Here is an 82,514-nt window from a genome sequence, read left to right on the forward strand (position 1 = left end):
TTGAAAAATCTGTTGAAAAGAAAACGGATGGCAAAGTCGATATTAAGATCTTTCCTGCCGCTCAGTTAGGAAATGTTACAGATATGATGGAACAGGTTCGCCGCGGTGATATCGAAATGAGTTTTGGGGCTTCTACACTTTTTTCTCAATCCATTCCTGAATTTGCAGTGTGGGATAGCTTCTATTTATATGACGATGTAGCCCATGCTCATCGGGTATTAGATGGAAAAGCAGGACAAGAGTTAATGAAGGTATTGGAGCCAAAAGGTCTTACTGGATTAGGTTATATGGAAATAGGTTTTAGAAACTTTTCAAATAGTAAGCGTCCGATTAAAGACATAGCTGATTTGAAAGGCTTAAAAATTAGAGGTTATAGTCCGATCCAAATCAAAGCTTGGGAATCACTTAATGTTTCATTGACGAACCTTGCTTGGCCTGAAGTATTTACTTCTTTGCAACAAAATTTAATAGATGGACAAGAAAGCGCAACGACAAGTTTCTATGAAGCTAAATTTTATGAAGCTCAAAAATATTGGTCATTAACGAAGCATATTTATACAGACTATTTATGGTATGCCAATAAGGAATTTATGAATAACTTATCTGCTGAGGAAAAACAAATCATTGAGGAGGAGGCCAAAGCTGCTATTGATTTAGAGAGAGAGTTAATGGCTAAGCAGGAAGAAGAAACGTTAGCGATGCTGCCGGACTTAGGCATTAAAGTGAATGAAGTTTCATTAGAAGAACGAAGAAAAATGGGAAAAATCATGAATAAAGCTGTCAAAAAAGACATCGTTGATAAGGCTGGTCAAGAATTGTATGAGCTCGTAATAACGGAGGTTGAAGCGCAGAGAAAGAAGTAGCGTTCTTTATAGATCAATATAGAAAATTCGGGATAACGAAAGAATGAGCACATCAAGGTACTGTTCTTTGTCTTCTAGTTAGAAGCGAGGCTCTACTTTACAGCAATGGTTGTTTGTTCTTGCATAAAGACATGATAAGATCAATTTCCATCCGTCTAACATTTTACGGATGGAAGTTCCCTTTATATGTATCTGTTTTAGTCCATCTTTAGAACATTAGCCTCTATAAGGAGTTGAGAGCAAATGAAAAATGCTTTAGTTTGGCTTGACCGTAATTTTGAGCCTATTTTAATGACAATTCTATTTTATGCCATGACCATTTTAGTGACGTTGCAAGTAATTTTAAGGTTTGCATTTGATTCTGGTTTTTCATGGGGCGAGGAAGCCGCTAGATTTATGTTTGTGTGGTTGATGTATTTTAGTATTTCATATGCAACGCGCGTGCATGCTCATATTAAAGTCTCCTTTTTGGTCGAACGGTTTAATGAAAAGATTCGAAAAAGCATTATGATTGTTGTTGATCTCTTATTTATTGTTTTTTCCGCTGTAATCTTTGTATCTGCTATTAGCATTTGCCAAGCAACCATGGAATTTAATGATCGAGCTGTTACCATAGATGTTTCTATGAATATTATTTACGGTGCTGGCCTTATCGGTTTTGTTTTATTATTAATCCGTCTCATTCAAAGTGTTATTTGGAAAATTAAGCATTTCAACGGTTCGATGGAATATTTTGAAAACCAAAGAGGAGTATATACAGGTGCAGAGAGTATCTGCTTAGTGCCAAAAGGTGATACTCAGGAAGGGAGTGAGGATAATGGAAGTGCTTCTATTATTCGGTAGTTTTACCTTATTTTTAATTCTCTCTGTCCCAATTGCTATAGCGCTCGGACTTGCCTCTATTGTCACCATTTATGGGCTTCAGCCGATTAGTGTAGAAGCATTCACCCAAACAATGATCCAAGGATTAAATTCTTTCCCATTAATGGCTGTTCCTTTATTTGCCTTTGCGGGTGATATTATGGGCAAAGGCGGTATATCGAAGAGGCTTCTTAATTTAGCTGCTGTGTTTTTTGGAAGATGGACAGGCAGTTTGGGGGTCATTTCTATTGTAGCTTGCTTATTCTTCGCTGCTATATCGGGTACAGGTTCTGCTACTGTAGCAGCGATTGGGATGATTATGATTCCTGCTATGCTTGCTAATAATTACAATAAACCATTTGCAGGTGCCCTTGTTGCTACAGCTGGAACGGTAGGAACGTTGATACCGCCAAGTATTAGTATGATCATTTATGCAGTTGCTGCAGGTGTATCAGTAACAGGGATGTTTATGGCGGGAGTTGGTCCGGGATTATTAGTAGGGATAGCTTTGATCGTCTATACTATTTACTATTCCAAAAAGCATGGCTATAAAGGGGAAAAACGTGTATATACTTCTAAGGAAGTATTAACTCTTTTGAAAGAAGCTATTCCAGCTTTGCTGGTTCCAGTAATTATCTTAGGCGGAATTTATGGAGGGGTATTCACTCCGACTGAGGCGGCTGCAATTGCCTGTGTATATGGAATTATAGTAAGCGTTTTCGTTTATAAAGAAGTGAAAATTAGTGAGCTACCTTATATAGGCTTTCATTCAAGCCTGCTTTGTGCTCCCGTCATTGTCATTATCGGTATTTCTTCCGGCTTCGGACGTATTTTGACCATTACTCAAGTGCCTACAACGATTGCAGAGTTTATTTTAAATATCACAGCAAATAAAATACTCATCTTGCTTTTGATCCTTTTGCTACTTTTAATTGTAGGAACATTTATGGAAACGAATGCTTCTATTATTATTCTTACTCCTATCCTTTTACCGATTGTGACAGCATTGGGTGTGAATCCGATACATTTTGGCCTTATCATGGTTCTGAACTTGGCTATTGGATTTATTACACCGCCTTTAGGCGCGAACTTATTTATGGCCAGTCAGGTGAGTGATATTAAGTTTGATGAACTGGCTAAAGCAATCGTTCCATGGGTATTGGTAATGATCATTGTTTTACTACTGGTTACCTTTATTCCAGCGATTTCATTAATGCTTCCTAAACTACTTGGTGTACCAGTTTAAATTGAAAGTTGATATGAAGCAAGCAAAGTCAGGATCCTATCAAAAAATTATTCTATTAGTGGTATTGATCTCTGAAAAAACGTATATATAAAGATATAGATATTTTAACAATAGATATTATTACTAAAAGAGCTAAGCCACCCTCCAGCTTAGCTCTAAATTTTATTGAATTAGGGAAGTTATCAAAGACTAACTTCGCTGAGAAAGATCGTTCAATAGGAGAAAATGAACAGATGCCCTTATGATGTTTGATCTAGTTTCTACTTTTTTAACCGAAGTGTGGCACTTACAGGGTTATGATCGCTATGTTCAAATTTCAAATCATGACCTTGAACGCTCACAATTTCTACGTTAGGGGAAACGATAAAGCCATCGATAATGGTGACGAAGTTTTCTCCCTCTACATACTTCTTCACATCGTCACGAACCGTCCATACATTTGGATCGACGGCCCATTGGAATCCGCCTTCATTGAAATTCTTTGGCAGCTGCACTAGCCATTCAGGCCATTTTTTCTTAAATTCTGGATCCTTTAATTGTACATCGGATAAAAGCTGGTTCCAATCGCCGCCAAGAACGACGTAATCGCCGTTTTTATAATGCTTATTCATATAAGACTTTAAAAACTTGACTTGCTGGCTCCTAATTTTTCCGCCTTTATCGTAAGCAGATAAATGAAGGTTGACTAATCTCAAAAACTTGCCATTTTCCACAGGGATTTTATGCTCAACGATACAGCGGTCTAAGTCAAATAATCGCTTTGGCCAAGGCTCTTTGCCCGGTAGTTGAAATCTCGTTGCTTCCTCTATCTTATAAGTGGAAAAAGAACTTAAACCAGCTTCTACAGATCCCATTGGCTTTTGAATAGGGACTGGCACCCATTGGGAATTGTAATTGAATGCAAATGTGGATGCATACCCTTTTAAGCCCTTTTTCATATAATCTAGTTGATTAATATTGTAGGAGCGCAGAGCCTTTGTATCTATCTCTTGCAGCAACAGAAAATCTGATTTCTCTTTTTGCAGGAACTGCAGCATATGCTTTAAATTTTCTTCCGTTTGTTCTTTGCTGCTAGAACGAGAGCCTGTTCCTCCATCCATAAAAAAATCCTGGTCTTTATCTAAGCCAGCATAGCCAATATTAAAGGTTGTCGTTTTAAAGGGTTCCCCTACCTTTAATATTTTTTCTGTATTAGCTGTTACTGGCACTTTTTCAACGTCTTCATGCTTTTTATTTGTCATCGTCATATAGGCTAGAAATATACCTAAACTTCCCACAACAATTCCTATTAAAATAAGGACTACTTTTAGTAACTTTTTCATTTTTGAAAGCTCCTATGATGTTTTCTTAAAAACTAGTGTATGTTTCATAGTATATGATAAAAAGCCTGTATTCAACATATAAAAAGCCACTGTATGATCTATTAGATCATACAGTGGCTTTTTTTTGATGGCTTATTAATTTCGAATTAAATAATCGAATGCGCCTAGAGCGGCTGTTGCTCCAGATCCCATAGAGATAATGATTTGTTTATATGCACTATCTGTACAGTCACCAGCAGCAAATACGCCAGGGATGTTTGTTGCGCCATGTTTATCAACGACGATTTCACCCATGCGCGTACGTTCAATCGCATCACCTAACCAGTCTGTGTTAGGAACAAGACCGATTTGAACGAAGACACCTTCTAATTCAATGTGGTGCACTTCTTCTGTTTCACGGTCGATGTACGAAATACCATTTACTTTGTCAGTTCCGGTAATTTCTTTCGTTTGAACATTCTTTAATACCGTGACGTTCGGTAAGCTGTAAAGACGCTCTTGTAAGACTGTATCAGCTTTCAGTTCAGGCATAAATTCAAGAACGGTTACATGCTTAACAATACCTGCAAGGTCGATAGCCGCTTCAATACCGGAATTACCGCCGCCAATGACAGCCACGTGTTTTCCTTCAAATAAAGGACCATCACAGTGAGGGCAATAAGCGACTCCTTTGTTCTTGAACTCTTGTTCTCCTGGTACGCCTACATTGCGCCAGCGAGCACCTGTTGAAAGGATGACGGCTTTACTTTTTAGAACCGCACCGTTTTCTAGTTCGATTTCAACAAGATCTTTTTTCTCTAAACGCTTCGCACGCTGTAAGTTCATGATATCTACATCATACTCTTTGACGTGCTCTTCAAGACTTGCGGCAAGTTTTGGACCTTCTGTATATTTCACGCTGATGAAGTTTTCAATCCCCATCGTGTCCATAATTTGACCGCCAAAGCGTTCAGCGATAATGCCTGTACGAATGCCTTTGCGCGCTGCATAAATAGCAGCACTTGCACCAGCTGGTCCGCCACCGACAACGAGTACATCGAATGGCTCTTTGTCTGCAAATGCTGATGCATCTGGAGCGTTGCCCATTTTAGCAAGAATTTCTTCAAGCGTCATACGGCCGCTGCCGAAAGGTTCACCGTTTAAGTAAACAGATGGGACAGCTAAGATGTCTTTGCTTTCGACCTCTTCTTTAAATGCTGCACCGTCAATCATTGTATGCGAAATTCCAGGGTTGAGAATGCTCATTAAGTTGAGTGCTTGTACAACATCAGGGCAGTTGTGACAACTTAAGCTAATATAAGATTCGAAATGATATTGGCCTTCGATCTTTTTCACTTGATCAATGACACTTTGCTCAACCTTTGGCGCTCTGCCACTTACTTGTAGCAAAGCTAATACTAATGATGTGAATTCATGTCCGAGAGGGATACCAGCAAAAGTAACGCCAGTCTCTTCTCCGACGCGGTTCACGCTAAAGCTCGGTGTTCTCTCTAAAGTCGCTTTTTCAACTTTGATGTTGGGGGACATGGTGGCCAATTCATCTACTAGAGCCACCATGTCGCGGGAAACGTCATCTGTCCCTGCGCTGACTTTGAGTAGTACATCCCCCTCCATCAATTGAAGGTATTGCTGTAATTGTGCTTTAATATCTGCTTCTAGTATCATGGATTCTACTCCTTAAATTTTACCTACAAGGTCAAGGCTTGGTTTTAATGTTTTGCCGCCTTCTTGCCATTTGGCAGGGCAAACTTCACCTGGGTTGTTGCGAACATATTGCGCTGCTTTAATTTTGCCAACAAGCGTGCTTGCATCACGGCCAATGCCACCTGCGTTGATTTCAACAGCTTGTACGATACCATCTGGATCGATGATGAAAGTACCGCGATCAGCAAGACCTGCTTCCTCATCTAGTACATCAAAGTTGCGAGATAGTTTTTGTGAAGGGTCACCAATCATAATGTATTCGATTTTGCTAATCGCTTCTGAATGGTCATGCCATGCTTTATGTGTAAAGTGAGTGTCTGTTGAAACAGAGTACACTTCAACGCCAAGCTCTTTTAGAGTCGCGTATTGGTTTTGAAGATCTTCAAGCTCTGTAGGGCATACGAATGTGAAGTCTGCTGGATAGAAGCAAACAACGCTCCACTGTCCTTTAAAGTTTTCTTCTGTTACTTCGATAAACTCCCCGTTGTGAAAAGCTGATGCTTTAAATGGTTGTACTTCTTTTCCGATTAAAGACATAATTGATTTCCTCCTAGTAAAATTGTGATTTTTATTAGTTATTAATAATAATTCTAATTACATATTTATTATTATATACACCTTATTGTTTGTCAAGCAAAACGATCCATTTTATCTTGAATTTAATAGTTGTTTTGAATTCATGTTAGGAAGTGTAATTAGAAAAGGAAGACAAGAGAAGCAAAAAGATAATTTTCAATTACAATTCACCTTTCTCAATCAACAGTCTTTTGGATCTTTGAATACGAAAGGTGAATGAATGTTGCTGCCAACTTAGCGGAATGGCTAGTATATATAATGAGAAAACTTCTTTAAATATATTCTTCTGCAACAGAAAAAGAGCTCCAGTTGATGGATTTCTTTAGTTGCTTTCTTTCAAATCGGCCGTTTATGCAAAAGATTGGGCCATGAACGGTGCCAAAGCTTTCGTCCACTTTTTCTGGGAAATAAAATAGACAAGCAAATCCGCTGTGGATCATACGGACTCCAATCTATATCATTTGATATTTAAAATTTAAATGTTAAAATAATTGTGTTCCATGATTAGTACACCATATATACATTTAAAAAATATTGGAGGTAACGAGATGGGAAGAGTGGACGGGAAAGTAGCGTTAGTAACAGGCGGAGCTTCTGGGATTGGTTTATCCACAGCCAATTTGTTAGCAAAAGAAGGAGCCAAAGTAGTCATTGCTGATTTCAACGAAGAAGGCGCAAAAAAAGCTGCAGAAGCAATTACTGAACAAGGCGGAACAGCTATGGGCATTTTTCTGGATGCTGGAAAGGAAGAATCGATTAAAGAGGCTGTAGAGTTTACAGTTGAAACATATGGAAAAATTACTGTTCTCTTTAATAATGTTGGTGCCACGAACTTGCAGAAGGATTTAGATGCAGTGAATATCGATCTTGAGGAATGGGATCGATTAATGGATATAAATGCAAAAAGCGTACTTTTAGGAAGTCGATATGCGATTCCGCATATGATCAAGGCTGGCGGCGGATCGATCATTAATACAGCTTCGATGTCTGCATTTGCAGCAGACTCCATCCGTACAGCATATGGCGCTTCAAAAGCGGCAGTTGTTTCGTTAACGGAATATATTTCCACTCAATACGGAAAGAACCGTATTCGCTGTAATGCCGTTGCTCCAGGCCTGATTTTGACTCCAGCAGCTAAAAACAATATGCCAGAGCCGGTAATAGATATTTTCCAAAAATTCAATGCTCTTCCTTACAATGGTGAGCCGGATGATATTGGATACACTGTGTTATTCCTTGCTTCTGATGAATCGAAGTATATTACGGGTCAGACAATTCAAGTAGAAGGCGGACATTACATTGCCAACCCAAGCATTGCTGACTTCAATGAGTTTATGAAAAATGCTAACGCGAAATAACGAATAAGGTCTTACATTTTCTAACATACAATCGCTTGCGCTAGAGAAATTATTTCTAGAGCAAGCGATTTTTTCATCTTTCATTTTTTCTCTGTGCATTTCCTTCATTGTAAAATTAAATTTATGAAAGAAGCAGGCGAAGGGCCTTCAGTGTATAATAAATTGGGAGAAGTATACATTAAAAAAGATTATAGGATGTTTGAATAATACGCTAATGAAATAAGAAGAAAAGGAGCCACTATGACAAATAATAAAGAAACAGGTTGGAATTTTGATAACAGTTATGCTCGCTTGCCACAATTATTTTTTTCTAGTACGAATCCGACTCCTGTTCGCGCCCCGAAACTCATTGTGTTCAATGATCGTTTGGCCGTTTCCCTTGGTTTGAATGTGGAGGAGCTAAATAGTGAAGAAGGGGCAGCAATATTTTCAGGAAATAAAATTCCTGATGGGGCTTTTCCGCTTGCTCAAGCGTATGCGGGGCATCAATTCGGTCATTTTACGATGTTAGGTGATGGCCGAGCGGTGCTTTTAGGCGAGCAAGTATCATCTCAAGGTGAGCGGGTGGATATTCAGCTGAAGGGATCAGGCCGAACAAAGTATTCTCGCGGCGGGGACGGTCGAGCAGCACTTGGACCGATGCTCCGTGAATATATCATTAGTGAAGCAATGCACGCGCTTGGTATTCCGACGACTCGCAGTTTAGCTGTAGTGACGACTGGTGAGCCAGTATATCGTGAAACCGAGTTGCCTGGTGCGATTTTGACTCGTGTGGCGGCCAGTCATTTGCGCGTGGGCACGTTTCAATACGCGGCCAATTGGGGCTCAACAGAGGAACTCCGTATGCTTGCTGACTATGCGCTAAAGCGTCATTTTCCGGATGTTGATGCGAGTGAAAACAGATACCTTTCGCTACTTGAGGCAGTGATCAAGCGCCAAGCGGAATTGATTGCTAAATGGCAGCTTGTCGGTTTTGTCCATGGGGTGATGAACACGGACAATATGACAATTAGCGGCGAAACGATCGACTATGGGCCGTGTGCTTTCATGGATGTGTATGATTTGGCGACGGTGTTTAGTTCGATTGATGTGCAAGGACGCTATGCGTATGGCAATCAACCGAGCATGGCTGGGTGGAATCTTACGCGATTTGCGGAAGCGTTATTGTCGCTGTTGCACGAAGATCAAGAGCAAGCGATCGAACTTGCTGAAGAGAAGCTGTCTGATTTTCCGAAGTTATTTCATTCTTATTGGCTTGCGGGAATGAGAGCGAAACTAGGGATTTTTAATGAAGAGGAACAAGATAAAGTTTTAATTGAAGACCTTCTCAAGATGATGCAGGAGCACCGAGCAGATTATACGAATACGTTTCGTGCATTGACGTTAAATGAGTTAGAAGATAAGGGTTTGTTTGGAACTGCAGAGTTTACAAAATGGTATCAACAATGGCAAGAGAGACTAGGTAGACAGCAACAATCAAACGCAGAGACAAATGAGCGGATGCGCAATAGCAACCCTGCTGTCATTCCTAGGAACCACCGAGTAGAAGAAGCGCTTGCAGCAGCGGAGCAAGGCGATTATCGCGTGATGGAGCAGCTCGTAGCGGCTCTTTCAACGCCATATGCGTATTCTTCAGAACAAGCTGAATATTGTACGTTGCCAGCTTCGTCCACGAAGCCTTATCGAACGTTTTGTGGTACTTGATATATAAGAGAGAATAGCGGTTCTCTTCACTTGGCTAAGTGAGGGGGCCGCTTTTTCATGTAGCTAAGCCGCTACTTGTTTCGGCAATAGTGTAATCCGCTGTTCATTCGATGTTCATAGTTGTCGTTTATAATAAAAACCAATCAAGATAGTTAGTAAATTAGCTTTTCTAGCCATGAGGAGGAAAAAAGTGATGTTGATGTATGCTATTATCTTTATTACATTAGCTCTTGTTTTTTATACAGTTGGAGTATGGGGAGAAAAAATTCAAAAAGAATTGAAGCTTTGGCATGTGTTGATCTTTTGGGGCGGCTTAATATGTGATACAGCGGGAACAACCATTATGGGGAAATTAGCAGAACAAAGCTTTTTATTTAGCTTCCATGGAATCACAGGGCTATTGGCGATCTTATTAATGCTCTTCCATGCCGTTTGGGCAACAATTGTGATTGTGAGAAAAGACAGCAAGATGAAAATCAAATTTCATAAGTTCAGCATTGTCGTATGGTGTATTTGGCTCATCCCATATATTTCAGGACTAATTTTTGGGATGACGAGATAAGATAATTAGCTTTTAGAGTCATGTTCCTGTGATAAAGCAGGCACATGATTCTTTTTTCTAATATGATTTTTAACGCGATTAAACAGATACTGAGCCAAGCTCCTCCTGCTGAGAACCTAGCAAGAACAGCGCGAGGATAATGTACGTTGAGGTCAATTCAACTAATTCCAATCAGTAGAACAAGAAAACGATAGTGATAAAGTTAGTAGCATTTTTACACTTCTTCAGTTCTTCTTGTTCTCCAATAAAAATAAATGCCAATGAATAAAGTGAAAATAATCAAAGGAACGAGATAGACACGGTAGTGAGTCATATACAATTCGACTTTATGCCAACCTGGCCCTAATGTGCGACCCAATGTGATAAAAGTAAATCCCCACAAAACAGCGCCTGAGTAGGCTAGTAAGGCGAACGTTTTATATGGTAAATTATTAATTCCTGCCAGATAAGCACAAAAATGACGTACACCTGGAATGAAATAGCTAATAAATAATAAATAGGGCCCAAATTTATCGAATAGCTTCTTTGTTGTATCCATTCTTTTTTCTGTCAAATGTAACGTAACCACAAAACTATCGTTAAAACAAAAAATAATGATACTGCTAGTCGCATTTAAATATGGTATGTATAAAGCAGAGACACAGCTCTTTCTACTTCTCTTTCATTCCAAAAGTTGTTAAATGTTTATCGTGGCGTAGTACATCGATAAAGACTTGGAGTGCCTTTGTTTGAAATGGAGATGTAGTGACGATGGAGAATTGTCTTGTAAAAGGCAATCCGTTTACTTCAATTCTTTGTAAATGTCTATAACGGAGTTCTTTTTGAACGGCCCACTGAGACAATAAGCTGATGCCTAACCCAGCTTCAACAGCTTCTTTAATGGGTTGGGTGCTGCCAAAGTTCATCATGTGAGCAGGTGAAATATTCAAAAGGCGAAAAACATTTTCTGCTGCTTCTCTTGTACCAGAACCAGATTCGCGCAGAATCCATGTTTGTTGTTCTAAATCTTTGACCGTCACTTCCCCCTCTTTATTCGATAGGGAGTGGGAAGGAGAAGCGATGATGACCATAGAATCTTCGGCAAATTCCTCTGTTTGTAATAGCTTTTCTTCTTTGAAGTGCCCCTCGACAATGCCAACATCGAGTTGGTGATTCATCACTAAACTAGATATGTCCGCTGTATTGCCGATTGTTACGGTTGGCTTAATGTCTGGATAAAGCTTTTGCATGTTTGCAATCATGTGGGGGAGAATATACTCTCCGAATGTATAGCTCGCACCAATAGAAAGCGGCCCGCTTGCTTTATTCGCTACATCATCCACTAAATGTTGCATTTTCGTATATAGCCCAACAATTTCTTTCGCATGATGAAAGACGATTTCCCCTGCTTTATTTAATCTCACATATTTATTCGTTCGTTCTAGTAGTCTAACGCCCATACTTTCTTCTAGCTTGCGAATATATTGGCTGACCGCAGGCTGAGTCATATGCAATTCTTCGGCCGCTTTAGAAAAATTCTTTTTTTCGGCAACCGCCACAAAGACTTGTAATTGGATATCCATATTTCCCCTCCTCTAACTGTTATTTATTATATCAATTTACTTATCATCATTATCATAAATAGTTATTTTTCTTATAAGAGTGTTTGCCATATAGTTGAAGTAGGGGGTGCGTTTATGGGGATAGAAAAGATTAATCTAGTTGAAAAGAAAGATAAAAAATTCTCGCCTCAAGCAGCATGGGTAGGTGGGATTGCTTTTACCTTTCTTATTGCTTTATTAGGATATGTACTAGCACATGTCCCTGGCTTTCACTATGTTGGTCAGTTGGCATGCGCGATTCTGATTGCGGTTGTTTATCGGCAAATGTTTGGCTACCCTGAAGCTCTGCGATCTGGTATTGCTTTTTCGTCGAAAAGATTGCTGCGGGCTGCTATTATTTTATACGGTTTAAAGCTGAATATCGCTACCGTTTTTGATGAGGGAGCAGGGCTTATCGTACGTGATGCGGGAGTCATTATGTTTTCGATTTTCATGACAATGTGGTTGGCTAAGCTGTTTAAAGCGGATAAAAGGATTGCTTTGTTGCTTGGAGTTGGAACAGGTGTATGTGGGGCAGCCGCGATTGTAGCGGTGGCGCCGATTATAAAATCAAAGGATGAGGATACGGCAATCAGTGTAGGGATGATTGCTTTGATGGGAACGGTTTTTGCGGTTACTTATACTATTTTGCGGCCATTGTTACCTTTAGATGCGGCTCAATATGGCATTTGGTCCGGCATGAGTCTGCATGAGATTGCTCATGTTGCACTTGCAGCCGAACCGGCAGGAGAAGAAGTATTGGCGTTAGCGCTATTAGCAAAATTAGGGCGTGTTTTTTTGCTTGTCCCGCTTTGTTTCATATTAATATACGTGATGAAACGCAAACATCAAGGCTCTGAAGAAATGGATACGAAATTGGAATATCCATGGTTTCTGGTTGGTTTTACGCTGTTTAGCTTGTTAGGCAGTTATGTAGGTGGACATTCCATTCCAGTATCAGAAACCATGATGAATGCTATTGTTACTTTCACCACTTGGTTATTGACAGCAGCTATGGTTGGGCTTGGGCTGAATGTAAACTTGAAGCACTTGCGTACAAGAGCAATACGTCCTCTTCTTGCGATGACGGTTACATCCGTGGCTTTGTCTATTCTTGTATTCTTTCTCGTTTAAATCTGTACTTTGCTCATTAAAGCATGAGTATTCTCTTCTGTATCTTTAAAGAATGTCATCCACGTCTCTATTTGGTTAACTTTCGCTATAAGATGTGGTTCGTCAATAAATACCACTTCTTGCTGTAGTAGTTCCTTATAAGTTTCTTGAATCTGTTCGACTTGAAAATAAATGACGGAGCTTGTAGAAGAAAACTCCTCTTTTTCAGGAAGACTAAGAAGAAGGCTCAGACCATTACAGTCAAAGAATGCCATATTTTCTGTATGAAACAGAAGAGGCAAACCTAATTTGTCCTTATAAAAATGGATTGCCCGCTCTAGATTTTTCACAGGTACTCCAATTTGACCGACTTTTTGAATCTTTGTTGTTGCCATAAATGAATCTCTCCCTTCATGATACGATCCGTTATTTTTATTTTACAAGAAAATGGTTTTTATTTCATTTATTTGTATAAAAATAGTTGGAATATATCAGACAGTCAAATAAGCAAATCCATAACCTAATCCTTTTGGAAGTATTAGGTTATTTTTTATCTATTTACCACCTATTTACCATAAAAATAGTTATTTCTTGATTCTGTCAACTATGTAAGTCATAAGATACAAAAAATCGTCATTATTTTATGTGAAGGTTGTCACAAATTATACGAAAATCTATCACAAGTTGTTTAAAAAGGCATCATAAATTTCCCATAGGTCTGGGCTACAATAGTAACTATGTTAGGTCAATTGTGAATTGATGAACAAAATCTCAACCCTAAAGTAGAAAGTATAAAAATGTGGAGGGAAAGAAATGAATGAGTTATTGTTAGCCAGACTCCAGTTTGGTGCTACAACAATTTTTCACTTTTTGTTTGTTCCATTGTCTATCGGCCTTGTGTTCATGGTAGCGTTAATGGAAACATTCTATGTCGTGAAAAAACAAGAAATCTACAAGAAGATGGCGAAATTTTGGGGACATTTATTCCTGATTAACTTTGCTGTAGGGGTTGTCACGGGGATTATTCAGGAATTCCAGTTTGGAATGAACTGGTCTGAGTATTCAAGGTTTGTAGGCGATGTGTTTGGAGCTCCGCTTGCCATCGAAGCATTGCTTGCATTCTTTATGGAATCTACATTTATTGGATTATGGATTTTCGGTTGGGATCGCTTATCGAAAAAAGTTCATTTAATGTGTATTTGGCTTGTATCGATTGGAACGATGCTATCTGCTCTTTGGATTTTAGCAGCGAACTCATTTATGCAAGAGCCAGTAGGCTTTGTGATGAAAAATGGCCGCGCTGAGATGAATGATTTCTTTGCTTTGTTGACCAACCCTCAGTTGCTAGTGGAGTTTCCGCATGTTATCTTTGGTGCGTTTGCAACAGGAGCCTTTTTCATTGGGGGCGTAAGTGCGTATAAATTATTAAAGAAACAAGAAGTAGAATTTTTTAATAAGTCTTTTACTCTAGCTATGGTTGTGGCATTGATCTCTGGATTAGGGATTGCGTTTAGCGGTCACTCTCAAGCGCAGCATTTAATGCATTCACAGCCGATGAAAATGGCGGCAAGTGAAGCGTTGTGGGAAGATAGTGCGGACCCGGCGCCTTGGACAGCATTTGCCAAAATTGATGTGGAAAAGCAAGAGAATTCATTTGAGCTTTCTATTCCATATGCATTGAGCTATTTAACATATGAAAAATTCTCTGGTTCTGTGCCAGGAATGCTGACATTACAAAAAGAATATGAACAAAAGTATGGCCCTGGAGACTATATTCCACCAGTAAAAACAACATTCTGGAGCTTTAGAATCATGGTAGTTGCTGGAATGGCGATGATTTTCGTTTCCATGTTAGGTTTATGGTTCCAATACAGAAAAACATTAATGAATCAAAAATTATTGTTAAAGGCGATGGTTTGGTTAATTTCGTTCCCATTCATCGCGAATACAGCCGGTTGGATTATGACAGAGATCGGTCGTCAGCCTTGGACAGTCTTTGGATTGATGACAACATCCGCTTCGATTTCACCAAATGTTTCATATAACGAGTTATTGTTCTCGTTTATTGCTTTTACAACGATTTATTCGATTCTTGGGCTTGTATTAGTGTACTTGTTTGTGAAAGAGATTAAAAAAGGAACAGAACATGGGCATACGTCGAAAGATATGCATGACACCATCGATCCGTTTGATAAGGAGGCATACCAGTAATGGAATTAAGTGAATTATGGTTTCTGCTCGTAGCTGTTCTGTTTATCGGTTTCTTCTTTCTTGAAGGATTTGACTTTGGTGTTGGAATGGCTGGACGCTTGATCGGGCAAAATGATTTAGAGCGCAGAATTATGATTAATACGATTGGCCCTTTCTGGGATGCGAATGAAGTATGGCTATTGACAGCTGGGGGAGCGATCTTTGCGGCTTTCCCTCACTGGTATGCTACCATGTTTAGCGGATATTATATTCCACTTGTTTTTGTTTTGCTTGCTTTAATCGGCCGAGGTGTCGCGTTTGAGTTTAGAGGAAAAGTCGATAATTCCACATGGGCAAAAACATGGGATTGGGTCATCTTTATCGGAAGCTTATTGCCTCCATTTTTATTCGGGGTGTTATTTACAAGTTTGTTAAAAGGAATGCCAATTGATGAAACAATGACGTTAAACGCAGGATTTACTGATTATGTGAACGTGTATTCTTTAACAGGTGGCTTAGCTGTGACGTTGCTATGCTTAATGCATGGGCTAGTGTTTCTAACGTTGCGCACAGTAGGAGATTTACAATTACGTGCGCGCAAGCTCGCTCAAAAAGTAGTATTTGCTGTCATTGTTGCGCTAGTTGCCTTTGTTGCTCTTTCTGTTAAATACACAGATCTATTTACGTATAGAGGCAATGTAACCATTCCTATGATTGGGCTCATTGTTGTTTGCTACGTAGCAGCGATCTTTATGTTAAGTAAGCAGCGGGATGGCTGGAGCTTTTTCTTTAGCGGTATGGGAATTGCTTTAACGATTGCGACGATCTTTGTTGGACTATTCCCTCGTGTGATGATTAGCTCAATCAATAGTGCTTATGATTTAACTGTTTATAATGCAGCATCAGGCGCTTATTCATTAAAAGTGATGACGATTGTCGCTTGTACGCTTCTTCCATTTGTTCTTGGCTATCAAATTTGGAGTTACTATGTATTCCGTAAACGTGTAGATGGGAAGGACATGGTTTATTAATGAATAAACAACTACTTCAATATGAAGGCATGAAAAAATTATTAGCGTTTCTTACGATATTGACGGTGTTACAAGGAGTGTCCATTCTTCTGCAAGCTATTATGCTTGCAGAAGTGGTCACTCATCTTTTTAATTCCGGCCTTTTTCAGGAGGTATACAAAGAAACGTTTTTGTTTGTGATTAGTTTACTGGCTCGTCATGGGATTCAGCATGTCAAACAAAAAATGATGGATGATTATGCGGCGAATGTAGGAGCAAAATTGCGTGCAGACGTGTTACATAGCTTATTTCATCAAGGACCGCGCGCAGCTAAGCAACTTGGAACGGGGAATATTGTGACCTTGCTGTTAGATGGGATTTCTCATTTTAAGCAATATCTCATGTTATTTACGCCAAAAATGGTTAATATGGCGATTATTCCAGCGATGGTTGTCGTGTATATTTTGATCCAAGATCGCACATCTGCCATTATTTTAATCGTGACGTTACCAATTTTGATCGCTTTTATGATTTTACTCGGCTGGGCCGCTCAGAAAAAGGCTGATAAACAGTGGAATATGTATCGCATCCTTTCTAATCATTTTGTTGATTCGTTAAGAGGGTTAGAAACGTTGAAATTTTTAGGATTAAGCCGATCGCACAGCCAAAAGATTGAAATGGTGAGTGATCGCTATCGCAAAACAACGATGGGCACATTGAAATTTGCCTTTTTATCCTCGTTTGCGATGGATTTCTTTACAATGCTTTCGGTTGCTACGGTGGCGGTGTTTTTAGGCTTGCGGTTAGTCGAAGGGGAGTTGCTGCTGCAGCCTGCTTTGACGATTTTGATTTTAGCGCCAGAATATTTTCTCCCTATACGGGAAATCGGATCGGATTATCATGCAACGCTAAATGGACAAGAAGCCGGCAAGAAGTTAAAAGAGATCGCGTCTCTTCCTCATTTTAAAGCGGAGGAAGGACAACCGATTAATCGCGTCAGTGAAGCGACTCATATCGAGCTATCTTCTGTTACTGTGCAGCATGAAGAAGAAGGAAAGCCTTCCTTGAGCGATATCTCGCTATTAATTAAAGGGTACAAAAAGATCGGAATCGTTGGGGAAAGCGGTGCGGGGAAGTCGACAATGATTGATTTGCTGGGTGGTTTTGTTGAGACAAATTCCGGCAGCATCCATATCGACGAACAAACATTTACCCATTTGCAAAGAAAAGAATGGCAAGAGCAGCTTATCTATATTCCCCAGCAGCCTTATTTGTTTCAAGATACATTGTTCAACAATATCGCTTTTTATCAACCGAAGGCGACGATAGAAGAAGTACAGTGGGCGGCTGAGCAAGCCGGTTTATCGCAGTTGCTCGAAGAATGTCCGAATGGGCTTGATGAGAAAATTGGAGAAGGCGGACGTTCATTAAGCGGCGGACAAGCTCAGCGAGTGGCGATTGCCCGTGCTTTTCTAGAAAATCGACCGCTCCTTCTCCTCGATGAACCAACCGCTCATTTAGATATTGAAACAGAATATGATTTGAAGGAGAAATTTCTTCACCTTTTTGAAAATAAGCTTGTGCTATTGGCAACGCATCGACTTCATTGGATGCTCGAGATGGATTATATCTATTTCTTGAATAAAGGACGTATCGTAGAAGAAGGTACGCATGAAGAGCTGATGAAAAAGAAAGGACAGTATTATCAGATGGTGAAAATACAAATGGGGGATGAGACATGAATGATAAAGGCTGGGTTCTCCCTTATTTAAAAGAGAACAAACGATTGCTGTTATTTGTTGTTTTACTCGGGTTGTTAACGGTTTTTTCAGCATCGTTCTTAATGTATACCTCTGGATACTTAATTTCTAAAGCGGCAACAAGACCGGAAAACTTACTGATGATTTACATTCCGATTGTCGGTGTCCGAACATTTGGAATCGGGCGGGCCGTGTCGCGTTACATTGAAAGATTAGTCGGCCATGATGTCGTCTTAAAGATTCTTTCGAAGATGCGGCTGAAAGTGTATCAACTGATTGAACCGCAAGTGACACATCCGCGTTCTTCATTGAAAACAGGGGATGTGTTAGGCATACTAGCAGAGGATATTGAGCGGCTGCAGGATATTTATTTAAAAACTGTCTTTCCTAGCTTAGTGAGCCTATTTCTTTATTTAATCGCTGTTATTGCCCTTGGCTTTTTCTCTTGGCCATTTGCCCTTCTGATGGCGATTTACGCGGGGGTATTAGTCTTTCTGTTTCCGTTTGTTTCTCTGCTTGTCATGAAAGCGAAAACGCAGCAAATTAAACAAGGCCGTCATGCGCTTTATGGTCGTTTAACAGATGCGGTAATGGGTGTAAGTGACTGGCAATATAGCGGTCGTCAAAAGGAGTTTATTCAGCAATATGAGCAGGCTGAGCATCAGCTCTTGTTATTAGAACAAAAGCGTAATCGTTTTGTGAGATGGCGTAATTTAATGGCTCAAGTAGTGATAGCCATCATGGTTGTATCGATGTTAATATGGACAGCTAATGCCAGTGCTAGCGGGGCCATTGATTATACATTGATTGCTGCTTTCGTGTTAGTGCTGTTTCCGTTAACGGAAGCTTTCTTGCCGCTGTCAGATGCCATTAGCGAAATTCCATCGTATCAAGATTCGATTGATCGTCTATCGAACCTTGAAGAAACAAAGCAGCAAATAGCTACTGAGCATAAGGAAACAGTAGCCGAGTTGAAAGAACAGCCGTTAACGCTTCAGCTTGAACATGTCTCCTTTCAATACGAAGAGCATCGCCGCGTGTTAGAGGATGTGAGTTTCTCAATTACTCAAGGAGAGCATATTGCTTTATTGGGGCCGAGTGGATCAGGAAAGTCAACGATTTTGAAATTAATAGAAGGTGTTGTCCCACCAACGGCTGGATCTGTCACATTAAATGGTGTCGCCACATCCCACGTAAGCGATACTATTTCCAAGTGGGTCGCTGTCTTAAATCAGCATCCGCACTTATTCGATACGACGATTTTAAACAATATTCGTTTAGGACGACCAGATGCAACGGATGAAGAGGTGTATAAAGCAGCGAAGCAAGTGCAAATTCATGAACTGATCGAATCGTTACCGCATGGCTATGAAACGCCAATGCATGAAATGGGCAGCCGCTTTTCTGGCGGGGAGCGGCAACGGATTGCGCTGGCTCGTATATTGCTGCAAAATGCTCCCCTCGTGATTTTAGACGAACCAACTGTCGGACTCGACCCAGTGACAGAGAAAGAACTGCTTACGACTATATTTGCTGTGTTAAAAGGCAAGTCGATTTTATGGATCACCCATCATTTAGCGTTCGTTTATCAAGCTGATCGTGTGCTGTTTCTCGATCAGGGAAAAATGATATTGCAAGGCACGCACGAACAGCTACTAGAGACCAACGAGCGTTACCAACGTCTTTATAAGCTTGATAGGCCGTTTCAAGTGTAAAAAAGCCTCCAGCCCATAGCGGACTGGAGGTGTTTCTTGTTTATATAAATAAATTCTATTTGTCATACTATGGGGTCATCAGACCTTTAAGGGTGTATTTATAAGAAGAGCGATAAAATAAATGTCCAAATACATACGAAGGCAAGAAAGCCAAAGCTGTATCTAATAGCCATTTTTGTTAAAGCAGATTCTTGTCCAGTGGCACCAACTGCTGCGGTAGCGATGGCCACTGATTGTGGAGAGACGATTTTCGCCATAACTCCTCCAACTGTGTTGGCTGCTACTAATAATGCTGGATTTGTTCCAATAATATGACCGGCTGTTGCTTGAATTGGGGCAAACAATGTGTTATTGTTCACAACCGATCCCGTCATAAATACGCCAATCCATCCTAAGATTGGAGAGAATAGTGGGAAGATGTTTCCTGCCGTTGCGACAGCTTCACCTAATGCAGTTGTTAATCCACCATAAGTCATTAGTTTGGCAATCCCGATAATGGCACAGATCATAATGATTGGTGTCCAAAACTCCATAATTGCTCGCTTTAGAAGTGAAAAACCTTCTGCGAAATTAATTGTTTTTGTGATCGCAATAGTTGTTAAACAAGCCATTAATAGAGCTGTTCCAGTTGCGCCGATTAAGTCCATGCTCATATTGATTGAAGAACCCGGAATTGTAAATTTGATCACTAAATGATTAAGCGCGCCACCTTCAGCAAATAAGCCCTTAAACGTAGCAGAGCTCCAAATTAATACATAAACTGTTAACAATAGGAATGGTGACCATGCTTTGACGATTTCGCCAAAAGAATAAGTCTCAAGCTTCGTTTCTTTTCCATTAAGTAAGAATATATTTTTTGGTTTCCATTTTTTAAGAAATACAGTTAAAGCTCCCAATGTTATTAAAGATGGAATAATATCTGCTAATTCTGGCCCAACGAACATTGTCATGAACGCTTGAGAAATGGAATAAATCGTTGATGTTACTAAAAGAGCTGGGAAAACTTCCTTAACTCCTTTAAATCCATCAAGCACCCAAATTAATAGGAAAGGAATCATAAAGTTTGTAATCGGTAAAGTGAAGGCACTCATTTTCGATACGTCCATTGAAGTAACGCCTTCTAAACCAAATGTATTGATAATACCTACAGGGATCCCAATTGCTCCAAATGCACCAGCGGCCGCATTGGCAATTAAGCAAAGCATCGCTGCTTGCAATGGTTGAAAGCCTAATGAAATTAACAATACGGCACAGATCGCGATTGGCACTCCAAAACCAGCTGCTCCTTCAAGAAAGGCGCTTAAGCAAAATCCGATTAATAAAAGCTGAAGACGCTGGTCTTGCGTTACGTTGGCAATACTTCCACGTAAAGTATCAAATAGCCCAGACTCCACTGAGATTTTGTATAGCCAAACAGCCATAACGATAATATACCCGATAGGGAAAATTCCTTGAATCAAGCCTTGAATGACACTTCCGACGGATTCACCTGCTGGCAATTTAAAGACGAAAAATGTAATCGCAAATGTAACAGCTAAGTTAAGCAGTGCTGCATTAAGTCCTTTCATTTTAAAAACCGTTAAACATAAAAGGAACAAGATAATCGGCACCGCAGCAACTAGTGCTGAGATGCCAAGGTGATTGAATGGATCAAATGTTTCTACTAACATAATTAAGACTCCTCTTCGTGAATCGAATTATTTCCAAATCTGCGCTTGAATCTCTTTCAATGTTTTCACAGAGCGGTCAAATTGAGCTTGCTCCTGTTCATTGAGCGACAGTTCTAACACAGTTTTGGCACCTGCTCTATTTAAAACGGTAGGCACTCCAATATACACATCATGATGTCCGTATTCGCCCTCTAAAAGCGAGCCAACCGGTAAGGTGATCTGATGATCTTGCAAAATAGCTTTCGTTATTTTCGCTAATCCCATCGCAATCCCGTAATAGGTAGCGCCTTTCGCTTCAATAATTTTGTACGCGGCATCACGTACTTGTACAGCGATTTCTGCTTTACGTTCATCTGTTAGTTTTGGTGAAACCGGGATGCTCGAAACATTGGCTGAGCTCCAAACAGGAAGTTGTGAATCGCCATGCTCCCCGATGATGTAGGCGTGCACACTTGTAGGTGCAGCATTAAACTCTTGGCCTAATAAAAAACGGAAGCGGGCTGAATCCAATATCGTTCCTGAACCAATGACTCTTTCTTTCTGAAGACCCGAGTATTTCCATGTCGCATAAGATAAAATATCAACTGGATTGGTAGCCACTAAAAAGATACCATTAAATCCAGACTCCATCACTTTGCCAACAATGGATTCGAAAATCTTGACATTCTTATGGACGAGATCTAATCTAGTTTCCCCTGGCTTTTGTGCGGCTCCTGCACAAATGACGACGATTGCAGCATCTTGACAATCTTCATATGAACCAAAAGTGATATTCATTGGACTAGGCGCATACACAACTCCGTGGTCTAAATCCATAACATCGCCTTTTGTTTTTTCTTCATTTAAATCAATGAGAACGAGTTCATTACTGATTCCTTGGTTCATTAAAGCAAAAGCGTAACTTGAGCCGACAGCACCTGTTCCAATTAATACCACTTTATTTCCTAATGTCATCTCCAAAGAAAATTCCCTCCAATTGAATCAGATTCGCAAAGCATTTCAGAAACCGACATAAAAAATAACACATTTCTAGTTCTTTTTCCACTAAATTTTTTTGAGAATTTTTTCATGCGTTTATTCTTTTACATTTTAAAGGAAGAAATTCATCTATATAAATGAATTTTGCCACCAAAATAAGATAATTATGTATAAGGACAAGCTGTTACAAGAGAGGGGTTCGATGAGGGGAAAGCAGAAAAAGTAGGGTCAGCTCCCTTTGTTTTTGTGAGACTTGGATAAGCTCTGTTAAAGTATAAATTCCTATAAATAAGGGAGCTGAACTTAAATAATTATGTTATTTTAAGGCAATACACCTTTCTTTTACTATTTCTACTAACATGTTAAAGACCATTCGATCTTTTATATTCACGCTGTCTGTTGTATGTTTTTCCAATTTAGGTAAATCAATTTGGCTATTATCTTTGGAAATGATTTTCTCTAAATAGTGTTCAATCGTAGAACGGGACATGTCTGTGACACCATATTTGTCAATCCACATGTATAATTCATAGATCGTACAGACTAATAAGCGTTGATGGTCAAATAATTGAGTATCCAGATTATCTTGTAACTCTTGGTTATTTAATTTCATTTTATTCTCAACCATCGTGGTCACCATGAATAGGTTCTTTAGTCCATAGCTGTTACCTGTGCCTTTCAGTTTGTCTTGCACTTCTTGCAACATTTCTCGAATGATGTCTTGATACATTTCTGTTAAGTCTCGATTGGCATCTTCCATTTTATACGGATACACGAACTTATTGATTAATACAGCGAGAATGGTTCCGGCTATTACCATGTAAATACGGTTGAGGGTTAGTACCTCTGTTGTCCCTGTTACTAGAGCTGCTGATCCGATAGCGGACACGGTGATTAAAATCGTGCTGTAACGATACTGCTTAATATAATTATTTAAATAACCGACGAGCATTAAAATCATCACTCGTTCTGTTGCACCGTCGAAGATGCTGAATAAAAGAATAACTAATATAGAGCCTACTACTGTAGCGAAAATTCGATCCCGCATTTTTTGTTGAGAATGCTCATATATCGGGATCACTAAGGCCAGGATCGTAAAGATGATCCATCTTCCTTCACTGAGTTGAAAAAAGTCGGATATAAATGCTGCGATACTGATTCCGACACCCATGCGGACCGCATAAGATAATTTAATCGAGTTCGTATGTTTCACGTTGTTTCCAATGTTTAATTTCCGATATTTTTTTGGTATTTGTTCAAACTGCTTAACAAGGTTTTTATTCTTTTTATTTAATTGCTTCAACTCAGTTAAATGAACTTTTATAAAGTTCATATGGTTTAATATACTTAATGTTTGTGGCGAGTCAGTAACATGCTGTTCGTACTTCTTAAAGATATCGGAGAAAGAATCATTTAACTCATCAACTGATGCGCTTTGATCCAAATTAGACGAAACTAATATTAAAAAGCGATGCAAGTCTTCCCAAATTTCTTCGTCCCATTCATCTGCTGGGACTTTATTTAATAATAAATTAATTTTTTCCAAAGAAGCAGATAAGCTTAGTTTAATTCTTGCTTCTTCTCCTAAATAAAATCCTTCTTCCCGCTTATCAAAAATCATATTTCTCAAATTGTGAATAGCATTTGCAATCGTCTCTTCTAAATCGTCGATATTTTTATTTTGTTTGAGACTTTCTATTTTTTTGCATAATGTGGTGCATAGTTCACTTAAAAGTTTATTGCCGCTTTTAGATACTTTATTTTTATTGACAATAAGTTGCAGTGCCATAATAGCAAGAGCTCCAAAAATGAGAGACCCAAGACGAAGAGGCATATCACTTAACGGAACAGGTGTGACTAAAATAAATAAATATTGTAACGAAAAGGGGAGATATAAAGGGTTTCTTACGTTATACAACAGTGAATAACTTAAGAAAAACATGGCTGCAAAGTTAATAGGAATGGCTAGCCATATATTTAAGCCCGCTAAAAAAGCAGCAATTCCAATAAATAAATTGAAGCCTATGAGTTTGAGTGTTTGATTAATAGGACGTACGGTTAAATCTCTTTCTAACAGCATAAGCATCGCTGTAATGGTCGTTACCCCAATTAAGCTATTCTCTGTGCCGAAAACGGATTGAAATCCGATAATAAAGCCTACAATAAAAATAAATAAAATCGTTTTCCCGATTATATCTTTAATCATGTAATTCCTCCTTTATGTATATTGTGATTAAAATCTCATTATTGATCGATCTAATGGCCAAGAAAATATTTTAACGTTTAAATATTAAACATCAAAAATGAAAAAAACACAATCAATAACTGAGAAAATAGATAAAAAAATAAAAGGCAAGCCGAGTTTGAGCTCGTCTTGCCTTTGTGGTGTAGTTTTTTTACTTTCGTGTCTAAACAAGCGCCTTCCGCTTTTCGGTGTCCAGCTATAGGCGCTAGCGACTAGTGTACTTCCACCATCCTCCTTACGATAAGTCAACATCGATTCACTGTCGTTCATCGTGTTTCCTTTATCTTATACGGCTGGTTCCAGTCCATACGTCGCTGAACAAGCGCCTTCCGCTTTTCGGTGTCACAGTGCTTCTTTAATTACTTTTTTGTAGTAGAGCACTGATAGCAGGCCAAAAATGGAGTATAGGCCCGTATAGATGACCATGACGATGATCATAGGTGCCCACACTTCTGTACCGAACAGGAACCAGCCGGATTGAACGGCAAAGTAGCTGTGAAGCAGGCCGATGATTAATGGAATCCCGAAGTTAAAGAGTTGTTTCATTTGGATTCCTTTCAATAAATCACCTTGTGTGTAGCCGATTTTTCTTAAAATCGTGTAATTATCTCTTTCTTCTTCACTTTCATCCATTTGCTTAAAGTATAAAATACAGCCGGATGTGATCAGGAATGTAAGTCCTAAGAAACCAACGATAAACATAGCTAGTCCCATAACTGATTTCTGTTGAGTCACCATATCCAGTTGGGAATGGTTGAAACCATCTTGACTGAAAGAGAAAGTATTGAAAATTTTATTTGCTTCTTTCACCTTTGCGTCATCTTTAATCTCAATGCCAATATAGGTAGAGGATTCTTTTTGGATTGCTGGATCTAGGTCCTTCTTCAATCGCTCAAAAATGGTATCGTCTACGATGAGAACAGGCAATCCTCCGGCAGTAAAGTAAAAGGAGGCAACAAAATCTTCCTTTAGACCAATATATTTTTGTGTAAGGACGTTATTTTTCCCTTTTAATCCGATTTGTCCAGCCTCTTTCAATGGCATAAATTTCTTGAATAAGTCGTTATATCCAGTGAACATTGCTTCATCAGCGGATAGATCTACGCCTTTTATAGACTTGTCACTGATGACAGGAAGTGGTGAATTTTCAGGGTCCATATTTTCGTTTTCCTGCTTGGACTCTAATATTTGTGCCATATCGGCATTAGCTTGAATGATCTCTAGTTTTTGTTCGCTATAGGAAATATCCTTAGCCTCTAATTCTTTTGTGAATTGTGCGGCATGCTGTTCGTTTGTCATGGCAAAATCATGAGGCACATAGTTCTCAGACATTTTTTCAGCGGAGTAATAAGAAATATAGCTAAGTGATAATAATCCGATCGCTAGTGCGGAGACGGTTGTAATAATCGTTAATAACATCGCATTTGATTTCATGCGGAACATAATCGATGACAGTGATAGCACATCGTTAATATTTAAGTAACCATCTTTCTTTTTTCTAATGATGTTGGCAATGAAACGGACCGAACCTTTGTAGAACAGGTATGTACCGATAATGACTGTCGCAAGAATAAAGGTCATCGCAAGAAATAATTCTTTCATTGTGACAAAGTCGCCGCCAAATAACTTCGATGATGTATAGTAGCCAACGATAATGGAGACAACTCCAGTGATACCGAGGATGATTTCCATTAGCGAAATCTTTTTTACTTTACCTTCTGTGGTAGATGTGACTTTAAACAATGATAAAATGGTTTGTCGTTTAATAAAGAGGTAGTTCGTTAATAAAATCAACAGATAGACTACCGCAAACACGATCAATGTTTGAATAAATGCTTGCGTGGAAAAATGTAAATTAGCGATTTCTTCAATACCTAGTATTTTAAATAAAATCATCATAACCAGCTTGGAAATGGAAAATCCAGCTAATGTTCCGATCATTAACGAACTGAAGTAAAGAATAAAGTTTTCAATGCTCAAGAGACGAAAGATTTCATTTTTGGTCATGCCAATTAATTGAAACAAGCCAATTTCTTTACTGCGTCGCTTCATAAAAATTTTATTCGCATACAGCAGGAAAATGGATACAATCGCTACAAGCAAAATCGATGCTGTTCGAATGGCAGCGCCCCCTTTAATAGATCCTTTTGCTTCATCCATTGCCGGGTCATATTGCAGTGTCACAAAGGCGAAGTAAAGCGCCACACTAAACACTAAAGCGAAAATATAAAGGTAGTAATTCTTTATATTCTTTTTCAAGTTGCGAAGGATCAGTTGATTAATGCTCATGTTGCACCCCGCCTAGCACAGCTTGTGTTTTCATAATGTCTTGGAAGAACATTTGCCGGTCTTCATTACCCTTATTTAATTGAGTGTAGATCTGGCCATCTTTAATAAAAATCACTCGGCTGCAATAGCTCGCAGCGACCGGGTCATGCGTAACCATAATGATTGTTGCTTGCCGTTTTTGGTTTAGTTCACTTAATTTATTTAATAAATCAGAAGCGGATTTTGAATCAAGGGCGCCGGTTGGTTCATCAGCGAAAATAATGCTTGGCTGATGAATAAAGGCTCTCGCAGCGGATGTACGTTGTTTTTGACCGCCGGATATTTCACTTGGGTATTTATCTTTCAGTTCTTGAATACCTAGCTCCATCGCTAATGCTTGAAAGCGTTGATCGGCTTCTTGTTTCGACACTTTCATAATCGATAGCGGCAGAAGAATATTTTCTTTCACGGTCAATGTATCCAGTAAGTTATAGTCTTGAAAAATAAAGCCTAAATGATGCTTACGGAATTCGGCTAATTTTTTTTCTTTAAGGTTTGTCATTTCATTTCCATTAACTTTAATGTTTCCCATGCTGACTTGATCGATGGAGGACAGTACGTTCAGCAAAGTCGTTTTCCCCGAACCGGAAGGCCCCATGATACTGACAAACTCCCCTTTTTCAATCTGTAAATCTATTCCTTTTAATACTTCTTGTTTGTTGAATTTATTTCCATAACTTTTATGAATTTTAGTGGCTTCTAAAATCGTCATTTAAATCTGCTCCTTTTTGAAAGATTGCTTGTTTATGTTCTTTTTTCATTATAAAAGGATTAAGTATATTTCTCCTTCGAATGATCGAACAAAAAAGGAAAGCATGTGACATTGTTGTCACATGCTTGTGAGATGAACGAATTCGTTTCGCTTAGGAAACGTTAATGTGAAGGTTGTTCCTTTGCCAAGTTCAGATTGCACAGTGATATGAATCAGTAAAGGCTTGGCGATTTTTTTCGTTAAATACAGTCCCATTCCGGTTGCTGCGTTGTCTTGATGCTCAGTTGTGGACGTAAAGCCTTTGTCAAAAATGCGGGGCAGGTCCTTTGGATCAATGCCGCGTCCGAAATCTTGTACTTGAAGTACGGTTTGCTCATTTTCTATATAGCTTTTGATGATAATATCAGCAGCTTCGCTATATTTAACTGCATTTGTTAGCAGTTGCCGAATGATAAACGCGAGCCATTTCGCATCGCTTAAAACCGTAGCTTCGTTTAACTCTACATCAAAGCCAATTCGTTTTTGGATACACCATGAACGCAATGTGTTAATTTCTTGAAAGATCATGTCCTCTAACTGAACTTGTTCAATGTATAAATCATTTTCCATAAAAAGCATCCGTTTTTGATGCAGCTGTTGATCGAGCAGGAGGTGAATGCGCAGCCATTCATGCATCATATTTGCTTTCAGCTTGTCATCTTGTAAGCGGTCAATAATTAAATGCATTGCGGTTAAGGGCGTTTTCACTTCATGAATCCAAGCTAATAGCTCATCTTTTTCCTGTTCAAGCAGCAATCGGCTTTCAGTTGCTTGCTGTTTAAGCCGCTTTGTTTGCTGTGTCATGCTTTCTAGGATGATTTGTTCAAATGGGCTTTCCGGCAAGGAAAGATTCGTAATATCGAGGTCCTGATCCCAGTTTTGCAGGCTTTGATAAAATTTTGTTTCTTTGTGATAACGGACGATTAAAAAGGAAATAAAAACAAGCGTCGATAAAAAGACGATATAAAAGGAGGACTGAACGGGAATCGATGGATCAATAAAAACGACAAGAATAACTAATAACTGCAGAAATATAAATAGCATGATCCAGCTCAGGCGTTCACGTATATAGGTTTTAATCATGGAATAAGTCCTCTTCTTTCGCCATATACCCTTGGCCGACTTTTGTCACGATATAGCTTCCGAGGCCAAGTTCATCCAGTTTTTTTCGTAAACGGTTCACATTGACCGTTAACGTATTATCGCTGACAAAGCGCTGATCGTCCCATAAACTGTTGATCAATTCCTCACGGCTGACAATTTTATTTTTTTGCTGAATCAGCTGTTTTAAGATAAAGATTTCATTTTTTGTTAATTCGATCGCCCCTTCTTGATTGGTGACGCTGTTTTTCTCATAATCGATGGTCGCCCCGCACCATGCTTTTAGCTCAATTGGTTCCGTATTGTAGTTGTAGACGCGGCGAAGAATCGCTTGGATTTTTGCGATGAGCACGTCAAAATGAAAAGGCTTTTGGACAAAGTCATCGGCTCCAAGCTGCATTGACATAATCATATCGGTCGGGTGGTCGCGAGAAGATAAGAAAATAATCGGAACATTCGAATGGGAACGGATCAATCGGCACCAATGAAATCCGTCAAACTTTGGTAATTGAATATCGATAATGACTAAATCTGGTTTGATTTTTGTGAACTCTTGCATGACTTGGCCGAAATCAGTCACCCCATATACATCATAAGACCATTGTTCTAAGCGATTTTTTATTTCATGAAATAAAGAAGCATCATCTTCAATTAATAATAATTTAAACAATAGATTCACCACACAGTTTTTGGTTTTGATTAAATTGTATAGGAAAATCTTGAGAAGTGCCAAGAGCACATTCATGTTTCGGATGTTTTGGCGGTTTGGCTATAATACAATCGAGGTGTAAATGATGAAACAAAATATTTCCATTGTATGGTTTCGGCAAGATGTCAGGATAGCTGATCATGAGCCACTCTATCGGGCTTGTCAGTCAGGTAAGCCCGTGCTGGCTGTTTATATTTTTGATGAACGTCAACATGGAAAAACGAGCTTCGGTTTCGCTAAAACAGGGAGCTTTCGTGCGAAGTTTTTACGTGAAAGCGTACAGGAGTTACAAGAAAATCTTGAGAAGCTAGGCATTTCACTTTATGTTGCGCAAGGTACTTCAGAAGAGATCTTTTCTGCGCTATCTGAAAGGTTTCATGTGAGCGATTTATATTATTACCGTCTGTATGGAACGGAAGAAATGGAGATGGAGCATCAGATAAAGGCCGTTTTACAAGAAACAGTTATTCACTCTTACGATGGATATACCTTATATCACCCGAACGATTTACCTATTTCGCTTGATCAATTGCCGAATACATTCACCGCTTTTCGAAAAATGATTGAAAAGACAGGAAAGATTCGGCCGCCTTTCCCTATTCCCGCTTATAAGGCAAAAAAAGTGATACTGAATAGTTGTGTTCCAAGCTATTCAGATCTTCGTATGACGGAGCCGATGATGGATGATCGAGCTGTCTTTCACTTTTTAGGAGGGGAAGGAAAAGCGAAGAAGCGTCTTGCCTATTACTTATTTGAATCGAAACGGATTCTTCAATACAAGCAGACGCGCAATGGCTTGCTCGGTGAAGATTTTTCATCGAAGCTATCTCCCTGGCTAGCGAATGGTTCGCTGTCTCCACGTACAGTTTATGAGCAATTGAAGCGGTTTGAAAGTGAACATCAGTCGAATGAAAGCACTTATTGGCTTTATTTTGAATTACTATGGCGAGATTATTTTTGCTTTGTGTTAATGCGATATAAAGAACAATTTTTTCAAAGAAGCGGGCTTCGCCGGTTGCCATTGAAAAAGGCTGTGTATGATGAGAGAAAACTGAATGCTTGGATTGAAGGCGAAACGGGCTTTCCGTTTATTGATGCGAATATGCGGGAGCTGAAATCGACAGGGTTTATGTCCAATCGAGGACGTCAAAATGCGGCCAGCTTTTTTGTGAAGAACCTTGGTCTTGATTGGCGTATCGGAGCGGAGTGGTTTGAATCTTGTTTAATTGATTATGATCCAGCAAGCAATTATGGCAATTGGTTATATATTGCCGGTGTAGGCAATGACCCTCGTCCCTTCCGCTATTTCAATATTGTCAAACAAGCGAAGCAATATGATCCAAACGGGCAATATATGAAACATTGGTTACCAGAGCTTGCAGCGCTTCCAGTTGCTTTTGTTCATGAACCAGAGCAACTATCTGCCAGTGAGCGGGAATTTTATGGAGTGACAGATTATCCTCAGCCGATTGTTTCGCTATCTCAGTCGGTTGAACAGTATAAAGCGACTGATATGAAAGCTCGGAAAAGGAGGTAATGTAAATGGCCACTTGGTGGTTATTTGGTCATCAGCTATCAACAGACCTCGAAGGCTTTCAACAAATAGAGAAAGAAAAAGACATCATCTTGATGATTGAAGCACGTTCGCGTTCTGTTTGGCATCAGTATCATAAAAAGAAGCTTGTACTTATTTTTTCAGCGATGCGCCATTTTGCTGCCGAGTTGCGATCGCAAGGCTATCAAGTCGATTATTATAAGGTTGAGTCATTTGATGAAGGCTGGAAACAACACATGAGCAAGCATCATCCAATTCATCTTCGTCTTCATCTGCCAACTGATTTTCGGCTGCGAAAAAAGCTAGAGAAATGGCTGATGAAAACAAGCGAGCAAGGAGTAGAGATCAAGGTCTTTACAGAGGATTCCTTATTCCTTGTTCCAGAAAAACAATGGGAGCAACTACTGCCATCCCGTGCCCAATGGAAGTTAGATCCGATTTATCGCCAACTGCGCAAAGAGCATGGTATCTTAATGGACGGCATTCATCCCGCAGGGGGAAAGTGGAGCTACGATGCAGAAAATCGCAAGCCTCCGAAGAAAGGGCTCCGCTTTATTCCGCCATTATTTATAGAAGCGGATGATATGACGAAGCAGGTGATAGCAGAAGTAGAGCAGGAATACAGCACACATTTCGGTTCAACGGAAGACTTCGCTTATCTGGTTACGAGACAACAGGCATATGAAACGCTATCTTACTTTATCGAGTTTCGTTTGCCTACCTTTGGAGATTATCAAGATGCTATGTTGCTAGAGGATCCCTTTATGTCTCACTCTTTACTAGCAGCAGCGATGAATATCGGTCTGCTTCATCCGCTTGAGGTGATTCATAAAGCCGAGCATGCTTATCGAGCGGGTTTGGCTCCATTAGCGAGTGTAGAAGGGTTTATTCGCCAAATTCTAGGTTGGAGAGAGTACATTCGTGGAGTTTATCTCCGATTAATGCCGGAGTATGCTAAAGTCAACGAGCTCGAACACACCAATCCGTTGCCCAGCTTCTACTGGGATGCGGACACAAAGATGAATTGCTTAGCAACAGTTGTATCAGAAGTGCATCAACATGCTTACAGTCATCATATTCAAAGGCTTATGGTGTTGGGGAACTTTGCTAATTTAGCTCGAGTTAATCCGCAACAAGTAGTAGATTGGTTTAATCAAGTATATATTGATGCTCATGATTGGGTTGTGCTGCCGAATGTGTTAGGAATGGCCTTATATGCCGATGGAGGAAAAATGTCTACAAAGCCCTATATTTCATCTGGTCAGTACATCAAACGCATGAGCAATTATTGTAAGCAGTGTGTGTTTGATCCGGCTAAACGCAGTGGAGACAACGCTTGCCCTTTTACGATATTATTTTGGGATTATTTAGACGATCATCAAGAAAAATTAAGTACCCATCCTCGCATGGCCATGATGTATAAAAACCTCAAGCGAATAGATGAGGAAGAAAAAAAGCAAATAAAGCAGCAGGCGCAACAACTTTTTAAAAAATTTGAATGACAGCAAAAAACCGGCTTTTACCGGCTTTTTTGCTGTAAATATTTTTTATCGTTCATAAATAAGCGCCAAAAGTAAAAGAAACCAGGGAAAAGGATCGCAAACCCTACAATGTAAGTGACAAATATCGTCCGAAATGAATTGGGGTCTGTAAAAGCAGATTGAATCGTTACATTGGGGTAAACGATGTAAGGCAAGTGAGCTTTCCCATATACATAACTAGCCACTAAGTATTGAATGGCCACCGCAACAACCGCTAGCCTTGGCATTCCGCGAACGCTTTTATCTTGAATGGAAGGTAGAAAAAGGGCTATCCCTCCAATGAAGAAAAAGCCGATTGAAAGAAACAGCAAAGGAAGGTCATCTATCATGCGTTCGTACAGCCAAGGGGCTTCTATTTTCAGCGTCCACATAATAAGAAAAGCCATCCCTAACGAAATCGGCCCAAGAATGCGAGCATCGCGTACGTACGTTTCATAGGCTTCTTTTTCTTGGGAAGCTTTAGAGTAGTCTGCTAGTAATAAAGAAGAGAGAAAGAGCGTACTGCTAATCGCAAAGCCGATAAAGGCATATTCATTAGGGCTCGTAAATAATTTTTGTAAACTCAATATGGGCGTGCCATTGTGATAATCAATAAACGCACCATGGGTGATCGGCAAAACACTAATTAATAGCCCGGGAATAAAAATGCCCGTAATGCCTGACACATACGTTAACGGTTTTTGATAGTCAGTGGCAATGTTCGAAAAGACGAGAAAGCCACTTCTAATCGCTAGCAATAGCAGGATGATGCTTCCCGGAATGAGCAGAATGGTGCCTAACACGTAAGCAGCAGCAGGAAACAAACTATAAACGGCCACTACTAAAGCAACAATAAACGTATTTGTCACTTCCCATGTGGGAGATAAGTAGCGATTGGCGACATTCGTTGCTCTCGTTTGTTCTCGGTTAATATAAATCATCGACCAAAAGCCGGCACCAAAATCCATCGTAGCCATGACAGAATAGATGAAAACAAATCCCCAAAGCACGGTAATGGCAAGTAATGCATCAGTCATTGGTATTCTCTCCTTTCTACTTGAACGAATTGGCTATGTATTTTTCTTCTGCTTTCTTTAAATCATCTAGCTCTGTATTTTTTCTAAAGAAATATAGAAGTACAGCTACAACGGCTGTGCTTAAAATGATGTAGACGATAAAGAATAAAATAAAGAGAATCATTAAATTAGGAACCGATGTGACGGAATCAGCGGTTCGTAACACACGGTAAATGACCCAAGGTTGTCTGCCGCTGCAAGCGAAAATCCATCCGCATTCGATTGCAATGATGGCAAGTGGACCTGAAAAGACAAAAACCCAAAGCAAAGCTTTCGGAAAATGCTCTTTTTTGCTTAGTTTTTTCCAAACAAGCCCAATGAGCGCTACAACAATAAGAAGGGAACCGATGCCAACCATTATGTTAAATAATGTGTGGATAAATAGCGGCGGCCAATATTCTTCTGGAAAGTCATTTAATCCCACAACGGTGGTATCAAAGCTGTTGCCAGCAAGAAAGCTCAACAGCCATGGAATTTCAATCGCTCCTTTTACTGATTGTGTGTCACGATCGGTCCATCCTCCAACCGCTAAAGGGGCATGTGACTGGGTTTCGAATAACCCTTCCGCAGCCGCGAGTTTTTCTGGCTGATATTCATGTAAATATTGGGCGGATTCATGCCCGTTAATGGCTGTTAAAAAAGAGAAAATCCCCCCAACTACTAAGCTGATCATCAAGGCTTTTTGATGAAAAAGATACACTTTTGATTCTCGTTTATTCTTCATCATTTTATAGGCAGCGACAGAAGCCACAACAAATGCGCCAACGATATATGCGGATAAGGCAACATGGCCGGCTGTGACGAAAAAGCTCGGGTTAAAGAATGCAGCCCATGGATCGAGATCAACAAACTGTCCGTTTTCATAGCGAAAGCCGGCGGGGGTGCCTTGAAAAGCGTGAACATTGGTGATCAACACAGCGGATGCCAACGCTCCTAAGGCGACGAAGATTAAGCTAATAATTCTCATCCACGGAGCAATTCGTTCCGCCGCATACACATAAATAGACATAAACAATGCCTCGACAAAAAACGCATAAATTTCAATTTGAAAGGGAAGCGGCATGACGCGACCAATGACCTCCATAAACCCTGGCCATAATAGCGATAATTGCACGCCCGCAATCGTTCCAGTCGGAATTCCTACCCCTAACAGCACGGCAAATGTTTTTGTCCAGCGCTTCGCCATCACGACATAATCTAGATCCTTCGTTTTTTGATACAGTAATTCAGCTGTTAAAATCATGAGCGGCAATCCTACTCCAATTGTCGCAAACACAATATGGAAAGCCATCGTTGTCCCGAATAAAGAACGGGCAATTAATAAATCATCCATCCTATTACGTCCTTTCCTCTTTTTCCTGCTATGTCATATCCTTTCCAATCCCGGGAAGGATATGTATAGAGAAAACAGGTGTTAGCACATAGCTGAGGTATTGAAAATTTATTATGGAAGCAATCATTGTTATAATAAAATTAATGATTTTCGTAAAGAACATGTAAAGGAGAGGATTAGTGATGGCGGAATCAAGCCAATTAGCTACATTTGCAGGCGGATGTTTTTGGTGTATGGTCGCTCCATTTGATGAGCAGCCAGGAATTAAAGAAGTAATTTCCGGATACACAGGCGGGCATACCATCAATCCAACGTATGAAGAGGTATGTTCCGATACAACAGGACATTATGAGGCAGTACAAATTACGTTTGATCCTCATGTATTTCCATATGAAAAGTTATTGGAGCTATATTGGCAACAAATTGATCCGACTGATGCAGGCGGTCAGTTCAACGACCGAGGGTTATCGTATCGGACCGCGATTTTTTATCATAACGAAGAGCAAAAACAGCTAGCGGAGGCTTCTAAAGCAGAACTAGCCGCCAGCGGTCGTTTTCAAAAGCCGATTGTAACAGAAATTTTGCCCGCAGCTCCTTTTTATGAGGCGGAAGAAAAGCACCAGCATTATTATAAAAAGAACCCATTTCACTACAATATGTATAAAGAAGGCTCGGGCCGCGCGCCATTCATTCGCCAGCATTGGAAGCAAGTCAAAAGCGATGAGCAGTTGCGCAAAGAATTAACGCCAATTCAATATGAAGTGACAAGAAATAATGCGACAGAACCACCCTTTCGCAATGAATTTTGGAATCACACAGAAGAAGGCATTTATGTCGATATCATTTCCGGGGAGCCGCTTTTTAGCTCGCTCGATAAATACGATGCTGGCTGTGGCTGGCCGAGCTTTACAAAGCCATTGCGCCGCATGGAGATTGCCGAGAAATTAGATACCTCTCATGGGATGAGACGAATCGAGGTTCGGGCGAAAACATCGGATTCTCATCTCGGTCATGTGTTCGATGATGGTCCTGGCCCTGATGGTGCACGCTATTGCATCAACTCAGCGGCTTTGAGATTTGTGCCGAAAAGTAAGCTCGTTGAAGAAGGATACGGCGAATTTTTAAGTTTATTTGAATAAAGTAAAACACACTTCCGGTTAAGCGCTTTGGAAGTGTGTTTTTTATTTCCTAATAAAATATTTTTCTTTGCAGAATATCCAGTGCGTGGTTAATTTCTTCAAGCTCTTCTTTTGACGTATTCTGTATTCGATCGAGAAAACGGGATTTTATATATTGAAAAGCTTCACTCATCATGATTTCTCCATCTTTTGAAAGACGAATATAGTGTTTTCTGCGATCTTCAGTATCGGCAATTCTTTCGATTAAATTTTTTTCAGTTAATTTTTTAAGCTCCCGGCTTGTATTGGGCATAGACATATGCTGACAATCGCTAATGTCACTCGGAGTAACAGGCTCGCTAACAGCGATGTATTCCAAAATACTATATTGAACAGGCGTGATGGCGCTAGATTTAGCATCTTTCGTTAATTCATGCGTTACACGATGAACCGAAGATGAAAAGGCCACAAATTTATTGAATAAATCTTCTTTGTTCAAAATGATCACCTCTTATTGACAAGGTAACAAAAATGTTATCTCAAAACAATTATCATTTGACAACTAAATAAGGAGGTGTTATCTTTTTGTTATCATTTGATAAATAAAAGAGGTGCAATGAATGAAAGTATTAGTTATTTACACACACCCAAATCATCAAAGTCTCAGTTATGCCTTTTTGCAAGAAGTCATCAAAGGAAGTCGTGAGAACCCGAATATAAAAGAATTACAAGTATTAGATTTATATGAAGAGGCTTTTGACCCACTCCTTGTATTTAATGAGAACAAACGAAGACGTGATATGCATCGTGATCCCGAATTTGACAAGTATAGAAAACAAATCATGTGGGCAGACAAGATTGTCTTTGTCTATCCCATCTGGTGGGGAAGACCGCCTGCGATGCTGATGGGATATATCGACCAAATATTTGCTTCCGATTTTGCTTATCGAGATAAGCGAGGTTTCCTATCGGAGGGTCTTTTAAAAGGAAGATCGGCCGTGTGCATTTCGACTATGAAAGGACCGACTAATTATCCGTTATTTTTATTAAACAATGCTCATAAAGCCTTAATGAAAAAAGCTGTATTGGATTTTGTCGGAATCAAAAGAGTAAAATTTTTCGAATTTGGCTATATGGAAAGTCCAAAAGGAAAACAGGTCAAGAAGCTGGATAAAATTTATTGTTATTTTAAAACAGTTGAAAAATAAATTGTTTAATTTCAAATTCATGTAGAAGCTTCCTAAGAAAATTATGATCTTGATTTTGAGCCATTTGTATTTGATGTAACGGCGAACTGATTGGCAGCACGTATCATTTTTTTGTTATATAATGTATGAAAACAGACATTTCCTTGAAGAAGTGTCTGTTATTTTTAAATGGAGAGATGTTATGACAGAACAAGAGTATGATCAAATGCTGGGGATTGACACGATTGGACTGAAAGAATTCCCGTTGCAATTAGTTCATTACAATCGGTATGAAGCAACACCGTATGCGGCATTGGACGAGCTATTTCGTTCGTATGAGTTAAATTATACAGATGGAGTGGTGGATGTTGGTTGTGGGAAAGGACGATTGTCATTTTATGTCCATCATCGTTTCCAATTGTCGGTGACAGGGATTGAAGTGAATAACCAGTTATATGAAGACGCACTTTCGAACAAAGTAAGCTATATGAAAAAGAGCCACTCCAAAGCGGGGACTCTTCGTTTTTTATGCGGTCCCGCTGAAAAGTATACAATAGAGCCAACAGACAATCGTTTCTATTTTTTTAACCCGTTTTCGATCCAGATTTTCATGAGGGTTGTTCATCATATTTTGCTTTCAGTTGAACAGCATAAGCGGGCGGTTGATCTTATTCTTTATTATCCAACGATCGAATACATTCACTTTTTGGAACAAAATACATCATTTGAGCTTTTCAAAGAAGTGAAAGTTCCTGAGCTTTGTGAAAAAGATGAAAATGAACGGTTTTTAATTTTTCGACATGAAACGTAAAAATGTTTCACGTGAAACAAAATTTCGAGGAGGACTATGATGAAAAAAAACATACATGTTGTCGGAGCAGTGATTGTTGAAGATGGAAAAATTTTATGCGCTCAACGCGGAGAAGGAAAAACATTATCTTTAAAGTGGGAGTTTCCAGGAGGGAAAATTGAGCAAGGAGAGTCACCTGAGGAAGCATTGCGTCGCGAAATTGAAGAAGAGATGCAATGCAAAATCGAGATTGGAGACCAAGTCGAACATACCGTGTATGAATATGATTTTGGTATTGTTCATTTAACAACTTTTTTATGTAAGATCATAGAAGGGAAGCCCGTTTTAACAGAGCACGTCGCTGTGAAATGGTTGGCATCACATGAGTTAACTGCATTAGATTGGGCGCCAGCGGATGTTCCGGCAATTGAGAAATTAAGTCAAATATCTGTTTTGCATTAAAAGGAGCGGCTACAAAAAACATCAAGTATAGGTGGTAAAATGGGAAGTTTTATTCATAATTTAGAAGCGTCGTTACATACTGGGTTTATTAATCAACAGTCAAGCCAAATAGGAAATTATCGTCCGAAGTTATTGGTTAATAATGTGCAAAAAAATGAATATGTTTTAACTTCTTTACTAGAGGAATTAGATCATTGCCAATCCTTTTTATTTTCGGTTGCTTTCATTACAGAAAGCGGATTAGCGACATTAAAGTCTCATTTTCTTGATTTGAAGAGAAAAGGTGTGAGCGGGCGCATTTTAACGTCGACATTTTTACAATTCAATCAGCCGAAAGTGTTTCGCGAGCTGATGAAAATTAGCAATGTAGAGGTTCGCTTAACGAATGTCAAAGGATTTCACTCAAAGGGATATATTTTCACTCATGACCATTATTATTCCTTAATTGTAGGCAGTTCCAATTTAACGGCTCATGCTTTAAAAGTGAACTACGAATGGAACGTCAAGCTCACTTCTCATGAGAATGGAGAAATTGTTCATCATTTTAAGCAGCAATTTGAAGATGTGTGGCAGCAGTCGGATATTTTGACCGAGCAATGGATTGAAGAGTATGAAAAAATATATCAGCAGCAAGCGAATAAACGATTAGCGGAACAAGTAATTGAAGGGCCACCTGCTTATCAAACGAATGCGATCGAAGAGGCTTTACGAATTCAGCCGAATAATATGCAGAAAGCGGCATTGGAGCAAATCGCCCAATTGCGAGCAACAGGTGAGAAAAAGGGACTAGTTATTTCTGCCACTGGTACCGGGAAAACGTATCTTTCGGCGTTTGATGTAAGAAGGTTTGCACCCAAACGGATGTTGTTTATTGTGCATCGTGAACAAATTTTACATAAAGCAAAAGCGGATTTTCAAAAGGTATTAGGCGGCGCAGATCAGGACTTTGGTATTTTATCGGGCACGAATAAAGCTACCGAGGCAAAGTATTTATTTGCAACGATCCAGACGATTTCAAAAGAAAATTATTTAGCTTCATTTGATCGTGAAGCGTTTGATTATGTGCTAATTGATGAAGTACATAAGGCGGGAGCTAAGTCCTATCAGCGTGTCATTGATTATTTTCAGCCAAAGTTTTTAATTGGGATGACGGCTACACCTGAACGGTCAGATGACTTTAATATTTATTCATTATTTGACTATAACATTGCCTATGAAATTCGTTTGCAGGAAGCGTTAGAGGAAGATATGTTATGTCCGTTCCACTATTTTGGTGTTACCGACTTCCGCTTTAATGGGGAGCTTATTGATGATGCGACAATTTTATCACGGCTTGTGACAGAAGAAAGGGTGCAACATCTAGTCGAGAAGATCGAATACTATGGATTTTCTGGAGAAACTGTGAAAGGGCTCATTTTTTGCAGTAGAAAACAAGAAGCTGAGCAGCTCTCAGCGAAATTAAATGATCTGGGTTATCGGACTGTTGCTTTAACAGGCGATCATTCTCAAGAGGAACGTGAACAACGAGTAATTGAATTAGAAAATGGAAATCTTGACTATATTTTAACAGTAGATATTTTTAATGAAGGAATCGACATTCCGAGCATTAATCAAGTCGTAATGTTAAGGCAAACACAATCGAGTATTGTCTTCATTCAGCAGCTTGGTCGTGGTCTTCGTAAACACGCATCGAAGCACTATGTGACGATCATTGATTTTATCGGAAACTATAAAAATAACTACTTGATCCCTGTAGCATTGTCAGGCGATCGCACACAAAATAAAGACAATATTCGCCGAAAAACGATGGATACGAGTTATATTAAAGGGGTTTCGACGATTCATTTTGAAGAAATTGCGAAAAAACAAATTTTGCAATCGATTAGTGAAAGCCGCTTAACCAAATTGGCAATGTTAAGGGAAGCGTTTGTGGAACTGAAGAATCGGTTAGGAAAAGTGCCTTTATTATATGATTTTATCGTGAATCACTCCATTGACCCGTTAGTCATCGTGAATGAGCATGGAAGTTATTATCAATTTTTGACGAAAATAAAAGAGGATACGCCAGTCATATCAGCCTATGAAAATCAGGTGTTAACGATGTTGTCGCAAGAAGTGTTAGGTGGCAAACGGAGACATGAATTGATTTTATTACAGATGCTGCTAGAGGAGGATGAAGTCGATTTTCAATCGTACCTCTCCCGTTTGCAGGAACAGCAATGCCCGACAGGTGAAGCAGTTATTCGTTCGGTTCATCGCTTATTTGAGTTATCCTTCTTTACGCAAAGCCAGCAGAAAAAATATGGACAACAGCCGGTGATTGAATGTACGGAAGGTCAAAAATATCTTTTTGCTTCAGAAATGCAGACAAGTTTAAGAAAAAATATATTTTTCAAGAACATGGTTGAAGATATTGTTAAATGCGGGTTCGAGAATAATAAAAAGTACCGTAATGATGAACCGTTCACTTTGTATGAAAAATATTCAAGAAAAGATGCCTGTAAGCTATTAAATTGGGAAAATGATGAGAGTTCTACTGTATATGGTTATAAAACGAAGTATCAATCTTGCATCATATTTGTCACTTATCATAAACAAGAAGTTGAGGCTAGTGTGGATTATGGGGATGAATTGTTAAATCCGGAGTTGTTCAAATGGTACACAAGAAGCAATCGGACGCTACAGTCAAAAGAAGTACAAACGATTATCGAAGCAGAAAAGAGCGGCATCGATATTCATATTTTCGTGAAGAAAGATGATGACGAAGGACGGGATTTTTATTATTTAGGACAAGCCCTCCCTGACCCTGCCAGCATTGAGCAAACAACGATGAAGGACAAGCATGATAAAGAGATTCCCGTCGTTCATATGAATTTGGTGCTGGAGCAACCCGTGCCGCATCAGCTGTATCATTATATTAAAAGTGACGATCAATAAATGGATGGGAGATGCAAACAGTGAATCCGCCTAAAGAGGGCATTAAAGAAAATTTGCTTCAATTTCTTTTGTTAGTAGTCATTAATCTATTTGTCGGTTCGATGGTAGGAATTGAGAGAACGGTGTTACCGATCGTAGGTGAGGAGCAGTTTGGGTTAGCTTCTACCAGCGCTGCTCTTTCTTTTATCATTAGTTTTGGTTTTTCCAAGGCTGTGGTTAATTATTTTGCCGGACAAATTGCGGATCGGTTGGGCAGAAAAAAGGTTCTTTTGATTGGGTGGGCAATAGGATTATTTGTACCGTTATTGATTATTTTTGCCCATGCATGGTGGGTGATTGTGTTGGCGAATATCTTACTAGGAATCAATCAAGGGCTCACTTGGTCGATGACTGTGAATATGAAAATTGATTTGGCTAAAGCGAATCAAAGAGGAACAGCGGTTGGTTTGAATGAGTTTGCTGGTTATTCAGGTGTAGCCATCATGGCCGCCGTTTCGGGTTATGTTGCTTCATCGTATTCGCTGCGGCCAGAACCTTTTTATTTAGGAATTGCTATCGTGATCGTGGGGATTGTTTTATCTTTTGCTGTGAAGGACACGAGCCACCATGTTAAAGCGCAAATTCAAAGCGATGCTACTCGACCGTTTTCTTCTAAGGAAGTATTTCAGTTAACGACTTGGAAGGATAAGAACCTTTCAAGTATTAGTTTTGCTGGATTAGCAACCAATTTAAAAGATGGAATGGTATGGGGGCTTTTTCCCATATACTTTACAACTGTAGGTTTACATGTTAGTCAAATCGGAACAATTGTTGCCTTGTACCCAGCATCATGGGGATTTTTTCAGCTAGTAACAGGAGTATGGAGCGATAAGATCGGGCGGAAAAAATTGATTGTTTCTGGTATGTGGATACAGGCTTTTGCTATTTGGCTCATCTTATTTGTTCATCATTTTTCTTTGTGGATAGTGGGAGCCATTCTTTTAGGTTTGGGTACCGCAATGGTCTATCCTACGTTGCAAGCAGCTGTTAGTGATGTTGCTTTACCGAACTGGAGAGCATCCGCAATGGGGGTTTATCGTTTTTGGAGAGATTGTGGGTATGCAGTGGGTGCGTTAACGGCTGGTGTGATTACAGATGTAATGGGGGTTTCTTGGGCTATTGGACTAGTCGCTTTACTTCCTTTCATCGCCGGAGTCAATGCGAGTTGGCGCATGAATGAAACGTTACGAAAAGTGAAACAATGAAAGGATACTTAAAAGTAAAAAACCTAGGCATTCCCTCAATAGTAGGCGGGGCCTAGGCTTTATTTTATTTTCAGTTCTTTTTGTTCCACAAGCTGAAGATAGAGATTACGCACCACATGAGTTTTGTATGTTTCTAGCTTTCGTCCTTCCAGCTTTGTGATGTTGGCTTGTTTTAGTTGTTGAATAAACCAGCCTTTAGAATATAAATGAGCCATAAAGAAATTCCTCCTCCATCATGGGTTAACATCAATATATGGAGGAGTCGTAAAAGAAGTGCTTGTTACATTATCCTTTTTCGATATACATTTCTCCCATGACTTCTTTTAATCGGTATTTATCAGTATTCAGATCTTTTTCGATAAATGATTTGACTTGATTTTGTTCTAAATCGTACATGACTTCTAGTTCTTTCGAAAATAGCCGCTCTTCTTTTTCGAGAAGGTGAGAGAGGGAAGGAAGCGGCTTAGGTTGCAGCTCATTCGTCTCTAGTGCTTGCATGAGCCCTTTTACGTAATAATCCAGCGGCCGGGCTCCAACAATTTTGATACCTTTGTTCTCTTCGTTTACGATAATGATCGTTGGAAATCCGCGTACACCAAGCGACGCAGCAAGTGCAAAGTCTTGGTCTAACAACTGCTGTCCTATTGTTTGTTCAGCTTTCTCGATAACCGTTTCGCCATCAAGCCCGATTTGATTGACAATATCCATCAATATTTGTTTTTCCCCGATATTTTGGTTAAAGGCAAAGACGGCTTCTCGTGCTCGGCGTAAATACATGTTAGCCAGTTGTTCATCCTTTTGCTGGATGATTTTAAATACACGAGAAGCTGGATAAGAGGATTGTATGGGATTATTTAGCCATAAGGAACCATCAATCGGCATCCGAGAATGTTCTCCGACTTCCTTCCAATGATCAGCTACATCGGCCGGACGACCAATTCTATTTTTTACATCAGCAAATCCATCCCATCCTTTGAGTAATCCACCCATCACTGTGTGCATCGTAAAGTAGTGCCCATATTGCTTTTCTACTCGGCGCAAAACGGGTTCAAGCGCCCAGCAGTGGGAGCAAATCGGATCGGTCACATAGTAAAGTGTGATCTTTTTTTGTGGTGGACTCAAATCAATCATTTCGATCGTGTCTTCTCCAACTTCTCCGCATACCCCTGTTTCTAAATCGCAAATCATTTTATCGTTATTCATATAAAATCCCCCTATTCATTGATTTTATATTGCCCTGTCTTTGTTGAAATTTAGCTATTGAGCCATAAAAGTAAAAATCATCTCTTTGTATAAATATTGTACTTAGTATCAAAAATATATCAAGTGTGGAAACTTATATTAAAATAATTCCGATAAAACTAATAGTATTTATTGACTTAATTAAATTTATTTTGTAGGATATAAATTAAATTGACTGACTAGTCAATCGTGAGGGGGAAAGAGATGGGTGAAGTTGGTCAAAGTGGAGATCGGCGAGAGCAGATTTTACAAATTTCTTTGCAATTATTTGCTAGCCGGGGCTATCATAAGACAAAAATTTCCGATATCGTCAGTGAAGCTGGAGTGGCTCAAGGGACTTTTTACTGGTATTTCAAAAGTAAGGAAGCAATTGCCCTAGAAATTATTCATAAGGGAAGGCAAAGTTTATTAGAAGTTGTGTCGCAAGGGTATCGTCAATCGCCTGGAACGGTGCAAGATACGGTAAGAGCCTCTGAGCGTTTATTTGAGTGTTTGTTTTTGTTCTCGCGGGATAACAGATTTTTTATGGAGATTTTACTAGGGGGCATGGAAAGTGAAGCTTCTATTCACAAAGCCATTATGGAAACCCGCCTTCAAGTAGAGGAAGCCTTTAAGAAAAATATTGAGCGAGCGATTGAGTTTGGGATTTTGCCAAATAATGATCCTGCCATCCAATCGGCGTTATTAGTCAGCTTGCTGGAAGGAATTTTATCGAAATGGCTGTTTGGGCCAATTACCACTCATTCCAACTTGCATCAAAAAACAGCGAAAGAGCTGGCGAGGGAAGTTGTTCGCTTTGAATTTTTCGGATTATTAGGAATATAGAAAAGAGGAGAATACGATGAAGAAAAATATAGTTCACTTGATCATCTTGCTTGTTGTTTTTGCGGCATTACTTAGTGCTTGCAGCTCGGACAAGTCAAAAGACAAAGACGCGAAGGAAGAAGGTCAAGAGAGTTTATTGAACCAAATTAAAGAAGAAGGCAAATTGAAAGTTGGTTTAATGGGTACTTACCCTCCATACAACTTTTTAAATGATCAAAAAGAAATGGATGGTTTTGATGCGGATATTGCTAAAGAAGTAGCGAAGCGATTAGGAGTAAAGGTTGAATTTGTGGCACAGGAATTCTCTGGAATGATCGCCGGTTTACAAACGGAAAAGTTCGATGCAGTGATTAGCCAAATGACAATTACCGATGAGCGCAAAAAGCAAATGGACTTTTCTGATCCATACATTACGAATCATGTGAAGGTGATTGTTGCGGAAAATAATAATGACATTAAGACGGTAAAAGATTTTCAAGGAAAAGACATTGGCGTGGGCTTAGGAACAAATGATGAAACGTATCTTCGCACAAAATTGTTGCCAGAAGTTGGAGAGTTCAATATTAAAACATATGATGATGTTATTACCTCATTAAAAGATTTAGATGCGGGTCGTATTGATGCAACGATTAACAATATTTATGCGATTAAACCAGTGGTTGAGAAGAACGGCTTCAAAATTAAAGCAGTTGGTGAGCCGGTTAAATCTGATCAAGCGGGTATTGCGGTTCGTAAAGGCAATGAAGATCTTGTGAAAGAGTTGAATAAAATTTTGTCAGATATGAAAGCAGATGGCACATATAAAGAAATTTATGTGAAATGGTTTGGGGAAGAACCGACAGAATAAGAAAGGACCATCGTAAATAATGGATCTTGTATTAGATAATCTGACCTTTTTATTAAAAGGAGCGTATTATACGCTCCTTATCACCATTGTATCGATGTTTTTTGGCTCGATTATAGCCGTTATTACCGCAATTGCGAGACTAAAAGGAAATCGGCTAATTCGATGGATCGCCCGTGCCTACGTATCGATTATTCGTGGGACACCAACGCTGGTGCAAATCGTTATCGTTTATTACGGGTTAGTCGATTATGGAATCCGGCTAGACCCACTGCCAGCAGCTTTTATTGCCTTAAGCATTAGTATCGGTGCTTATTTATCGGAAACGTTACGCGGAGCGATTCAATCGATTCCGAAAGGGCAAATGGAAGCCGCTTATGCATCCGGAATGACGCCTTTTCAGACAATGAGAAGAATCATTTTACCGCAAGCTATTCGAGTCGCCATTCCGCCAGCTGGAAATACCTTTATTGGAATGTTAAAAGAAACGTCGCTTGTGTCGGTCATTACTGTCACTGAATTATTGCGTTCAGCCCAGCTTTTAATCGCCCAGTATTATGTGTATATGCCTTTTTATTTAGCCATTGCAGTGATGTATTGGGTGATGAGCACAGGCTTCTCCTTTTTCCTTGAAAGATTGGAAAAGCGTCTATCAATTTATGAATAAATGGGAGTTTTCTTATGATTAACATTAAAGGATTGTCAAAAAGCTTTAACGGACAAGAAGTGTTAAAGGGAATTGATTTGACAGTAGCTGCGGGAGAGGTTGTTGCGATTTTAGGCCCCAGCGGTTCAGGGAAAAGCACCCTCCTTCGTTGTATTAACGGGTTAGAAGAGATGACGAGCGGTCAAATACAAGTCAATGATCTTTTGCTGGCAATTGCACAATCGAAAAAAGAGCAGAAACAGACGATTCGTGATATACGAATGCATACAGGGATGGTATTTCAGCAGTTTAATTTATATCCTCATAAAACGGCGCTTGGCAATGTCATCGAAGCTTTGATGACAGTGAAGAAAATGGAGAAGCAAGCGGCGATTCAGAGGGGAGAAAAATTGCTTGCCCGGGTAGGATTATTAGAGAAAAAGGATAGCTATCCATCCCGGTTATCAGGTGGACAGCAGCAGAGGGTGGCGATTTCACGAGCGTTAGCGATGGAGCCAGAAGTCATGCTATTTGATGAACCGACTTCAGCTCTTGATCCAGAGCTTGTCGATGAAGTACTAGCCGTTATTAAAGAGCTTGCACAAGAGGGAATGACGATGCTGATTGTGACACACGAAATGCAATTCGCTCGTGAGGTAGCCGATCGGATCATTTTCATGGCAGATGGTGTCATTGTGGAAGAAGCAAAACCAGAACGATTTTTTACCAATCCGCAAACGGAGCGGGCGAAGAAATTTTTGAAAATGATGTAAAAGAGGGAGATAGGAAATGAAAGTACATACAAAATGGCAAGGACAGCGTGCCTTTACTTCAGTCGGAGATTCAGGCTATTCGGTGGAAATGGATGCGACGGAAGCTTACGGCGGGGCTGGAAAAGGGTCGACGCCAACAGAGCTGTTATTAAGTGCATTAGCAGGCTGTATTGGCATTGATGTGACGATGATTTTAAAGCCGCATCTATCCTTGATTGATAAGCTTGAAATTGAAACGGATGGAACAAGAAAAGAGGAGCTTCCGAAAGGGTTCACTTCGATCAATGTTACGTTTATCATTGATGGGGCAATTGATAGTAAAAAGATTTGGCGAGCAATTGATCTTGGAAAAGAAAAATATTGTGCCGTATCCGATTCTTTAAAAGCAGATGTTACTTTTCATTTGATTCTAAATGGAGAAAAACAAGAGCAGCTGCAACAATAAAAACGATCAGTTAGGAAAGGCTTTCTCCTAACTGATCGTTTTTTTTTGCTCACTACTTTTGTCGTTCCTATCAGAAGCGATGTTTAATTGCTTAAATTTCAGATAAAAAAAAGTAGTCATGATTAAAGAAATTGTCCCGAAGATGACGGTCATATACGGCAAACCGACTGCATCCAATAGAAATCCTGTCATTAATAGAACGACTTGGAACATGATGCGGTCTAGCATATTGCGGAAAGAGAAGAACCTTCCGTGAAAATCTTTCGGCACCTTTGTCTGAAAAAGCGTTGCCGCCGTTGGGAAAAAGCAGCCGACAGCAAAGCCGAATAGCGTAAAAGCGAAAACAGACAGGAAGGGAATTTGCGCAAAGTATAACAGCATCTGTGATAACCCAATCATAAATGAAAAGAAAAATAGAATCGTATAAGGTGAGAATTTATCGCTTATTTGTTTCACAACGAACGCTCCGAGCATAAAGGCTACACCTTCAGCGGTATAAATCCAGCTTTTAATCGCGGAACTGTCTTGTAGTTCACTAATATTCATCACCATAAGATTAAATCCACCGATAAATAGTAGTGGAACGAGCGTCAAAACAAGCGTCATAAGTAAAATAGGAAGTCCTTTAATTACAGGAAACACTTCTTTAAATCCAGCGTTAGATGATGAGGATTTTTCCGAGTTTCTTTGTCCTTCTTTCGATTCGTCGAAACTTAAAAATCCTGTCAAAATAAATAAGATTAAGTAAGCGGCTAATGACAAGACATACATCGTGGAAAGAGACATGATGACTAAAAAAATTCCCGCCACTGCTGTTCCGATAATGCGTGAAAGAGTGGATACATTCATATACACTCCGTTTAGCCGCAACAGTTCGTTTTCTTCCACGACGAGTGGAATGGCTGCTTGCAATGCAGGAAAATAAAACGCGGCAGACATTTGAATCAAAATAAGAAAGGTAATCATCCACCATACGGAACCTGTTTCAATGGCTATTAGCATAAAAATAACACTGATTGTGCGAGCAAATCCGGAAACAAGCATGACTTTCTTTTTACTTGCTTGATCAGTCACTTTACCAGCAAGCGGTCCGACGATAATGCCAGCAAGCAGTCCAATAGCTAAAATGATAGACTTTAAGAAATCCGACGGTACTTTCTCTTGCATAAATTCAAGGTTTCCAATAATCCCAAGCCAAAGCCCTAAACCAGCTACAAATTCTCCAACTAACAAGATCCACACATTTTTATTTTTCCACATGAAGATAGCCTCGCGTCCTGTATTTATTTCGTATCTCTAAAGATACGATATCTTTTCATTTTTTCCTCTTACTTATTGAGAAATAAAAAGCCATTGAATCTCTTTTTTTGCAGATGATTCAAATGGCTTTTTCAATGGTTGTTATTTTTTAAGCAATAAGTACATGAAATATGGTGCTCCAATGAGGGCAACGACAATTCCAGCCGGCAAGCCATCTGGCTCTAATACATTTCGTCCAATCGTGTCGGCTACGAGCAGAAGCCAGCCGCCGATGAGAATGGCTATAGGCAGGAACAGCTGGTTGCGCGGTCCTACTAATGCTTTAGCCATGTGGGGCGCCATCAGTCCGATAAAGGTAATGCCTCCTGTCACAGACACGGCGGCAGCAGCGAGAGCAACGGCGGCAAGAAGCAAGGTGATGCGCTCTTTATTAATGGAAATGCCTACACCGATCGCTACCGGTTCATTGAGAGCCAAAATATTCAATCGGTTTGCTTTATATAAAGTGAAAGGAATGAGAACAACAAGCCATGGAAGAATTGCCAAAATAAATGGCCAATCCGTACCCCAAATGTTCCCGGACAACCATTTCACGATAAACTCGACTTTTGAACGCTCAGCGGCTGAAATCAGAACAATCATAGTACCTGATAAGGCCATTGAAAAGCCAACGCCGACTAATACTAGTTTAACAGGTCGAAGTCCTTCCCTCTTATTATATGAAAATAAGGAAATGAGACAGGTCGTTAGCATCGCACCAGCAAAAGCAACGAGCGGCAATAAGTAAACAAATGAGCCGGCATCTATAGGGAAAAATAAAAAGAAAACGGCGATAGCAACGCCTGCTCCGGCGTTGATTCCAATAATTCCGGGATCAGCCAAATCATTGCGGGTTATTCCTTGCAAAATAGCACCAGATAAGGCGAGAGCCATTCCGGCTAGTAAGGTAATAATGATTCGTGGCAGTCGAATCGAGAAAATAATAAATTCTTCTTTAAATGTGCCTTGCCCGAGAAGTGTGGGAATCAGTCTATCAAAAGATACAGAAGAATAGCCTATTCCGATGCTAATGACCATTGTTCCAATAATACAAGCTAATAGTATACTTAACAGCACACGTTGTTTTTTTATCATAGTTGGATGAATCATGAGAAGGTTTTCCCTCCTTTATTTACGATAAATAGGAAGAATGGTAAGCCCATTATTGCCACAATGGCTGCCACGGGTGTTTCATATGGGGCATGAATGGTTCGTCCAACTGTATCAGCCAATAGCATGAATATCGCTCCAATGACGATCGACATGGGAAGAATGAAGCGATAATCCGTTCCAACGATTGCCCGAACAATGTGCGGAATCATGAGGCCGATAAACGCCATATTTCCGACGAGTGCGACAGCTGCACCTGTAAGAAGAATAATCGCTATAAATAAAACGATTTTGATTTTTGTTGTTTTTTGTCCTAATCCAACGGCTACTTCTTCATTTAAACTGAGAATGGTTAGTTGTCTTGAAAAGAACAAGGCAATCAAGAGACCAATTCCGATAAATGGAGAAATCATTTGCAGTTGATTCCATGATGTGCCGATTAGTCCGCCTGCAGTCCACATCGATACATCTTTAGAAATGTTAAAATAAAGGCCCATTCCTTCGGCGATTGCGTATAAGAAGGCTGACACAGCGGCTCCAGCTAAAACGATACGCAGAGGGGAAAATCCTCCTTTTTTGATGGCTCCTATACCGAAAACCATCATTGATCCGACAGTTGCTCCGATTAAACAGGTCACCATAATCGTGTAATAATTCGCAGTAGGAATGAGTGCAATGGTTAAAGCGAGTGCGGCATTGGCTCCGGCTGTAAGCCCAAGTAAACCGGGATCTGCTAAGGGGTTTCTTGTTATTCCTTGCATAATAGCACCCGCTACAGCAAGGGACATGCCAACCAGTATAGCTCCCACTTCCCTCGGTAAGCGAATTTCGCGAATAAGAGAAATTTTTTCCCCTTTGGCATCGGAAGTAAGAGCTAGCCAAATATCTTTCACTGTCGTATCAGCAGCTCCAAACACACAAGCCACGATAAACATACTTACACATAAAAGAACAGCTGCCATGAGCTTATATATAAATGGGGTGATGAGTTGTTTTTCTTTCATTATTCATTTCTCTTCTTTCTATGAGTGAAATAAAGAAAGGGGGGGAAAGCGACCGATTGTTCAAGATTCCCGCCCGATTCGGAATAATTTGTGACTGGTTTTCTCGCATTTTCGACTAAAAAGGGCGACTTCCCGACTGATCCCCCCTTACCGAATAGAAAAAAGGGGCATCTATAAGCGAAATAATTGGCTCATAGTCCCCTTTTCATGTATTTATTTGCCAAGGAAGCTGTTCTTAAAGAAATCTAATTGTAGCTCTAACGTTAATGGATCATTAAAGTAGAATTCTTTTGCATTGACTTCAAATAGCTGGTTGTTCTTTACAGCAGGAATGTTTTTATATGTGTCAGTTTCTTGGAATGAATTATCTGCGTCGCTGTTTTTGCTCAAAACGACATAGTCTCCAGCAAATTCAGGAAGCACTTCTAACGATAGGGCGTAGTAGCCGTCTTTTAGAGCCATTTCTTTTACTTTGTCAGGCATGTTTAATTTCATTTCCTGGTAAAGAATTTCTGTGCCGCGACCCCAGTTATCGCCGAATACGTAAAGTTGTTTGTCAAACTTTTCAATGACAGAAACAGTGGCTTCTTCACCGATCTTCGCTTTAATGTCTTTTCCTGCTTGTTGGGCGCGAGCTTTGAAATCATCCACCCAAGCTTGAGCTTTTTTTTCTTTGTTTAATAGTTTTCCGATTTCGATATGCTGAGTTAAATAATCTACTTTTCCGTAAGTGTAGGTAACAGTAGGAGCGATTTCTTTTAGTTTATCTACGTTTTTAATAGATGATAAACCGATAATTAAATCTGGATTTAGTTCAATAATTTTTTCTAAGTTTTCATCAGATACTTCTTCTACATCTTTTAATTTACTCTCAAATTTCGGGTTCATTTTCGACCAAGAATCAACACCGACAAGGTTGACATTTAAGGACATGACGTTACCCGCAAATGATGAGAGAACGACGACGCGTTCGGGATTTGCTGGCACTTCTACTGGACCGTTTTCTGATTCATAAGTGATCGTTTCAGGTTCTTTTTTCTCTGCTTTATTTGTTTTTTCTTCTGACTGGCTACTGCAAGCGCTAACCATAAAGACGAGCAGTAGAAAGATTGGAAATAGCCATTTTTTCATGTTTGTTCTCCTTCAATAAGTTATACGTGATACACATTGGTTTATTTGTTCTTGGGTCACGCCCGATGTGGGCGTCAATATGGAAAACTTTTTGAAGCACATCGGGTGTCATTACTTCTTCACAATCGCCTGCTTTCACGATTTCCCCATCTTTTAAAGCGATCATATAATCGGCGAAGCGAGCTGCTTGGTTTAAATCATGAAGCACCATTACAATCGTTCGCTGTTGTTCTTGGTTAAGCGTTTGCAACAGTTCAAGTACCTCTAGTTGATGGGCCATATCTAAATAGGTGGTTGGTTCATCAAGGAAAATGATATCGGTTTCTTGGGCAAGAGCCATCGCGATCCAAACGCGCTGGCGCTGACCTCCTGATAGAGCATCTACAGGACGGAATTTAAACTCTGCTGTTCCTGTTACCTCTAGCGCCCAGTCAATGACCTCATAATCTTTTTTCGTGAGGCGACCAAAGCCTTTTTGATAGGGGAAACGCCCATAAGAAATGAGTTCTCCAACTGTTAATCCGCTAGCACTTTCCTGCATTTGCGGCAGAATCGCCATTTTCTTGGCGAGAAGCTTTGTGTTTTCTTTTGCTATGTTCTCACCGTCCAAAATAACGGTTCCAGATTGATGAGCGATAATGCGAGTGATGGCTTTTAGTAGAGTTGATTTTCCGCAACCGTTTGAACCGATAATGGTGGTGATTTTTTGGTCAGGAATTTCTACGCTAAGATCTTTAACAATAAGACGTTCACCATAGCCGATATTTAAGTCCGTTGTATATAGGCGAACCATTTATGAACCTCCGTTTAGTAAGTTTATTTGATAATGATTTTCAATATCATATATCTCAATACTATAATTTACTCATTTGCTGTTGTCAACCATCATTTTTAGAAAATTTGTGCAGCTAAGGATATTTGTTGTCAAAGAGAGGGAAAGCATGTATCATTTATTGATAATGATAATCAATTACAATCAAGTGGTGAGGAGCGGTTATAGATGGAGCAAGAACAACTATTTGATGTGACCATTATTGGTGGAGGTCCTGCTGGTTTATACTCGACGTTTTATAGTGGGCTTCGGGAGATGAAAACGAAACTGATAGAATATCAACCCCAATTGGGCGGAAAAGTGCATGTGTATCCTGAGAAGATGATTTGGGATGTCGGAGGGCTGACGCCGATTCCGGGGGCTCAATTAATTGAGCAGCTCGTGCAGCAAGGGTTAACTTTTGATCCAGAAGTGGTATTGAATGAAAAGGTGGAATCCATTTCAAGAAATGATGACGGTATTTTTGTGTTGCATGCAGCTTCAGGCCAAAAGCATTATTCAAAAACGGTGATTGTCGCGGTGGGTGGAGGGATATTAAACCCGCAAAAGCTAGAAATCGAAGGGGCAGAGCGCTTTGAAGTATCGAATTTAAACTATACGGTCAAATCATTACAACGCTTTAAAGGTAAAACAGTGATCATCTCTGGTGGAGGCAACTCGGCAATTGATTGGACTAATGAGTTAGAGCCGATTGCCAAACAAGTGTATCTCACATATCGGAAAGAGACCTTATCCGGTCATGAGGCGCAAGTGAAGCAACTAATGGATAGCTCAGCCATTTGTTTCTTTCAGACCGCAATTACAAAGCTAATTGCCAGTGACAATCATGAGGTGATTGAGCGAGTCGAATTGACGAATCATCAAACAAAAGAGGTGATCACTTTAGAGGTGGATGAGGTGATTATCAATCATGGCTATGAACGCGATACTGTTTTACTTGACCAAAGTGAAATCAACATTGAAAGAATCGATGATTATTTTATCGCAGGTAATTCTAGCAGTGAATCGTCGATTGAAGGGCTGTATGCTGCAGGGGATATTTTGAAGCATGACGGTAAGCTTCACTTAATTGCAGGGGCATTTCAAGATGCGGCGAATGCGGTTAATAAAGCGAAGCAATTTATTGAACCTGAGGCAAACAAAGCTGGGATGGTGTCTTCCCACAATGAAGTTTTTAAACAGCGGAATAGAGAATTAGTGAAGCAGATGATGAAATGAAAAAAGGGCTGTTGCAGAAAATTTGTTTTTACTCATTTTCTGTGACAGCCCTATGCTTATTGACTCAAAAAATAAATGGGCGTTTAATCTTCATCGTAAGATTGAGTAAACTCATGTATTCTCCCCCATTAATAATGGCTCATCAAGGAAATTACCATTCATTTGGTTCGTAATTGAGATCAGCAAATAATTGTTTTTTCTCTTTTTTCGTTAAATCGCGCCACTGTCCGATAGGTAAGTTATTTAAGTGGATATTCATAATGCGTGTTCGCTGTAGTCGATATACTTCGTAGCCTAAAGCGGCACACATGCGGCGAATTTGTCGGTTTAAGCCTTGAGTTAAAGTAATTTGAAATTCGTACTTTGATAGCTGTTCGACTTTACAAGGCAATGTTTTCGTATCTAAAATTCGGACACCCGCTGCCATTTCCTTTAGAAACTCAGGAGTGATGGGTTTGTCTACAGATACGATGTATTCTTTTTCATGCTTGTTTTCTGCACGCAAGATTTTATTTACAATATCCCCATCGTTTGTCAATAGAATTAAGCCTTCGGAATCTTTGTCTAATCGGCCAATGTGATGAATGCGCAAAGGATGATTGACTAGATCAATAATGTTCCCTTTGACTTTTTTCTCAGTCGTGCTTGTAATTCCAACAGGTTTATTTAAAGCGATATATACATGGTTTCTAGCGAGCCGAATCTGTTCCCCATTGACTCGAACATCGTCTCCGGGCTCGACTTGACTGCCGATTTTGGCTACTTTCCCGTTGATTGTGACTCGTCCTTCACTAATTAATTTATCTGCTCCGCGTCTAGAGGTTTTCCCGGATTCACTAATATATTTATTAAGTCGCAGGTTAATCGCATCCTTTATTTAGATTTAAAAAAAAATTTATGTTGAAGAATTTAATTATAATGGGAATTAAGCCAATAAAAAAGAGGAGTGAAATGCTTTTCTATTTTTATTTTCGAGGAGTTTTCTGTTTTTATACTGCTCTTTTTGTTCAAGGTGGAAAATGTGCGCTTATTGATTGCAATAACAAGAGGCTGTTCCCGGTGAATTGACTGGGAACAGCCTTCCGCATTTCAAGATCCAGCTCCGCCTCCTTGGGGCTCGAGTCAGATGTCAGCCTGACTGCATGACTGAAGAGCGCCATTGCGTCAGTCCGTCATCTGCTTGTCGCCCCAGGGCAGTCGACTCCGCATTTCAAGATCCAGCTACAGGCGCTAGCGACTAGTGGACTTCCGCGATCCTCCTTGCGATAAGTCAACATCGATTCACTATCGTTCATCGTGTTTCCTTTATCTCATACGGCTCGTTTCAGTTCATCCGTCGCTAAACAGCGCCTTTCGCATTTCTACTTACATCGCGTTTTTGATGATTTGGACGATTTCTTCTAGTTTTGCTTTGCGTGGGTTAGTTAAGGCGCAAGCATCTTTCATTGCATTTTCCGCTAGTGTTGGGATGTCTTCTTCTTTTGCACCTAGTTCTTCAAAGCCTTTTGGAATGTTCAGGTCATTGGCAAGGCGCTCAATGGCTTTAATTCCTTTTTTCGCTGCTTCTCTTTTGCTTAGTCCTTTGACGTTTTCACCTAGGAATTCAGCAATGTCTGCAAAACGTTCTGTTCTAGCAATTAAGTTAAATTTACATACATGTGGCAGAAGGATCGCGTTACAAACCCCATGAGGGAAGTTATAGAATCCGCCAAATTGGTGAGCGATCGCATGTACGTAACCTAAAGATGCATTGTTGAACGCCATACCTGCTAAAGATTGAGCATAGACCATTTGCTCACGTGCTTCCATGTCGGCTCCGTTAGCAACGGCACGCGGTAAGTATTTAGGAACAAGCTTAATCGCTTGGATGGCTAAAGCATCTGTAATTGGTGTTGCTGCTGTTGAAACGTAAGCTTCAATCGCATGAGTTAAAGCATCTAATCCAGTTGCCGCTGTTAAAGCAGGAGGCATTCCAGCCATAAGCTCAGGATCGTTGATAGAAAGTGTAGGTGTAACGTGTTTGTCAACAATCGCCATTTTCACTTTGCGTTCAGAATCTGTGATAATAGTGAATTTTGTTACTTCACTTCCTGTACCAGCTGTTGTATTAATAGCAATTAGAGGTACCATTGGCTTTTCTGATACGTCTACACCTTCATAGTCATGAATTTTTCCGCCGTTTGCTGCAACTAAGGCAATCGCTTTTCCGGCATCATGAGAGCTACCGCCACCAAGAGTGACAACGCTATCGCAGTTTTCAGCTTGATAAGCATCCAAGCCTTCTGCCACGTTTTTATCAGTTGGATTTGGTTCTGCTTTCGGGAAAATGGCTACTTCTACGCCAGCTTCACGAATGATTTTGGCAATATTTTCAGAAATACCTAATCCGTGTAATCCTGCATCTGTTACTAATAGTGCTTTTTTTGCACCAAGGCCTGCTAATCGAGAGCCTGTCTCATTAACAGCTCCACGGCCTAAGAGATTCACTGCTGGCATATGAAATTCGCTTGCTTTGTTTGTCATAAATCATTCCTCCTAGTAGTAATTAACTAAAATAAAGACAGATAAGACGAAATAAAAGCGTGTTAACATGCCATTCGAATGGTTGTATATACATGGATATTTTATTCAAAAATAGTATTCTATACAAATAAAAAGTTTTAAAAATTTATTATTTTTCGTATTTTTTAGCAAATATTTGAATGAGGAAGAATTATTTTGACATAATGCATGAAAAATCCGCATGGAATTTTTAATGGATTTAAAATAAAACGGAGCGTTGGCTGAATCAATGGATGTAATATAGTTATTTATAAGAAATATGTACTTGGGCAAGAATCAAAAAATCTGACCAATGATGGAAGGTTCCCTTTGACTTTACATACAATGGGGTGTATTTTCGTATTATAGTATATTCAAATAATCAGATATACAAATATTTAATAGAAGAAGGGATAAGATGAGAAAGAAATGGCTTTGGACGGGGAGATATGAAAACTACTCTCTAGATGCTTTTCAAAAAGATGCAATGTCTGGAGTTGTTGTTGGGGTAATAGCCATTCCGTTGGGGATGGCCTTTGCGATCGCTTCCGGGGTGAAGCCTGAATATGGGATTTACACGACGATTATTGCAGGGATATTAATTTCGTTGTTTGGTGGGTCTAAGTATCAGATTGGTGGGCCGACGGGGGCGTTTATTCCGATTTTGTTCGGGATTGTTATGACGTACGGATTTGAAAACTTATTAATTGCCGGATTTATGGCAGGAATTCTTCTAGTATTGATGGGAATCTTCAAGCTGGGATCGTTAATTAAGTTCATACCTAAGCCGGTGACGATTGGGTTTACTTCTGGGATTGCCATTATTATTTTTGTTGGTCAAATTCCGAGCTTTTTAGGGCTAACAGGTGTAAAGAAACATGAATCTTTTATAAGAAACATGAATGAAATTATGATTCATTTTGATAGCCTCAATTTTTATAGTATTTTAACTGCGGTCATTTGTTTAGTAACGGTGTTATATACGCCGAAATTATTTCCCAAAGTACCTGGACCGTTGATTGGCCTGCTTGTTTCAACGGTGATTGCCGCTGTTTTTTATCCTGGTCAAGTGGCGACGATTGGCTCGACCTATGGCGAGATTCCCAATACATTGCCGAAGTTTGCTTTCCCGGATGTAACGTGGGAGAGGGTGCAGCTTTTGATTCAGCCGGCGTTCGTCATTGCAATTTTGGGAGCCATCGAATCGCTTTTATCAGCGGTAGTGGCGGATGGAATGACCAATAGTAAACATAATAGTAATCGAGAATTGGTAGGGCAAGGGATTGCCAATATGGTGACACCATTATTTGGTGGAATTCCAGCTACAGGAGCGATTGCTCGGACAGCAACGAATATCAAGAATGGTGCACACTCCCCACTTTCCGGTGTGATTCATGGTGTTGTTGTTCTTTTAGTCTTGTTGCTGTTTGCACCGTATACATCGGAAATCCCATTGGCCAGCATGGCACCCATTTTGATGGTTGTAGCTTGGAATATGAGTGAGCGGCGTGTATTTTATCATGTGTTAAAGACAAAAACGGAAGATTCCTTTGTTTTGGTTGTCACTTTTTTACTAACCGTGTTTGTGAACTTGACGGTAGCGGTGGAAGTTGGACTTGTTTTAGCGGTGATTCTTTTTACGAAGCGGATGAGTGATATAATGGTGACAGAAAAGGCGTTGCCAAATCCTTATAATAAGCATGAAAAAGTGGAGAGTCAGATTGTGTCTGATACTCACGATTGCCCGCAAATTAGCATTTACAATGTGGAAGGTCCCTTGTTTTTTGGAGCGGCGCAGTCCTTTGAGCAAACGATTATGAAGACGATTCATTACAAGCCGAGAGTGTTGTTGCTACGGATGGGAAGAGTGCCCTTTATGGATACAACTGGTGAAGCTTATTTCTTAAGTATTGTTAAAAACTTCTCTAAGAATGGGGTTGTGCTGATTTCAGGAATTCAGTCTCAACCGAAAGAAGTGTTGATTAAGACAGGTCTATATGAGTTCATTGGAGAAGATCACTTTTTTGACCATACAGGAGAGGCGATCCATTATGCTCTCAAGCAATTAAAAAGAGATCAATGTCTTGGATGTAGGCATTTTGCATTTAGAGAATGTGAAAATTTTTCAGGCTTGAAGAAGAAAAAGGATGAAACAAGAGCGATGTCTACCACATGACAGAAAGAGAGGAAAAGAAATTGGTTCTTGAAATGCAGCAATTTAAAGCTGATTTTTTTAAAGCCCTTGCTCACCCGCTTAGAATCAAAATCTTAGAAATATTGGCAGAAGGCGATAAAAGCGTCAACGAAATTCAAAGTCTAGCTGGAAGTGAAGGTTCAGCTGTTTCCCAACAACTCACCGTTCTCCGCGGTAAAAATATCGTCACAGGAACAAAAGACGGAAACCGAGTCATCTATTCCTTAAGAGACCCAATGATCATCGAGCTTCTCGCAGTTGCTCGTCAAATCTTTAACAACCACTTAGTTGATACCATCACAATGTTAGATAAGATCAATGATTAGGTGTTTGCTATTCCTCGGAATTTGTCGAAAAAAAGAGTCCGTTTGTTGAACGGACTCTTTTTTGTTTGTTGTTTTATTTTTTGAATGCAACGATAACCGCAACTAATAAACCTCCTAAACTATCAGCAATCAAATCTCCCATTGTGTCCACGTTTCCGCCGCCTTGTGTCGTAGTTCCGAGCAGTTGATCGGCAGAGAATTCATAAATCTCCCAAAACACACCACCAAGTACAGAAACAGCGAATAGAAACAAGAAAACAAAGCGGCGTGACATGCCTTTTCTAGTTGCTGGCGTCAGCCAACGGTCCATCAGTTCTAAAGCTGCAAAAGCAATTAACCCACCGCTTAGAAAGTGAAGAAAGGTATCCCACCAGCCAAGGCTATAAAAGCGCATGAGTGAACCGAATACTTGGGAACCAATCAGGAAAATAAAATAGGAGACGACTAACGCCTTTTTTAGTTGCGAACGGCTTAGACGTTCAATTATAACCGGAAGCAAGCTGGCCACCATGCCGCCAATGCCAATTTGATAGCGATACACATCATTCGCAAACCAGAAAAATAAAAAACAGCCTAACATTATCATAAAATATGAAAAGCTTAATATAGTAGTCCATCGTGATTTCATCATTTTACTTCACCTCACTTTTTAGTTTACTAAAAAAGTAAGAAAAATGTTTCATTCCGCCTCCTACTTATTTATAAAAAGCAGAGCTCTATAACATATATGAAGTAGACGCTGGAAACGGCAAATGAGAAGATAGTAGATGAAGATTTTCCTAATTATTACACTTATTCAAATGAAGCAACGAGGAGTGAAGCAATGAAAATAGATGTAAATGACAAAATTAATTTTATCGAATTATGGCAAGAAGGCATGAAGAATTGGGACGGAGTGCTTCCGGAGCGAATGATAGATGATCAATTGGAAGAATCCTTTTGGCAACAACTGATTGAGAAGAAAACGGCGGAGGCGAATGAAGACCCTTATGCTAAAAAGATTCAAGGTTTTTTAGAAACATTGATTTTGCCGGAAGATAAGGTGCTAGAAATTGGTCCAGGATGGGGGAATTACACTTTCTTCTTAGCTGACAAGGCTAATCATGTAACCTGTGTCGATAGCTCAGCGAGTGTATTGACATTTTTACAGCATGCTAGTAAGAGAAAGAAACTCGACAATATGCAATTTATTGAAGGAAAGTGGGAGGAGCATACTGTTTCTGACCAATATGATGTTGTATTTGGCATGAATTGCTTTTATCGGATGTACAATATCGACAAGACGATAAGAAATATTCAAGAATCGACTAAACGACTAGCGATTATCGGGATGACGTCAGGCCCGATCCAGCCTCATTACTTGGATTTGGAAAAAGAATATGGCTACAAAATTAAATATCCGCGACGAGATTACATACATTTGCAAAATATCTTATATGAAATGGGCATTTATGCTAATTGTAAAATCATTCCTCTTGAAAGAACCTATCAATTCCACAGTTTTGAAGAATTAATCACGAAAAATAAAGCGAAAATTTTAAGTGAGTATGTAGATGATCGGCATTTGGAAAAAGCGCTTGAAAAATACGTGACGAGCGCCAATGGTACCTATCAGTATAAACACGATTTTCAAGCCGCTCTTTTATACTGGGAACCGCAGCGCACCGCTTATCAAATGTAACAGATCCCAAAAAGGAAAGCCTGCTTAATGGGAGGCTTTCCTGTTTGATGTAACCTCTGATCAATCTGTGCGAATGCTAATCAAGCGCGTTCACGTTACAAATTTAAGCTTTTTGTTCAAACAACTTGGCGATTTCAACGATGACGTTGACAGCTTTCTCCATATTATCGACTGAAGCATATTCGAAGCGGCCGTGAAAGTTCTCGCCGCCAGTGAAAATGTTCGGCGTCGGCAGTCCCATATAGGATAACTGGGAGCCGTCAGTACCGCCGCGAATCGGTTTCACGATGGGCTCAATGCCTAAGTTTTTCATTGCTTCATACGCGGTATCGACAATTTCCTTCACTGGTTCAATTTTTTCTCTCATATTGTAGTACTGGTCGTTCATTTCAAGAATGATGCGGTCTTCGCCATATGTTTCTTGCAAGTTTTTGACGATGTGAGTCATCTTGTCTTTTCTTGCTTGGAAGTGGGCTTTGTCGAAGTCGCGGATAATGTATTCCATTTCGGTTTGCTCCACATCGCCATTGATGGAAAGAAGGTGATAGAAGCCTTCGTAGCCTTCTGTGTATTCTGGCGCTTCCTCTGCTGGCAATTGCGCATGTAGCTCCATTGCGATTTTGGCGGAGTGAACCAATTTTCCTTTTGCTGTTCCAGGGTGAACATTTTTCCCTTTAATGGTGATCTTAGCTCCAGCGGCATTAAAACTTTCATACTCCAATTCACCGAGCGGCCCGCCATCAATTGTGTAGGCAAAGGCAGCATTAAAGGCATTGACATCGAATTTATGAGGCCCTCTGCCAATCTCTTCATCTGGAGTGAACGCCACACGAATTTTTCCATGCTTAATTTCTGGATGGTTAATTAAATAAGCCATCGCCGTCATGATTTCAGCTACGCCTGCTTTATTATCGGCACCGAGTAAAGTCGTTCCATTTGTTGTGACAAGCGTATGTCCTTTGTATTGTGATAATTCAGGGAATTCCTTTGGCGACAAGACGATTTGTAGCTCTTTGTTTAACACAATATCTTGTCCATCATAGTTGTCAACGATTTGAGGCTGGACGTTTGTGCCAGTAAAATCAGGCGTTGTATCCACATGGGCTAAAAATCCAATGACAGGAACATCTTTTTCCGTGTTAGCAGGCAGTGTGGCCATCACATACCCGTATTCATCGACCGTCACTTCTTGCATGCCAATTTCTTTTAACTCCTCTTCAAGCCTGCGAATTAACGTCCACTGCTTCTCGGTCGAAGGGGTTGTTGGACTATTTTCATCCGATTGGGTGTCTACTTTTACATAAGAAGTAAATCGTTTCAATAATTCATTTTTCACGATAGATACAGCTCCTTTGGAAATGTGTATCTTTTATTTTATCATAATTGATATTCAAGAAGTATTTAGTGAAGTTGGGTGGTTCAGGAAAGTAAAAAAGCAAGCATCATTTCCATGCTTGCTTGATCATTCTCATTTTTTCTTAATCGTAATCGTCCATTGGGCGTCGCCGCTTTGTTCGAAGTTAGTGACTTCGTGGCCTTCTTCCGCAGCCCAGCGCGGGATCGCTTCGGTTGCTTGCGTGCAGTCGAAATCGATGGTGAGTTCGTCGCCGCTAGCAAGCTCTGCTATTACTTCCTTTGCTTCGACTAATGGGAAGGGACAAACCATTCCGAGTACTTCTAATTTTTTTTGCATGATGTTTCCTCCTTAAGCCGTTTGCGTGCTTATTTTTATTTTTTTCGTCGCTTTTTGTCTTGGTCGAACGATGGTGAAGTAAGCGGCAGTCCACGTGCCGAGAATCATGAACGGTAAAGAAATCCAGCCTTGCCATGTGAATAGAGCCGTTTCGACTAAGCCGTTTCCGATTGAGCAACCGCCAGCGAGACTTGCGCCAAATCCCATTAAAATACCGCCAAATGCACTTTTGAGGCAAGTGCTGGCATCCGGTACTCGAAACCGGAATTCACCGCTTCCTTTAGCTGCAACATATGAGCCAATCAAAATCCCGAATACTAAAAATACGCCCCAGTTTAAAAAGGATGGATCTCCTGTTACGGCATATTGCAAAATATTCGCTGTTGGTGTTGTTACTCCAAGTCCAAACATTCTGCCTGTTGCTTCACTTAACGGCCAAGCAAGAATAGCAATGAGGCCAACGAGCGTTGCTGTGAAAAGAGGGTTCCACCGCTTTTCAAATAACAGATGGGCAAGCCCCGTTTTCTTAGGTTTCATTGTTGGAATTTTGATACTTGGTTTTGATAACTGCTTCCAAACTAATAAACCTGTAATACCAGCTAGAAGAGCCACGAGTATCCACGGAGAGATGCCTAATGTGCCGTAAATCGTTTGTGCTTCTACTTGTTGAGATTGGATCGAAGCAGTGACTGATTTCAGTGCTCCGCCTTTCATAATCGCACTTGAAACCATATACGTAGCGAGCGCAATCCAACTTCCAATTAGCCCTTCCCCAGCGCGGTACCATGTACCTGTCGCACAGCCTCCAGCGAAGATAATGCCAATTCCGAATACGAAGGCGCCGAAAATCGTGGCGAACCACATGAAGTTACCAAATTCAAATTGGATTACCCCGAATAAATGCAACAAATAGACGCCGATACTTTGAATGGAGATCGCTACTAAAAAAGCAACAAACATCCGATGATCTTTTGTTACATACATATCTCTAAATGCTCCAGTGACACAGAAACGTCCGCGCTGCATGACGAATCCGAGTAAACCGCCGCATAATAAACCTGTTAAAATCAGCTGAACCATATGAGCACCCCTTACTGAAATGTTTTGTAAAAGTAGTATAATCCTTTTAATCCGATAATTCAAGTGGGTATTAGCGGAAAAATAAAATTTTTGAATCGTTTGATTTTTAAGTAAGGTTAGTACAAGATAACAATGTAGGGTAAAGCATTAACATAGGACATAAATGGAGGATGCGACATGGATGAGCAACAGAAAAGGGAATTTCAACAACGTGTAGATGCAGTATTTGATGAAGAGGTCAGGAAAATACATGAGCAATTAGAACAAGATTTACTGATTGCTTTAGTCGGAGAAGTGAACGCCGGAAAGTCGTCAGCCATTAATAAAATTATTGGTAAAGATGTGGCGAAAACAAATCCTCAGCCTGGAGAGACCGTTAGCATTGATCCTTATAATTTAGCGGGATTGGAAAAGATTAAATTAATGGATACCCCAGGTTTAAATGATCCAAATGATGAAAACCCGAAGAAAACCGAAGCATTTATTAGCGAAGCGGATATCATTCTATTTTTCACGAATGCGGCAGGAACGGTTTTCTCCGATAGTGAAAAAGCAAAGTTTCGAGAGATTGCCGCTCATAATGAAAATATTTTGATTGTGTTGAACAAAATTGATGCAGCAGAGGATATAGATAGCCTAGTCGCGTTTATTAAGCAGCATGCAGGGAGTCAGTACGATGTCGTGCCGATTTCTTCTAAAACTGGGCAAAACATTGATGTGTTAAAGGATCGAATATTGACGTTGCTTGAAAAAAAGGGGAAAGACATCCTATTCGCAAAAAGTTTACAAGATAAAGCCGCTACGGCGAAGCGTTGGATTAATGCAGCAGGCGTATCAGCTGGCATCATCGGTGCCTCACCGATACCCGGATCGGATGTCATTCCTTTAACTGCTCTTCAAGTGGGGCTTACATTGAAGTTAGCTACTTTATATGACAAGTCACTGACGAAAAAGGCAGCGAAAGATTTAATCATTGTCACAGCTACAAAGACGGCTGGACAAGCCGCGTATAGACAAATTGTGAAGTTTATTCCAGGGGCTGGGTCCGTTGCCGGTGGGCTTGTTGCTTCATCTCTTACTCTCGCGCTAGGGTATGGAGTCAAATATGCTTATGAAAACGATTTGCCGATCGACGAGGAAATCATCTTTGAACTGTACAAAAAATATAGAAAACGTAAAGATTATAAACAGCAACCTGAAAGCTAAGGCGAGACCTTTACTGGTCTCGCCTTAGTTTTTAATGAATTTTCAGTTTAGAGATCTTTTGTTTCAGTTCATCGCCGGCTTCGTTTAGCTGTTCGGCTGCTTCAGCGATCGTAGCGATTGCTCGCAGCTGTTCTTCCATCGAAGCTGTGATTTCTTCGGTTGAAGCAGAAGATTGCTGGCTGATCGCTGCTATGTGCTCAATGGAGGTTAGTACTTCGTTTTTATGCGTCGCCATTACTTGCACTTCTTGATTGACTTCGTTAATAGATGAGATAATCTCATGAATAGAGTCGACAATCAGTTCAAAAGAGTATTTTGTATCCGATACAGCCTTTGTCTGCTCATCGCTCAAGAGTTGGCTTTGCTCAATTGCTTGAAGCGCTTGTTCTGATTCATTCATAATGCCCGTCAATGTTTGGCGCACATCTCCCGTAGCTTCGGAGGATTGTTCTGCTAATTTTCTCACTTCTTCAGCCACAACGGCAAATCCTTTTCCATGTTCTCCAGCTCTTGCGGCTTCGATGGAGGCATTTAAGGCTAAAAGATTGGTTTGATCGGAGATGGTATGAATCACAGACATAATGCTTTCAATTTCCTTCACTCTTGCTGATAAGCGATTCATGACTTCTAAAACGGTATGAGAAAGCTCGTTTGCTTCTTCTGACTTTATTTGCAAACTCGTCATTTGCGCTAAGCCAGATTGGCTCGCGTCGTTAGCTGCCTGGCTTTGGGTTGTCATTTTCTCATTTAACTCTTTAACCATTTCAATTTGTGTGGACAAATGGGCCACCTTCTTATTCGAGAGCTCTGCATCTTCCGCTTGCTTCGCTGTTCCGCTGGCAATTTCATCAATGGCGCTACCGATTTCTTGGCTAGAAGCGGAGGTTTCTTCTGATATTGCGCTTAAGTTTTGCGAGGAATCTCCTACTTGTTGAATGGAATGCTCAACGGTCGAGATGATTTCTCTCATATTCGCCGCCATCACATTAAAGTCGTTCGCTAAAGCACCGATTTCATCTTTATTCTTAATATGTAACGGTTCAACTGTTAAGTCTCCGTCAGCTAATCGGTTAACGTGCTGTGTCACTAAATGAAGAGGCTTTGATAAGGAATTGGTGAACCATATAATGACAGCAATACCGATAATCGTTGCTATCGCAATGGTTGCAGCAACAATGACTAGCACCTGATTCGCTCCGGCGTTAAAATCCATTTTATATGTACCAGCAGCGACAACCCAGCCCCAGTTCGGATCAAGTGCACTGTAGACGATTTTTTCTCCCGTTTTGTCCGGGTTGCTTGGCAGTTTCCATTCATATATCGTAAATCCGCCGCCATTTTGTGCTTTTTTAATCACTTCTTGAACGAAAAGTTTTCCGTTTGCATCTTTGACGTCCCAAGAATTATCCCCTTCATCTGAATAATGGACCACATCGATTCCTTGTTCGTTGAAAGCATTAAAATATCCGTGTTCTCCAAGGTCGATTGTATTTTTGATCTCTCGAATTCCATCTGCTTTTTTAGGTCCAATTAAATAAACCCTTGCTTGCTCCTGCGCCTCCTCTATCGTCATGCTCCCATCCTCTACTTTTTGATTGAGAGCATCGATGATTTGAAGCGCCATTTCCACTCCATTTTTTAATGTCTTCTCCCCAGTTGTATCTAGATTTTTTTTCGAACTAAAGTAGGCAGATGTTCCAATTACTAAGCTAGGGAGTAATAACAAAGTAATAGAAACAATCAGTAACTTCGCGCGAATCGTCTTATTGTTAAACATCATTCTCCTCCTAATGACCTGATGAAAAAATTCTGAATAGTTACTTTTTAACTATTATCGGTTATTAAGGTGAAATTTTCAATTGTTAATTATTAATTGCGTATAGTGATGGATTGTTGGGCAAAGTTCAAATCCATGAAAGAATCTGTTCCGTTCTCATCGTTTCCAAAACTCCTTTTATCTTTGCGTGTCCATATTAGATAACTTCAGTGAATATATGACAGCTGTCATCCGAAACTGTTTATTCCTGTGAATACCGAGATTGTTTTCTTAAAGCTAAAATGAGTGTACAAACGCAGGAAATGAGGGGAGAAAAGTGGAAGTTACAAGAAAAAGGATTCGCCTTCTTGATATTTTAAGAGGGTTTGCAGTGCTGGGAACGTTAGGGACGAATATTTGGATCTTTGCTTACCTAGGCGATTTGTCATATCTCTTTACAGTTGATCACAATGAATGGTGGGCTTCCTTTGATGACTTCATTCGGCTGTTTATTTTATTTTTAGCCAATGGCAAGTTGCTCGGATTGTTGACGATTATGTTTGGTGTCGGTTTAGAGATGAAATACCAGCAATCTTTGCGGAGGAAAACCGCTTGGCCAGGGATATATTTATGGACATCGCTGATTTTATGTATCGAGGGCTTGATCCATTTCATTTTAGTCATGGAGTACGATATTTTGATGAGCTATGGCGTGACTGCGATGATTGTTGCCTTCATTGTGAAGCGAGGAGATCGCGCGATCAAAAGAGCGATGATCGGGATGGGAAGCTTTCACGTCATCATGATTGTGCTGATATTGGTTAGTACGATATCTGCCAATTTACAAGGTGCCAATATTTCATTCGGAAATATGGAAGAGGCGGTTCAGCTGTATAAAGAAGGAAGTTGGCTTGCGCAAGTTCAATACCGAATCAACCACTTTATTTGGCTGCGAGGAGAAGCAATTTTTACGATTCCAATGAATATCTTTTTGTTTTTACTTGGGGTTACTTTGATGAGAAAAGGTGCGTTTTCTCCAGACCAAATAGGGAGAGTGTGGAGATCGCGCATGTTGAAGTGGGGACTTGTCGTTGGTGTGCCGCTAAATTTGCTGATTTTCGTGCCTGGCGGTGCCTTTGATTTTCCCGTTCGTTATTTGTTTGCACCGGTGTTATCGCTTGGCTATGTCGGACTGATTGCTTGGCTTGTGGAACGTCATCAGAGTTTTTGGCTATGGCATCGCCTTGAGCAAGCAGGGAAAATGTCGCTTACTTGTTATGTGCTGCAAAATATTTTGGGAACGACCATTTTTTACGGCTGGGGCGTAGGTCTTGGTGGAAAAGTAGAAGGGTTTGGTGTTGTGCTTATTTGGTTTTTGATCGTGATGTTTCAGCTTACTTTTGCTTCACTTTGGTTAAAGAAGTTTTCCTTTGGCCCGATGGAGATAGCACGTAAGTATGCTGTTCGCTTAATAAAGGTATAATTTTTGGAGGCAATATGTTGTGAGAAATAAAATATATCCGTCTGATCAAATGGAGAAATACTTGCTAATTGATGTCATTGTGATTGTTTTTTTGTTCTATCATATGGTGACGATTGAAAGTTTGATTGGTTTGACAGGGAATCTATTATTATTTATCTTGTTTTTATTTTCCTTTTATATGGGGCTCTGGCACCGAGATGGAAGGCTGCTAGGTGCCTGTTTATTAGGGTTCACCGTCATCGGTATCTTAAGTGTGCTGATGGACAGTTGGATGTTGCTTTACGGTACTATATTTGCTGACTTATTAGGGCGCTCCCGCTCGAAATGGCATATAGCTGTCGGGATGTTTGCAATTTTGGGGCTGTTTTTTACTGTACATGCGCTCATTGATGGCCATCCGGCAGCTTTTCTGCAAACCGTACAATTACCGATTATGATGATTCAATTAGCACTACCGATCGTTATTTTTGCTAAAGAGCAAGCGGAACAGTTGAAGCAAGAGCTAAGCGATACGAATGAACGCTTAATTCAAGAAGAGGAACGTCACCGAATTGCACGAGATCTTCATGATACGCTCGGGCAAACGTTAACGATGATTAAATTAAAAAGTGAATTAACGATGAAGCTGATGGAAAAAGATGTAGATCGGGCAAAGCAGGAGCTGACAGATATTCGGAATACATCGCGAACGGCACTGAAGCAGGTGCGAGAAATGGTGGAGACGATGAGATGGGTGTCATTAGATGAAGAGTTACAGTATGCGGAAAAAGCATTGGCTGCTGCAGGTGTGAACTTTGAAGTGAATAGACAGATCTCACATATATCTTTGTCAAAACTAAATGAAACGATGACAGCTTTATCCATTAGAGAGGCTGTGACGAATATTATGAAGCATAGTCAGGCGAGAGATTGTCAGTTAACGATTACAGATGCAGATGATTTTGTTTTAATCCGATTAATTGATAATGGTGTAGGACTACAACAAGCATCGGGTGGAAATGGTTTGTCATCCATGAAGGAACGAATGAAACTGGTCGGCGGACAGGCGGTTATTGAAGAAGGGGTAGACGGTGGTGTGGTCGTTACATTGAATATTCCAATTCAGAAAGAAAGGAAAGAAACAAGATGATACGAGTGGTTCTGGCGGAAGATCAAAAAATGTTAAGCGGTGCACTAGCCTCACTGTTAAAATTAGAAGAGGATATTGAAGTCGTTGCAGAGGCAGCAGACGGCAAACAAGCATTAGCAGCCATTGAATCAATGGAGCCAGATGTGTGTTTGCTTGATATTGAAATGCCTTATGTTACAGGGCTGGAAATAGCGGAGAGGTTACGAAGTGAAGATCATCCGTGCAAAATCATGATCGTCACCACGTTTACTCGTCCCGGCTACTTGCAAAAGGCAATGGATTTAACAGTTGAAGGATACTTGTTAAAGGACGAACCGATTGATTTTTTAATTGATGCGATTCGGAAAGTGATGAATGGCGAACGGGTCATCAGCACGGATCTGGCGGCAGCTCTTTTTATAAATGAAGCCAATCCTTTGACAGAAAGGGAGCAGGAAGTATTAAGACTGGTTGGATCGGGGATGACAACCAGACAAATCGCCAAGACATTGTTTCTAACTAATGGAACTGTCCGCAATTATTTATCCTCTGCGATTCAAAAGCTAGAAACAGATTCGAGACAACAGGCGGCGCGAATTGCGGAGGAGCAAGGGTGGATTTAGCAGGAAAATCATCCTTTTCAAAGCAGAATACAATAAAGAAATAGCCTTTATAGCCTTTGAACTCAAGGGCTATTTTTTTGATCAAACTATACAATTAAAGAGTCTCAAACCAAATTTAGTTAATAGTCGAAATATTGATTATTAACTTTTTTTAATTTATAACTTGACGAAACAATATAATTAATATAAATTAAGTTACGAAAAGTAATCAATTAATTATTATTTTCTAATATTCGAAAGGAGATTTTAAATATGACAAAGAAACATGAGTTAGGTGCACTTATTTTACGAGTAATTTTAGGTTTGACATTTTTCGTTCACGGGTTAGCGAAGTTCCAAGGCGGCATTGAGAATATAGCTGGCTGGTTTGACAGTATTGGGATTCCGAGCTTTATGGCGTACATTGTGGCTGCCATTGAATTAGTTGGCGGTGTGGCAATGATTTTAGGGCTAGGTACACGGATTATTGCTGGTCTTTTTGTGATCGTGATGATTGGAGCGATTTCAAAAGTAAAATTAGAGGCTGGGTTTATGGGAAATGGCGAAATGGCTGGTTATGAATTCGATTTAGCATTGCTAGCGATGTCTGTTTATCTTGTTATTGCAGGTAGCTCCCTTTATTCATTGGGACAATTAGTTCTTGGTAAAGATAACAGCAACAAATAAAAATGGGAGAGAAGGCATCCTACTTTGAGAGTGGGATGCTTTTTCTATGTTAAATAAAAGTAAATTTAAAGGATTTCCGGTATAAATTCCAGAAGTGATTCGTATACATATTTACATTGATTGTTTCATGTTCCCATTCAGAAAGGAGTTTGTAGTGGAATGGACGAGCAGTTGTTGTCATTAGCTTTTTCAGTGGAAGCGAATAGAGGGGTGTATGCGTTGCTGCTTGGTTCTGGCATCTCTTATGCAGCGGGAATCCCTACAGGGCGTGGCGTGTTGCGTGAGCTTTGTCGTCGAATGATGCAGGTGAGCGGTGACAATGAGGAAGATCCAATGGAGTGGTATGAGAAAAAGTATGGGAAAGCACCTTTATATAATGAAGTGATTGAAATATTGGCAAAAACATCGTCAGAACGTAACGGGCTACTAAAGGAGTTTTTTGAACCGACACCTGAAGAGATCAAGGAGCGGCAAAAAATCCCGACTGATGCCCATCATGCAATTGCCAAATTAGTTCAAAAAGGGTATGTAAAAGTGATTGTTACCACTAATTTTGATCGGCTATTAGAGCACGCCTTGGATGAACTCAGCATTCAGTATCAAACGGTGTATCATCAAACGGATATTGAAGGAATGAAACCGCTTGCTCATGCCCAATGTACCATTTTAAAAATTAACGGCGACTATCGTGATACTCGCTTTAAAAATGTAACGGATGAACTGGACCATTATTCGGAGTCGCTTGAAAGCATGATCCATCGGGTATTTGATGAGTACGGTGTCATTGTTTCTGGCTGGTCCGCCGAATGGGACACCGCTTTGCGGGATATTATTAAGTCTGTCAAAGGACGGCGCTATTCGTGGTACTGGCATGCCTTTACGGAAAACTTGACTCCCCACGCGGAGGAGCTCATTAAATTTCGTGATGCGTGCAAAATTGTTGATACGCGCGGGGCCGATCACTTTTTCACTGATTTGTATGAAAATGTGTCCAATATATCGAAAGTGAAGAGGATCAGTCCTGAGCATATTCAAATTAAAATGAAGCGGTTAAAAAGGTATATAACGGATGATCAAGAAATCGACTTGCGCGAAATGGTGACGGAGCATACAAAAGAGGTCGTGTCCTTTCTTGTACAACAAAAATATGATGGTCACATCACTCCAGAGTCTGTGATGGAAAAGATCGAAACGGTGAAGGAGCAAAGCCGAGCGTTATCGATGCTGCTCGCGGTCTTGTCCTACTATATGAAGAAAGAGGAGCAAGAAGCGCTTCTCATGCAAACGTTAGAGCGGCTGACAGGATCCAGACGACATCGTGGACAACCTCATCTGCTTAGCTTGCAACAAATGCCGCTTCAAGCTGCTCTGTACAGCGTCGGGATTGCGGCTGTGATGAAGAAAAATTATCATCTATTGAACCTACTTTTTACTCGTCCGAAAGTGCATGATCCGTACAGTCATCACCTTTCCTTTTTGAAGTATACTTCGCCTTCACAAGGGCTCGGGCGTTTATTTCACTATGTTTCTTCGGATAAAGCCTATCACTTACCGCTGGAAACTGTTTTTATTTATCCATATATGAAGAAAGTGTTTATCGATACGCAGCTCGCCTTTGATGAAGCGGAGTTTGAGCGTTATTATGACATCTTTGAATTGCTACGAGCGATTAAATACCGCCATAGCGGAGAAAGCGGCTATATGTGCGGACGTTTTGCTTTCAATAGCAACCGCGAGCATCTCATTCGCTTTTTAAAGGAAGGAAGAGGAGACTATACCTGGCCGGTGCTTGCTATTTGTGATGGAAGCAGAGAAGCTTTTTTGGTTGCTCTTGAGAAGCTCGCTAAAGATTTAGATGATAACGGTCATGGGTTGATCCAAGCTTATATTGGTAATTAGTAAAGAACCTGTTGCGAAGCAGGTTCTTTTTTAAGAAATTCTTAAGGTTTATCCCCACTTTTTATTAAGAACTGCTCGTTACAATAAGCTTAACGCACACATGATATACTTTCGAAAGGAGTGTGAGGGAAAATGAGCCAATATAATGTGTTAGTTGTCGATGATGAAAAAGAGATTCGCGATGCGATCGAAATATACTTGAAAAACGAAGGCATAACCGTCATCAAAGCGGAAGACGGCATCGATGCCATTGAAAAATTGAATGATTATCCGATCCATCTCATTATTTTGGACGTGATGATGCCACGACTCGATGGGATTGCAACCACCTTTAAAATTCGCGAGCAAAAAAATATCCCGATCATTATTCTTAGTGCCAAAAGTGAAGACACAGATAAAATTTTAGGTTTGCAAGTGGGAGCTGATGATTACGTCACCAAGCCGTTTAACCCGATGGAGCTAGTGGCGCGGGTAAAGTCGCAACTGCGCCGATATGTCAGGCTTGGCACATATGAAGGCGTGACGCCGGTCATTGATTTAAACGGCTTAACGCTTGATCAATCGGCGAAGGCAGTAGCTGTTAATGGGGAGGCCGTTAAATTGACGCCGACCGAGTACAAAATTGTGGAGTTACTTATGGTGAACGCTGGTCGTGTGTTTTCAATTAATGAAATTTATGAACGGGTATGGCAAGAGCCCGGGTATAATGCCGAAAATACAGTGGCCGTCCACATTCGTAAAATTAGAGAAAAAATAGAAATAGATCCAAAAAATCCAAGGTATTTAAAGGTGGTGTGGGGAATTGGATACAAAATGGAGAAGTAGTCTGAAGTTTATTGGTTGGCTCTTGTTATTTACATATGGATTAAGTGCGGTCATTGCTTTAGTGATTCATGGAAGCACGTATTTGAAAAAAGATTATTTTCATACGCCTCAATTTGAAGCCCAACTCGATGAATTTATTAATGGTTTGAATATGTATGAGTTGAATAGTTTAACAGCCGAAGAAGCGAAGAAAAGGATTACCGTCACGAAAGAAGAAATTGAAGAGTACCGCAATCGCTACGGGAGTTTATCTGAGCAAGTAACAACGATTAAAAAGCGGTATGCTGAGAGGATTCAAGAGGCTCTTTTAGCAGAAAATCAAGAAGTAGCCAAAATGTATGAAGAGGAAAGAGACGAGAAAATTAAAGATATTACGAATAACTTTAAGAGCGAGGATCATGTCCGCAAGAAGATTCAAGCGGAAAAAGAAAAGGCGATTGATGAGTTTTATGTGACACATCAAAATGAGCGTCGCTACTTTGGCGATTATGAGGAAGTCTTTAAATATTATTTGAAAAATACTTCTACAGGTGACGTGCATACGAATGTGAATTTATCAGATGATTCGCTTAGCGATGTATTTAATGACAAGGATATGCTACATGTTCGTAAATATGATTCGCCGAATTACTTAGAGTTTGATGATTCGTCTATGTATACAGATAAAAATTTAGTGTCCTTCACAACAGGTGAAATTGGTATGGAAACAGGAGGATATAATATAGAAATCCAGACCACCACAGGAGGTACTTATGAAGGAAGGATTGCTGTCACTAAGCATGTACGAGATTCTGCTCCGGTTATCACTGATTATTCTTATTTTAAGAGATCACAGAGAAACTTCGCTATATTTGTAATTAGTGGGTTGCTAGCGTTAGTCGTTAGTCTACTAATTAGCTGTAAAACGACAGTGATTCCATCTGCTATCAGTGAGAAATTTGGTCCTTATTATAATAAAGTGCCGATCGATATGAGTGTTGTTACTTTAATGATCACTACATCTATGACATTCATATTATTGGCTCGCTATTATAACTTTTATAATTATAGCAACCCCTTATATGTGATAACAGATGTGCTGTTTATCTTCCTTTTATCTGCTATCGCTACCGCGGTTGTACTCTTTCAAGCCAAGCTTTTATTGTTGCGTATAAAAGAAGGCCCAGGAATGGAAGCAGAGTGGAAGAATAGTTTGTTCATGAAAATCATCGAATTAGTGAAAAATGTCTTCGAAGTCCGCTCCGTGGGCGTGCAATTGTTTCTTTTGTTGTTGGTCTTGTTTTTTACTGGCTTAGGAGTCCCAATTGTAGTAATGGAATGGTGGGATGGCTATCCATCTTTATTGGTCACATACTTGGTGTTGTTTTCAATTATTACTATACCCACCCTTTTTTTACTATTTAAACGTACAGCTTATTTCAATCAAATTGTTCAATATACAGCGAGGGTGGCAGCTGGATATTCAGAACCTGATCTCCCAGTGAAAGGGAAATCTGTATTCGCGAAAATGGCCGAAGATATGAATCAGTTGAAGCAAGGAGTAAAGGCTTCGCAAAGAGAACAGGCGAAAAGCGAGCGGCTGAAAACGGAGCTAATCACGAATGTTAGCCATGACTTGCGCACACCGCTTACTTCGATTATTTCCTATACGGAGCTGTTGAAAACGCCGAATCTTGGCGAGGAAGAGCGTGCAGCCTATACCGAGATTATTGACCGTAAATCGAAACGGCTGAAAGTACTGATTGATGATTTATTTGAAGCTTCGAAAATGGCTAGTGGAAATGCGGAGTTGGTCAAAGAAAAAGCTGATCTTGTACAGCTTCTTCAGCAAGCATTAGCGGAGTACAGCGAAGCGATTGGTGAATCAGACTTGCATTTTCGAGTGACGAACCCCGATGAGCCTGTTTATGCTTATGTGGATGGTCAGAAAATCTGGCGTGTGTTTGATAACTTAATCGGCAACATTTTAAAATACTCGCTGGAAAATACGAGAGTCTACATTTCGATGAAAACGGAGGGAAGTCAAGCGGTGATTACCTTTAAAAATGTGACTAAATATGAACTTGGCGAAAACCTCGATGAATTATTTGAACGTTTCAAACGTGGTGACCGCTCTCGCCACACGGAAGGCTCAGGTCTGGGGCTTGCTATCGCCAAATCAATTATTGATCTACATGAAGGGCAGCTAGACATTGAGGTGGATGGCGACTTGTTTAAAGTTACTGTTTCACTAGATACGGCCTATTGATAAAAAAATCCCGCCTTTAGCGCGGGATTTTTTTATCAGCCAAACTCCGCTCTTCAAGATAGAAGATGCGAGGTTTTTCCGTAGGTTTTCTTAATTTTCTCTAAGGCTAGTTCGACGATCAATTCGTCGATGTCTTCAATTTGCTCTAGCAAGGCTGGCCACATGTCGGATGAGAGTTCTTTTCCGTGTAATGAAACCCAGTGAACAAGGTCGGATGCTGCTTCGGCTGAGAGTCCAAGAGCTGAGCGGAGAAGGGCTCTTCTATAGTAAGGTTCTGCTATGAAAGCATTTAATGAGATTGCTTTGCTGTATTGTGCGAGAGCCTCTGTGTCTTTTCCGAGAGATTCACAGATGAGTCCAAGCGTGTGAAAGCCATAAGGGTTATCCGGCATGTTTTCTGTGAAATATTGTAGATCAGCAAAGGCGTCCTCTGAATGCCCCATGTGCAAATGAATGATCCCTCTCAAGTGGAAAAGAGCAAAGTAGTCAGGAGCTATGTCAATCGATTTGCTGCAATCCTCTAGTGCTTCTGGTAGCTTTTCTTGAGATAATCGGCAGCGAGCGCGCTTTTCATAGAGAATGGCTGCGTCAGGTTCTTTCTCAATGCCTTTAGTAAAAATAGCCTCGGCCTGATCTAAGTATCCCATGCCTAGTAAAACCATTCCTTGGTCTAAATCAAATGCACTTGACTCCATCAATTGAGGGTTTTCTTCAAGGGCTAGTTTTAAATCATCATATGCTTGTTCGAACTTTCCTTGTTGATAACGAGTGAAACTTCTTTCTCGATAAAGATGATCTTTTTCATCTTCTTCTTTGGAGATAGCTGTCGTATAATCGGATTCCGCCTTCTCCCATCTATCCAGCTTTTCATAAAGCTGAGCTCTCAATCTGTAGACAGAAGCTGCCTCACAGTCCAGCTCGACTAACTGATGACAGTAGGTGAGAGCTTGGCGATAATCTCCCATAAAATAATAGACACGACTAAGCCAATAATAAGGATTAGGATTTTCTTCGTCTAACTGGCTTGCCTTTTGAAAATCAGGGATACTTTCTTCATATTTTTCCTGCTCAAAGAAAAGAATCCCTCTGTCCATATGCAGACTAAAATGATTCGGATATCGTTTTAGTGCTTCATCCATCATTTGCTGCGCTTTTTCATGGTTACCTGTCGCGTTTAACAAATGTGCATAATCCGGCAGAAAATCAAAGCCCCTTTTAATAATCGATTGGAGAGTACGGAAGGCGTCTGTAGAGTAACGCGCTCTTTCCCAGTACAATTGCTGTGCTTCCTCTTCTTCTTTTTCTTGAAAGAAATGAACAAGCTGAATGGCTTTTTCCATCGCTTCTAATGCGGATTCTAGCTCTCCTTTTTCTTCATAGGCTTTCGCCAGTCGGTAATAAAACATCGGGATGGCATTCTCTTCTTTCTTAAGGGCATTTTGAAAGGCCTCTAGCGCTTCATCAGCAACACCGTTGTCCAACAGGACACAACCGAATTCATACCAAGAGGAATTGACTTGATCATATCCGAGTGCTTCCTCTCTCTTAATGGCTTCTCTATAGTCTTGTAGCGCTAGATCCATCTCACCTAAGTCCTGGTGCAGTAGTGCTCTTGTGTAATAATACCAATAATAATCATTATCCAGCTCGATCGCCCGATTTAAAAATGGAAGCGCTTCTTCGTCACGGTCCATCTCTCTGAAGATATGTCCCGTCATTCCATGCAAATAATCATCGTCTGGAAAAGCGAGGCGTCCCTCTTCTAAAATGTCAATGGCTTGATCTCCTTGCCCTAAATAATGCAAGTGCTCAGCATAGAGCGCAAAGTCTTTCGGTTGAAAAGACTGAGTATTTGCCAGGGAATAATAGTAAACGACCATTTGGTTGTTACCGACGTCTCGCATCGCTCGGGCTTTCTCTATATAAAATTCATCGATAGTAAAATCATTTGGATAATGCTCCATCGCTTCATTGATGGCTTGTTGAGCTTCTTTTTGTCTGCCCATTAGATATAATAAATGCGCGTAGTCGGGCAGAAAATCAAACTTGGCTTGAATGATCGATTGGAAAGTGTCAACGGCATGTACAGAGTAGCGGGCTCTTTGCCAATATAACTGCTGAACTGCAGCCTCCCCTTTTTGTTGGAAGAAACGGAGAAGTTCAATGGCTTTTTCCATCGCTTCTAGTGCGGCTTCCAGCTCTCCTTTTGCTTCATAGGCTTTTGCCAGTCGGTAATAAAACATCGGAATGGCATTCTCTTCTTTCTTAAGGGCGTTTTGGAACGCCTCTAACGCTTCGTCAACAAAGTCATGGTCTAACAAAACACAACCGAATTCATACCAAGAAGAATTGACTTGATCATAATCAAGCTCTTCTTCTCTTTTAATCGCTTCTCTATAATCCTGTAGGGCTAGTTCAATTTCACCTAAGTTTTGGTGAATCAGCGCTCTTGTATAATAATACCAATAATAATCATCATCCATCTCGATCGCTCGATTTAAAAATGGGAGTGCTTCTTCGTTCCGATCCAGCTCTCTTAAGATATAGCCTGTCATTCCATGCAAATAATCATCGTCCGGAAAAGCAAGGCGTCCATCTTCTAAGATGTCAATGCTTTGATCTCCCTGTCCTAAGTAATGCAAGTGCTCAGCATAGAGCGCAAAGTCTTTCGGTTGAAAAGACTGAGTATTTGCCTGGGAATAATAGTGAACGACCATTTGATTGTTACCGATGTCTCGCATCGCTCGGGCTTTCTCTATATAAAATTCATCAATCGTAAAATCATTTGGATAACGCTCCATCGCTTCATTGATGGCTTGTTGAGCTTCTTTTTGTCTGCCTGTTATATATAATAAATGCGCGTAGTCGGACAGGAAACCGAACTTGGCTTGAATGATCGATTGCAAAGTGTCAACGGCATGCACAGAGTAGCGGGCTCTTTGCCAATATAGCTGTTGAACCTCACTCTCATCTTTCTCTTGAAAGACGTTGACGAGTTCGATGGCTTTTTCCATCGCTTCTAGTGCGGCTTCCAGCTCTCCTTTTGCTTCATAGGCTTTCGCCAGTCGGTAATAAAACATCGGGATGGCATTCTCTTCTTTCTTAAGGGCATTTTGAAATGCCTCTAACGCTTCATCGACAAATTCATGGTCTAACAAAACACAACCGAATTCATACCAAGAAGAATTGACTTGATCATAATCAAGCTCTTCTTCTCTTTTAATCGATTCTCTATAATCCTGTAGGGCTAATTCAATTTCACCTAAATTTTGGTGAATGAGCGCTCTTATATAATAATACCAATAATAATCATCATTCATCTCGATCGCTCGATTTAGAAATGGGAGTGCTTCTTCGTCCCGATCCGACTCTCTTAAGATGTAGCCTGTCATTCCATGCAAATAAGCATCGTCTGGAAAAGCGAGGCGTCCCTCTTCTAAAATGTCAATGGCTTGATCTACTTGCCCTAAGTAATGCAAGTGCTCAGCATAGAGCGCAAAGTCTTTCGCTTGAAAAGATTGGGTGTTGGCTCGGGAATAATAGTGAACGACCATTTGACTGTTACCGGCGTCTCGCATCGCTCGTGCTTTCTTTATGTAATAATTGTCTTTTATACTTTTAAATATCATGTTTGTCCTGTTCCTTTTAGTGTTTTTTTTGAAAAGAGTACATACTGACTTAATCTACCCTTTTTACCAATGATATCAAAATTTTGATCGTAAAGTCACTCAGTTTGTTAATCACTCTTTATTATAATCTGAATTTAAAGATTTTTTTCTGTAAAAAAGTATTGCATAATAAGAAAGGACTCAAAAAATTTGCAAAAGGGGAATCATTGATGAAGCTCACTTACAAAGGGAAGACAAAAGATGTCTATGCACTTGAGGATGGAAACTATCTATTGAAATTTAAAGATGATGTCACAGGGGAAAATGGTGTGTTTGATCCAGGAGCGAATACGGTTGGCTTAACGATTGAAGGAGCAGGCCGTGCAGGACTTCGTTTAACAAAATACTTTTTTGAAGTTTTACAAGAAAAAGAGATTCCTACTCATTATGTCGACGCCAATATTGAAGAAGCGACGATGACGGTGAAGCCAGCGACTGTATTTGGCCAAGGGCTAGAAGTGATCTGCCGTTTCCGGGCAGTGGGGAGTTTCCTGCGCCGCTATGGCATGTATGCAGAAGAAGGCCAAGCATTAGATGCTTTCGTTGAAGTAACATTAAAGGATGATGAGCGCCAAGACCCGCCAATTACAGAAGATGCTCTTGATATGTTAGGCATTTTAACAACAGAAGAATATGCCGTATTGAAAGAGTTAACACAAAAAATCGCTCACACAGTGAAAGAGGAGTTAGCGAAGAAAGAAATCGAGTTATATGACATTAAATTTGAGTTTGGTCGCTTAGCAGACGGACAAATCGTCTTAATTGATGAGATTTCTGGCGGTAACATGCGCGCGTACAAGCATGGTGAATATATCGAGCCATTGCAGTTAGAGCAAATGATGTTAGCGAACTAATTCAGTGAGGGTGCCATCTAGTGGCACCTTTTTTGTATGGAAGAATCGTTATCCTCTTGAGTCTATTCAATGATCTATATTATCGGCAACATACTCATACTAGTAAAAAATTCATTCGAAGCTAGTTTTCGTCTCCCCCGTTTGAAGGGTATAATGATAAAAAAACTCATGGAGAGATATGATGGAACGCGAATTAGAAGAAAAATACGACATTATGGATGTGAGTTTGCTGGCGGGGAAAATGATGCTTGAAAGTGGCGCTGAGACGTATCGAGTGGAGGATACGATGATGAGGATTGCGACATCGTTTGGCATTAAAGAATCTCATTGCTATGTGACGCCGACGGGAATTATGTTTTCGATTGAGACGCAAGAGCCGACGAAAACAAAGTTAATTCGTATTTCGGAAAGAACCGTAGATTTACAAAAGGTTTGTATGGTGAACAGCATTTCAAGAAAAATTAGTGCTGGTGAAATGACAGTGGAACAAGCGTATCAAGAATTAAAGAGTTTACAACAAGTTAAAATGGCTTTTTCGCTTCCGATACGAATTATGGCTGCCTTTATTTCAAGTGGCTGTTTCTTAATGATGTTTCAAGGGACATGGTATGATTTTGTGCCAACGATGATTACTGGAGCAGTTGGGTTTGCCGCAGTGATTTATTTACACCGGCTTGTGCCGATTAGGTTTTTTTCGGAATTTACCGCGGCCGTTATTATTGGATTGCTTTCGTATTTTTTCGTCTGGATGGGAGTTGGAAAGGAACTGGATAAAATTATTATCGGTTCAGTGATGCCGCTTGTCCCTGGTTTGTTGATTACGAATGCGGTGCGTGATTTAATGGCGGGGCATTTAATTTCAGGTTTAGCGAGAGGAGCGGAAGCGTTTCTAACGGCTTTTGCGATTGGTACAGGGATCGCTGTTGTGGTCACTTTTTTTCAGAATGGAGGAATTTAAATGGACATTGTTTTGCAGCTAGTCACAAGCTTTATTGCTGCCGCGGCTTTTGGCATTATTTTCAACGCGCCGAAAGAATCACTAGTCACAAGCGGATTTGTTGGGATGATTGGTTGGATGGTCTATTACCTGTTTTGGAAACAAGGAGTCAACGCGGTGCTCTCTACCGGGATATCCGCTTTTATGATCGCCATTATTAGCCACATTTATGCTAAGCGATATAAAATGCCAATTATTATTTTTACAGTTGCAGGCATTATCCCACTTGTACCCGGCGGAATTTCCTACAATGCGATGCGCAGCTTTGTCCAAAATGATTATAACATGGCCTTGACGCTAGCAGCGAAAGCATTCATGATTTCAGGAGCGATTGCGATGGGGCTGATTGTTTCAGAGGTGCTGCGAACAATTCCGAACGTCAGACGACAGAGAAATCAATCAAAATGATCACATACTTTAAAGAGGCTGAGATAAAAGACATAGCCTCTCTTTTATTATATGTAAATAATGAGTATATTTACCTTATTTACTCACATTTTACTTTTAGTTGTAAAAAAATCCTTCGCTCAATATAATTGTAGAGATAAAATGAAACTTCAATCAGTAGAGGTCTTACAGCTCGTTAATGTGAGATAAATGGAAGAGTAACCGTTTAGAAGGGAGGGGAAGAGATGCGAGAGGAGAGTTTATATACGCCAAGTTTGTCAGAAGGAACGGCTAGGCAAACAAAAAGCTACAACATTGGAGGGTTATTTATTGTTGCCTTTTTCGGTGGCGTGTTTGCCATGACTGTACTTGGATTGCGGAATGCAAAATGGCTGTTAATTGAGAAAAAACATTTTCAAGGGCTAGTGGCTGCGAGTGTGATCGCTTTATTGTTGAAGTTGTCCATCGTATACGCCATTTCGCACGGGATGCTCGGTGGCGGTGAAGCTTTAATAAGAGCTGTCGGAAAAGGTAGTGGGATTCTTTTATATTTTATTTATTATTTTGTGCTGAAAAGAGCGTTCAATGATCATTTAGCCCTTGGAGGAGAGATCCGACCATTAGTAAGAGACGGGATTATATGGGTCGTGATCTCAGCGTTTCTTGAAGGTGGCCTAGTCCTTTTCGTTGCTAGTTTAACATAATCCGAGAGAAGTCCTCTTCCTCAAGGAGCGTGAAGGGCACAGCCCAGCGAGTAGGGAGGGGATGAATCGCGGTTCGGCACAGCCGAAAAGTGTTGGGTAGAGGACCTTCCGAACTTTGTCGAAAGAAAAAAGGATGACATTTTCCATTTGTTCTTGATGGGAACATACATTCTTTTTATAATGATGACAAAGGAGGGAATGGGATGTATCGCACGTTGAAAACAAGCTTTACCGCGTCAGTGTCCACGCTTCAACAGTTATTTCACCTACGTCGGATTTGCGGAACGATTTGGAATGACTGCGTGCAGCTCGCCCGGTATTATTATCGAATTCACGGCACATGGATCAACAAAAGTGACCTTCAATCGGAACTCAAAGGTTTGTATCCGCTTCACAGTCAGACGATCCAAGCGGTGTGCCACAAGTTTTTGCATGCCCGAGAAGGCGTCCGCCAAGCGCGGAAAACGAACAAGTCCATTCGGTATCCATACAAAGAAAAGTTCGTGTTTCCTCCCAAATGGGTCGACAAATCCTTCGTGTTAAAAGGACAGAAGTTGATCCTGAGCTTAGGAAGATGGCAAGGGAAACAGCAGGCACCGCTCGTGTTGAAGCTTTCGTCAGTCCCAAATGGCTTAGTC

73 protein-coding genes and 3 pseudogenes (1 of these 76 only partly in view) are annotated in these 82,514 nt (G+C 40.2%); 42 read left to right on the top strand and 34 right to left on the bottom strand.

Annotated features, from left to right (window positions below):
• The 3 genes from IRB43_RS13540 to IRB43_RS13550 form a co-directional block, all read left to right on the top strand.
• On the top strand, window positions 1-863 hold the 3' portion of the coding sequence (locus tag IRB43_RS13540; RefSeq protein WP_203364021.1) for a TRAP transporter substrate-binding protein. Its footprint begins 187 nt before the window's first position; 863 of the gene's 1,050 nt are visible here — the last part of the coding sequence; its start codon lies beyond the left edge, outside the window; its stop codon occupies window positions 861-863.
• 243 nt (window positions 864-1,106) lie between these two features.
• Window positions 1,107-1,706: a TRAP transporter small permease gene (locus IRB43_RS13545; RefSeq protein WP_203364022.1), complete on the top strand. Its 600-nt coding sequence runs from the start codon at window positions 1,107-1,109 to the stop codon at window positions 1,704-1,706.
• Window positions 1,681-2,970 (top strand): TRAP transporter large permease, encoded by a 1,290-nt coding sequence (locus tag IRB43_RS13550; RefSeq protein WP_203364023.1) that lies wholly within the window; start codon window positions 1,681-1,683, stop codon window positions 2,968-2,970. The genes IRB43_RS13545 and IRB43_RS13550 overlap by 26 nt, the downstream gene beginning before the upstream one ends.
• 260 nt (window positions 2,971-3,230) lie before the next feature.
• On the opposite strand, the gene IRB43_RS13555 is transcribed toward IRB43_RS13550, so the two are convergent.
• From IRB43_RS13555 to IRB43_RS13570, 4 genes are all read right to left on the bottom strand, one after another.
• Window positions 3,231-4,292, bottom strand: coding sequence for an endonuclease/exonuclease/phosphatase family protein (locus tag IRB43_RS13555; RefSeq protein ID WP_203364024.1), 1,062 nt, complete (start codon window positions 4,290-4,292; stop codon window positions 3,231-3,233).
• Window positions 4,293-4,427: 135 nt separating this feature from the next.
• A complete protein-coding gene (gene ahpF / locus IRB43_RS13560) occupies window positions 4,428-5,957 on the bottom strand; it encodes an alkyl hydroperoxide reductase subunit F (protein ID WP_203364025.1) in 1,530 nt (509 codons plus the stop codon).
• A 12-nt stretch (window positions 5,958-5,969) separates the two neighbouring features.
• Entirely contained in the window at window positions 5,970-6,533 is a 564-nt protein-coding gene (ahpC, locus tag IRB43_RS13565; protein ID WP_203364026.1) for an alkyl hydroperoxide reductase subunit C, read from the bottom strand.
• 311 nt (window positions 6,534-6,844) lie between these two features.
• Complete coding sequence (locus IRB43_RS13570; RefSeq protein WP_203364027.1) at window positions 6,845-7,012, bottom strand: hypothetical protein; 168 nt, start codon at window positions 7,010-7,012, stop codon at window positions 6,845-6,847.
• A 108-nt stretch (window positions 7,013-7,120) separates the two neighbouring features.
• On the opposite strand from IRB43_RS13570, the gene IRB43_RS13575 reads away from it, so the two are divergent.
• The 3 genes from IRB43_RS13575 (at window position 7,121) to IRB43_RS13585 (ending at window position 10,196) form a co-directional block, all read left to right on the top strand.
• Window positions 7,121-7,930, top strand: coding sequence for an SDR family NAD(P)-dependent oxidoreductase (locus tag IRB43_RS13575; protein WP_203364028.1), 810 nt, complete (start codon window positions 7,121-7,123; stop codon window positions 7,928-7,930).
• Between the two features lie 240 nt (window positions 7,931-8,170).
• Window positions 8,171-9,634 (top strand): protein adenylyltransferase SelO, encoded by a 1,464-nt coding sequence (locus IRB43_RS13580; protein WP_203364029.1) that lies wholly within the window; start codon window positions 8,171-8,173, stop codon window positions 9,632-9,634.
• A 193-nt stretch (window positions 9,635-9,827) separates the two neighbouring features.
• Entirely contained in the window at window positions 9,828-10,196 is a 369-nt protein-coding gene (locus IRB43_RS13585; protein WP_203364030.1) for an HsmA family protein, read from the top strand.
• Between the two features lie 214 nt (window positions 10,197-10,410).
• On the opposite strand, the gene IRB43_RS13590 is transcribed toward IRB43_RS13585, so the two are convergent.
• Together IRB43_RS13590 and IRB43_RS13595 are read right to left on the bottom strand one after the other, a co-directional pair.
• Window positions 10,411-10,734: a VTT domain-containing protein gene (locus IRB43_RS13590; protein WP_203364031.1), complete on the bottom strand. Its 324-nt coding sequence runs from the start codon at window positions 10,732-10,734 to the stop codon at window positions 10,411-10,413.
• 112 nt (window positions 10,735-10,846) lie between these two features.
• On the bottom strand, window positions 10,847-11,758 hold the full coding sequence (locus IRB43_RS13595) for a LysR family transcriptional regulator (RefSeq protein ID WP_203364032.1): 912 nt from the start codon (window positions 11,756-11,758) through the stop codon (window positions 10,847-10,849).
• Between the two features lie 114 nt (window positions 11,759-11,872).
• Between IRB43_RS13595 and IRB43_RS13600 the strand changes: the two genes are divergently transcribed.
• The gene (locus tag IRB43_RS13600) at window positions 11,873-12,910 is read left to right on the top strand and encodes a YeiH family protein (protein WP_203364033.1); all 1,038 of its coding nucleotides are present in this window, start codon (window positions 11,873-11,875) and stop codon (window positions 12,908-12,910) included.
• Here the strand turns inward: IRB43_RS13600 and IRB43_RS13605 are convergent.
• A complete protein-coding gene (locus IRB43_RS13605) occupies window positions 12,907-13,284 on the bottom strand; it encodes a VOC family protein (RefSeq protein ID WP_203364034.1) in 378 nt (125 codons plus the stop codon). The two genes, IRB43_RS13600 and IRB43_RS13605, sit on opposite strands and share 4 nt — an antisense overlap.
• A gap of 418 nt (window positions 13,285-13,702) precedes the next feature.
• Between IRB43_RS13605 and IRB43_RS13610 the strand changes: the two genes are divergently transcribed.
• The 4 genes from IRB43_RS13610 to cydC are packed head-to-tail and all read left to right on the top strand — an operon-like array spanning window position 13,703 to window position 19,564.
• Window positions 13,703-15,100 carry a cytochrome ubiquinol oxidase subunit I gene (locus IRB43_RS13610; RefSeq protein ID WP_203364035.1) on the top strand — a complete coding sequence of 466 codons (1,398 nt, stop codon included), beginning with the start codon at window positions 13,703-13,705 and terminating at the stop codon, window positions 15,098-15,100.
• Entirely contained in the window at window positions 15,100-16,110 is a 1,011-nt protein-coding gene (gene cydB / locus IRB43_RS13615; RefSeq protein WP_203364036.1) for a cytochrome d ubiquinol oxidase subunit II, read from the top strand. The genes IRB43_RS13610 and cydB overlap by 1 nt, the downstream gene beginning before the upstream one ends.
• Entirely contained in the window at window positions 16,110-17,831 is a 1,722-nt protein-coding gene (gene cydD, locus IRB43_RS13620) for a thiol reductant ABC exporter subunit CydD (RefSeq protein WP_203364037.1), read from the top strand. Before cydB ends, cydD begins: the two co-directional genes overlap by 1 nt.
• Window positions 17,828-19,564, top strand: coding sequence for a thiol reductant ABC exporter subunit CydC (cydC, locus tag IRB43_RS13625; protein ID WP_203364038.1), 1,737 nt, complete (start codon window positions 17,828-17,830; stop codon window positions 19,562-19,564). Before cydD ends, cydC begins: the two co-directional genes overlap by 4 nt.
• Window positions 19,565-19,662: 98 nt before the next feature.
• On the opposite strand, the gene IRB43_RS13630 is transcribed toward cydC, so the two are convergent.
• The 7 genes from IRB43_RS13630 to IRB43_RS13660 form a co-directional block, all read right to left on the bottom strand.
• On the bottom strand, window positions 19,663-21,234 hold the full coding sequence (locus IRB43_RS13630; RefSeq protein WP_203364039.1) for an L-lactate permease: 1,572 nt from the start codon (window positions 21,232-21,234) through the stop codon (window positions 19,663-19,665).
• Window positions 21,235-21,261: 27 nt separating this feature from the next.
• Window positions 21,262-22,188 (bottom strand): L-lactate dehydrogenase, encoded by a 927-nt coding sequence (locus IRB43_RS13635; RefSeq protein ID WP_481748153.1) that lies wholly within the window; start codon window positions 22,186-22,188, stop codon window positions 21,262-21,264.
• A 340-nt stretch (window positions 22,189-22,528) separates the two neighbouring features.
• Window positions 22,529-24,418, bottom strand: a complete 1,890-nt coding sequence (locus tag IRB43_RS13640; protein WP_203364041.1) for an FUSC family protein — start codon at window positions 24,416-24,418, stop codon at window positions 22,529-22,531.
• Window positions 24,419-24,799: 381 nt separating this feature from the next.
• Window positions 24,800-26,746, bottom strand: a complete 1,947-nt coding sequence (locus IRB43_RS13645) for an ABC transporter permease (RefSeq protein ID WP_203364042.1) — start codon at window positions 26,744-26,746, stop codon at window positions 24,800-24,802.
• Window positions 26,736-27,497 carry an ABC transporter ATP-binding protein gene (locus IRB43_RS13650; RefSeq protein ID WP_203364043.1) on the bottom strand — a complete coding sequence of 254 codons (762 nt, stop codon included), beginning with the start codon at window positions 27,495-27,497 and terminating at the stop codon, window positions 26,736-26,738. Before IRB43_RS13650 ends, IRB43_RS13645 begins: the two co-directional genes overlap by 11 nt.
• 117 nt (window positions 27,498-27,614) lie before the next feature.
• The gene (locus IRB43_RS13655; RefSeq protein ID WP_203364044.1) at window positions 27,615-28,619 is read right to left on the bottom strand and encodes a sensor histidine kinase; all 1,005 of its coding nucleotides are present in this window, start codon (window positions 28,617-28,619) and stop codon (window positions 27,615-27,617) included.
• On the bottom strand, window positions 28,612-29,307 hold the full coding sequence (locus tag IRB43_RS13660; RefSeq protein ID WP_203364045.1) for a response regulator transcription factor: 696 nt from the start codon (window positions 29,305-29,307) through the stop codon (window positions 28,612-28,614). Before IRB43_RS13660 ends, IRB43_RS13655 begins: the two co-directional genes overlap by 8 nt.
• Window positions 29,308-29,431: 124 nt before the next feature.
• Here IRB43_RS13660 and IRB43_RS13665 point away from each other — a divergent pair, with 124 nt between their 5' ends.
• Window positions 29,432-30,883 (top strand): DASH family cryptochrome, encoded by a 1,452-nt coding sequence (locus IRB43_RS13665; RefSeq protein ID WP_203364046.1) that lies wholly within the window; start codon window positions 29,432-29,434, stop codon window positions 30,881-30,883.
• A 5-nt stretch (window positions 30,884-30,888) separates the two neighbouring features.
• Window positions 30,889-32,403, top strand: a complete 1,515-nt coding sequence (locus IRB43_RS13670) for a cryptochrome/photolyase family protein (RefSeq protein ID WP_203364047.1) — start codon at window positions 30,889-30,891, stop codon at window positions 32,401-32,403.
• A 17-nt stretch (window positions 32,404-32,420) separates the two neighbouring features.
• Here the strand turns inward: IRB43_RS13670 and IRB43_RS13675 are convergent, their stop codons facing one another.
• Window positions 32,421-33,458 carry a cytochrome d ubiquinol oxidase subunit II gene (locus tag IRB43_RS13675; RefSeq protein WP_203364048.1) on the bottom strand — a complete coding sequence of 346 codons (1,038 nt, stop codon included), beginning with the start codon at window positions 33,456-33,458 and terminating at the stop codon, window positions 32,421-32,423.
• A 16-nt stretch (window positions 33,459-33,474) separates the two neighbouring features.
• On the bottom strand, window positions 33,475-34,830 hold the full coding sequence (locus IRB43_RS13680) for a cytochrome ubiquinol oxidase subunit I (protein ID WP_203364049.1): 1,356 nt from the start codon (window positions 34,828-34,830) through the stop codon (window positions 33,475-33,477).
• 182 nt (window positions 34,831-35,012) lie between these two features.
• Here IRB43_RS13680 and msrA point away from each other — a divergent pair.
• Window positions 35,013-35,534: pseudogene (msrA, locus tag IRB43_RS17900) on the top strand (peptide-methionine (S)-S-oxide reductase MsrA); the annotation flags it as partial.
• Window positions 35,520-35,969 carry a peptide-methionine (R)-S-oxide reductase MsrB gene (gene msrB, locus IRB43_RS17905; protein WP_343070882.1) on the top strand — a complete coding sequence of 150 codons (450 nt, stop codon included), beginning with the start codon at window positions 35,520-35,522 and terminating at the stop codon, window positions 35,967-35,969. The pseudogene msrA and the gene msrB, both read left to right, overlap by 15 nt.
• 49 nt (window positions 35,970-36,018) lie before the next feature.
• Here msrB and IRB43_RS13690 read toward each other — a convergent pair whose 3' ends face one another.
• The gene (locus IRB43_RS13690) at window positions 36,019-36,447 is read right to left on the bottom strand and encodes a MarR family winged helix-turn-helix transcriptional regulator (RefSeq protein ID WP_203364051.1); all 429 of its coding nucleotides are present in this window, start codon (window positions 36,445-36,447) and stop codon (window positions 36,019-36,021) included.
• 121 nt (window positions 36,448-36,568) lie between these two features.
• On the opposite strand from IRB43_RS13690, the gene IRB43_RS13695 reads away from it, so the two are divergent.
• From IRB43_RS13695 to IRB43_RS13715, 5 genes are all read left to right on the top strand, one after another.
• Complete coding sequence (locus IRB43_RS13695) at window positions 36,569-37,156, top strand: NAD(P)H-dependent oxidoreductase (RefSeq protein WP_203364052.1); 588 nt, start codon at window positions 36,569-36,571, stop codon at window positions 37,154-37,156.
• Window positions 37,157-37,337: 181 nt separating this feature from the next.
• The gene (locus IRB43_RS13700) at window positions 37,338-37,946 is read left to right on the top strand and encodes a class I SAM-dependent methyltransferase (RefSeq protein ID WP_203364053.1); all 609 of its coding nucleotides are present in this window, start codon (window positions 37,338-37,340) and stop codon (window positions 37,944-37,946) included.
• A 39-nt stretch (window positions 37,947-37,985) separates the two neighbouring features.
• A complete protein-coding gene (locus IRB43_RS13705; RefSeq protein ID WP_203364054.1) occupies window positions 37,986-38,387 on the top strand; it encodes a (deoxy)nucleoside triphosphate pyrophosphohydrolase in 402 nt (133 codons plus the stop codon).
• 39 nt (window positions 38,388-38,426) lie between these two features.
• Entirely contained in the window at window positions 38,427-41,324 is a 2,898-nt protein-coding gene (locus tag IRB43_RS13710; RefSeq protein ID WP_203364055.1) for a DEAD/DEAH box helicase, read from the top strand.
• Between the two features lie 20 nt (window positions 41,325-41,344).
• Window positions 41,345-42,568 (top strand): MFS transporter, encoded by a 1,224-nt coding sequence (locus IRB43_RS13715; protein ID WP_481748151.1) that lies wholly within the window; start codon window positions 41,345-41,347, stop codon window positions 42,566-42,568.
• Between the two features lie 59 nt (window positions 42,569-42,627).
• Here the strand turns inward: IRB43_RS13715 and IRB43_RS13720 are convergent, their stop codons facing one another.
• Window positions 42,628-42,783 (bottom strand): YflJ family protein, encoded by a 156-nt coding sequence (locus IRB43_RS13720; protein ID WP_203364057.1) that lies wholly within the window; start codon window positions 42,781-42,783, stop codon window positions 42,628-42,630.
• A 70-nt stretch (window positions 42,784-42,853) separates the two neighbouring features.
• Entirely contained in the window at window positions 42,854-43,771 is a 918-nt protein-coding gene (locus IRB43_RS13725; protein ID WP_203364058.1) for a DsbA family oxidoreductase, read from the bottom strand.
• 243 nt (window positions 43,772-44,014) lie between these two features.
• On the opposite strand from IRB43_RS13725, the gene IRB43_RS13730 reads away from it, so the two are divergent.
• From IRB43_RS13730 to IRB43_RS13750, 5 genes are read left to right on the top strand one after another with little or no spacing between them, the layout of a single operon-like run.
• Window positions 44,015-44,635, top strand: a complete 621-nt coding sequence (locus IRB43_RS13730; protein ID WP_203364059.1) for a TetR/AcrR family transcriptional regulator — start codon at window positions 44,015-44,017, stop codon at window positions 44,633-44,635.
• A gap of 16 nt (window positions 44,636-44,651) precedes the next feature.
• Window positions 44,652-45,482 (top strand): transporter substrate-binding domain-containing protein, encoded by an 831-nt coding sequence (locus IRB43_RS13735; RefSeq protein ID WP_203364060.1) that lies wholly within the window; start codon window positions 44,652-44,654, stop codon window positions 45,480-45,482.
• Between the two features lie 19 nt (window positions 45,483-45,501).
• A complete protein-coding gene (locus tag IRB43_RS13740; RefSeq protein ID WP_203364061.1) occupies window positions 45,502-46,146 on the top strand; it encodes an amino acid ABC transporter permease in 645 nt (214 codons plus the stop codon).
• 14 nt (window positions 46,147-46,160) lie between these two features.
• Complete coding sequence (locus tag IRB43_RS13745; RefSeq protein WP_203364062.1) at window positions 46,161-46,898, top strand: amino acid ABC transporter ATP-binding protein; 738 nt, start codon at window positions 46,161-46,163, stop codon at window positions 46,896-46,898.
• A gap of 16 nt (window positions 46,899-46,914) precedes the next feature.
• Window positions 46,915-47,343 (top strand): OsmC family protein, encoded by a 429-nt coding sequence (locus IRB43_RS13750; RefSeq protein WP_203364063.1) that lies wholly within the window; start codon window positions 46,915-46,917, stop codon window positions 47,341-47,343.
• Window positions 47,344-47,370: 27 nt separating this feature from the next.
• On the opposite strand, the gene IRB43_RS13755 is transcribed toward IRB43_RS13750, so the two are convergent.
• From IRB43_RS13755 to IRB43_RS13775, 5 genes are all read right to left on the bottom strand, one after another.
• The gene (locus IRB43_RS13755) at window positions 47,371-48,603 is read right to left on the bottom strand and encodes an MFS transporter (protein WP_203364064.1); all 1,233 of its coding nucleotides are present in this window, start codon (window positions 48,601-48,603) and stop codon (window positions 47,371-47,373) included.
• Between the two features lie 141 nt (window positions 48,604-48,744).
• Window positions 48,745-49,752 carry a FecCD family ABC transporter permease gene (locus tag IRB43_RS13760; RefSeq protein WP_203364065.1) on the bottom strand — a complete coding sequence of 336 codons (1,008 nt, stop codon included), beginning with the start codon at window positions 49,750-49,752 and terminating at the stop codon, window positions 48,745-48,747.
• A complete protein-coding gene (locus IRB43_RS13765) occupies window positions 49,749-50,756 on the bottom strand; it encodes a FecCD family ABC transporter permease (protein WP_203364066.1) in 1,008 nt (335 codons plus the stop codon). Before IRB43_RS13765 ends, IRB43_RS13760 begins: the two co-directional genes overlap by 4 nt.
• Before the next feature lie 213 nt (window positions 50,757-50,969).
• Entirely contained in the window at window positions 50,970-51,887 is a 918-nt protein-coding gene (locus IRB43_RS13770; protein WP_203364067.1) for an iron-hydroxamate ABC transporter substrate-binding protein, read from the bottom strand.
• Window positions 51,838-52,680, bottom strand: coding sequence for an ABC transporter ATP-binding protein (locus IRB43_RS13775; protein ID WP_203364068.1), 843 nt, complete (start codon window positions 52,678-52,680; stop codon window positions 51,838-51,840). The genes IRB43_RS13770 and IRB43_RS13775 overlap by 50 nt, the downstream gene beginning before the upstream one ends.
• Window positions 52,681-52,887: 207 nt before the next feature.
• On the opposite strand from IRB43_RS13775, the gene IRB43_RS13780 reads away from it, so the two are divergent.
• Window positions 52,888-53,937: an NAD(P)/FAD-dependent oxidoreductase gene (locus IRB43_RS13780; RefSeq protein WP_203364069.1), complete on the top strand. Its 1,050-nt coding sequence runs from the start codon at window positions 52,888-52,890 to the stop codon at window positions 53,935-53,937.
• A 151-nt stretch (window positions 53,938-54,088) separates the two neighbouring features.
• Here the strand turns inward: IRB43_RS13780 and rluF are convergent, their stop codons facing one another.
• From rluF to IRB43_RS13790, 3 genes are all read right to left on the bottom strand, one after another.
• A complete protein-coding gene (gene rluF, locus IRB43_RS13785; RefSeq protein ID WP_203364095.1) occupies window positions 54,089-54,796 on the bottom strand; it encodes a 23S rRNA pseudouridine(2604) synthase RluF in 708 nt (235 codons plus the stop codon).
• 313 nt (window positions 54,797-55,109) lie between these two features.
• The gene (locus IRB43_RS18010) at window positions 55,110-55,232 is read right to left on the bottom strand and encodes a hypothetical protein (protein ID WP_275296780.1); all 123 of its coding nucleotides are present in this window, start codon (window positions 55,230-55,232) and stop codon (window positions 55,110-55,112) included.
• A gap of 70 nt (window positions 55,233-55,302) precedes the next feature.
• Entirely contained in the window at window positions 55,303-56,460 is a 1,158-nt protein-coding gene (locus IRB43_RS13790; RefSeq protein ID WP_203364070.1) for an iron-containing alcohol dehydrogenase, read from the bottom strand.
• Window positions 56,461-56,896: 436 nt separating this feature from the next.
• Here IRB43_RS13790 and IRB43_RS13795 point away from each other — a divergent pair, with 436 nt between their 5' ends.
• Entirely contained in the window at window positions 56,897-58,654 is a 1,758-nt protein-coding gene (locus tag IRB43_RS13795) for a SulP family inorganic anion transporter (protein WP_203364071.1), read from the top strand.
• Between the two features lie 20 nt (window positions 58,655-58,674).
• Window positions 58,675-58,998, top strand: a complete 324-nt coding sequence (locus IRB43_RS13800; protein WP_203364096.1) for an ArsR/SmtB family transcription factor — start codon at window positions 58,675-58,677, stop codon at window positions 58,996-58,998.
• A gap of 73 nt (window positions 58,999-59,071) precedes the next feature.
• Here IRB43_RS13800 and IRB43_RS13805 read toward each other — a convergent pair whose 3' ends face one another.
• Window positions 59,072-59,629, bottom strand: a complete 558-nt coding sequence (locus IRB43_RS13805) for a DUF2238 domain-containing protein (protein ID WP_203364072.1) — start codon at window positions 59,627-59,629, stop codon at window positions 59,072-59,074.
• A 192-nt stretch (window positions 59,630-59,821) separates the two neighbouring features.
• On the opposite strand from IRB43_RS13805, the gene IRB43_RS13810 reads away from it, so the two are divergent.
• Window positions 59,822-60,679 carry a class I SAM-dependent methyltransferase gene (locus IRB43_RS13810; protein WP_203364073.1) on the top strand — a complete coding sequence of 286 codons (858 nt, stop codon included), beginning with the start codon at window positions 59,822-59,824 and terminating at the stop codon, window positions 60,677-60,679.
• 103 nt (window positions 60,680-60,782) lie between these two features.
• Here IRB43_RS13810 and pepT read toward each other — a convergent pair whose 3' ends face one another.
• The 3 genes from pepT to IRB43_RS13825 form a co-directional block, all read right to left on the bottom strand.
• Window positions 60,783-62,015 carry a peptidase T gene (gene pepT / locus IRB43_RS13815; RefSeq protein WP_203364074.1) on the bottom strand — a complete coding sequence of 411 codons (1,233 nt, stop codon included), beginning with the start codon at window positions 62,013-62,015 and terminating at the stop codon, window positions 60,783-60,785.
• A gap of 132 nt (window positions 62,016-62,147) precedes the next feature.
• Window positions 62,148-62,372 carry a sulfurtransferase TusA family protein gene (locus IRB43_RS13820; protein WP_203364075.1) on the bottom strand — a complete coding sequence of 75 codons (225 nt, stop codon included), beginning with the start codon at window positions 62,370-62,372 and terminating at the stop codon, window positions 62,148-62,150.
• Between the two features lie 12 nt (window positions 62,373-62,384).
• Window positions 62,385-63,452, bottom strand: a complete 1,068-nt coding sequence (locus tag IRB43_RS13825; protein WP_203364076.1) for a YeeE/YedE family protein — start codon at window positions 63,450-63,452, stop codon at window positions 62,385-62,387.
• A 177-nt stretch (window positions 63,453-63,629) separates the two neighbouring features.
• Here IRB43_RS13825 and IRB43_RS13830 point away from each other — a divergent pair, with 177 nt between their 5' ends.
• Complete coding sequence (locus IRB43_RS13830; RefSeq protein WP_203364077.1) at window positions 63,630-64,658, top strand: GTPase; 1,029 nt, start codon at window positions 63,630-63,632, stop codon at window positions 64,656-64,658.
• A gap of 31 nt (window positions 64,659-64,689) precedes the next feature.
• Here the strand turns inward: IRB43_RS13830 and IRB43_RS18295 are convergent, their stop codons facing one another.
• Both IRB43_RS18295 and IRB43_RS18300 read right to left on the bottom strand, forming a co-directional pair.
• Window positions 64,690-65,280 carry a methyl-accepting chemotaxis protein gene (locus tag IRB43_RS18295; RefSeq protein ID WP_481748154.1) on the bottom strand — a complete coding sequence of 197 codons (591 nt, stop codon included), beginning with the start codon at window positions 65,278-65,280 and terminating at the stop codon, window positions 64,690-64,692.
• 351 nt (window positions 65,281-65,631) lie between these two features.
• Window positions 65,632-66,438: pseudogene (locus IRB43_RS18300) on the bottom strand (cache domain-containing protein); the annotation flags it as partial.
• 313 nt (window positions 66,439-66,751) lie between these two features.
• On the opposite strand from IRB43_RS18300, the gene IRB43_RS13840 reads away from it, so the two are divergent.
• The 7 genes from IRB43_RS13840 (at window position 66,752) to IRB43_RS13870 (ending at window position 75,266) form a co-directional block, all read left to right on the top strand.
• Window positions 66,752-67,897, top strand: coding sequence for a DUF418 domain-containing protein (locus IRB43_RS13840; protein ID WP_203364079.1), 1,146 nt, complete (start codon window positions 66,752-66,754; stop codon window positions 67,895-67,897).
• A gap of 19 nt (window positions 67,898-67,916) precedes the next feature.
• The gene (locus IRB43_RS18095; protein ID WP_203364080.1) at window positions 67,917-69,026 is read left to right on the top strand and encodes a histidine kinase; all 1,110 of its coding nucleotides are present in this window, start codon (window positions 67,917-67,919) and stop codon (window positions 69,024-69,026) included.
• Complete coding sequence (locus IRB43_RS13850; RefSeq protein ID WP_203364081.1) at window positions 69,023-69,628, top strand: response regulator transcription factor; 606 nt, start codon at window positions 69,023-69,025, stop codon at window positions 69,626-69,628. The genes IRB43_RS18095 and IRB43_RS13850 overlap by 4 nt, the downstream gene beginning before the upstream one ends.
• 252 nt (window positions 69,629-69,880) lie before the next feature.
• Window positions 69,881-70,294, top strand: a complete 414-nt coding sequence (locus IRB43_RS13855; RefSeq protein WP_203364082.1) for a DoxX family protein — start codon at window positions 69,881-69,883, stop codon at window positions 70,292-70,294.
• A 159-nt stretch (window positions 70,295-70,453) separates the two neighbouring features.
• The gene (locus tag IRB43_RS13860) at window positions 70,454-72,193 is read left to right on the top strand and encodes an SIR2 family protein (RefSeq protein ID WP_203364083.1); all 1,740 of its coding nucleotides are present in this window, start codon (window positions 70,454-70,456) and stop codon (window positions 72,191-72,193) included.
• Between the two features lie 132 nt (window positions 72,194-72,325).
• Window positions 72,326-73,018, top strand: a complete 693-nt coding sequence (locus IRB43_RS13865; RefSeq protein ID WP_203364084.1) for a response regulator transcription factor — start codon at window positions 72,326-72,328, stop codon at window positions 73,016-73,018.
• Window positions 72,996-75,266: a sensor histidine kinase gene (locus IRB43_RS13870; protein WP_203364085.1), complete on the top strand. Its 2,271-nt coding sequence runs from the start codon at window positions 72,996-72,998 to the stop codon at window positions 75,264-75,266. Before IRB43_RS13865 ends, IRB43_RS13870 begins: the two co-directional genes overlap by 23 nt.
• Before the next feature lie 53 nt (window positions 75,267-75,319).
• Here IRB43_RS13870 and IRB43_RS13875 read toward each other — a convergent pair whose 3' ends face one another.
• Entirely contained in the window at window positions 75,320-78,895 is a 3,576-nt protein-coding gene (locus IRB43_RS13875) for a tetratricopeptide repeat protein (protein ID WP_203364086.1), read from the bottom strand.
• Between the two features lie 209 nt (window positions 78,896-79,104).
• Between IRB43_RS13875 and IRB43_RS13880 the strand changes: the two genes are divergently transcribed.
• The 5 genes and pseudogenes from IRB43_RS13880 to IRB43_RS13900 all read left to right on the top strand — a co-directional run.
• Complete coding sequence (locus tag IRB43_RS13880) at window positions 79,105-79,788, top strand: phosphoribosylaminoimidazolesuccinocarboxamide synthase (RefSeq protein WP_203364087.1); 684 nt, start codon at window positions 79,105-79,107, stop codon at window positions 79,786-79,788.
• Window positions 79,789-79,969: 181 nt separating this feature from the next.
• On the top strand, window positions 79,970-80,746 hold the full coding sequence (locus IRB43_RS13885) for a threonine/serine exporter family protein (RefSeq protein WP_203364088.1): 777 nt from the start codon (window positions 79,970-79,972) through the stop codon (window positions 80,744-80,746).
• A complete protein-coding gene (locus tag IRB43_RS13890; RefSeq protein WP_203364089.1) occupies window positions 80,747-81,193 on the top strand; it encodes a threonine/serine exporter family protein in 447 nt (148 codons plus the stop codon).
• Between the two features lie 224 nt (window positions 81,194-81,417).
• Complete coding sequence (locus tag IRB43_RS13895; protein WP_203364090.1) at window positions 81,418-81,876, top strand: hypothetical protein; 459 nt, start codon at window positions 81,418-81,420, stop codon at window positions 81,874-81,876.
• A gap of 203 nt (window positions 81,877-82,079) precedes the next feature.
• A pseudogene (locus IRB43_RS13900) lies at window positions 82,080-82,514 on the top strand (RNA-guided endonuclease InsQ/TnpB family protein); the annotation flags it as partial.

The organism is Bacillus sp. REN10 (genome assembly GCF_016820555.1).
Classification (GTDB): domain Bacteria; phylum Bacillota; class Bacilli; order Bacillales; family Domibacillaceae; genus Bacillus_CE.

Coding starts and splice junctions, on each gene's coding strand:
- IRB43_RS13545 (WP_203364022.1), top strand. CDS start 1,107: ATGAAAAATGCTTTAGTTTGGCTTGACCGTAATTTTGAGCCTATTTTA.
- IRB43_RS13550 (WP_203364023.1), top strand. CDS start 1,681: ATGGAAGTGCTTCTATTATTCGGTAGTTTTACCTTATTTTTAATTCTC.
- IRB43_RS13555 (WP_203364024.1), bottom strand. CDS start 4,292: ATGAAAAAGTTACTAAAAGTAGTCCTTATTTTAATAGGAATTGTTGTG.
- ahpF (WP_203364025.1), bottom strand. CDS start 5,957: ATGATACTAGAAGCAGATATTAAAGCACAATTACAGCAATACCTTCAA.
- ahpC (WP_203364026.1), bottom strand. CDS start 6,533: ATGTCTTTAATCGGAAAAGAAGTACAACCATTTAAAGCATCAGCTTTT.
- IRB43_RS13570 (WP_203364027.1), bottom strand. CDS start 7,012: ATGATCCACAGCGGATTTGCTTGTCTATTTTATTTCCCAGAAAAAGTG.
- IRB43_RS13575 (WP_203364028.1), top strand. CDS start 7,121: ATGGGAAGAGTGGACGGGAAAGTAGCGTTAGTAACAGGCGGAGCTTCT.
- IRB43_RS13580 (WP_203364029.1), top strand. CDS start 8,171: ATGACAAATAATAAAGAAACAGGTTGGAATTTTGATAACAGTTATGCT.
- IRB43_RS13585 (WP_203364030.1), top strand. CDS start 9,828: ATGTTGATGTATGCTATTATCTTTATTACATTAGCTCTTGTTTTTTAT.
- IRB43_RS13590 (WP_203364031.1), bottom strand. CDS start 10,734: ATGGATACAACAAAGAAGCTATTCGATAAATTTGGGCCCTATTTATTA.
- IRB43_RS13595 (WP_203364032.1), bottom strand. CDS start 11,758: ATGGATATCCAATTACAAGTCTTTGTGGCGGTTGCCGAAAAAAAGAAT.
- IRB43_RS13600 (WP_203364033.1), top strand. CDS start 11,873: ATGGGGATAGAAAAGATTAATCTAGTTGAAAAGAAAGATAAAAAATTC.
- IRB43_RS13605 (WP_203364034.1), bottom strand. CDS start 13,284: ATGGCAACAACAAAGATTCAAAAAGTCGGTCAAATTGGAGTACCTGTG.
- IRB43_RS13610 (WP_203364035.1), top strand. CDS start 13,703: ATGAATGAGTTATTGTTAGCCAGACTCCAGTTTGGTGCTACAACAATT.
- cydB (WP_203364036.1), top strand. CDS start 15,100: ATGGAATTAAGTGAATTATGGTTTCTGCTCGTAGCTGTTCTGTTTATC.
- cydD (WP_203364037.1), top strand. CDS start 16,110: ATGAATAAACAACTACTTCAATATGAAGGCATGAAAAAATTATTAGCG.
- cydC (WP_203364038.1), top strand. CDS start 17,828: ATGAATGATAAAGGCTGGGTTCTCCCTTATTTAAAAGAGAACAAACGA.
- IRB43_RS13630 (WP_203364039.1), bottom strand. CDS start 21,234: ATGTTAGTAGAAACATTTGATCCATTCAATCACCTTGGCATCTCAGCA.
- IRB43_RS13635 (WP_481748153.1), bottom strand. CDS start 22,188: ATGACATTAGGAAATAAAGTGGTATTAATTGGAACAGGTGCTGTCGGC.
- IRB43_RS13640 (WP_203364041.1), bottom strand. CDS start 24,418: ATGATTAAAGATATAATCGGGAAAACGATTTTATTTATTTTTATTGTA.
- IRB43_RS13645 (WP_203364042.1), bottom strand. CDS start 26,746: ATGAGCATTAATCAACTGATCCTTCGCAACTTGAAAAAGAATATAAAG.
- IRB43_RS13650 (WP_203364043.1), bottom strand. CDS start 27,497: ATGACGATTTTAGAAGCCACTAAAATTCATAAAAGTTATGGAAATAAA.
- IRB43_RS13655 (WP_203364044.1), bottom strand. CDS start 28,619: ATGATTAAAACCTATATACGTGAACGCCTGAGCTGGATCATGCTATTT.
- IRB43_RS13665 (WP_203364046.1), top strand. CDS start 29,432: ATGAAACAAAATATTTCCATTGTATGGTTTCGGCAAGATGTCAGGATA.
- IRB43_RS13670 (WP_203364047.1), top strand. CDS start 30,889: ATGGCCACTTGGTGGTTATTTGGTCATCAGCTATCAACAGACCTCGAA.
- IRB43_RS13675 (WP_203364048.1), bottom strand. CDS start 33,458: ATGACTGATGCATTACTTGCCATTACCGTGCTTTGGGGATTTGTTTTC.
- IRB43_RS13680 (WP_203364049.1), bottom strand. CDS start 34,830: ATGGATGATTTATTAATTGCCCGTTCTTTATTCGGGACAACGATGGCT.
- IRB43_RS13695 (WP_203364052.1), top strand. CDS start 36,569: ATGAAAGTATTAGTTATTTACACACACCCAAATCATCAAAGTCTCAGT.
- IRB43_RS13700 (WP_203364053.1), top strand. CDS start 37,338: ATGACAGAACAAGAGTATGATCAAATGCTGGGGATTGACACGATTGGA.
- IRB43_RS13705 (WP_203364054.1), top strand. CDS start 37,986: ATGAAAAAAAACATACATGTTGTCGGAGCAGTGATTGTTGAAGATGGA.
- IRB43_RS13710 (WP_203364055.1), top strand. CDS start 38,427: ATGGGAAGTTTTATTCATAATTTAGAAGCGTCGTTACATACTGGGTTT.
- IRB43_RS13720 (WP_203364057.1), bottom strand. CDS start 42,783: ATGGCTCATTTATATTCTAAAGGCTGGTTTATTCAACAACTAAAACAA.
- IRB43_RS13725 (WP_203364058.1), bottom strand. CDS start 43,771: ATGAATAACGATAAAATGATTTGCGATTTAGAAACAGGGGTATGCGGA.
- IRB43_RS13730 (WP_203364059.1), top strand. CDS start 44,015: ATGGGTGAAGTTGGTCAAAGTGGAGATCGGCGAGAGCAGATTTTACAA.
- IRB43_RS13735 (WP_203364060.1), top strand. CDS start 44,652: ATGAAGAAAAATATAGTTCACTTGATCATCTTGCTTGTTGTTTTTGCG.
- IRB43_RS13740 (WP_203364061.1), top strand. CDS start 45,502: ATGGATCTTGTATTAGATAATCTGACCTTTTTATTAAAAGGAGCGTAT.
- IRB43_RS13745 (WP_203364062.1), top strand. CDS start 46,161: ATGATTAACATTAAAGGATTGTCAAAAAGCTTTAACGGACAAGAAGTG.
- IRB43_RS13750 (WP_203364063.1), top strand. CDS start 46,915: ATGAAAGTACATACAAAATGGCAAGGACAGCGTGCCTTTACTTCAGTC.
- IRB43_RS13755 (WP_203364064.1), bottom strand. CDS start 48,603: ATGTGGAAAAATAAAAATGTGTGGATCTTGTTAGTTGGAGAATTTGTA.
- IRB43_RS13760 (WP_203364065.1), bottom strand. CDS start 49,752: ATGATTCATCCAACTATGATAAAAAAACAACGTGTGCTGTTAAGTATA.
- IRB43_RS13765 (WP_203364066.1), bottom strand. CDS start 50,756: ATGAAAGAAAAACAACTCATCACCCCATTTATATATAAGCTCATGGCA.
- IRB43_RS13770 (WP_203364067.1), bottom strand. CDS start 51,887: ATGAAAAAATGGCTATTTCCAATCTTTCTACTGCTCGTCTTTATGGTT.
- IRB43_RS13775 (WP_203364068.1), bottom strand. CDS start 52,680: ATGGTTCGCCTATATACAACGGACTTAAATATCGGCTATGGTGAACGT.
- IRB43_RS13780 (WP_203364069.1), top strand. CDS start 52,888: ATGGAGCAAGAACAACTATTTGATGTGACCATTATTGGTGGAGGTCCT.
- IRB43_RS18010 (WP_275296780.1), bottom strand. CDS start 55,232: ATGAACGATAGTGAATCGATGTTGACTTATCGCAAGGAGGATCGCGGA.
- IRB43_RS13790 (WP_203364070.1), bottom strand. CDS start 56,460: ATGACAAACAAAGCAAGCGAATTTCATATGCCAGCAGTGAATCTCTTA.
- IRB43_RS13795 (WP_203364071.1), top strand. CDS start 56,897: ATGAGAAAGAAATGGCTTTGGACGGGGAGATATGAAAACTACTCTCTA.
- IRB43_RS13805 (WP_203364072.1), bottom strand. CDS start 59,629: ATGATGAAATCACGATGGACTACTATATTAAGCTTTTCATATTTTATG.
- IRB43_RS13810 (WP_203364073.1), top strand. CDS start 59,822: ATGAAAATAGATGTAAATGACAAAATTAATTTTATCGAATTATGGCAA.
- IRB43_RS13820 (WP_203364075.1), bottom strand. CDS start 62,372: ATGCAAAAAAAATTAGAAGTACTCGGAATGGTTTGTCCCTTCCCATTA.
- IRB43_RS13825 (WP_203364076.1), bottom strand. CDS start 63,452: ATGGTTCAGCTGATTTTAACAGGTTTATTATGCGGCGGTTTACTCGGA.
- IRB43_RS13830 (WP_203364077.1), top strand. CDS start 63,630: ATGGATGAGCAACAGAAAAGGGAATTTCAACAACGTGTAGATGCAGTA.
- IRB43_RS18295 (WP_481748154.1), bottom strand. CDS start 65,280: ATGAATCGCTTATCAGCAAGAGTGAAGGAAATTGAAAGCATTATGTCT.
- IRB43_RS13850 (WP_203364081.1), top strand. CDS start 69,023: ATGATACGAGTGGTTCTGGCGGAAGATCAAAAAATGTTAAGCGGTGCA.
- IRB43_RS13855 (WP_203364082.1), top strand. CDS start 69,881: ATGACAAAGAAACATGAGTTAGGTGCACTTATTTTACGAGTAATTTTA.
- IRB43_RS13860 (WP_203364083.1), top strand. CDS start 70,454: ATGGACGAGCAGTTGTTGTCATTAGCTTTTTCAGTGGAAGCGAATAGA.
- IRB43_RS13865 (WP_203364084.1), top strand. CDS start 72,326: ATGAGCCAATATAATGTGTTAGTTGTCGATGATGAAAAAGAGATTCGC.
- IRB43_RS13875 (WP_203364086.1), bottom strand. CDS start 78,895: ATGATATTTAAAAGTATAAAAGACAATTATTACATAAAGAAAGCACGA.
- IRB43_RS13880 (WP_203364087.1), top strand. CDS start 79,105: ATGAAGCTCACTTACAAAGGGAAGACAAAAGATGTCTATGCACTTGAG.
- IRB43_RS13885 (WP_203364088.1), top strand. CDS start 79,970: ATGGAACGCGAATTAGAAGAAAAATACGACATTATGGATGTGAGTTTG.
- IRB43_RS13890 (WP_203364089.1), top strand. CDS start 80,747: ATGGACATTGTTTTGCAGCTAGTCACAAGCTTTATTGCTGCCGCGGCT.
- IRB43_RS13895 (WP_203364090.1), top strand. CDS start 81,418: ATGCGAGAGGAGAGTTTATATACGCCAAGTTTGTCAGAAGGAACGGCT.